Below are 115,343 nucleotides of genomic sequence, written 5' to 3' on the forward strand. Positions count from 1 at the left end.
TAGCTTCGGTAAACCTTATCCGAAGACAAGTCGTATAACCCTTCAAATTTTTAACTCTATCGGAGGCAACTCAGCCAATGCGTCGTGTTGTAGTTACCGGTTTTGGTATGTTATCCCCACTTGGCAACTCTGCTCAAACTACGTGGGAAAATTTACTGCTTGGTAAAAGCGGTATTGATTATATTGACCATTTTGATGTTTCAAACTTTTCGACTAAATTCGCTGGTCTGGTAAAAGGCTTCAACGGCGAAGATTATGGCATTTCACGAAAAGATGCGAAAAAAATGGATTTGTTCATTCAGTATGGCGTTGCAGCGGGTAGCCAAGCAATGGCTCATGCTGGATTAGAAGTTACTGATGAAAATGCTAGTCGCATTGGTGTGGCAATTGGTTCAGGGATTGGTGGTCTTACGCTAATCGAAGAAAACCATAAAAAATACCTTGAAGGCGGTGTGCGCAAGCTTTCACCCTTCTTTTGTCCATCGACGATATTAAATATGGTTGCTGGTCAGTTATCAATCAAGCATGGCTTGAAAGGACCAAACTTAGCTATTGTTACGGCCTGTACATCGGGTGTTCACAATATTGGCCACGCCGCTCGAATGATTGCCTATGGCGATGCGGATGCTATGTTGGCTGGTGGCGCAGAAAAAGCGTCAACAGAATTGGGAATTGGTGGTTTCGCTGCAGCTAGAGCATTATCGACCCGCAATGATTCTCCGCAGACAGCTTCACGCCCTTGGGATAAAGACCGAGATGGTTTTGTCTTAAGTGATGGTGCGGGTGTCGTTGTGCTAGAAGAGTATGAACACGCTAAAGCACGTGGTGCAAATATTTATGCAGAATTAATTGGTTTCGGCATGAGTGGTGACGCTCATCATATGACCTCACCGCCGCCAGATGGCGCAGGTGCAGCCCAAGCAATGGCGAATGCCCTGAATGATGCCAAGATAAATGCAGAGCAAGTTGGTTATATCAACGCTCATGGCACCTCAACACCAGCGGGTGATGTTGCCGAAGCCAGTGCAGTGAAAACCATTTTTGGCCAACACGCGAAAGATGTCATGGTTGGCTCGACAAAGTCGATGACAGGGCACTTGTTAGGTGCAGCCGGAGCCGTTGAAGCAATCTTTACAGTGCAAGCGATCGCTGAAGGTAAAGTTCCGCCAACCATTAATATTGAGAACCAAGATGAAGCTTGTGATCTCGATTTCATTAAAGATGGCGCACGTGACGTAAATCTAGAGTACGCATTGTGTAATTCTTTTGGTTTTGGTGGCACAAACGGCTCTTTATTGTTCAAAAAGGTCTGATCCTAAATAAAACAACAGCGATTAAGTAAATAATTGCTTGAATTCAAAATCTTAAGCCTAAATACTAGCTGTAGTATTTAGGCTTTTTTGTGTTTTACATGTTATTTTGCTCAATTAATGGTCAACCGACTCATCAATTACCTATCAGTGACCGTACAATACACTATGGTGATGGTATCTTTACCACCGCCAAGATAGGTAATGGTCAAATAGTTTGGCTTGAGCAACACCTTGAACGCTTAAAACAAGCGTCAAAGGTGCTTGCAATAGAGGGGGTTGATTGGCAAGCACTTAAAAGTGAGATGATAACTATTGCAAAAGATTATTCGATTGCCGTATTAAAAGTGATTATATCAGCAGGCCATGATAGCAAAGCCTATGCTCGGGCAGATAATTGCCGAGCAAATACCATTATTCTCGTCAATGCTTTTCCTATGCACTATGAAAAATGGCAACAGCGAGGGATCAGGCTTGGTATTGCTGAAACGCGGCTAGGGATCAACTCAACACTTGCCGGTATTAAACACCTCAACAGGTTAGAACAAGTATTGTTAAAAAATGAGCATCAACAACGCGATTTTGATTACTTAATTGCTTTGAATGAAGTTGGTCATGTTATCGAATCAACGAGTAGTAATTTGTTTGTATTAATTGGAAAAACTTGGCATACACCTAAATTATCGCAATCTGGCGTTGATGGTTTGGCGAGGCAAAAGTTAATCAGTGCCTTTGATAAGATTGTTGTTGGCACAGTTTCAGTCGAAGATCTTCACGAGGCAAAAGCTATGTTACTGACAAACTGTTTGATGCCAGCGATACCTGTAGTCCAATTTCAAGATGTTTTGTTGCCAATAGAGCCGTGTGTACCTTTAATTTCTTATCTCAACGAAGCCTCTTAGTATGAAAAGATTATTTTTAGCGGTTATTGCGCTAGCCTTAATTGGCCTATTTATTGCCATTGGTAGTTATTATTACGCTTATCAGCAAATCAATCAGCCGATGTTACTCGAATCTGAAGAGCTCTTTGAAGTTAAGCAAGGGCAGACAGTGCGCCAAGTCGCGAAATCATTTGAACGTCAAGGCTGGGTAAATAGTCATTTTTGGCTCAAGTTATACACCAAGTTCAACAGTTCGCTGTCGCAGGTAAAAGAGGGGGTTTATCTTATTAAACCGCAGCAATCTCTTTACCAAGCGCTTGAGATGATTGTCGCAAATCAAGAACATCAATTTAGTGTCACCTTTATTGAGGGTTCGACATACGCACAATGGTTAAAGGTATTGGCAAATGCCGAATACCTTGAACATACTCTTACAAACCAAGAATCAACACTCGTTTTAACACGATTAAATATTGAAGCTGAACATCCTGAAGGACTATTTTTCCCTGATACTTATGCTTATACCGCGGGTACTAAAGATATCGAGATCTTAAAACGCGCTTTTGACAAAATGGATAGTTATTTACAGCAAGCCTGGCGAGAAAGAGCTGATTTGTTACCCTATGAAACGCCTTATCATGCCTTGATTATGGCGTCTATCATTGAAAAAGAGACCGGCCAACGCTCAGAGCAACCACTGATAGCGTCGGTCTTTGTTAACCGCTTATATAAAAAAATGCGCCTGCAAACCGATCCTACGGTGATTTACGGGTTAGGTGATAGTTATCAGGGTGATATTACCCGCGCACACTTGAAGCAAAAAATAAGGTACAATACCTACCGAATAAATGGTTTGCCGCCAACGCCAATTGCGATGCCTGGTAAATCAGCAATTGATGCCGCATTGCATCCAGAAAGCTCTGATTATTATTATTTTGTAAGTAAAGGCAATGGCTGGCATCAGTTTTCTAAAACACTAAAAGAGCACAACAAAGCCGTTGCTAAATATCAATTGGGCCAAGAGTAGGCTGTTAGGTAATATAGAAGTATGTCATTAGGAAAGTTTATTGTTATTGAGGGGCTTGAAGGCGCCGGTAAATCATCAGCGATTAGCGTTGTCGAGCAAGCATTGCAACAAGCTAACATTGCTTTTGAAAAAACCCGTGAGCCGGGTGGCACAGTCTTGGCTGAAAAACTAAGGGAGCTCGTTAAGTCTGCTGATCATAACGAAATAGTCACCCAAGAAACAGAATTATTATTGATGTACGCCGCGCGAAGTCAATTGCTCGTTAATAAAATTTTACCGTGTTTAGAAAAAGGCTTGTGGGTCATTGGCGATCGCCACGATTTATCATCTCGGGCTTATCAAGGCGGAGGTCGTCAAATACCTGATGATGTGATGGACGCGATCGCTGGTGCAACCTTAAAAGGCTTCAAGCCCGATTTAACCCTATACCTTGATATAGCCCCTAAAATTGGTCTTGAGCGAGCAAGAGCTCGTGGTGAACTTGATCGAATAGAGCTTGAAGCATTATCGTTTTTTGAGCGAACACGAGAAAAGTATTTAGCGCTCGCAAAGTGCGACGACAATATCGTGATAGTCGATGCAAGTGCGCCTATGGCTGATGTGCACGCAGCGATCAGCCATCACGTTAGCAACTTTATTAGCAATATCAAGTAAGGCATAACCCATGGATTGGCTAATTGAGCATCAACAGCAACTATCACACCAGATTGAGCAAGGCAAATTGCCTCACGCCATTTTGCTTTGTGGTGTTCAAGGTTCGGGCAAATCAAAATTAGCCCAGTGGCTAACGGGAGTTGTATCTTGTTTAGCTCCCTCAAAAGATCACTATGGGGTATTTAATCCGTGTCAATGTTGTAAACACTGTTTGCTCATCAATGGCCAAACTTACCCAGATATTGAGCAGTTAACACCAGAGAATGATAGTCACAAAGTCGATGCCATTCGCGCGGCTTGTCAGTTTTTGCAAAAAACGCCACAACTTGGCAATAAGCAAGTCGTGGTTATTGAACAAGCCGATAAAATGAATGCCGCCTCTAGTAACGCGTTACTAAAAACCCTAGAGGAACCAAGCGCTAGCTCGATGTTGCTACTTTTAACTGACAACAAGTCACAGTTGTTAGAAACGGTGATTAGCCGTTGCCAAACTATCGATATCAAACCATTTGTTGGCCAAAAATTAGCGCAAATATATCAACTTAACAGCCAAGATCCTTATTTGAATATTAGTCATCTCAAGCAGTTTTCAACTAAAGAATCTATTGCGTTAACTGAGCAGCTGCAAAACCACTTTCTATTGTTTCTTGCCGGTGAGTACTCATTGATGGCAATGGCTAAAGATTTAAATGAAACTGATGAATCGCTAGCCATTATTTATCAGCTCGTGGCTAAATTAATTCGTCAAGCAAATGGTTGGTATGAGCCTAACCAATGCAGCGAATATCAACAAGTAAAAGCCTATGCTTCACCGGCTTCATTGTTGGCGATAAACACGTTATTATTAAAGACAATTGGCCTTAATCATCAAGTGCAAACGAATCGCGCATTACAAACTGAGAAGTGTTTAGTTTCAGTGCAACAACTGCTCAACAACAATAAAAATTAGGGGCTGACATGCAAAAGGAGTACCTCATGGAGAATATGCTTTTAGAATATCCTTCTGAGCGAGAGTTATATTTATCTTACATGCCATTTTTGAAAAATGGTGGTGTGTTTGTTCGTACAACTGAATTATTAGAACTTGGTACACAGGTTAAATTAGACGTAACCCTGCCGGATGCGCTCGAGTCGTCAGAGGTGATCGGCAAAGTGTGCTGGGTGACACCGCCAGGTGCGCAAAATGGGACACCTGCAGGTTTAGGCGTTGCATTTGAAGAAGATCCCGATAATATTCGCGGCCAAATAGAAAAAGCGATTGGGCGTTTGTTAAACAGCTCAGATCCAACCTTATCAATGTAGTGGAGAACTCGTGTTTATTGACTCTCATTGTCATCTTGATCGACTAGATTTAGCTGAATTTGATCAAAACTTAAACCAAGTCGTAGAAAACGCCAAACAAGCCAGTGTTGAAGAATTATTGTGTGTCAGTGTTACTTTAGATGAATTTCCTCAAATGGTTGAGAAAACACGACCATTTTCGAATGTTTGGCTTTCTTGTGGAGCCCATCCATTGAATCAAGATGAAATGATCGATGCGGATAATCTTTATCAGCTTGCCAAAACGCCAAAAGTGGTGGCCATTGGTGAAACTGGCTTAGATTACTTCTACGCGCCCGAAACTAAAGTTGTTCAACAAGACTCCTTTGTTAAGCACATTCAAGTAGCCAATAAAATAAACAAGCCATTGATCATTCATACCCGTGATGCCCAACAAGATACCTTAGCGATTATGCGCAGTGAAAATGCCGCGCAATGCGGTGGTATTTTACATTGTTTTACCGAAACATGGGACATGGCTAAGCAAGCAATCGATATGGGCTTTTACATTTCATTTTCAGGTATTGTTACTTTTAAAAACGCCTCTGCATTGCGTGAAGTGGCAAAGCAGGTACCTGACGATCGGATATTGATTGAAACCGATGCGCCTTATTTAGCGCCTGTTCCGCATCGCGGTAAGCAAAATCAACCTGCTTATGTGGTGGAAGTGGCAAAACACTTGGCAAGTATTCGAGGTCAGAGTGTCGAGCACATAGCTAAAATCACCACCGATAACTTTAGAAACTTATTGTTTTAATTCATCGGGCGTTAGATAAAAAATGGCCCGAAACGAGTCCTGTTTCGGGCTAGGGGAATGGCTCATGACGAGCCTTGCGCTAATTAACTTGCTCTATCAAGCTTGTACAAAAACTAATCGATCACAGCGAGTGATAACTTAAGTGTAGTGTAAATATAAAAATACGCTAATTTAATTTTAAAATTTATAAGTTATTGATACTAAAGTGTTTGTTCTTGTTTTTGCAATGGGTTGTGCTCAGGATTTGCACGGGCTAAAAACAGGTTATACACAGGCTTATCAACGGTTGGCGAAGGCTTTATTAGGCTAGATTGGCATCTATGTTTGGCCTATGTCATGATGAATAAAAATAATAAAAAGTGAAGATATCGTGTTAAACATTATTTGGTCAGGCTTTTTCTTTATCGCGCTCTTTGCTGCCTGTATTCAATATTTCTTTCTAGGTAATCATTTAATCTTTGAACAAGTGATTGCCAGTATCTTTGATATGTCAAAATTAACCGTCGATATTGCGATAGGTTTGGTGGGTATTTTGAGTTTTTGGCTTGGTATGATGAAAATTGCCGAACGCGCAGGCCTGATCAACAAACTCGCGCACTTTATTTCGCCACTATTTATTAAATTAATGCCGGAAGTACCCAGAGGACACCCCGCGATTGGCTCCATGACCATGAATTTGTCCGCTAACTTTCTCGGTTTAGATAACGCAGCAACACCACTGGGTTTAAAAGCGATGCAAGATCTGCAAACCTTAAACCCAAAACAAGATACCGCAACTAATGCGCAAATTCTGTTTTTAGTGCTTAACACTTCGTCGGTGACATTATTTCCAATCGCAGTATTTATGTACCGAGCGCAACAAGGCGCAAGCGATCCAACGGATGTTTTCTTACCCATATTACTGGCTACGTTTTGCTCGACAATGGCGGGATTAATTAGCGTAGCTTGGATCCAGAAAATTAATTTATTACAACGCACGGTTGTTTTATACCTCAGTGGTGCGGTAGCGATTATCGGCGCGTTAATCCTTTATTTCATGCAGTTGTCAGCTGAGGCACTCGCTCAGCAATCGTCTCTGTTAGGCAATGGCCTAATCTTTTTAACGTTAGTGCTTTTTGTCTTAGTTGGCTTGCGTAAAAAAGTTGATGTATACGAAACCTTTATAGAAGGCGCAAAAGAGGGATTTTCTATTTCAATCAAATTGATCCCGTACTTGCTAGCGATGTTGTGCGCAATTGGCATGTTGCGCTCAAGTGGCGCTTTGGGCTTGATTGTCGACAGTTTTCGTTTTGTCGTCGCAAATTTGGGGTTTGATACTCGCTTTGCCGATGCTTTACCTACCGCGATTATTAAGCCGCTCAGCGGCTCTGGCGCTCGCGCAATGATGATCGAAACCATGAACAATCATGGCGCAGATTCGTTTGCGGGTCGCTTAGCATCAATTATGCAAGGCTCAACAGAAACCACTTTTTACGTATTAGCTGTCTACTTTGGCTCTGTTGGTATAAAGTATTCTCGTCACGCTTTAACCTGCGGTTTAATTGCCGATTTTTCCGGAATGATGGCCGCTATCAGCGTCTGTTATTGGTTCTTTGGCTAACAATCATTACCAAAACCAAACTGCTTGATTAACATTTTCTCTCTATTTGACTGAATTTTAAACATTGTCGACAATTTTTGTCTCTATCAGTTGACGCTTTCGATTTATACGCTATTATTAGTTCACCTGTTTAAATGTGTCGACAATCTACATTTGATGAATAATCCGACAAAGCAACAAGCCATCACCACAACTGACCGCATTTTTGAGCAAATGCAAACAGCGATCGTCGAAGGTGAAATTCCCGCCGGCAGTAAGATCAGTGAGCCTGAATTATCAAGAAAATATCAGGTTAGCCGTTCAACCTTGCGTGAGGCGCTTAATCGTTTAGAAAAATGTCACTTAATAGAACGAAAAGCCAATGTTGGCTCTCGAGTCGTTGAATGTACAGTACAAGGCTTACTTGAGATCTATATTGTGCGAGAAGCTTTAGAGGGGATGGCGTGTCGCCAAGCCGCGCAAAATATGACAGATGAAGAAATTCATCAAATGAAAGCGATCCTTGAAAAACACGCACAAGCGAAAGACTTGCAAGATGGGGTTGCTTACTACCAAGAAGAGGGTGACCTCGATTTTCATTATAAAGTCATTTTAGGTTCACATAATAACGAGCTAATTAATATATTGTGTGGCCAGCTTTATCACTTGGTTAGAATGTATCGTTGCCAATTTGGCATGAATAGCCCGCGTGCAACAATGGCTTTTGACGAACATTCGCGGATCATTGAGGCGATCGCCGAGCGCGATGGCGAATTAGCAGAAATGCTAATGCGGCGACATATTGCGGCATCGAGAAAGAATATCGAAAAGAAGATTGCTCAAAAACAAGCTGAGCAACAACAAAATAATACAACACAACAAGTTGAACAAAGACAATAAGGACTGCTTATGACAGCGCAACTTTCACCCGGTGCTAAATTTCGTTTAGCACTACAAAACAACAAACCTTTGCAGGTTGTCGGCACAATTAACGCTTATTGTGCAATGATGGCAGAGCAAATTGGTCATCAAGCCATATACTTATCAGGTGGTGGGGTTGCAAATGCATCTTACGGTTTACCTGATTTAGGTATGACGTCGCTTAATGATGTAATTGCCGATGTGCAACGTATTACATCAGCTTCAAGTTTGCCGTTATTAGTTGATATCGATACGGGTTGGGGTGGTGCTTTTAACATTGCCAAAACAATTCGCGATATGGAAAAAGCGGGTGCAGCAGCTGTTCATATTGAAGATCAGGTTGCTCAAAAGCGTTGTGGTCACCGCCCTAACAAAGAAATTGTTTCCACCGAAGAAATGGTTGATCGCATAAAAGCGGCAGTCGATGCACGTACAGATAAAGACTTCTTTATCATGGCACGTACAGATGCTTTCGCTCAAGAAGGCTTAGAAAAAGCATTAGAGCGTGCAAAAGCCTATGTTGCAGCAGGTGCTGACGGTATTTTCGCGGAAGCGGTGAAAACTGAAGAGCATTATCGCGCTTTCTCAGAGGCGCTTGACGTTCCTATCCTCGCTAACATAACTGAATTTGGTCAAACCGAGTTGTGGAATAAAGATCAGCTAGGCGAGTGGGGCTGTGGCATGGTGCTTTACCCATTATCAGCATTTCGCGCGATGAACAAAGCAGCTGAGTCGGTATATCGTACATTGTTACGCGACGGTGACCAAAAAGCAGAAATCGATAATATGCAAACGCGTATGGAGCTATACGATTACTTAGGTTACCACGATTACGAGCAAAAATTAGATTCGTTATTTGCTCAAGGCAAAAATAAGTAATGACGTTTTCATAAGGGGTCAGAGTCAAATGACTCTGACCCCATAAAATAAATAGCGTTTTTGTAACAGTTAAGTCTGTTGTCATCCCCGCGTAAGCGGGGATCTAAAACTAATTAAAAGAAAGATAAAATTTGAGGAAAGTATTATGGTTGATAAGAAATTAGGCGGTGCCGGTCTGCGTGGCCAAAGTGCGGGTGAAACCGCTTTATGTACAGTGGGTAAAACAGGTTCAGGTTTAACTTATCGTGGTTACGACATTAAAGATTTAGCAGCAAACGCACAGTTTGAAGAGGTTGCTTACTTATTACTTTACGGCAAGTTACCAACGCAAGCAGAGTTAGATGCCTACAAGGCTCGTTTAAAAGGTATGCGTAAATTGCCTGATGCGTTAAAAATCGTTTTAGAGCAAATCCCAGCAAGCGCACACCCAATGGATGTCATGCGCACGGGTTGTTCAATGTTAGGTAACCTAGAAACGGAAGCTACCGACTTTTCTGATCAGTTAGAGCATATCGATCGCATGCTAGCTACATTCCCTGGTATCGTTAACTACTGGTACAACTTTAGCCATAACGGTATTCGTGTTGAAACAGAAACGGATGCAGATTCAATTGCTGAGCAGTTCTTGTGGACACTGCACAACAAAAAGCCAGAGCCATTACACGTTGACGTTATGCACGCCTCATTAGTACTGTACGCCGAGCATGAGTTTAATGCGTCAACATTCGCTGGCCGTGTTTGCGCATCAACGTTATCTGATATTCACTCGGTAGTTACTGCAGCAATTGGCACACTACGCGGTCCATTGCACGGTGGTGCTAATGAAGCGGCGATGGATATGATTGAACAGTGGCAAACACCTGATGAAGCTGAAGAAGCGATGTTAGGTATGTTAGCGAGAAAAGAGAAGATCATGGGCTTTGGTCACGCGGTATACAGCGAATCTGACCCGCGCAATGCCATTATCAAAGAGTGGTCGAAAAAATTATCTGAGCAAGTAGGTGACACTCACCTATATGCTGTTTCTGAGCGTTGTGAAGCGGTAATGTGGCGCGAGAAAAAGCTATTCTGTAATGCCGACTTTTTCCATGCTTCAGCCTATAACTTTATGGGTATTCCAACTAAGTTGTTCACGCCAATTTTCGTTTGTTCACGTGTTTCAGGTTGGACAGCGCATGCGATGGAGCAACGTGCAAATAACCGTATTATTCGTCCTTCTGCAGATTACACTGGCCCTGAAGCATTAGACTTTGTCGCTATTGAAGATCGCGCGTAATAGACAGTAACTCGAGATTCCGGCCTGCGCCGGAATGACGCGGTTGTTATTTTTGCCTACGCCGGAATGACTCGGATGTTGTCTCGGCCGACGTCGAAATGACTTAGTAGTTATTCCGGTAATAGTTGGCAATTCATTAAATTAAATATCTGTAGGTAAATTATGAACTACGATTATCGCAAGCCGCTTCCTGGCGCAAATATCGATTTCTTCGATACTCGCGAAGCTTGTGAAGCCATTAAACCCGGCGCTTACGCCAAACTACCTTATACCTCACGCGTATTAGCAGAGCAGTTAGTGCGCAAATCTGATCCAGAGCAGCTAACTGCTGCTTTAGCGCAAATTTTAAATAATAAACGCGATTTAGACTTTCCTTGGTATCCTGCGCGTGTTGTTTGTCATGATATTCTTGGTCAAACAGCGCTAGTTGATTTAGCCGGTTTGCGCGATGCCATTGCTGAGCAAGGTGGCGATCCTTCAAAAGTAAATCCTGTTGTCCCGACCCAGCTAATCGTTGATCACTCACTCGCCGTAGAAGCACCGGGTTTTGATCCCGATGCCTTTGAAAAAAACCGTGCGATTGAAGACAGACGTAATGAAGATCGCTTCCATTTTATCGAGTGGACAAAAACCGCGTTTAAGAATGTTGATGTTATTCCTGCGGGCAACGGCATCATGCATCAAATTAACTTAGAAAAAATGTCGCCAGTTATTCAAAATCGCGACGGTGTAGCATTCCCTGATACCTGTGTGGGTACAGACTCTCATACACCTCATGTTGATGCACTTGGCGTAATCGCTATTGGTGTTGGTGGCTTAGAAGCTGAAACCGTTATGCTTGGTCGCCCATCAATGATGCGTTTACCGGATATCGTTGGTGTTAAATTAGTCGGTCAACGTCAGCCGGGTATTACAGCAACAGATATTGTCTTAGCGATCACTGAGTTTTTACGCAATGAAAAAGTTGTTGGTGCGTATTTAGAGTTCTTTGGTGAAGGTGCAAGCTCGTTATCAATTGGTGATAGAGCGACTATTTCTAACATGACACCGGAATATGGCGCCTCAGCAGGTATGTTCTACATTGACGAACAAACTATTGACTACCTAAAAATTACCGGCCGTGAACCAGAGCAAGTTGAACTGGTTGAAACGTATGCTAAACACACTGGTTTATGGGCTGACGATTTAGCAACAGCCGAGTACGAGCGCGTATTAACGTTTGATTTATCAACGGTTGGTCGCAACATGGCTGGCCCATCTAACCCGCATCGCCGTTTACCAACATCAGATTTAGCAGCACGTGAAATTGCTAAAGATCTAGATAAAGCAAAAGCGCAAGAAGCTGACGGTTTAATGCCTGATGGTGCGTGTATTATTGCGGCCATTACTTCCTGTACGAATACATCAAACCCACGTAACGTCGTGGCTGCTGGTTTAGTTGCAAAACGTGCGAACGAATTAGGCCTTGTGCGTAAACCTTGGGTTAAAACTTCATTCGCGCCGGGCTCTAAGGTTGCCAAACTTTACCTAGAAGAAGCAGGGCTGTTGCCTGAACTTGAAAAATTAGGTTTTGGTATTGTTGCGTATGCATGTACTACCTGTAATGGGATGTCAGGCGCGTTAGATCCGAAGATCCAACAAGAAATCATCGACCGCGATTTATACGCAACAGCGGTACTTTCTGGTAACCGTAACTTCGATGGTCGTATTCATCCATACGCCAAGCAAGCGTTTTTAGCATCACCGCCGTTGGTTGTTGCCTATGCTATCGCCGGTACAATGCGTTTTGATATTGAACAAGATGCATTAGGTTATGATGAAAATAATAACCCGATCACCTTAAAAGATATTTGGCCATCAGATGAAGAAATTGATGCCATTGTTGCTTCGTCAGTTAAACCTGAGCAATTTAAGAAAATCTACACGCCAATGTTTGATTTAGGCGCTTTCGAACCTGCTGAAAGCCCGTTATATGACTGGCGCGAAATGTCGACGTATATTCGCCGTCCGCCATATTGGGAAGGTGCTTTAGCGGGTGAACGCACGATGAAAGGCATGCGTCCGTTAGCTGTATTAGGTGACAACATTACAACCGATCACTTATCACCGTCTAATGCAATTCTATTAGATAGTGCGGCCGGTGCTTATCTGCACAAAATGGGTTTACCAGAAGAAGATTTTAACTCGTATGCAACGCACCGTGGCGATCACTTAACGGCCCAACGTGCAACATTTGCTAACCCTAAACTGTTTAATGAAATGGTGTTAGATGAAAACGGCGAAGTAAAGCAAGGATCATTAGCTAGAATCGAGCCAGAAGGCGTTGAATCACGTATGTGGGAAGCGATTGAAACATACATGGAGCGCAAGCAGCCATTGTGTATTATCGCAGGTGCCGACTATGGTCAGGGCTCAAGCCGAGACTGGGCCGCAAAAGGTGTTCGTCTAGCTGGCGTTGAAACCATTGTTGCTGAAGGTTTTGAACGTATACACCGCACCAATTTAATTGGTATGGGGGTATTACCTTTACAGTTTATAAATGGTGAAACGCGTAAAACATACAACATTGATGGCACTGAAACGTTTGATGTAGTTGGTGAAACGTCACCAGGTGGCGAAATGAGCGTGGTAATGACCCGCAAAAATGGTGAGCAAGTGACCATTCCGGTTAAGTGTCGTTTAGATACAGCGGAAGAAGTCGTTGTTCACGCAGCTGGTGGTGTATTACAAAAGTTCGCCCAAGACTTCTTGGAATCGAACGCATAACTACTACTGTCATGCCGCACTTGTTGCGGCATCTCCTTTAATCATCTCTTGGTGTTACATTAAGGAGATTCTCGCCTTCGGGCGAATGACGGATTCTATTTATTATTCCGCACATGTTGCGGAATGTTTTAAGGAGAGGGCAATGGCTCATGTACCTCAAATAAAAGTACCGGCAACTTATATCCGCGGTGGCACATCGAAAGGGGTTTTCTTTAATCTGACTGATTTGCCAGAGCGTTGTCAGGTTGCTGGTGAAGCACGCGATAATTTACTATTGCGTGTGATTGGTTCACCTGATCCATACGGTAAGCAAACCGACGGTATGGGTGGCGCGACATCGAGCACCAGTAAAACGGTCATTTTGTCAAAGTCAGCAAAACCAGATCACGATGTCGATTATTTATTTGGCCAAGTCGCCATCGATAAAGCTTTTGTCGATTGGTCTGGCAACTGTGGCAATTTAACCGCAGCTGTAGGCTCATTTGCGATCTACTCAGGTTTAGTTGATGCAGAGCGTATTCCAGAGAACGGCGTGTGCACTGTTAGAATTTGGCAGGCAAATATCAAGAAAACTATCATTGCTCAGGTGCCTATTACAAATGGCGAAGTACAAGAAACCGGTGATTTTGAGCTTGATGGCGTTACGTTTCCAGCGGCAGAAGTGCCAGTTGAATTTATTGCGCCTGTTGATCCCACAGAAGCGATGTTCCCAACAGGCAATGTTGTTGATACATTAGAAGTCCCAGGTGTTGGCAGTTTAACTGCGACTATGATCACCGCAGGTATTCCAACTATTTTCTTAAACGCTGAGGAAATTGGTTATACCGGCACAGAATTGCAAGACGATATCAATTCAAGCGCTGAAAAGTTAGCCTTTTTTGAAAATATTCGCGCCCATGGTGCATTGAAAATGGGGTTAATTGAAAAGCTTGAAGATGCGCAAACTAGGCAACACACACCAAAAGTAGCCTTTGTCTCAAAAGCGGCAAGTTATATTGCATCAAGTGGTAAGCAAATTGACGAAAATGCCATTGATTTAAATGTTCGCGCGTTATCTATGGGAAAACTCCATCACGCAATGATGGGGACAGCCGCCGTTGCCATTGGCACAGCAGCAGCAATTCCGGGTACTACAGTCAACCTTGCTGCCGGTGGAGGTGAGCGCAATGCTGTAACTTTTGGTCATCCATCTGGTACCCTGAAAGTGGGCGCTCAAGCCAGTTGCCAAGACGGTAATTGGATTGTCGAAAAAGCAATTATGAGCCGTAGCGCTCGTATCTTAATGGAAGGTTTCGTTCGCGTCCCTAGCGATAGCTTTTAAGTAAACGACTATGGAGATACAGTTGTTATAACTGCTATCTCCTTATTGCCTACCCTTATTTCTTTTTCGTGTATTTTTGTTGATAAACCTTTAAATCTTTTTTGATCATCGGTGCAAGTAGATAAAGACCAATAATATTGGCTATCGCCATAGAAAAGAACATCGAGTCTGAAATATCAATGACCGATTGTAGACTGATCGATGCACCAATAATGGTAAATAGGCAAAAGATCAGTTTATACAACAAGCTCATCGCCTTATTTTCACCCACTAAATATTGCCAAGCTATCGAGCCGTAATAAGCCCATGAAATCATGGTCGATAGGGCAAATAATAAAACCGCAACACTCAACAAATATGGAAACCACCAAATCACGCTAGCAAATGCCTGTGAGGTGAGGGCAACACCATCGGCTTGTGTTGTTTGATAACTACCTGTGATCACGATAACTAGTGCTGTGAGTGTACAAATCACGACGGTGTCGATAAAAGGCTCTATCAAGGCAACGTAGCCTTCTCTTATCGGCTCTTTAGTGGTTGCAGCGGCATGGGCAATTGATGCCGCGCCAACACCGGCTTCACTAGAAAAAGTCGCGCGTTTAAATCCTTGGATCATCACACCAATTATGCCGCCAGCTACGCCATTGGGATCAAACGCGCCATGAATAATTAAGCCGAATGCAGTGGGAATTTCCGGTAAGTGATAAAACAAAATAAAGGTACATGAACACAAATAAACAAATGCCATAAACGGCACTATTTTTGAGGTAACTTGAGCAATCGATTTAATACCGCCAATGATCACAATACCAACCAATAGTGCGAGTATTGAGCCGAATAACCAGCCCTTGCCAGACCAAAAACTATCATCAGAGCCAAAAGCGACCATAAACTGTTGATATGCCTGATTTGATTGCAACATGTTGCTGCCACACAATGACGCGACTACACAGCAAATGGCAAAAATCACCGCCAGTAGTTTGCCTGTTTTTGCATAGCCGATTTCTTTTAGGCCGTCACGCAAATAATACATTGGTCCACCGTGGACTTGACCGTCTTTATCGATAATTCGATATTTTACGCCAAGTGAACACTCGAGAAATTTTGTCGCCATGCCGAGAATGCCGGCAACAATCATCCAAAACGTTGCTCCGGGCCCGCCTATCGATACCGCAATGGCAACACCGGCAATATTACCCAAGCCAACAGTACCCGATAGCGCTGTCGTTAACGCTTGAAAATGACTGACTTCACCCGGATCAGCGCTTGATGAATAGTCACCTTTGATCACCTTGAGGGCATGCTTAAACCCGCGAATATTTAACCAGTTAAAATAAAAGGTGAAGAATAGGGATGCGCAGATAAGCCAAATAACAATGAGTGGAATATCAACATCAAATATTGTGATGGAATAAAAGATTATTGCGATTGAAAGCTCGGCAATTGGTTCTAGTAACTGATTGATTTGGTTATCTAATGACAAAAGAACGTCCATTTATTGAGCACAGTTAGTCTATTCTTTATCACTGAGCGTGAATGTCAACCGCATGATAGAACTAATTAGTGGTTATTGATCGCTAAAGCAGGCTAAATGCTGTGATTTACTAAGTGAGATAATTGCTTCTTTATTTGGATTTTATTTTGCTATGATACCGCGAAGTAAAAATAGAATAACCCAATGTATGCAAACGATTTCTCTTACTAATTTACACTTTGAAGTGATCATCAGCCCAAGCTTAGGTGGCAGTGTCGTCGCTTTTAACTGGTTAACACACCCTCAAGGCAAACTTGAAGTTTTGCGGGATGCGCGCGATGCTAACCATGTGCTCGAAGCAAGTAATTTTCCGTTGGTACCGTTTTCAAATCGGATAAAAAATGGCAGATTTACTTGGCAAAATCAAGCATATCAAACACGCCTTAACTTTGAGCCTGAAACGAGTGCTATTCACGGTTACGGCTGGCAAAACGCATGGCAAGTCGATAGCCAAAGTGAAACTCAATTGGTCTTGTCATACTTAGGTAAAGAGCACGACTTCCCGTTTAGCTATCGCGCCAAACAAATCTTTAGTCTTGATAATAAAGGGCTTCAACATCAATTGGTTATAGAAAACCTGTCTGATAAAACGATGCCAGCCGGCTTAGGCTTTCACCCGTATTTTGTTAGAACACCAAAAGCTAGGATTACAGCAAAAGTTGAGCAAATGTGGGCGGTTGATGAGCAATGTTTACCAACAAAGCTGACACATATTCCAAATGGGTTAAATCAACAGGGAATTAAAGTTAATGAAGTGGTGTTAGATAACGGCTTTTCAGATTTTGATGGTTATGCAGAAATTCAATGGCCAGAATTTAACGCGGGCGTTGATATTTTGGCTGACCAACACTGTAAAGTTTTAGTGATTTTCACTCCTGAAAACGAGGATTACTTTTGTGTCGAGCCTGTTAGCCATTGCACCGATGCAATTAACTTAGCACAGCAGGGCGTTGCTAACACAGGCGTCGTTGCTTTAGCGCCGAACGATAGCTTCAGTATTTCGATGAAACTTCATCCCAAGCTGCTAAATAAATAAATGTATGTTGAGTGATGACAGCAAATTAAACAGAATTTGATGGTTTGTTTAGCAATGTGTATAAAAAAATAGCAAACAAATTTTTTTATCAAATAAAGGCTTTACAACAGCAAAGCGACACTTTAATATTCGCATCGTTCTTTAGCGATAGCTAAAAACATTTGGTGAGATGGCTGAGTGGTCGAAAGCACCGGTCTTGAAAACCGGCATACGTTTGTAGCGTATCTAGGGTTCAAATCCCTATCTCACCGCCATTTTTAAAGAAAACCGATTCGAAAGAGTCGGTTTTCTGCTTTTAGGGTTCACAAAATTGTCTGGAACAATTTTGAATAGCGGTAGCTAGCCCAAAGGGGAAAATACAAGGATGTATTTTGTAAATCCTTCAATTCCTTATTGGCACCGCCATATTCTAAAGCCTCGTATCTAATACGAGGCTTTTTTCGTTTATAGGGTTCAGCAAATTGTCAGCAACAACTGGCCACCTATTCCTAGCTGGCATAGCAAATGTCAGATTTTTCAAAAACTTCAGTAATTAACTAATTTCTTGTGAACATTTAGCGCTTTTATCGCGTAATGAGCTTAACTATTAATAGGGCAACTAAGCGCGCGATCATTAACTTCCAATACGTTCGTCTCAACTAATTGTTAATTCATTGAAAAATTAATGCTATTTTTTGTATGCTGATTTACCCTAATGCTAATGATTATTATTTAATAGAAGAATTATGAAACCATTATTCAAAATAGCGGCGTGTTTGTTGGTTGTAGGGCATGTTTTTTCATTGACTAGTGCACAAGCACAAACCCAAGTTGATGTTTATCTAACAGCTAGTGGCAAGTTGCAAAAGTCACTCGACCTTACTGGCACAATTGAGCCAAAGCATCGATCAAACGTTGCGCCACTGCAAGCTGGTGTAATTGACGCGTTGTTTTTTGAGGTTGGCGATAAAGTAGAGCAAGGGCAAAAGCTACTTTCGCTTGACTCAACACTAGCTAAGCTTGATGTTGAACAAGCAAAAGCCGTGATGCTTGCAAAACAAACACAATTTAAAGAAGCAGAGCGTTTGTATCAAGAGGTTGTCGCGTTATCTAAGCGAGAACTCGTCGCCAAAACACTATTAAATGAACGTTTAGCTCAGGTAGAGCTCGCCAAAGCAGCACTAGCTGAAGCAAAGGCCACATTGGCTACGGCTAAAGAGATTGCCGAGCGACATACACTTTACGCGCCATTTGCTGGTGTTATTTCTCATCGTCATATTGATATAGGAGAATGGGTGAGCCAACAAACGACAGTACTGCGATTAGTTGCCCAAAAAGACCTGCGCTTACGTGTGGCGATCCCACAAGAATATTACAGCCAACTAACTAACGCAGAGGGCATCGAGGTTGTTGTCGTTCCAGATTTTAACCAAGTACAAGAGATCCCAGCAAGATTAAATCGCATAGTAGCAGTAGCTGATGATCAAAGCCGTTCAATTATTGGTCTCATCGATTTACCGTCAGATTCATCACTAGTTTCAGGCATGTCAGCGCATGCGATGATTGCTTTGCCAACACAGGATCAAACTATTGTCTGGTTACCGAAAACAGCAATTAAACAACATCCTGATGGTGGAGCGAGCGTGTTTAGTGTTGAAAATAATCGCGTGAAGCGCCGTTTAGTCTCTGTGGTCTCAAGTCAAGCTGAGCGCGTTGCCGTGACGGGGTTGTCGGCGGAGCTTCAAGTGGTAATAAGTGGCGTTGAGCTATTAAAAGATAATGATACCGTCACCGTCAATAATAAGTTAAGTGGTGCATTATGATAGCGTCAGCAGTAAGTCGCGGTACCTTAGTTGCTGTTATTGTACTTATTACTAGCATTTTAGGGCTTGTAGCGGCTTTAAACATCCCTGTTCAAATGATCCCTGATCTCGAAGTGAGAACCATCACTGTGCAAACGGGATGGCCAGGTGCAACGCCTCAAGATGTCGAAAAAGAAATTTTGATTGAGCAAGAGCGTTATTTAAGGAGTTTATCTAACCTAAAACGCATGGTCTCTTATGCCCAAATGGGATCAGCGCGGATTGAATTGGAATTCCCATTTGGTGTTGATGCCAACGATGCCTTAATTCGAGTGAATAACGCGTTATCACAAGTGCCAGCCTATCCAGAAAACGTCGATCAGCCAAGATTATTTTCTAGCTCCTTTTCTGGCAATGCCTTTATGTATTTTGTCTTGAAACCTCAACCCGGTAACCCGTTAGGATTAGATGTTGATTTGCTGCGCGACTACGCTGAAGACTACATTCGACCGCGAATGGAGAGTGTCGCTGGTGTCTCTGAAGTACGGGTAGGCGGCGGTGCACAACGTCAAATCCAAATTAAAGTCGATGCAGCAAGGCTAGCACAACGCGGTATTAGTTTAACTGAGTTGAGAACGGCAATTCGGACGCGAAACAAAGATACCTCTGCCGGTGATATCGAAAGTGGTAAAAGTCGTTATTTGTTGAGGGTAATAGGGCGTTTTGAGGACCTTAGTGAGCTTGAAAACCTAATCATTGCAAGGCGCAATAATAGCAATATTCTACTTAAAGACGTCGCTAGTGTGACTTTAGACCACTTTGAAACCCGTAGCTTGTCATACAACACAGGCGAGCGAACCATCAGTTTGTCAGTGCGCCGTGAAAGTGGCTCAAACGTTTTGGCAATTAAAGAAGCGATGCTGCCTGTGGTCGAGGATATTAACCAAACTCTGTTAGTGCAGAACGGCTTAGTGCTTGAACTGACTTCAGACGATGTTAAGTATGTCGCAAGCTCATTGGCTAATGTATGGACGAACCTAGCCTTAGGCGCACTCTTAGCAACATTGGTCATGTATTTCTTCTTGCGTTCAGGCAAAGCAACCTTAGTTGGCGTGTTTGGTATTCCCCTGTGTACGATAGCCGCATTCTTCGCCTTAATGTTATTTGGTAGAACGATCAACGTGATTTCGTTAGCCGGTGTTGCTTTTGCAATTGGTATGACGGTCGATAACACCATTGTCGTGTTAGAGTCGATAGTTCAAGCAAAACGCAAAGGCATTAGTAAAGCACAAGCAGCAGTTAATGGTGTTACCGAAGTTTGGCCGGCAGTGTTGGCATCGACAGCAACCACCGTTTTAGTGTTTGCGCCAATTTTATTCGTAGAGCAAGAAGCAGGACAGTTGTATTCCGATATCGCGATTGCAATTTCCGGGGCTATCATTGCGTCGATGTTAGTGGCGATTTTTGTCGTCCCTGTCGCGTTAACTCATCTGGGTAAAAAAGGTGACATGACCAAAGGTCAGCGTTTTACCTTATCAAGTAAATGGCTGGCGCTTACAGGTGTATTTATCAAATCTGTGTCACGCGCTCGTATTGCGGCGTTGAGTTTTATTGTTGTGATTTTATCAGCGGCTTACCTGTTGATGCCTGCGGCCGAATATTTACCTGAAGGTGAAGAGCCTAAAGCCTTTTCTATGATGATAGCTCCTCCTAGTTACAATTTAACAGAGATGCAAAAAATTGGCGTAGAGTTAAGGCAGTATTTTGATCAATACGTTAAAGCAGACAACAGTGCGTTTTTAGCCGGCAATGATCCAATGCCGCCACTTGAGTATTATTCGATGTCGGTGTCTGTTGGTCGCATTTGGTTTTTAAGTGCGCCGGTTGAGCCTAAGTATATCAATGAAATGATGGCTGCTATCACCGAGAAATTTCGTTCGTATGAAGGTATGCGGGCGTTTTCATCACGTGGCTCAATTATTTCAAGTAATGATGGCGGTACGCGCGCTGTTGCGGTTGATATTGCCGGTAGTGAAATTACCGAGCTCTACGCTGCGGCGTCAGCAGTTTATCAACAAGCAGAACAAGTATTTGATAATCCACAAATCAATTCAGAACCTGGCTCATTAACCTTAGATCAGCCGCTCATTGAGATAAAACCTCGCTGGCAACGCCTTGCTGAGGCAGGTATAAACAATAATGACTTTGGTTATGCCATTGCAGCGATGAGCGATGGTGCGTTTGTTGACGAGTTTATTTTAAACGACGATAAAGTCGACATCTTTATGTTTAGTGGTGCGGGCAATGAACAAAGCTTAGATAACCTTGCGACTACACCAATCGTTACTCCGTCAGGCAATATATTACCCTTGCATGCGCTAGCTGATTTAGTAGAAAGTAAAAACAGCAATTCTATTAGGCGTGTTGATGGTAATCGAACGGTAACGGTATATATCATTCCACCGCGAGAAGTAGCGCTAGAAAATGCAGAGCAAATGGTACGTGAACAGCTTTTACCTGCGTTGTGGCGCGAAGGAAAAATAGCACAAGGTATCAAAGTCAGTATTAGTGGTGCAGCCGATCAACTTGAGGCAACTCAAGAGTCGCTTTCTAGCAACTTTCTTATTGCGTTAGTACTGAGTTACTTATTATTAGTGGCTATTTTTACCCATTGGCGTTATCCGATGTTTATCTTAGCGACTGTGCCACTTGGTATGGCTGGCGGTTTATTGGGCTTAGTGTTAGTTAATGCAGTCAATAGCGTTTTATCGAGTATTGGCATGCCGGCGTATCATCAGCCGTTTGATATGATCACTATGCTCGGCTTTCTAATTTTGCTCGGTACTGTGGTTAATAACCCTATATTAATTGTTGATCAAACAAGGAAAAATGTTTTAGAGCGCGGAATTGAAGTACAGCAAGCTGTGTTGAACGCAGTTGAAAAACGGCTAAAGCCGATTTTAATGTCAACGGCAACAACGATATTTGGTTTGGCGCCATTGGTCTTAATTCCTGGCGAGGGCACTGAGCTTTATCGTGGCGTTGGCGTGATTGTACTCTCGGGTATTTTAGTGTCTACGTTGTTGTCGCTGACGTTTTTACCAGCGTTGTTGGTTGCGATTATTAGAAATCAGGATATTGATCAATAAAAAACACTTCCGTTTTTAATTCAAATAGTTAATTATGGTACTAGTGGATAAAAAATGACCAGCAGTATTCGTCGTTACTTTTTACTAACTAATAACTAACTATGAAAATTAGAACAAGAGGAATGTTAGATGGGAAACGCAATTAGTAATATTGAAAATGATAACCTGTTTAAAGCCGTAATTTATTTACCAATCGCGATATTATTTGCCCTGTTAGCGAGCGATGCTATATCAGGTGGCAGTAATATCTTTTTTCAAGTGATGTACGTGATATTGGCGCTTTATTTTGTCTTAGGCACGCTAGGCTATTTTGCCCATTTTACGAACGACTTTTTTGATGGTCGAACCGATCATTAAGATGATTTAAGTAAAAAAAGGTTGATAACCCTTTGGTATCAACCTTTTTTACGTTTATAGCTAGCGTATTTAGCGTTTTGCCGCCTGTGCTCTAGCATGATGAAGTTTTTTATAGCTTTCGATTAATCGAAGATGCTTGTTTAATCCTTCTAATTGCATATTGGTTGGTGCTAAGCCGTAAAATCTAACATCACCGGTCACTGTACCAACAACGTTTTCCATCAGTTGCTCACCGTACATGTGATTGAGATTATCGATAAAATGTTCAATTTCTAAATCTTCATCTAAGGCGATATCTAAAACATTGTGTACTGCTTGGTAAAACAATCCGCGCTCGACTGTATTGTCGTTGTACTGTAAAAACTCGCCAACTAAATCATAGGCATCTTCCAATTCGCCCAGTGCTAAATAAATCAGTGCTTTTAACTCTAAAATGGTGAGTTGGCCCCAATCGGTATTCTCGTCAAATTCAATACCGATTAAGGTGCGAATATCAATGTAAACATCAAGTTCAGATTGCTCTAGGCGCTCAACAAGGCTTGCAAGCTCATCATCAGTTAAGCGATGTAAGTTAAGAATGTCTTCACGGTAAAGCAATGCTTTGTTGGTGTTATCCCAAATTAAATCTTCAACGGGGTAAACTTCTGAGTAATCTGGTACAAGTATGCGACAAGCACTTGAGCCTAGTAAGTGGAAGTCAGCAATGTAGGCTTCTTTACCGAGTGCTTCGAGAATGCCAAATAGGGTTTCACATTCTTCGTCATTTGTGCCTGAAAAATCCCATTCCACAAAGTCATAATCGTATTGATTTGAAAAGAATCGCCAAGAAACAACACCGGTCGAATCAATGAAATGCTCAACAAAGTTCTCTGGCTCTTGAACCGCCATTGAGTTAAAGGTTGGGCGAGGAACATCGTTAAGCCCTTCAAAACTTCTGCCTTGTAGAAGCTCAGTTAAACTGCGCTCTAACGCAACCTCAAAGCTTGGGTGAGCACCAAATGAGGCGAAAACACCGCCAGTTTTAGGGTTCATTAAAGTGACACACATCACGGGGAATTGGCCGCCTAGCGATGCGTCTTTGACTAACACCGGAAAACCTTGCTCTGCCAAGCCTTTAATACCATCGACAATGCTTGGGTATTGAGCAAGCACCTCTTTTGGTACATCTGGGAGGACAATTTCTTGTTCAATGATGTGTTTTTTTACCGCGCGTTCAAAAATCTCCGATAAACACTGAACTTGCGCTTCTGCCATGTTGTTGCCGGCGCTCATACCGTTACTTAAAAATAAGTTTTCAATCAAGTTAGAAGGAAAGTAAACGGTTTCGCCGTCTGATTTACGGGTATACGGAATAGCACAAATACCGCGCTCAATATTCCCCGAGTTAGTGTCAATCAGGTGTGAGCCTTGGAGCTCGCCATCTGGGTTATAGATGTCTTTGGTATAATCATCTAATAAACCGTTTGGCAGGCTGTCATCTTGGGTTAATTCAAACCATTTTTCATTCGGGTAATGAACGAACTCACTATTGGCAATTTCTTCGCCAAAAAATTGATCGTTGTAGAAGAAGTTACAGTTTAAGCGCTCAATAAATTCGCCTAGTGCTGAACATAATGCGCTGTCTTTCGTTGCGCCTTTACCATTGGTAAAGCACATTGGTGAGGCTGCATCGCGAATATGCAGTGACCATACGTTAGGCACGATATTGCGCCATGAAGCGACTTCTATTTTCATCCCCAAGTCGGCGAGGATCTTGGTCATATTGGCAATGGTTTGCTCAAGCGGTAAGTCTTTACCTAGGATATAAGTGTTGTCTTGATTATCCGGATCAACCATCAACATCGCTTGGGCATCTTCGTCGAGGTTTTCTACCGTTTCAATTTTGAACTCAGGCCCAGTTTGCACCACTTTTTTCACCGTGCAGCGTTCAATTGAGCGCAAAATGCCTTGTTTGTCTTTTTCGCTTAAACTTTCGGGTAATTCGACGTTTATTTGAAACACTTGATTGTAGCGATCTTCTGGATCAACAATGTTATTTTGTGAGATGCGGATATTGTCAGTCGAGATTTCTCGCGCATTACAATACACTTTAACAAAATATGCGGCGCAAAGCGCAGAAGAGGCTAAAAAGTAATCAAATGGGCTAGGGGCACTGCCATCACCTTTATAGCGAATAGGTTGATCGGCAATAACGGTAAAGTCATCGAATTTGGCTTCTAAGCGCAAGTTATCAAGAAAGTTAACTTTGATTTCCATAGTGGACCTTGTTTTTTCGCTAGCGCAAAACTGAGGCGCGCTATGCTTCGATAAATATCGCGCTATTATCCAGATTTTTAACGGTGGTGTCTCGAATTTTAGTTATTTATCGTTAGCTAACTCTTCGAAATCTTCTAGATATGAACTCACCCTACGGTTAAAGCGTTTAATTTGTTTGGCTGATGCTTGATTGAGAAAATCGGCAAACATTTGAGCGAATATGCGATTGTTATTTTGATTTTTTTCAATGAGCGCTTTACTTCGCAAATTTTGTGGGTGGATCAACGCTTCCGTCAGTAATGCTACGTTGACTTCGTTATCCGTCATTGGGATTAACGCTGTTTCGAAATTGCTCAACCATGTTTGTCGATAAGCAATCCAATCATCAAAACTTGAGGTGTAAGTAGGGGTCGTTTGTTCAATCAGTTCATTTTGCGCTTTCGAGAGTTTGCCAAACCATTTTTTAAAGGATTTTTTCTGTGACTTTGTATTCTCTTTGATGCGCTTTTCATAGCTTGACTCTTCACGCTCAGCGATCATCTCCTCGTTTCGTTCAGCTAATTTATTGATGAGTTGTTGCTTTTGCTCTGCCGATAATTGGGCTAGTAAAGGGGTGAGGTAAGGTTCAGCAAATGTGATAAAGCGATACCAATGATCTCTCATTTCATAGACGTGATCATAAATCTCATCAGCGGTAATCGGGTTACCTTGGTCAATTTCATTCACTCTCGTCTGAAATCGGCTTAAATGCGCGTGATAACGCATTAATTCGTTTTTTCTATGCCACAGATGTAATTGCTCAAACGCTTTGTCAAAGACATGTTGTTGAGTTTTATCTAGTTCAACGTAGTCGTCTAAGTACCAGTTTACCCACCAATCGAGTTTGTTATAGACGAACGAAAACGAACAACCTGACAGCATTAGCGTCAATACTATTACGGTGAAAATTCGACTTATCGATGGCATCGAGCTTATCCTTGCATTTGTTTGGCTAACTATTTGTGGTAATTGATTGTTTGTTATCAAAAGGTTACTAAAATAGTATACGATATCGATAATATAATAGTTTATGGATAATGTAATGAAATATGTGCAACGAGTGGGGTTACTCACTAGCGGCGGTGATGCGCCGGGGATGAATGCAGCCATTCGCGCGATTGTTTTGGCGTTGGGCAATGACGTTGAGGTTATTGGTTATCGGCATGGCTACAATGGTTTGATTAATAGTGAGTCAGTTAAACTAGAAAAAATTCACGTTGATAACATTATTCATCTCGGTGGTACGATAATCAAAAGTGCGCGTTGTAAAGAAATGCTTGAAGAGCAAGGGGTTTCACAAGCTGTTACTACCCTGATAAAAGACAAAATAGATGCGCTAATTGTTATCGGAGGTGATGGCTCCTTTACGGGTTTAATGGCAATAGAAAAGCAGTGGGATGGCTTAGTTATTGGTTTGCCAGGTACTATCGATAACGATTTAGACGGTACAGATAATACCATTGGATTTTTATCAGCGGTTAATACCGCAATTGATGCGATTGATAAGATTCGCGATACCGCAGATGCTTTTGATCGTGTTTTTATTATCGAATTAATGGGGCGGCACAGCGGTCATATCGCCTTTAATGTGGGTTTAGCCTCTGGCGCAGAAGCTATCTTGAGCTTTGAAAATACCGACACAACACAACATGAGCAGGTGGTTAGCCTACTGGCTAAACAAATTAGAGAACATCAAGTAAGTTGTCAAAATAGTTTTCTCATTTGCGTTGCTGAAAATCTTTGGCCTACGGGGATTTCTGGCTTGAAAGCTGCGCTTAATCAATATCAACACATCGATGCTTCCACCTGCATCTTAGGACACATACAAAGGGGGGCGCGCCATGTGCAACCGATCGGATACTGGCAACTAAACTAGGGGTGGCAGCAGTAGAAGCAATCAACCGAGGCATATCGGGTTATATGATTGGCGAGCACAACGCAGAGCCGGTATTAGTGGCATTACAAGAGGCAATTAAACACACTAAATTAGTACCCGATCACCTAATTAACGCGCATCAAAATATAAAGGCAATTAATCCATCAAAAGTTGATAATTTATAACACACTAATTTAACAAGTTGGGTAACATCTCAATTAGGGTGTGGTATAGTTGATGATACTTTTTGCTTTATCTGTTTTGAAAGATGTTACCCCGTTTAGCGCCAGAAGAATTAGTTCAACAACGTTACCAAGAATTTGCCAAGCAACTTACCCAAACCCGTTATTTAGGTGAAATAAACACGAAGTACAGCGCAAGGCTTGCGGTTGCTACTGATAACAGTGTCTATCAACAGTTACCTCAACTGGTTTTGCATCCCACCAGCATTGAAGATGTTCAAGCCATCACGACGTTGGCTAATCAAGCAGAATTTGCCGATATTAAATTCAGTGCCCGTGGTGGCGGGACAGGTACTAATGGGCAAAGTTTAACACCTGGGATTGTTGTCGATTTATCGAAACACATGAACCACATTCTAGAGATAAACGTTGAAGAGCGCTGGGTTAAAGTTCAAGCGGGTGTCGTTAAAGATCAACTAAATGCCTTTTTGAAACCCTATGGTTTTTTCTTTTCACCTGATCTATCGACCAGTAACCGAGCAACTATCGGTGGCATGATTAATACTGATGCCTCAGGTCAAGGTTCATTAGTGTATGGCAAAACCTCAGATCACGTGCTTGGTTTGAGCAGTGTTTTAGCTAATGGTGAGTTACTCGAAACGACAAAGATGCCACTTGATGTTGCTAAAGCACTAGCTAAAGAAAATTCAACTTTAGGTCATATTACAAGTCAGATTTTATCTAGTTGTCTTGATAAACGTGATGCAGTGCTGGCTAAGTTTCCAAGGTTAAACCGTTTTCTTACCGGCTATGATTTAGAAAATGTTTTAGATGCTGATTTAACATCGTTAGACATTTCAAGAGTGATCACTGGCTCAGAAGGGTCGCTAGCCATTGTTTGTGAAGCAAAGTTAAACTTAACGCCAATCCCTACCTATAAAACCTTAATTAATATTAAATACGACAGTTTTGACTCAGCGTTGCGCCATTCACCGTTTTTGGTTGAAGCACAAGCAACATCCGTTGAAACAATAGATTCTAAAGTACTGAATTTAGCAAAAACCGATATCGTTTGGCATTCGGTCAGTGACTTGATCACTGAAGTGGAAGGTCAAGTCATGGATGGCCTAAATATTGTTGAGTACAACACGGAAGACGAAACATGGATGCAAGCGCGAATTAAAGCATTGTCAGCGCGGTTAGATAAGGCTATTGCCGAAAAACAAGGTGGTGTCATTGGTTACCAGATCACATCAGATCTTGCCAGTATCGGTAAATTGTACGCGATGCGTAAAAAAGCCGTTGGTTTGTTGGGCAATACGCAAGGCAGCCAAAAGCCGCTAGCATTTGCTGAAGATACCGCCGTGCCGCCAGAAAACCTTGCTGACTTTATCGCTGAATTTAGAGCCTTACTTGATGGTTACAATTTACATTACGGCATGTTCGGCCATGTTGATGCAGGCGTATTACACGTTAGGCCGGCACTAGATATGTGTGATCCAGAGCAAGAAAAACTTTTGCGTACGCTGTCTGATCAAGTTGTTAAACTAACGGCCAAGTATGGCGGTTTGATGTGGGGCGAGCACGGAAAGGGCTATCGCAGTGAATACGGGCCGGAGTTTTTTGGCGACGAGTTATTTACTGAGCTGCGCAAGATAAAAACTGCGTTTGATCCGCTCAATAAAATGAATCCAGGTAAAATATGCACGCCAATTGACTCAAGTGAGCAATTAGTGAGTGTTGATGATACCAAACGCGGCTATTTTGATCGCCAAATCCCTGTCAAGGTAAAAGCGTCATTTACTAACGCACTTGATTGCAATGGTAATGGTCTCTGCTTTAACTTCGATCCAAACAGTCCAATGTGTCCATCGAGTAAGGTGACACGTGATCGCCGTCATTCACCAAAAGGTCGTGCCGGTTTAATGAGAGAGTGGTTGAGGTTAGTGGAGCATAAAGGTGTTGATATATTAGCGCTCGAAAACAATGTCGATGGCTGGTCAATCAAACAACTACTCGCCAAGGTTAAAAATAAGTTTAACCAAGCTAACACCGATGACTTTTCTCATGAGGTGATGGATGCAATGCAAGGCTGTCTTGCCTGTAAAGCTTGTGCTAGCCAGTGCCCAATCAAAGTGGATATTCCGGATTTACGCGCCCGTTTCATTAACCTTTATCACACGCGTTATATGCGACCGTTAAAAGATCACATGGTGGCGAATGTTGAAACGATGGCGCCATTGATGGCAAAAATGCCAAAGCTAGTTAATGCGGTGCTAAAGACACCAGTGTACGACAAGTTTTCGCGTGCAACATTAGGCTATGCTGATACACCACTGTTATCTGTACCTACACTTAAAGAAACGGTGATAGCGAAAGGTTATGAGCAGTTCGACTTAGCTTACTTTCAACAACTTAGTGACGAGAAGCGCCGTGATTACGTGTTTATCGTTCAAGATCCATTTACCAGTTTTTACGATGCAGATACTGTTGTCGATTTAATGGCGCTACTTAAGCACCTCGGTAAAAAACCGGTATTGTTACCGTTTAAACCCAACGGTAAACCACAGCATGTTAAAGGGTTTTTTAAGCGCTTTGCCAAAACAGCGCAATCATCGAGTGACTTTTTAAACCTCATTCACCGTTTTAATATCCCAATGATCGGCTTGGATGCCTCATTAGTGTTATGTTACCGAGATGAATACAAACAAATACTTGGTAATGAACGCGGTGAATTTGAGGTATTGCTAGCACATGAGTGGCTATTTGGTCAGTTAGCAAATCTTGAAATCCCAAGGCTAAATACTAAACAAAGTTTTAGGTTATTTGGTCACTGTACTGAAAAAACCGCATTACCTAATACTGAGAACCAATGGCAAGCGATATATCAAGCGTTTGGCTTGTCACTAAGTTCGGTGGCGGTAGGTTGTTGTGGTATGGCGGGTACTTATGGTCACGAGGTTGATAACCTGGGTAACTCAAAAGATTTATATCGTATGAGTTGGCAAGATAAAATAAATAATGAAAAACCACAGCAAGTTTTAGCCACAGGTTTTTCTTGTCGTTCGCAAGTTAAGCGGATGGCACATTTTAAACCTAAACACCCGGTGTCTGCGTTAGTTGAATTAATTGATACAAACGCGGGTCATTAAACGTTAATCTATTAAACATACGAAAAGGCCACCTTTTAGGGTGGCCTATATTTCAATTGCTATTACATTATCTTTTTTCTATTAAAGAGAAAATGCCCTTTGCAATATCGGTGTTATCTAACTGGCCTTTGAACAATTCGGCATTTTTACCAAACGCGTAAACAGGGACATCAACGCCTGTATGGCCACTTGTTGTCCACCCAGTATTTGTCCGTTGATCAATCAGTTTAAGAACCGCTTTACGCATGCTACGGCTAATCGTGCTTTGTTTGGTGTAACCTTTTTCTTCAAACTTTACTTGATTAGTCAGCCAGTAGTTTTCGGCATCCGCCATGCTGGCTGCAAGGGTAGCCATTTCTTCTTCATTGGGTTGGAAGCCAAGTTGATTGGCTAACCGTGTAACCTCTAAACCTTGTTCGGCAATGTCATTGGCAATGGTTTCGGTTGAAGCCGTTAGGTTCTTGATCCACGTTGGAAACCAAGCGTATTTGCCATTAGCGCCAATTGTCATACCGCCGGTTGAATGGTCGGCGGTTAAAACAACTAAAGTGTCTGGGTGTTTGGCAACATAAGCCTCTAGTACTTGAATGGTTTTGTCCAGATCTGACATTTCTGCCATTGAATAAGCAATATCGTTATTGTGACCACCCCAATCAACTTGACTCGCTTCAACTAATAAAAACATGCCTTTTTCATTCGTTAAATAGTCTAATGCTGCCTCTGTCATGGTCGCTAAACGATACTTATCTTGGTGATCGAGTGCTTGCGCTAAGCCTTTGTCATCAAATAAGCCAAGTACGGGTTTTGATTTAGGCAAACTATTTAGCGCTGAAAAGTTATCTAGGTAATGAAAGCCAGCACTTTTAAATTCGCTAACAAGATTGCGATCTTGGCGAATGAAATACGACCAACCGCCACCGAGCATGATATCAGCGAGAAACTGATTATTATTTCGGTCGTCATAGTAACTGTCAGCAATTTCATCATAATTTCTGCGATGCTTATTGTGGGCCATATAGGCAGCAGGCGTTGCATGGTTGATTTGAGAGGTAACGACAATTCCCGTTTTTAAACCTTTGGCTTTAGCTCGGTATAAAACGCTTTCGACTGGCTGTTCATCAACATCGACACCAATTGCACCGTTGTATGATTTTACACCTGAGGCGAGGGCAGTTGCGCTAGCGGCTGAATCAGTAACTAAACCTGAAACGGGAGCCGGGTAGGTGCTTGATGAACCTATGTGGTATTTATCAAAAACCGTGGTTTCTATTTCAGGTGTTGTCGGATCGTCATTGAAGTAGCGGTATGCAGTGGTATAGGCTGGGCCCATACCGTCACTGATCACCATAATGATGTTTTTAGGTGCTTCGTTGGCTACCACATGCAGCGAGGTAACAAGTGTTAAAGCGGTAAATAATTTTTTCATCGCAAACCTAGTTTATTTAATTTGTAAATCAGCCCAAACAAGGCGGTGATCTGATGATGCCCCGCGATCTTTGATCAGGTAATATTGTTCACTGTTTTGTTCTGGCCAAAATACGCCGGAATCGAGTATTTTAAAGCCAAAAGTTGAGGGTAGTACGTAATCAGCTCTCATTCCCCAATATGCCGTATGATGCTTGGAGTTATTGTTATCCGGTTTGTATAAATCACCACCTTTACTCATGGGTAGCGGATCTTGAAGTTGCGGATTCGCAAGTAAACTGGCAATGCCTGAATTTATGGCGTCACCTTCGACACTCGATGCGTTTAAATCACCAAGAATAACAAAGCGTACGTTAGCGCCTAGGCCACCTGTTTGTTGATTATCGTCGTATAGATAGCTCGCTTTAGTGGGCGTAATGTAGTCATTAATCAAACGGATTTCGTCGTGATTACGCTTACCATTGCGATCTTCAGGTCCGTCAAATACCGGTGGTGTAGGATGAGCGGCAATGATGTGGACTTTAGTGCCATTGATATTTACAGGGATATCCCAATGAGATTTAGAACTTAAGCGAAAAACATCCCAGGCTTGTTTATCGTAATAGTCAGTATTGGTATTAGGATCGATGGGCTTTAAAGCGCCAGGCATATCTTTCCATTTAAATTTTTGAAAGCTACGAATGTGCTGTTTATCGATCGGGTACTTAGATAACAACGCCATACCAAAATGGCCGGGAAAATAGCCAAAACCAAAAGTATCAGCAGGGTTGTCGTCAGTTTTACCATTTGCGTTCATATCAACATTAGCTGGGACGCCCGTATTAACTGGCCCTTGATAAGAGTAGGGGTAGTTAACTGCTGACTGTCCACTGTTTAAATATTGACTTTTAAACAGTGCGAGAGCTTTAGCGTGGTGCTCATCATTGCGATCAAATTCATTGAGTAAGATAATGTCAGGGTTTGTTTGTTGAATAATTTTCGCAATATTCTTTATTTGCTGATGGTTGCTACTCAACGCTTTGATTAATTCATCGCCAACGGGAACAGGGCGCTTTCCCTTTTCATATGGCATGTAGTTCAACGCTTCCATTGAGACATTAAAAGTAGCGACTCTAATCGTAGTTTGCTCTTCCACGGCATTGCATCCCGAGGTTGTGATAGCGGCAGTAATTGCCAGCAATTGAGTTAGACGCTTCATGAAATCTTCAACCCACGTAAAATAAAGTCGATCAAGAAGGCTTTAACTTGTTCTCTATCATCGTCTTCATATTCTTGTTTGTTAGTGATGTTGAGTATTTGTGTTTCAAAGTCAGCATAATGTTGAGTTGTTGACCAGATTAAAAATATTAACTTAACAGGATCAACTTTAGCCATTGCACCTTCATTCATCCAATGCTCAAAAATTGCTGATTTTTCTTTTACCCAATTGCGCAGGTATACACGCGCGAAATTATCAATGTGCTGGGCACCTTGGATAATTTCCATGGCATAGATTTTAGAGGCTTTAGGGTTCTCAAAGGCAATATCTACTTTAGCAGCAATAAAACGCTCTAATGCTACCCTTGGACCATCTTCCAAAACGATATCACCAATGGCGGTATCCCACATTTCCAATGTTTGCTCTAAAACCTTGTGATAAAGGTTCTCTTTGTTCTTATAGTAATAAAGCACGTTAGCTTTTGGCATATTGGCTTTGTCAGCAATTGCTTGAACTGTTGCGCCCTTGAATCCTTGTTGAATAAATTCATCTCTTGCTGCGTCCATGATGGCATCTTGACTTTGTTTTCGTTTATTTGCCTGTTTATTCACCGTAATCGTCCTGAAATATCATTAATTGACTGTTCATTTTGCAGTTTGCCTAAATTATTCAATTAATTAAGCGGGTTGTCATTAATAAGTTAAAAATAGAATCTATGTTAACACCTTATTTATTGGGCGTTGAGGGTATTTTTATGAGTTATACCGAAGATTCTTGACTTAATTTTATTGAATTAAGCACCAAAATAACAGAAAATTAACAAAGTTATCTATTTGGTTAATTATTTTGTGTACTCACGAGTATTATAAAACCTAAGTTTTACAGCAGCATGACAGTTAGTTGACCTAATGGATAATATGGGAGAAATAAAACTAATATAAATTTGTAATTAAATTGTAATCAAGCCTATGTTTAATAAGCGTGATTATTTTTTTAATTGCCGTCTTAACGACACTAATAACGATAAACTTTATTATAAATAAGGGAAAAATGATGAAAGCTCATCGCCTCTCACACATTGCTGGTGCTTTAGTACTAGCGTTAGGTGTGTCAACCTCAGCGTTAGCATCTGACACTACTTCATCGAGTATTCGTGGCCAAATTATTGCGCCAACGGGTGATTTAGTTTCAGGTGCATCAATCCAAGTTATTGATACACGTACCGGTAATGTTAAAACATTTACTTCTAATGAAACGGGTACTTTTAGTGCGCGTGGTTTGCAAGTTGGTGGTCCTTACACGATTATCGTCAACGACGCTAACGGCTCTAAAACACACGAAAATGTATTCTTAAAATTAGGTGACACCTACAGCTTAAGCGTACAACTAGAAGCAGAAAACCTTGAAACGATTACGGTTACCGGTCGTAAAATTCACTCAACAACAGGTGCTAACGCACCGTCAGCGAACTTTGGTTTAGAAGATTTAGCCAATGCACCAGCTATTAACCGTGATATCAAAGACTTAGTAAGAATTGATTCTCGTATTTACATCAATGAAAGTCGCGATGACGGTATTCAGTGTGGTGGTGCAAGTCCTCGTTTTAACAGCTTTACCGTCGACGGTATTCGCAATAACGATAACTTTGGCCTAGGTACGAGTGGTTACCCAACGATTCGTATTCCATTTTCATATGATTCAATTGAGCAAGTAAACGTAGAATTAGCACCGTTTGACGTGCAATACGGTGGCTTTACAGCGTGTAACATCAACGCGGTAACTAAATCTGGTACCAATGAATTTCACGGTGGCTTCTTCTACGATTACACTGACGATTCAATGCGTGGTGACAGCTTAGAAGGCGAGAAGGTAAATGTTGGTAAATTCGACGAAAGTCGTTACGGTATCAATGTTGGCGGTCCTATCATCAAAGATAAGTTATTCTTTTTCGCGTCATATGAAAAATTAGATGGTGCTGATACCTTTGATCGCGGTCCAGCAGGCTCTGGTGCTGCCGTTGAAGTAGAAGGGTTAAGCCAAGCTGATTACGATGAGATTTTACGCATTGCTCGTGACGTATATGAGTACGAGCCGGGCGATTTGATTACCAATATGCCAGTTGAAGATGAAAAAATCATGGCAAAACTTGATTGGTACATCAATGAAGATCACCGTGCTGCGTTAGTGTATAACTACAACGATGGTAATACCATTCGCGAATCTGACGGCGATTCAAATGAATTTGAATTCTCAAATCATTACTATGACCAATATGCTGAGTTCGAATCGCTTGTTGGTTCAATTTACTCAGATTGGACAGATAATTTCTCGACTGAAGTTCGCATTGGTACATCAGACTTCTTACAAACAGTAACGCCTTTAGGTGGCACTGACTTTGGTGAAGTACAAATTCGTACACAAAATGACGGTGCACGCGCAACGGTATATTTAGGTGCTGATGATTCACGCCACGCCAACCGTTTGAGCTATGAAACGGATGTATTTAAACTTGCCGGTAAGTATTTAGTTGGTGATCACATCATCACTGCGGGTTACGAGTATGAGAGCTTAGATGTTTTCAACTTATTCGTACAACACGCAGAAGGTGAGTTTCGTTTCAACTCAGTTGACGACTTCCGCAACGGCTTAGCTAATCGCGTATACTACGATAACGCGGTTGGTACGAATAACCCAGAAGATGCTGCCGCAGAGTTTGGTTACGATATTCACACTTTATATATCCAAGACGAATACTACTTATATGATTACGACATCACCTTAACATATGGTTTGCGTTACGATTGGTATAAGAGTGACGATTTGCCGATTGAAAACCCACAGGTTGAAGACTTATACGGTTTTACTAATGCGCAAAACCTTGATGGTGCTGACTTATTACAACCGCGTTTTGGCTTTAACTGGGTTGTTAACGATGACTTAGAAGTACGTGGTGGTTTCGGTCTATACTCTGGTGGTAACCCGAACGTATGGTTAGGTAACAACTACCAAAACAATGGTGTAATCTTAGTTAAAACGCGCGAAAGCAGTTCACCATTAGATTTATTTGACACTCCAATGACTGGCGATGGCCGTCCAGTTTGGAACGTTCCGCAAGATCAATTTGATGCTGTTGCAGCCGGTAACGGTGCGCCAGGTGGTATTAACATCCTTGATCCAAACTTCAGCATTCCTTCTGAAATGAAGTACGCGTTAGGTGCAACTTTCTACCTAGAAAATGATTATGTTTTCACTGCTGACTTCTTGTACTCAGATATGCGTGATGCGGCGGTTATCTCTGATGTAACACGTCAAGACACGGGTGAAACAGCACCTGATGGTCGTCCAATTTACACGAGCTCTAACGGTCGTAGTGAAGACTTCATGTTAACCAACGTAAAAGGCGATTCTGGTCACCGCGCTTCATTGTCATTCGCGTTATCAAAATCACATGATTTTGGTTTAGATTGGACATTAGGTTACGCCTATACAGAGTCTAAAGAAGTAAGCCCAATGACAAGCTCAGTGGCATTTTCTAACTACTTAAATAACACCTCTGATCCAGAAAACCCTGGTGTAGGCACGTCAAACTATGAAATCCCTCATCGTTTCACGTTACGCGTAAGCTATGAACACGAATTTGTTGATAACTACGCAACTAAGTTCTCTGTATTTGGTAGTGCTAACGAAGGTCGTCCATACAGCTATACGTTCGACAGTGGCTGGGCATTTGGCGACTCTGTAGGCTTTATTTCACGCCATTTAGCTTACATTCCAACGGGCGCTGATGATCCAAATGTTGTTTTTGGTGATGACTTTGATCAAGCTGGATTCTTTGATTATGTTAAATCAGAAGGCTTAGACAAGTACGCTGGTGGTATCATGGAGCGCAATGGTATTTACAGTGATTGGTGGACTAAGTTCGACATTAAAATCACACAAGAATTACCAGGCTTTAAGAAAGACCACAAAGCAAGTGCGTTCTTAGTGATTGAAAACTTCGGTAACATGTTAAACGATGACTGGGGTGTAATGTACGAGACAAGCTTCCCGCGTGCACAACCTATTGCAGATGTATCAATTAACGATGCAGGCCAATACGTATTCAATGAATTTATTGAACCGGCTGGTCAAACTCGTGTTGCAGGTGCGTCATTATGGGAAATGCGTGTAGGTGTTAAATACGATTTCTAATCATCGTATTTACTTAGCGTTAATAAAAAGTGCTGCTGTTTAGTGGCACTTTTTTTTGTCTATAAAAAATTAAATTATAAATTAGCTCAATTAGTTAAAATTCTTTGACTAACTTCTACCACTTTTAGCCTTGCTAAGGCTGGGATCCTCTACTATTCGTTAAGTAATGCCAGAAGACAAAAGTAAAAATTCATTTGAGTTTGCAGAGCTCAAATAAAGGTTTGTTGGCATCGCGTTTCGTATACCAAATTCACTTATAGTTGAAACCTCGAGGGGGTAATTAATTGGTATTGAACGTTCATTCGTACTTTCAGCACAAAAGCGAGCCGCATTAATGCTTTGATTAAACGGATCACAAAAACAGTGAAACAGACAATATCGATATTGGCTGGAGGTAGAGTTTTGGTTTACAGGAGAATACATTAATGATGAAAAGACAAAAACGAGATCGTCAAGATAGGGCGCATGCACGAGGTTATCAAGCGGGTGTTTCAGGTCGTTCTAAGGAAACATGCCCTTATCAAAATCTAGATGTAAAATCTGAGTGGTTAGGTGGTTGGCGTGAAGCTATGTCTGACAGGCAACAGGGGCTAATTAAGTAATAAATAAAATCAGGTTGCGGTTAGATCATCAATAGCCGCAACCTAATAACTAAAACTGAGTTAAAAAGATGATGTATCCGTAAACAAGCCCACTTTTAAATCTTTCGCGGTATAGATCACACGACCGTCAACAGAAACCGTGCCATCGCCGATCCCCATAAATAACTTACGTTTAATAACGCGCTTCATTTGAATGTTGTAGGTAACTTTTTTGTTTGTTGGTAAAATTTGACCGGTAAATTTAACTTCTCCAACACCTAACGCGCGACCTAAACCCGGACCACCTGACCACGCTAGATAAAAACCTACTAACTGCCACATAGCATCCAAGCCTAAACATCCAGGCATAACCGGATCATCGGTAAAATGACACTCAAAAAACCATAAGTCTGGATTAATATCGAGTTCAGCAATGATTTCGCCTTTACCGTGTTCTCCACCGCCTTCATTAATGGTTAAAATGCGGTCCATCATCAACATGTTACCTGATGGTAAGTGGCTGTTACCTGGACCAAACATTTCGCCAGTACCGGCTTTGATCAAATCTTCTTTGGTGAATGAATTCTTACGTTCCATAATGCTCTTTTGTCATAATAATTAAGATAAAACGCCGCTACTTTAGCGAACACTTGTACACTAAACAACTCTGAGCAGTGAATTAATTTTAAATATTGCCTTTATTTTGGTTATGCGTTACCTTTTCTGAGATATTTTCAGGAGTAGTAAAATGACCAAAAAGCCCGCTATGACCAACGCTGAGAAGCAAAAGCGTTACCGTGAACGTCAAAAAGATAAAGGATTAAAAGAAACTCGCGGCTATTTGAGTCAAGAGGCGCTAGTTTGCTACAAATTGATTCAAGAGCAAACGAATTGGTCTGACTCTGTGATTTTGAGTAATGCCGTTAGGTTAACTTATGCAGCTTATAAAAACGGTCAAATTAACTTGTTAAACAATTGGCTCAAGAAGAACGATTTGTAGTCAATTGAGAAGCATTCCTATTGCAAGAATTGCGATTAACTTGTATCTTCTAGTACATTAAATAAGAATAAATTCGTAGTACCTTTGTACTGCATCTAAGGGTAGTGTTTTGATAAACATATTATTAGTTGATGACCATGAATTAGTGCGAACAGGTATTAGACGCATTTTAGAAGATGTCAAAGGCATGAAGGTTGTCGGTGAGTGCGAAACGGGTGAGCTTGCGGCAAAGTTTTGTCGGACAAATGCGCCTGACGTTGTCTTAATGGATATGAACATGCCTGGCATTGGTGGCTTAGAAGCGACTAAAAAGATCATTCGCTTTAACCCTGATATCAAGGTCATCGTCTTAACGGTTCACAGTGAAGATCCTATTCCGACTAAAGTAATGCAAATTGGCGCTGCCGGTTATTTAACGAAAGGAGCAGGGCCTGAAGAAATGGTTAACGCCGTGCGCGCAGTGCATAGTGGTCAACGTTACATCACGCCTGACATTGCTCAGCAAATGGCATTAAGTCAATTTAAAAACCCCGAAGATAATCCATTTAGTTCGCTTTCAGAGCGCGAGTTGCAAATTATGATGATGGTAACGCGCGGAGAAAAAGTACCAGATATTTCTGAGCAGTTAATGCTTAGCACCAAAACGATAAACAGTTATCGCTATCGCATGTTTGAAAAACTCAATATTAGCAATGATGTTGAGCTAACGCATTTAGCAATACGCCACGGTATGTTAAACACTGAAAAGCTTTAACTTTAATGAGCAATTCAGCAGTCTTATTCGATCATAAATCATTTCTCAAATCGGTAACACACCAAAGCGGTGTGTACCGCATGTACAACCAAGCACAAGAAGTTATTTATGTAGGCAAGGCGAAAGATTTAAAAAAGCGGCTTGCCAGTTATTTTCGCAAAGACTTACCCAACAACAAAACACGTTCCCTTGTTAGCCATATCTTTTTTATCGATGTTACTGTTACCCACAGTGAGACAGAAGCGCTACTGCTCGAAAATAATTACATTAAGAAGTATCTACCCAAATACAATATTTTATTGCGCGACGATAAATCTTACCCTTATTTATTGATCACAGATCACAAGCATCCAAAACTAGGTTCACACCGTGGTGCGAAAAAGATTAAAGGGGAATACTTTGGCCCGTACACAACAGTTGGCGCGGTTTGGGAAAGTTTGCGATTAATGCAAAAGCTTTTCCCGCTAAGACAATGTGAAGACAGTTATTACCGAGCGCGGTCAAGACCGTGTTTACAATACCAGTTAGGGCGTTGCTCTGCGCCATGTGTCGGTAAAATATCTGATGACGACTACAGCGAACAAGTCAAGCTCGCTAAGTTATTTTTGCGCGGTAAAAGCAACTTAGTCATTGATGCGTTAGTAGAAAAAATGGACGCTGCAAGTATGGCGCTTGAATTCGAACAAGCAGCAAGCTTTCGCGACCAAATCAAAACATTGCGTAAAGTTCAGCAGCAGCAGTTTGTTAGCGGGTTCGCATCAGAGCTCGATGTGATTGGCGTATTTCAACTCAAGCAGCAAGTGTGCTTACATATGCTCTACATTCGCGATGGTAAAGTCCTAGGTAGCAAAAGTTTTTTCCCGAAAGTGCCAGAAGATACCAGTATCAGCGAGTTACTTGCCTCGTTTATTTCTCAGCACTATTTAAATAATGATGTAGCCAATCGCCATATCCCTAGAGAGATCGTGGTATCGGAAGTGCCTGAAGATGCCAAAGCATTATCGAGAATGTTTGTTGAGCTTACGGGTAAAGAGGTTAAATTTAGCGTTAACGTAAAAACCGAGCGCGCACAGTATTTACGCTTGGCCAACACCAATGCCGAGAACGCTTTACTGACCAAAAATAGTGAAAAAGAATCAATAACCAAACGTTTTGAGGCGTTAAATGAGGTGTTTGAGTTACCCAATGGCATTCAAACTATGGAGTGCTTCGATATTTCTCATACGATGGGACAACAAACCGTCGCCTCATGCGTGGTATTTGATACCAACGGACCGCTTAAAAGTGCTTATCGTCGTTATAATGTTCATGGCATTACACCGGGTGATGATTACGCTGCGATGTCTTTCGCGCTAAATAAGCGCTATGGCAAAGTGAGTGCAGAGACAGATTTGCCATCGATTGTTTTTATCGATGGTGGTAAAGGTCAATTAGCCAGGGCAGAGGACTTCTTCAATCAGTTAAATCATCCCAATCCGCCGTTATTAGTGGGGATCGCCAAAGGAGAATCGAGGAAGCCGGGTTTAGAAACGTTAATTTTAGCTGGTTCGCACCAGTTAATTAATTTACCTGCACATTCACCAGCGCTTCACTTAATTCAACATATTCGCGATGAATCTCATCGCTTTGCCATTGCGGGGCATCGATCAAAACGCCAGAAACACGCCAAAACCTCAACTTTAGAGTCGATTCCAGGCATAGGGCAGAAGAAACGCCAAGCCTTGTTAAAATATCTTGGTGGCTTACAAGAAGTGAAAAACGCTGATGTTGCAACGCTGTGTAAAGTACCAGGTATTAGTGAAACGCTTGCCCAAACTATTTATGACTCCTTACATGACAATTAGCTGTTAACTTGTGTAGAATGGCAGAAAAAATTATTGTAGTTAGATCATGTGGACTATTCCTAACCAAATTACCTTTTTTAGAATTATTCTAATTCCTGTATTTATTATTGTTTTTTATCTCCCTGTGTCTTGGAATCACTTTGGTGCGGCATTTGTCTTTTGGTTAGCAGCAATTAGTGATGGTTTAGATGGATATTTAGCAAGAAGGTTGAAACAAACTACGGCGTTTGGTGCCTTTATTGACCCTGTTGCGGATAAATTGATGGTTGCCGCTGCGCTTGTGATCATTGTTCAAGATTATCAAAATGTGTGGATCAGTGTTGCGGCCTTTGCCATGATCGGTCGGGAAATATTTATTAGTGCAATTAGAGAGTTTATGTCGAGCCACGGCCAGCGAGATGCTGTCGCCGTATCAAGTTTAGGTAAGATAAAAACTGCTGCGCAAATGTTAGCACTAATTGGTCTACTCTGGCGTCCAACCTACGATATTCCATTAATTCTATTTGATTTCCCGCAAACTTGGTTTATGAATCTTGCATACTTGCTTTATTTTGTTGCAACAATTTTAACCATTTGGTCGATGATTCAGTATTTTACTATTGCTTGGCCAGTACTAAAGGGTAAAAAATAACCAGTACAAGTTGGCTTTTAGTTAAAAAACCACCATCTTAGTCGAAATTTAAGCAGTTGAATTTTTTTTATAATTTAGTTGTTGACTCAGGATAATTTCGATGTAGAATGCGTTTCCAGTTGGCAGGGAGAGTCAACAAGAAAGCAAGATAAAGCGGCTGTAGCTCAGTTGGTAGAGCACCACCTTGCCAAGGTGGATGTCACGAGTTCGAGCCTCGTCAGCCGCTCCAACTGCTTTCAAGTAATATCAGGGAATACTACCCAACACGTAGTGAAAAACGGCGGGTTGGCAGAGTGGCTATGCAGCGGATTGCAAATCCGTGGACCTCGGTTCGACTCCGGGACCCGCCTCCACTCTGCCCGGGTGGTGGAATTGGTAGACACAAGGGATTTAAAATCCCTCGCTGGTAACAGCGTGCCGGTTCAAGTCCGGCCCCGGGTACCATTTCACACGTTTGGAAGTATAAGTTAAAGAAGCGGCTGTAGCTCAGTTGGTAGAGCACCACCTTGCCAAGGTGGATGTCACGAGTTCGAGCCTCGTCAGCCGCTCCAATTTAACATGTAGATAAGTCACGTTATGGTAGTGACAACAAGTTTCTTTAAAGCATATCGCGTCAAGCCTTATCGCTTTAATTATGAAGCGTCTGTAGCTCAGTTGGTAGAGCACGACCTTGCCAAGGTCGGGGTCACGAGTTCGAGCCTCGTTAGACGCTCCAAATTTTACTACTCGTTTTTGATGAGCATAGTCGTTAAGACAATATGCCCGGGTGGTGGAATTGGTAGACACAAGGGATTTAAAATCCCTCGCTGGTAACAGCGTGCCGGTTCAAGTCCGGCCCCGGGTACCATTTCATCAAAACAATTAGTAATGCTCTATATGCGGCTGTAGCTCAGTTGGTAGAGCACCACCTTGCCAAGGTGGATGTCACGAGTTCGAGCCTCGTCAGCCGCTCCAAATTTTTCTCTTATGATGTCACGTGCTGATAACGTAAGACCTAGGTGGCCAATACCTAGTAAAAAAACTTCCCATGTCGTTAAGACAATATGCCCGGGTGGTGGAATTGGTAGACACAAGGGATTTAAAATCCCTCGCTGGTAACAGCGTGCCGGTTCAAGTCCGGCCCCGGGTACCATTTACTTATTCTCTAATTTAATTAAGAAATTAGCTCATTAGTTTGAGATTTTATCGATCCTAGTGATAAATCCCGGTCTACCATGGGTAGACGCTTAAACAAAACCCGATTTAAAATCCTTCGCTGGTAACAGCGTGCCGGTTCAAGTCCGGCCCCGGGTACCATTTACTTATTCTCTAATTTAATTAAAAAATTAGCTCATTAGTTTGAGATTTTATCGATCCTAGTGATAAATCCTGGTCTACCATGGGTAGACGCTTAAACAAAACCCGATTTAAAATCCCTCGCTGGTAACAGCGTGCCGGTTCAAGTCCGGCCCCGGGTACCATTTACTTATTCTCTAATTTAATTAAAAAATTAGCTCATTAGTTTGAGATTTTATCGATCCTAGTGATAAATCCCGGTCTACCATGGGTAGACGCTTCAATTCGCTCAAATAGCATTTGATTTAATTTCGGCTGTACTTCGTGAGTTTATTTTAACTAGCAATCAATTTGTTAAATTTTACCGGCAATACTTAACAGATTAACTACATAAAGTTATATTTTCGTGTAAAATGCGCTCCTGACCAAAAGGTTATCTTTTTAATCATCGCAAGTTGATTATAAGTAACGTGATAATCAGACATATTAAGACTCGATAATAAATATAATCGAGCGCCTAGGGAGAACTACATGGCAATCCAATCAATTGGGCGACGCGGCTTGAAAACCGTTTTAGCTACTGCTATTTCATTAGCACTAACCAATCAAGCACTCGCACAAGAGTCGGCTACCGAAGAAAAAGAATACGAAGCAATTACCGTAACCGCGACTAAACGCGCACAAGTAATTTATGAAGTGCCAATCGCTATCAGTGCATTTAGCGGTGAAGACCTTGCAGCTCAAGGTATTACTGACCTAACAGACGTTGGTAAATTTGTACCTAACTTAAACGTAACGGGCTTTTCAGCGGGTCACACCTCTTCAGCAAATCCATTTATTCGCGGTATTGGTTTACAAGATCACTTAATTACCACAGATCCTGGTGTCAGTGTTTATGTTGATGGTGTTTACCTTGGTCGCCAAGTAGGCCAAAACTGGAATTTAAACAATATTGAGCGTATTGAGGTTTTACGGGGCCCACAAGGTACGTTGTACGGCCGTAATTCTATTGGTGGTGCAATCAATATTATCACCAAACAACCTGACGAAGTTGCTGTAACAAAAGCGGGTTTAGAATTTGGCACACGTGGTCGTTTAAAAGGCGACGTGTTTTTAAACCGTGAAATTAATGAGCATTGGTCATTTAACTTTAATGGTGGTTATAACTCGCGCGATGGCATTGGTGAATTCGTTAATATCCCAAATGCTAAATACGATGTTGGTGAAAATGAAGAGTATTACGGTCGTTTGTCGTTTAAGTGGGCACCGAACGAGGATTTTAGCCTAGTTGTTACCGCCGATATGAATGACAATGAAGGTGGTCTACGCCCATACCAAACATTGATTGATGAAGTACCAACGGGCGCATATTATCAAGGTGAGCGCTGGGGTACACCATTCCCATTTGGTCCGCTTCGCAATAGTGATACAACTGACAATCCGTATGATAATGCAACCGGTTCTGAAGAAGTCACAACCGTGTCAAATGAAGCACGTGGTATTTCGGCAACGGCCGATTGGAACTGGAATGACAACTACGCTTCAAAAGTCGTTGTTTCTCACCGCTCATCGAAATACAAAGCGGGTCTAGATGACGACGGCACCATTTATGAACTCGATCAGTTCCCAGAAGTCGGTGATGCTGACCAAACGTCAATCGAATTCCAACTTAATGGATTTATTGGTGACAACATGGACTTCGTATCAGGTATTTATTACTTCAATGAAAAAGGTAGTAACTTACAAGATCCTGCAAATGGTGCATTATTCAACGGCGCTCCCACGTTATTAGACCTAAATCAAGAAACAACGTCGAAAGCGATTTTCTTTAACTTGGGTTATGACATGACTGATGATTTACGTATATCAGGTGGCTTACGTTACACTGATGATGAAAAATCAGCATCTGCAGATGTCGGTATTGGCCCTGTTTACGCAGAAGATTCTTGGAGCGAAGTCTCATTTGATCTTTCTGCTAACTACACAATGGAAAATGGCTTAAATGTCTACGGTAGCATTCAAAACGGTTACCAATCTGGTCAATTCCCTGCACGCCCATACTGTTTATTTGGCGACCCAAACTGTTTTGTTGCCAGTGACAACATCACAGCGATTAACTATGAAATTGGTTTAAAAGGTGAAGTTACCGACAACTTCAATATGAGCATTGCCGTATTTAATACTGAATATGAAGATTTACCATACCAAGTAAGTACGACTGCTGAAGGTGGCTTTAATACAACTAACCTAGTCGTTGAGCAAACATCTCGAGGTATTGAATTTGAAAGTACGTGGGACGTAACTGCTAACTTCGCGATCCACAGTAGCTTAGGTTATATTGACGTTGACGTGCAAGAGCAAGATGGTGTTAAGCCAGTAGCGCCATTAACGCCAGAGTACACAGCTTCTATTAGTCCGAGCTATATGATGGCTTTAGATAGCGGTAATGAATTAACGTTTCGTTTAGATTACTCGTACCGAGACGACATGTACGGAGAGCCAACGGCAGATCCGGGTCGTCACACATTGGTTGAGAGTCGCCAATTAGTGAATATCGATATTTCTTATAATAACATCGAAGGTGATTACACCTTATCACTCTATGGCCGCAATGTATTTGATGAGCGTTACGACAACGCGCGTTTAAATACTGGTGACTATGTATTACAAATCTTAAGTAACGATCCAAGTGAATTTGGTATTCGTTATTTGAAACACTTCTAATCAATTTGGCGTAAAACGTTAATAAAAACCCTGAATAGATCATTTGAGATTTATTTCAGGGTTTTTTTATATCAAGAGTAAAACTTTTTATTGAGTGGTGTTATTCTTATCATTAACAATAATTTAAAAATTAAAACGAAAGGAAGCAGCAAGTCATGTCTAACTCAGCCATTCAATCTGTTTTATTTGTCTGTATGGGTAATATTTGTCGTTCACCAACTGCCGAGGCGGTTTTTCGTAAAAAAGCACACGATAAAGGGCTAATGATTACCATAGATTCAGCAGGCACTATCGGTGCTCATGCGCGTGAAAAGCCTGATCATCGAGCGGTAAAAGCGGGTGAAGCCCGAGGTTATGATTTTTCCGGGATAAAAGCGCGAAAAGTAGCGAGTAAGGATTTCGAAAGCTTTGATTTAATTCTTGCAATGGATAATGACAACTTTGAAAACTTACAGGCGATAGCGCCAGATCAATACCGTGATAAAGTTAAGTTGTTTTTAAGTTATGGTAGTGAGTTTGATGATACAGAAGTGCCAGATCCTTATTATGGCGGAGCAGGGGGCTTTCGTTACGTTTTAGATCTCGTAGAGGACGCGAGTAACGGTCTCATAAAAGCGATTGCTAAATAGTGCTTAAACTAAAGCAATGACATCAATGATTAGAGACTTCTCATAGAGCGTCAGGGAATATAGCCAATTGATATAGGTGACTTGATGAAGTTAGCGTTTAAAATTGTTGCTATGGTTTTCAGTGCTACTTTCCTTGCTTATCACAGCTATTTCTGGGTAATGCCAAGCGTTACACTCACTAATATTGCTAACAAGCCTATCGCCAGTGCCCGCGTTACTTTGCCTAATTCTGGTTTGAGTTTTGGAGAAATTAAACAAGGTGGTGAAAATACGATTCATTACACGCTTGAGCAAGCCGATGGAGACTATCACTACCAAATCATATTTGAAAGTGGCGAAGCACTGTCAGGAGTCTGTGGTTACGTAACGAATCATGAAATAAATAAACGACTATTAATCAAAGTAGATGATAGCAAAGCCATGTGTCAGAAAAATTAGCAGCGTCACTGATATTTAATATCGTCTTAGATTTTTAGCTAGAGAAATAAATGAAACCGAGTTAATGGCATGATGTTTAACAAACTGAGTATCAAACAAAAAAGTACACTGATCGGCGTGTTAGGTATGCTCATCGGTGCAGCTTGTTTTATGACCCACTTTTATTTGGAGCAAGTGACAATTCCATTTTATTCGCTGATATGCGCGCCTGCGATGTTCGTGCTGTCATTTTTTAGTGAGGAAACACCATTTGTACCGAAAATGGTGTTGTTTCAGCTAGGCCAATTTATTGGCTATTACATCTTTGGCTATTTATCACTGCAAAGCTTTTCGAAATTAACTCGTTAGCTCACCGCGCAAGTTTTGGCTTAATTGCTGTTTTATTTGAGCTGTTGACAAGTGTTGACTCAATAAAAAATGCAGTTTTGTTAGTGCGGCTTCTAGTGTCATATCTTGGCCGCTGATCACACCACATTCGCTCAAAGCGTTACCCGTTGCATATCCTTGCATGTTAACCTTGCCTTTAATGCATTGGCTACAGTTAACGATGATCAACCCTTGTTTATCCGCTTCTTTTAAGCAATTGAGTAACTCAGTATTTTGTGGTGCATTGCCGACGCCATAACTTCTCAGAATCAATGCTTTAACCGGTTGTTTTATTACGTTTTTGATAAGCTCGGTACTAATGCCTGGATATAAATGGACAACACCTATCGGCTGGGGCGTAATGGGATGCAGTATAATCGGTTCATCTTTGATCTCGGCAGTTTGGCCAGCCACAACTTTTATATTAATACCTGCTTCAAGCAGCGGCGCCATGTTCGGGGAGTCAAAGGCATTAAAACCGTCAGCATAGGCTTTTATCGAACGATTACCGCGGTAAAGCTTATTGTTAAAAAACAAACCAACTTCGTGAATCGGGTAGTTCGCTGCGATATACAAAGCGTTTAATAAGTTAACTTGTCCATCAGAGCGAAGTTGACTCAATGGAATTTGCGAACCAGTAATAATAATAGGCTTAGCCAAGTTTTCAAACATGAACGATAATGCCGACGCTGTGTATGCCATAGTATCTGTACCATGGAGCACGACAAAGCCATCGTAATCGTGGTAATGGTTTTTAATATCTTGTGCGATAAACTGCCAGTCTTCTGGGCTCATATTTGAAGAATCAATTAACGGGTGATACTCGTTAATGGTAAATTCAGGCATTTCTTCGCGAAAGAAATCAGGTGTCGCGTTGATCGCCTCGGTAAGGTGACCAACAACTGGAATATAACCCTGTTCACTTGATTTCATACCGATGGTACCGCCAGTGTAGGCGACATAGATTTTTTTCTTTTGCATAGTACTTCGCTAATAAAAAAGCCCCTAAATTGTAGGGGCTTAATGTAGTTAATTTATTTCACATGTCAAACAAAATGAGTAAATACCGTTAGGATCGTCAAAATTAGTTAAATAACCTAACTGGCTCTTGAATTGTTTAATGAGTATTGACGCGTAATTAGGTTGCGTGTCAGGTTTGATAATTTCATGTTCAATCATAAAAGCATAAGTTTGGCCAACAAGATCTTGAATCATTTGAGAGAATGGGTCGAGCTCTTTTTCTACAAGCTTTAACTCGTATTGTTCAAGTTGTGCTAATTCAGCCGCTAGGGCAATTGACTCATCAATACCACCAAGCTCGTCAACTAAACCTAAATCTTTTGCTTGGACACCTGACCAAACACGGCCTTGAGCGACTTTATCGGCCTGTTCGACGGTCATGTTGCGATTTTCTGCAACTAAGGTTAAGAAATCTTGGTAACCGCGATTAATATTCAATTGAATGAGTTGACCAATGCCTTCAGGTAATGCTTCTGTAACACCAAAACCGGCGTAATCTGTGGTACCGACGCCGTCAGTATATACACCAAATTTCGACAAGGTGTCTTCAAATGTCATAAACATACCGAAGATACCAATAGAGCCGGTGATGGTGGTTGGCGATGCAACAATCTTATCTGCCGCTGCGGATATCCAGTAGCCACCAGATGCCGCGTAAGTACCCATTGATGCAACGACAGGTTTGCCAGAAGCTTTAATTAACTCGATTTCTTGGCGAATGACATCTGAGGCAAATGCGCTTCCACCCGGACTATCGACGCGCAATACAACCGCTTTCACCTGATCGTTTAACCGCGCTTTACGCAATAATGCAGCCGTACTGTCACCACCTATGGTACCGGCTGGTTGATTGCCGTTTAAAATCGCGCCTTTAGCAACAATCATCGCGATTTGGTCTTGTTGCTGATAATTCGGTAACTGCTCTTGATTGGTTGCAATTAGGTAATCTTGGAAATTGATATGATCAAAGGTTGATGCCTGAGTTTTATCGCCAACGTATTCAATAAGCGTTTTATTCATTTGCTCACGAGTCATTAATTTATCGACCCAACGATTGTTTAATGCATACTGCGCGATATTACCTTGTGCTAACTCAACTTTAGCAACCAGATCGCTAATCGTTTCATCAAAGTTGTCTGTATCAAAGCCACGTTGCTTGGCTACCGTTGTTTTGTATGCGTTCCATAACTCATTTAGCCATAAACGATTAGCTTCCTTTGCTTCTTCAGACATATCGTCGCGCATGTAAGGCTCAACCGCTGATTTGTAGGTACCAACCCTAAAGATGTGTTGATTGATCCCCGCTTTGTCCAACGCTGATTTCACGTAGAGTTGCTTGCGAGCATAGCCATCGAGAATTAACCAACCATTTGGGTTTAACCAAATTTCATCAGCAAAACTTGCCAAATAGTATTGACCTTGGCTATAGCCATCGCCAACCGCAATCACTTTTTTACCGCTGGCTTTGAAACCTTCAATCGCTTTGGCAATTTCCGTCATTTTTGTGATGTCGGCGCTTTGTAAGCGCTCAAGCTTTAATACCAGTAATGCGATTCTTGGATCGTGGGTTGCATTGTTTATGACCTTAATAATGTTGCTCAGTAATACCTCTGGGTCAGCTTTATCACCGCTGATCGCTTCGCCCATTATTGCGTCAAATGGATCAACTTCCACTTTTTGTTCAACCAGTTGTCCGCGTGGATCAAGCACCAATGCGCCATTTTTAGGCACGCTGACCATATCATCAGTGCTTAAAGATTTAAAAATAAGAAACAGTAAGGTGAAAAATATCAGGTTAATAATAATCTTTCGCGTTAGGTTTAAGGTGTAACCCAACTTTAGAAATAACGATTTTACAAATTGTGCCATTGAATCTATCCATATCAGCATTGTTAACAATATTATGCGCAAAAACCTTATTTGGTTTAAGTGCTTTGCATGCCAATTACAAGAAAAACGCATTTAATTTGAAAGAAAATGTGTTTTAGCGCTATCTTTATAGCCAACAACCTTATGTAAATAGACGATAAATGATTACTTTCTATCAAAATTATGTGAACAAACTACCGTTGTTTGATGGTATTCCGGCATTATTGATTCGACTCTATTTAGCGCCGGTATTTATTATCGCTGGTTACAGTAAATTGCAGTTGGGTAATCCTGATGTTACAGGAGTCGCTAGATTAGCAGCCGATCCCAATATTGTGGCGTGGTTTGGTAACGCTGAGTGGGGCTTAGGTTTGCCTTTTCCTACATTGTTAGCCAACTTAGCAGCGTGGACTGAATTCTTAGGAGGTTGGCTATTACTTGTCGGTTTATTTACTCGCTTAGTGTCGTTGCCGTTAATGTTCACCATGTTGGTTGCAGCAACTACGGTTCACCTGCAAAACGGTTGGTTTGCTATCACACCAACAAATCCCGATACCAGCCCAGCTAAAGTCCTAAGTTGGCTAGGCGTTGATGGTGCACCAGCGAGTATAGAAAACTCGATAGCAGCAGGGCGCAGATTAGAGGTCATGCGAGATATTTTGGCGGAAAATGGCAACACCGATTGGCTTTATGAAACCGGTAATATCGCCGTACTTAATAACGGGGTCGAATTTTCTGTGACTTATTTTATTATGTTACTCGCACTGCTATTTATTGGCGCGGGGCGATTTACTAGCGTCGACCACCTTTTAGCTAAGAAGTTTCTTGTCGCCCGAGATACTAATCCTGCCAATAGAAGTACAAGCCAATAAACAAGGTAATTGAATTTGTTGATATCATTGAGGATCAATTTTAAGTAAACTTACCGCAACCTTAGGTCACAAAAAAGAAATATCATGGAAAGTATTGAGCTGTTACTTAATCGACAATCAAATCCAGCGTTAGCGGCACCAGCTCCAGTAGGTGAAGCATTTACTAATATTTTAAAGGCCGGCATGCGCGTGCCTGATCACGCAGGTTTGATCCCATGGCACTTTACGGTCGTTCAAGGCGAAGCATTGGCAACATTAGCTAATATTTTTGTTGATGCAGTGAAAGTTCAAGGTGTAACTGATGAAGTAAAGCTGCAAAAAACTGCCAAAATGCCATTTCGCGCGCCAATGATCATTGTTATTTCAACTGTCTATCAACAACATGATAAAGTGCCGTTAAAAGAGCAGTTGATCTCGGCAGGTTGCGCAGCGCATGCGATGCAGATGGCCGCGGTAGCCCAAGGGTTTGGTGCTATGTGGCGAACCGGCGATTTAGCGTTTAACGATGATGTAAAAACAGCGCTCAATATTGATACTCATAACGATATTGCAGGCTTTTTATATATAGGTACGCCAACTAAACAACTGCCGTTAAAGCCAGCCAAGTCATTTGATGACCATGTAACCTATTTGTAGTAGATAAATTAATGATATAAAAAAACCCGCGTTTAGCGGGTTTTTTGTTGCTTACTGTTTATTAGAAAGCAGCTGTTTTTGGTGCGCGAGGGAAAGGGATGGTATCGCGAATGTTTCCAATACCCGTTGCGTATGCAACTAGGCGTTCAAAACCTAAACCAAAACCAGAGTGTGGCACAGTACCGTAACGACGTAAATCGCGATACCAACCGTAATCAACTGGATCTAGGTTCATTTCAGCAAGACGCTTATCTAATACATCAATGCGCTCTTCACGTTCACTACCACCAATAATTTCACCAATACCTGGCGCTAAAATATCCATGGCAGCTACTGTTTTGCCGTCGTCGTTTAGACGCATGTAGAAAGACTTAATGTCTTTCGGGTAGTTTTGTAACACCACTGGACCACCAACGTGCTCTTCAGCAAGGTAGCGCTCGTGCTCCGAGTTTAGGTCAACACCCCATGAAACTGGGTTTTCAAATTTCTTGCCGCAGTTTTGTAAAATGTCAATCGCGTCGGTGTAGTCCATACGAACAAAATCAGAGTTAATCACGTTATTTAAACGGTCTAAAACTGTTTTATCTACGCGTTGTTGGAAGAATGCCATATCGTCTGGGCGCTCATCTAATACCGCTTTTAACACGTATTTTAGCATTTCTTCGGCTAAGTCAGCGGCATCAGCTAAGTGGGCGAAAGCGATTTCTGGCTCAACCATCCAAAACTCTGCTAAGTGACGTGAGGTATTTGAGTTCTCTGCGCGAAACGTTGGGCCAAAAGTATACACTTTAGATAATGCACAAGCGTAAGTTTCAACGTTTAATTGACCAGAAACCGTTAAAAACGTTTCTTTACCGAAAAAGTCTTCAGTAAAGTCAATCGCGCCTTTATCGTCACGTGGTAAGTTTTCTAAATCTAACGTACTTACGCGGAACATTTCACCTGCGCCTTCACAGTCACTGCCGGTAATTAATGGTGTGCTGATCCAGTAATAGCCTTTTTCGTGGAAAAAGCGGTGTAATGCCTGAGCTAATGTATTGCGAACACGAGTTACTGCACCACCAATGTTGGTACGTGCGCGCAAGTGACCTTGCTCACGTAAAAATTCTAAACTGTGACGTTTAGCAGCCATCGGATAGGTATCAGGGTCTTCAACAAAGCCAAATACCTCAACTTCTGTTGCTTGAATTTCGAATGCTTGGCCCTGGCCCGGTGATTCAACCAAAATACCGGTTACTTTAACCGAACAGCCCGTGGTTAGCTTTTGTACTTCTGATGCGTAATTATTTAGGTCATTAGGAACGATTGCTTGAATTGCGTCAAAACATGAGCCGTCGTGTACCGCTAGAAATGAAATACCAGCTTTAGAATCACGACGAGTTCTGATCCAGCCGTGAACGCTGATAGATTCGCCTACAGGAAACTTACCTGCTAAGACATCAGTAATTGAGATAACTGACATTGATGACCTCTTTAATTGTGAAAATAATTTACTTATCAAAATAAGAGGGATATGTTACCTCGGCAATTGCGTTTAACAAGTAAAACTTGTTAAATTTGTTGGATAATAATAAAAAATAAAACAATTGAAGGAAGTTTATGACCTGGCAGGGGGAAGAACGCAGAAAACACACCGATTTTTGGGTAAAAACTGCGCGATCATTAACCATTATTGCGTGGTTGTTATTTATTGTTGCGTTAATCGTTTCACATTTTGCTGCGCCTGAAACAGATTTCGGTATTGTGCGTTATCACGATCTAGAAGTACGTAAATTCTGGATCAAGCCGCTGACGAATTATCTCTATGTAATTTTGTGGTGCGCAGCACTTATTAGTTATGTCTCAATGATTGTCAATCGCTTTAGAGCGCGCCGAGCAACAGATAATCGTAGTTTTTACGTTAAACTATTGTTGGTGATCATTGTTGCTTGGGTGATTTATCTCTTATTAAACGTTAATTAATCTCAACTGAGCTAAACGAAGCAGTCTTCCTTATCGAGTGCACTGGCAATGGCATCAATTAAACTGTTGAGTTGCTGTTGGTTAATAATATATGGCGGCATGATGTAAATAAGTTTACCAAAAGGTCGAATCCACACGCCCATATCAACAAAATGCTTTTGAATCGCGGCAACATTGACTGCTTGCTTCGCTTCAACCACACCAATGGCGCCTAGCACTCGGGTGTCTTGCACGCGTTCGTGACTAGCTAATGGCAGCAAGTTTTCTTTAAGAATACGTTCGATATTTTGCACTTGGCGTTGCCAGTCATTTTGATTGAGCAATGTCAGTGACGCATTAGCCACCGAACAGGCCAAAGGGTTCGCCATAAACGTTGGGCCATGCATAAAGCAGCCGGCATCGCCTTGAGAGATGGTGTTAGCGACTTTATCAGTGGTTAAGGTTGCAGCTAACGACATATAACCACCAGTAAGCGCCTTACCTAAACATAAAATATCGGGTTCAATATCTGCCCATTCACAGGCAAATAATTTTCCGGTACGTCCAAAACCCGTTGCAATTTCATCAGCAATAAAAAGCACATTATATTCGTCACACAGTGCTTTAGCCGCTTTTAAATAATTAGGATGGTAAATTCGCATACCTCCTGCACCTTGAACAACCGGCTCGATAATAAAGGCGGCGATCTCATTGTGATACTGTTCAAAATACGCTTTTAATGCATTGCTATCCGATTCATCCCACGGTTGATCAAATCGCGTTTTCGGCGCTGGCGCAAACAGGTTTTTCGCTAAGACCTTTTCAAAAATGCTGTGCATACCATTGACCGGATCACAAACCGACATCGCAGCGAAAGTATCACCGTGATAGCCATTTCTTACGGTTAACAGTTTTGATTTTTCTGGTTTATTTTGTGCGTGCCAATATTGAATGGCCATCTTTATCGCAACTTCTACCGATACCGAGCCTGAATCACTAATAAATACTTTGGTGAGATTTGGCGGTGTTATCGAAATCAGTTGTTGTGACACCTTGATCGCACTTTCATGGGTGATACCGCCAAACATGACATGGCTCATTTTATGACTTTGTCCAACAAGTGCTTGATTCAGTGCAGGATGATTATACCCGTGGATCACGGCCCACCACGAAGACATACCATCGATCACTTGTTTTTGATCTGCTATGGTTAATTCAACGCCATTTGCTTGTGTGACAAAATAAGAAGGCAGCGGATCTGTCATTGACGTATAAGGATGCCAAATGTGATTTTTATCAAACTCGATTAGATCTGTGTATTTATTGCTCATTAGTATACTTGTTGTTTTAAACTGCGTTGACAAAGTAATGATGGGCGGTAGACTAACCGCAAATTACTCTGATTACAAACTAGAACAATGTCTGTGTTAACCTCGCAATCAATATCAAGCCCGCTCAATTTTGAACTAGGCGCTATTCGCAATAATTGGACAAATGACGAAGTACAAGCGTTATTTGATTTACCATTTAATGATCTGATGTTTTACGCCCAAATGGTGCATCGCCAAAACTTTAATCCAAATGAAGTACAAGTAAGTACCTTATTATCAATTAAAACGGGTGCTTGCCCTGAAGACTGTAAGTATTGTTCGCAAAGTGCCCGTTATAAAACAGATATCGAGAAAGAACGTTTATTAGAAGTTGAAAAAGTACTTGAAGCGGCAAAAATCGCTAAAGACCAAGGTTCAACGCGTTTTTGTATGGGGGCTGCATGGCGCAATCCCAAAGCGCGCGATATGCCCTATGTAAAAGAAATGGTTAAAGGCGTAAAAGCAATGGGCTTGGAAACATGTATGACGTTAGGCATGTTATCTAAGGAGCAAGCCGATGAATTAAGCGAGGCTGGCCTTGACTATTACAACCATAATTTAGATACCTCTCCTGAGCACTACAACTCGATTATCACCACGAGAACCTTTCAAGATCGTTTAGATACACTTGAAAATGTCCGTAATTCTGGCATGAAAGTTTGTAGTGGTGGCATCTTAGGCTTAGGTGAAAAAGCTACCGACCGCATATCACTCTTAAGCCAACTCGCCAATCTACCGAAACACCCCGATAGTGTGCCCATGAATATGTTGGTTAAAATTGAAGGGACACCGCTTGCAGAGGTTGAAGATCTTGATCATTTTGAGTTTATCAAAAACATTGCCGTTGCGCGTATTATGATGCCAAAGAGCCATGTTCGCTTATCGGCAGGTCGCGAGGCAATGAATGAGCAGATGCAATCACTGTGTTTTCTTGCTGGCGCTAATTCAATATTCTACGGGTGCAAGTTATTAACTACGGGTAATCCAGAAGCAAATCAAGATATTGCCTTATTTAACAAGCTTGGTATTAATACCGAAACGGTTGATGGCATTGAGTCTGAAGAGCAAGAATCTGCGCAAATTCACGCAAAACTTGTCGATAATCAAAATACCGATTTGTTTTATAACGCAGAATAGTGCAGAGAAGACATTGACTTTTAGTTTTGTCAAACAAGCTATTGAAGCGCGCAAGCAATCGAGTTTGTTGCGCCAACGCCACTGTATTGAAGTGCAAGAGCAACAGTACATTCGAGTCGGTGGTAAGCAATACATTAATTTTTCAAGTAACGACTATTTAGGATTAAACAACCATCCGACGATTAATGATGCCTTATATGAAGGCGCTAAGCGTTTCGGCGCTAGCAGTACTAGTTCATCATTGATTACGGGGTATAGTTATGCGCATCAAAAACTCGAAGAAACCATCTGCAGTTGGCTCAACAAAGAGCGCTGCCTGTTGTTTTCATCGGGTTTTGCCGCCAACCTTGGTGCCTTACAAGCTTTAAAAGTTAATGATGTTGCGCTGTATTTGGATAAATTAAGTCATGCTTCACTCATTGACGGTGCAAGGTTAAGTGACAGTGCAGGTCGCTCAAAGGTCTCGCGATTTAAGCACAACGATGTCAAACACTTATCGCAACTACTGGCTAAGGGTGAGCAAGATAAACTCGTGGTCACCGAAAGTATATTTTCAATGGATGGCGATTTAGCGCCGTTGGAGAAGATAAGAGCGCTAGCTAATAAGCATGGCGCTAAGATTTATCTCGATGATGCTCATGGTATTGGTGTACTAGGTGATCAGGGGCAAGGTGGGGCAAGCCTGATAAACTCAGACATCACCATGGCAACTTTTGGTAAAGCTATTGCTACACAAGGTGCAGTTTTGGCTTGTGATCACACATTGTTTGATTATCTCGTCAATTTTTCTCGAGAATATATTTATAGCACCGCGATATCGCCTGCAATTGCTTGGGCGACGATTGCGAGTATTGAATTGATTCAGCAGTCGTATTGGCGACGAGATAAAGTAAAAGAATTAAGTCATTTATTTAAAAATGAACTAGACTCATCTATTCGTGTATTGCCAACGGACTCTTCAATTCATGCAATTGTTGTTGGTGAACAAGATAAAGCGATGAAATTGAGTGAGCAACTCAAAGCGCAGGGTTTTTGGCTAACGGCCATTAGGCCTCCGACCGTACCTAAGGGAACAAGTAGGTTACGCGTTACTATCTGTCAAAACCATAATGCTAAGGATATCATTAGGTTAGCAAGAGAAATAAACAAGGCAATGATGTAGTGGTTTTAAAGCATCAACAACAAAAAATAGCAAAAAACTTTGGCTCTGCTTCTGCTTCTTATGATGTTTCAGCGCGTTTACAACGCTTTTCTGGTAAACATCTACTGCCTTGGTTACCCAATCGCCATGATCTGACAGTACTCGATTTAGGCTGTGGTACAGGTTTTTTTTCAGATATATTAGCTAACCGTTTTAAAACAGTCATTGGCTTAGATTTATCAAAAGATATGCTCAATTACGCCCAAGAAAATCGCAACCAAGATATTCATTTGGTCAACGCCAATGCCATGAGTTTACCTTTCCTTGATAACAGTTTAGATGTTATTTACTCGAACTTAGTGATCCAGTGGTGCCAACCGCTTACTGATTTATTAAAAGAAATCAAACGAGTATTAAAGCCTGGCGGCCTGTTTATTGTTGCCACGTTAGTCGATGGAACGTTATTTGAGCTGAAATCTGCATGGGCACAAGTCGACGATGAAAAACATGTGATCGATTTTAAATCCAAAGCCAGTCTACTTGCGGATATTGAGTCTGTTGATTTTGATGTACTCGAGGTAAAGCGACAAGACATTGCCCTTGAATATGAAAGTGTCCGCCATTTAGCGCACGAACTCAAAGGGCTAGGGGCAAACCACGTGCCTAATAAACACAGTAAGGGGCTAGCCGGCAAAGATAAGTGGCGCAAAATGACCCAAGCTTATCAAGATTTTCAAGAGCCATCGGGGATCTACCCAGCAACCTATGCGTTATGTTCAGCAGTTTTAGTGAAATTAAATTATTAAATATCGATGAAAACCTACTTTATTACCGCAACAGATACCGATGCCGGCAAAACTTTTATTGGCTGCGCGTTAACACACTTGTTCCAGCAACAGGGTAAAACACTCGTGTTTAAGCCAATTTCTGCGGGATGTGAACTAATTGATGGCCAGTTAGTTAACGAGGACGCTAAATTGCTAGGCCATTACGCCGGCGCTAAGCAAACAATTACAGAAATTAACCCTATTGCTTTTCAAGATCCTATTGCACCACATATTGCCGCGGCAAAAGCAAATTGCCAGCTTAGTGCCGAGCAAGTTAGCACTTATTTTGACCAGCTTGTTAAACAAGCGCCTGACTATTTGATCACCGAAGGTGCAGGGGGCTGGCGACTCCCATTAGGCAACAAGCAATTTTTATCTGACTTTGCTAAACAGACGAAACAACAAGTTATTTTAGTCGTCAATATGAAGCTTGGTTGTTTAAACCACGCGCAATTAACGTATGAGACGATCAAAGCTGATGGCCTGGATTGTGTTGGATGGGTGGCAAACTGTATAGAAACTATGCCATATTTAGCTGAAAACTTGGCAGAGTTAAACCAGTTATTTGATATGCCGTGTTTAGGTGTTGTTAGTCATTGTGCAAGCATTGAAGAAGCTGCTCAACAATTAAATATTGGCCAGCTTCTATAATGGTTGCTTGATGGCGTATTAATTAATGGCGGTTAAATCGTAACCGTCAGCAATTTTGGTTTTCTCACCATTTAAAAACAAGAAACCTTCTTTGCCACCAATCAGTTTAAGGTGGTCACCTTGCATTTTGATCGCACTACCTTCAACAATACCGACAATATGGGTAGTTGGATTTAACACCATAAACTCTTGCAGGCGTTGCTCGCGTGTTTCACCATTGTGGCCAGGTGGTGTGTAATCGGTGTAATGCGGGTTAATTTGAAAGTTCACTAAATTTAAAGCGTTAAAGCTTGGCGGCTCAATAATCGGCATATCGTTAGTTGTTCGAATTGTCGCACCAGCTACGTTAGAGCCGGCACTCCAACCAATATAAGGCGTGCCTGAACTTACTTTAGTTTGAATTGCATCGACTAGTTTATTTTCATATAACTGATGTAATAACCTAAAGGTGTTACCACCACCTACCGCAATCGCTGCTGCTTGCTCAATAGCGGTAACAGGATCATTAAATTGATGGATCCCTTTAACTTTAATGCCCTGATCTTTTAGCGCTGTTTGCACCATGTCTGTATATTCATCATAGGTAATCGTCACACCAGCATAAGGAATGAAAACAACCTCTTTAATGCTTCCTAAATGATCACTGATCATGCCTTTTGCGTGAGCAAGGTAAGGGGTGTCTTCAACGCGTGAACTACTTAATAGTAATAAATTCATATTTGTCATCATTTTTCCAAGGTGATTATCGCTGCTATTTTATCGTGCTTACGCGCTTATTTACACAGTAAAACCAATGTATGAGTGATCTAAGCGCTAGTCGCTTATTGATTGAGCTCCTTTATACACGCTTGTGCAATAAACCCTGATCGCGAAGGATATTCGCCTGAATTGCCAACCCGATCATCAATTTTTCTAATTAATAACTCAGGTAATGTCACGTTAATCTTTTGACTCTTACCTAAATAGGGCGTGATATCAACTTGGTGCATCCCCCATAGCAAAACGTTTTTTTGAGCAAATTTATGTTGTAGTTCGATAAAGTCGGTTGAGTGGGGAATGGCTTCACCATATTCGGCAAGAATCGAAAGATGATCGCCAATCGCAATTTTTATTTTCTCAAAACCTTCTTCAAAATTTTTGGCACTAATTTGACATCCCGGTAGGTCAGGCACACTCACCAACATGGTGTCGTTATCTACGGTCGGTAAAAAGCAAAAAGGGTAATTCATACGCATCTCCTAGTTATTGACTTAATAATAACCCTAATAACTCTAGATAGTCAACACGTGGTAACCCTGATAACCCTATACTGGTTTGAGTAGATAACCCTAATAACTCTAACGCAGTGTTCTGCAATAACTCTTATAACTCCATGTGAGTACTTACATTCGCTCATCTATAGCAAAATAATCACCAAAAAACTGGATGTAGTTTTTTAGGATACGTCTCTGCAGATCAATATAAATGGGAGTTACCAGGGGTTTAGGTGGCTATGGTAAGCTAGAAAATATACGGCAAAGCTGATTGTTGAATATTATTCAGCTAGTAGCGTTAAGGCACGAAGCAGCTCGCATTTTGTGTGTCTCACAAATCAAATTTAATTCGGATTGTGTATTGGAAGAGGTTTAACAGCTTAGGGTAAAAAGCATAAAAAAAGCACAGCGTTTGAGGCTGTGCTTTAACGAATTAAGGTTATTATTTGAGTTAAGTTTTAGTGGTGACTCTTAGCAACTTTTAATACTTTTAACGTATTAGTAGCACCAACTGTTTCCATCATGTCACCGTGCGTGAAAATCACTTTGTCACCTAGCTTTAAGTGACCAGCTGCAACAAGTGTTTTTAATACTTCATTAGCTAAGCTGTCATTCGAGCAATCGGTTGAATCAAACTCAACTGGGTAAACACCTCGGTAGATTGCTGTTTTAGTCAGTGTTTTTGCGTGGCGTGACAAAGAGTAAATCGGTAACCCAGAGGTGATACGCGACATAATCTTACTCGTTTGGCCTGATTCGGTTAACGCGATGATTGCCTTAACGCCATCTAAATGGTTAGCAGCGTACATTGCTGATAAGGCGATGGTTTCAGAGACCTCAGAAAAGGTTAAATCCACGCGGTGTTTTGAAATATTGACTGAGCGGTGTTTTTCGGCACCAACACAAACGTTAGCCATTGCCACAACTGTTTCGACTGGATAATCGCCAGCAGCGGTTTCTGCACTTAACATGACCGCATCTGTACCATCTAATACCGCGTTAGCAACGTCCATGACTTCTGCTCGTGTTGGCATTGGGCTAGTGATCATAGATTCCATCATTTGTGTTGCCGTGATCACTACGCGATTTAATTGGCGTGCGCGAGCAATCATATGTTTTTGCTTACCAACAAGTTCAGCATCACCAATTTCAACACCCAAATCACCACGAGCGACCATCACGGCATCAGAGGCCAAGATTATGCCGTCTAACGTTGCGTCATCGGCAACCGCTTCTGCACGTTCAACTTTGGCAACAAGACGAGCGTCACACCCAGCTTCCTGGGCTAAAAGACGGGCTTCACGCATATCCGCTGCATCACGCGGAAAAGATACTGCTAAGAAATCAGTTTGAATTTGTGCAGCGAGTTTAATGTCTGCTTTATCTTTTTCTGTAAGAGCCGCTGCTGACAAGCCACCGCCTTTGCGATTAATGCCTTTATTGTTAGAAAGGGGGCCACCTACGGTTACTTCGGTCATCACTGACGTGTCTGTGGTTGATAACACCTTTAATTGCACACGACCGTCATCTAACAACAGAATATCACCGGCAGAAACGTCTTGCGGTAATGCTTTATAATCAATACCGACTTTTTCTTGGTTACCTTCACCTTTGGGTAGTAGGGCGTCTAACTCAAAGTTGTCACCAACGGCGAGTTTAATTTTCTGGTTGTCTTTAAACGTTGATACGCGGATCTTAGGACCTTGTAAATCGCCTAAAATACCAACGTAAATGCCTAATTCTTTTGAAATCTCGCGGACTAAATTAGCGCGTTGAATATGATCTTCTGGTGCGCCATGAGAAAAGTTAAGGCGAACAACGTTAACACCTGCTGCTAGGACTTTTTTTAGGGTTTCTCTGTCATCGGTTGCTGGACCAAGCGTGGCAACAATTTTAGTTCTTCTTAGCATGATATACTCTTTAATGGGTTTTCTTGAAAAAAGAGCTTAGCGATTTATCGTTAAGCTCTTATGAAATTCTATTCTTTGCGGTCAAATCGAGAACTGCGCAGACTGTCTTTTACTTTCTTAAGGTTATCTCTAAATTTAGTGCCTCTGCGCAATGTGAAACCCGTAGCGAGAATATCGACTAGGGTAAGCTGGGCTATTCGCGAAGACATCGGCATATACAAATCAGTATCTTCAGCAACATCCATCGACAATACAATTGAACATTCTTTTGCCAACGGCGTTCCTTCAGTTGTAATACCGATAACTGTCGCGTCATTTTCTTTTGCGAGACTTGCCACTTCAACTAACGACTTAGTTCTACCCGTATGTGAGATGAGGACAACAACATCACCTTGTCTGGAATTAATTGCACTCATCCGTTGCATCAGTATGTCGTCAAAATAAACGACCGGAACGTTAAAGCGAAAGAATTTGTTTTGCGCGTCGTGAGCAACAACAGCACTTGCACCTAAACCAAAGAATGAGATTTTGTTCGCTTGTGTTAATAAATCGACAGCGCGATTGATCATCGATGAATCTAAACTTTTACGCGCCATTTCAAGATTGGCCATCGTCGACTCAAAGATTTTTGCGGTGTATTCATCGGCACTATCATTTTCATCAACGTGACGGTTTACATAGGGTGTACCGTTAGCCAAACTTTGAGCTAAATGGAGTTTAAAATCAGGGTAGCCTTTAGTGTCTAATCGACGACAAAACCGGTTAACCGTTGGCTCACTAATATTAGCCTGTTTAGCGAGGGCAGCTATACTTGCATGTATAACTGTACTTGGTGAAGCGAGGATCACTTCGGCTACTTTGCGTTCAGATTTGCTGAATGTATCGAGCTCGTTAGCGATCTTTTCTAATATATTCATGAATATACGACCCTAGATTTTTTTATAATTTGTAATAAAGTTTCGCACTTTTTCAGTCAAATGTGAAATTTATTTTCATAATTAACCGTTAATATAATTCAATTTGGTAAATAGTTGCAAATGTTTAATAAATAAACATCAGGAAATCGTTATCTAGTGCATTAAAACCAAAGATTTTTTCAAAATGTAGTAAAATTACAAAAAATACTTTACTGAATCGTGAACTAGCGTTAGATTATGGCTCAATATAGTTGAGTTAAACGCTGTAAATTAGAGAATAACTAATGAAAAACAACGAACAACATGTCGCGACCGAAATTGTCATCTTTGGAGCGCTCGGCGATCTCTCTCGTCGAAAATTGCTACCAGCCCTTTACCAATTAGATTTAGCAGGACTCCTCCACGACGATAGTCATGTCGTTGCCGCTGCTCGTAATGATGTAAGTGAAGATGAATTCGTTGAGTTGGTCAAAGAAAGCTTAACCAGTTTTGTTAAAGAAGGGTTAGATGAAACGGTTTTAGCGCGCTTTGTTGGCCGACTCGTTTATCAAAAAATGGATTTTAAAGATGTTAAGTCGTTTAAAGGCTTAGCAGACACTTTAGCTAAAGGCAGTGACACACGCGTATTCTATTTCTCTACATCGCCATCAATATACGGCGATATTTGCGATGGTTTAAATCATGCTAAGTTAAACACGCCTGATGTTCGTGTTGTTATGGAAAAACCGATCGGTCATTGTTTGGAGTCATCGAAAGTTATTAATGATCAAGTTTCTCGCTATTTTAAAGAGAAACAAATTTATCGCATCGATCATTATTTGGGTAAAGAAACGGTACTTAACTTACTTGTGCTTCGTTTTGCTAACTCGTTGTTCACCAATAACTGGGACAGAAACCACATTGACCATGTCCAAATTACGGTTGCCGAAAGTGTCGGCATAGAAGGTCGTTGGGGCTTTTATGACGAAGCAGGGCAGATGCGAGATATGGTGCAAAATCATTTATTGCAGATCTTGTCATTATTAGCGATGGAGCCGCCAGCTGATCTTGGTGCAGATAGTATTCGCGATGAAAAACTCAAAGTATTAAAAGCACTATTGCCAATTGATCGCCATAACGTCAAAGAAAAGACGGTTCGTGGACAATATACCGAAGGCTTTTTAAACGGTGGCGCAGTACCGGGTTATTTGCAGGAAGAAGGTGCCAATACTGACAGCAACACTGAAACCTTTGTCGCGATAAAAGCTGAAATTGATAACTGGCGCTGGACAGGTGTACCGTTTTACTTAAGAACGGGTAAACGTATGCCAGCTAAACACAGTGAAATCGTTGTTCACTTCAAAGAGCAGCCACATAACATTTTTAAAGACAGTTATGATGACTTACCAGCAAATAAGTTAACGATTCGTCTGCAACCTGACGAAGGTGTAGAATTAGAAGTCATGAACAAGATCCCGGGGATCGCTTCTCAGTTACACATTCACGAGAACAAACTCGACCTAAGCTTTTCGGAAACCTACAACAACCTACGTGTCGTAGACGCCTACGAGCGTCTTATGCTCGAAGTTATTAACGGTAATCAATCGTGGTTTGTCCGTCGCGACGAAGTAGAAGCAGCATGGGTCTGGGCTGATAGCATTATTGATGCGTGGCAGTCGAGCAATGACAAACCAAAACCTTATGCAGCAGGCTCGTGGGGCCCTGTATCTTCAATTTCACTCATCGCCCGTGATGACAGACAGTGGGTTGAATAACATGTATCAATTTAACGAATTTAAAACGCGCACTGCGTTAGATGAAAAGCTAGCCGAGCACATCGGTAACATTTTAGCGCAAGGCGTTGCCGCTAATGGCAAGGCTAGTATTGCCGTTTCTGGTGGCTCAACCCCTAAAGGGTTGTTTGAAAAACTTGCGAACATGGATTTACCATGGCAAAACATCACTGTCACCCTTGCTGATGAGCGCTGGGTTGATTTTGAATCAAGTGATAGCAATACCCGCTTAGTGCATGAAAATTTATTACAAGCAAAGGCTAAAGCAGCGACGTTTTTTCACATTAAGCAAGGTGATGAACTCACTGAATCTGTGCTAGCGCAATTGAATCAACAAGCACAAGCACAGGTATTGCCATTTGATGTGCTGATTTTAGGCATGGGCGAAGATGGTCATACCGCGTCTTTGTTTCCATGTAGCGCGGAGATAGCACAAGGTTTTGCCGAAGATGCGCAACCTTTACTTGCCGTTCAACCGACGACGGCGCCTCATCAGCGTATTTCATTTAGCTTCGCTCACTTGGCTAACGCTAAAAACACCATTTTACATATATGTGGTGACAGCAAGAAAGCCGTTTTGGATCAAGCACTAGCGAACAAAAATCACTTAGAGATGCCAATTCGAGCATTTTTACACAGTGACAAAATTACCACAGAAATATTTTGGGCAGAGTAAATCATGAATAAAGATATCTTAGCGATTACCGAGCGTATAAAAGAGCGAAGTAAAGAAACACGAGCTGCCTACTTAGCAAAAATTTCGGCAGCCAAATCAGAGGTTGTTCACCGTGCAAGTTTGTCTTGCGGTAACTTAGCACACGGCTTTGCCGCTTGTGGCAAAGAAGATAAAGCTAAATTACGTGGGTTAAATCACACAGACATTGCCATCGTTTCTTCTTACAACGATATGCTGAGTGCGCATCAGCCATACCAAACGTATCCTGATATTATTAAACAAGCTGTAGCTGAAGTTGGCAGTGTCGCGCAATTTGCCGGTGGTGTGCCTGCGATGTGTGACGGTGTGACACAAGGCCAACCAGGTATGGATTTAAGCTTGATGAGCCGCGATGTCATTGCAATGTCTACGGCTGTAGCTTTATCACATAACATGTTCGATGGCGCATTAATGCTAGGGATTTGTGACAAAATCGTACCTGGTTTATTGATCGCCAGTATGACCTTTGGTCATTTACCTACGGTTTTTGTGCCGGCAGGGCCAATGCCATCGGGGATCCCAAATAAAGAAAAAGCCCGTGTTCGCCAGCAATTTGCTAAAGGTGAAGTGGGTAAAGAAGAATTACTCGCTGCTGAATCTGCCTCTTACCACAGCGCCGGTACCTGTACTTTCTTTGGCACGGCGAACTCAAACCAGTTAGTGGTTGAAATTATGGGCTTGCATTTACCTGGCTCGTCATTTGTTGCACCCAATACACCATTGCGTGAAGCGTTGACGAAAGCTGCCGCAAGACAAGTTACTCGCTTAACCAGCCAAGCAGGTAATTATATGCCGGTTGGTCAAATGATTGATGAGCGTTCAATTGTTAACGCGATAGTTGGTTTAACCGCAACCGGTGGTTCGACAAACCTAACGATGCATATTATCGCTTTTGCTCGAGCGGCTGGCATTATCATTGATTTCCAAGACTTTAGTGATATTTCCGATGCGGTTCCGCTCATTACGCGAATCTATCCAAACGGCCACGCCGATATTAACCATTTCCACCAAGCTGGTGGTATGGCATTACTCTTTAAAGAACTGTTAGATGCTGGCTTATTGCATGAAGATGTTGAAACCATTTGTGGTAAAGGCCTACGTCGTTATACTCAGCAACCCGTATTACAAGATGGTGAACTTGTCTGGGTCGATGGTGCAACAGCGTCTGGTGATCCTGAAGTTATTGCTAGTGTCGCCCAGCCATTTAAACATGACGGTGGTTTGAAGGTACTTAAAGGTAACTTGGGTACATCGGTTATTAAAACGTCATCACTGCGCCCTGGTAGTGAAATCGTTAAAGCACCAGCCGTCGTTTTTGAAGATCAACACGAATTAGAAGCAGCGTTTAAAGCAGGTCAATTAGAAAAAGACTTTGTTGCCGTTGTTCGCTTTCAAGGGCCAAAATCACGCGGTATGCCCGAGCTGCACAAACTAACGCCACCACTAGGCGTATTGCAAGATAAAGGCTTTAAGGTAGCGTTGGTAACAGATGGTCGAATGTCTGGTGCCTCGGGTAAAGTGCCAGCGGCGATTCACTTATGCCCTGAAGCACTTGATGGTGGTTTGATCGCAAAAGTACAAGATGGCGACATGATCCAATTAAATGGTGAAACAGGTGAACTGACCTTATTAGTCAGTGATGAAGAACTTTCGAAGCGCGAGAGCTCTAATTGCCAAGTTAATTTGCATCACGTAGGAATGGGACGTGAATTATTTGGCTCAATGCGCCGAAATCTAAGTACTGCAGATACCGGTGCTTGTTCTTTATTTGACGATAATTACTTAGCGGAACAAAAATAACTATGGCTAAGCAAATAACCAACCTTGTCGCTGATATCGGTGGCACTAATATTCGAATCGGGCAAGTGCTCGACAATCGAGAGATAGTAAACATTGATGTGTTTCAATGTCGTGATTTTCCATCGCTAGCGGATGTCTTCACACATTATTTAACGCGTAACGAATTAGCGCAATCGCAATTAAATGTGTGTTTAGCGATTGCATGCCCAGCAGAGCAAGACTTGGTTGTCATGACCAACATGCCTTGGCAATTTTCAAAGAGCGAACTAAAAGCTACGCTAAATTTAAACCACTTGTTGGTGATCAATGATTACACCGCCATTGCTCATGCCGTACCGTTTTTGACTGATGATCAAAAAGTCCAGATTGGTCGCGGTGAAGCACTTGCTAATCGGCCAATTTCTATTTGTGGACCAGGCACAGGCTTAGGTGTTGCGAATGTGGTGCCAAGTGAAAATGGTTGGGTGAGCCTTGGTGGTGAAGGCGGTCATGTTGATTTTGCACCGATAGATGAAGCAGAAATGGCTATTTTGCGTTTCTTAATGAAAAAATACGCGCATGTATCATACGAGCAATTGTTATCTGGTTTGGGGATTGAACAAATCTATCAAGCATTAGCTGACTATCAAGGTGTTGAAGCAAAACCACTTGCTGCGCATGAGATTTCAGCCGCAGCACTGGATAACACCGATGATCTTTGTCATCAAACACTTGAGCAGTTTTGTAAAATTTTAGGTAGTTTCGCTGGTAACTTAGCGTTAACGCTCAGTAGTTTTAGCGGTGTATATATTGCCGGCGGTATCGTTCCGCGTTTTATAGAATTCTTAAAACAAAGTGAATTTAGAGCTCGCTTTGAAGAAAAAGGGCGCTTGAGCCCATTTAACCAAAATATTCCAACATACGTCATCACAGAGGCGCAACCTGGTTTACTGGGCGCATGTGCTTATTTGTGCCAGCAGCTTAAAGAGGATTTATCACGTGACTAAGAATTGGCAAATTACGCCGCAAGATTTATTTGCTATGGGTCCTATTGTCCCTGTGTTGGTAATTGAAGATGTAGAAGATGCGCTTCCGATTGCAAAAGCTTTACTTGCAGCTGATATCAAAGTACTTGAAGTAACTTTGCGAACACCGTCTGCTTTAAAAGTTATTGAAACAATAGCTAAGGCTTTACCTGACGCTGTTGTTGGCGCAGGAACGGTAACAAATCGAGAATTACTTCAAGCCTCTGCCGATGCTGGTGCTAAGTTCGCCATTAGCCCAGGTTTAACGAAAGACTTGTTGAAAGCAGGTAATCAAGGAAACATCGCCTTGATCCCCGGTATTTCCTCTATTTCCGAATTAATGGATGGTATCGATTACGGCTACGATCACTTTAAGTTTTTTCCTGCTGAAGCATCGGGTGGCGTAAAAGCTATTCAAAGTATTGGTGGCCCTTTCCCTGACATTAAGTTTTGCCCAACAGGTGGTATTAACGTCAATAATGTAAAGAGCTACTTGGCCCTTAAAAATGTTGCATGTTGTGGCGGCTCTTGGCTTGTTTCTGATGAGATCATCAAAAACAAAGATTGGGATAAAGTGACTCAATTAGCCAAAGAAGCAGTGGCACTAGCAAATTCATAGCGCTCAGTGTACTCATCTAAAAGCCAGCTCTTGCTGGCTTTTTTGTTCACGGACGAACATTATTAATGAATTGCCATGGACGGTGTAATGCGCACTTTGTCGACAGCGTAAAACTGGTTTATAGTGGTTCCCCCCTGTATAGCGGAACCTTTTTATGTGTGGTCGGTTAAATACTTATGCGCGCTCTGTTGCAAAAGCATCGCAAGAGCTAAACGTTATTAATCCAGATGCGCAAATCTATCAGCGCTTTATTCGTGCAACCGATCGCGTTTCTATCATCGTTGAAGCCAATAACATCCGCTATATCGACAATGCTATTTGGTGGTTGCTATTAGAAAAAGATGCTAGTGGTCTTAAGCCTTCTAAATACACCTCGTTTAATACTCGCTACGATAAACTAAACACGCCGCGTTCAGCGGGTTATCAAGCTTTTAGGCAAAGTCGTTGTTTAATTCCGGTAAAGGGCTTTGGTGAAACAGAGTTTGTTAATAAAAAGCCATTACACTATGTCGATTTTACCGTAGAAGAGGGCGATTATATGTGTTTAGGAGGCTTATACCGGCAATGGCAATTTGAAGATAACTTAATTTGCTCGTGTTCGGTTATCACGTTACCACCACACGATAAATTAACTCATATTCATTCAAAGGCGTCACCGCTTATTGTGCCAAAAATTCGATACAACCAGTGGTTAGATCCTAATGAGCAAAACCCGAAAGTGTTTGATGATTTACTTGCGCCGCACCTACCACACAAGCTCTATGCGCAACACATTGATAAACCATCGAGCTATCATCCAGTAGGACAAGTCGAAGTTATCGCTGCTGATTAAATGAATAGTGACGTATTACTAAAATATATTTGCAACCAGCCTCATGCTTTAAGACATCTCAATCGGTAAACCAAGCACTGTAAACATAAAATGTTAGCCCGGCGACTAAGCCCAAATGGATTGCCCCAAGAACCATTATGAAAAAAGCATCGAACGAGTCGTTAGCACCAAATAAAGCGGGCACCCAGGTGCCGAAAAATGGCATTATGACATATAAAAGTCCGCCACCAATAGCTGATGCTATCACTCATCCCAATATAGGGCTTACCGATTTTAATAGCAGAGGGAAGATAAAAATCACCAACAAAACTGATAGAAATGTGAGTACTTGAACCATAATTACACTAAGTTTTTACACTAAGATTTAGATGCTTAATACATGTATAAAGGTATTATATGAAGGATCTGCGTTAGTTCTGTGATTGTTTGTTACCGATTGACGATATCAATGTAACGTCAGGTTACCGTGGCCAGCATTAACACGATTGCAATAACTGATTACAGCGTTTTTGATTTCAAACTGTAACAGTTTTAATTTTCATTGCTCATAAAATAGGCACATATCATATAGCCCTATAGTCGATGGAAATGAGATGTTAAGCAAAAGTTACAATCGCTTATTACTCAAATATCAAATAACCCAGAACGTCATTTATTTAGCACCATTTGTCGGGTATTAGAGAAGCATATAAATGCAAGTTGCGTGTTTATTGCGAGAATTTCTGACGATGAAAAAACTTATACTAGCGTAGTGGCTGTTGAAAATGGCAAGCAGATAGATAACTTTAGTTATGCGCTCGAGCATACCCCTTTTGCAGATTTAAAAAACGCGACGGTTGTCTGTATTAAAGATAGTGTTCAAACCTTATATCCACAAGATACGCTGATAACCAACATGGATTCACAAGGTTATCTCGGTATTCCTTTATGCATAGGTAGCGACAAAAAAAACGTACTTTTAGTCGCACTATATCAAACACCGTTTAAAGAGATAGAAGAAGTAGAAGCACTTTGTGTCCTGTTTGCAAGTTATATAGAAAAGGAGCTGTTACAACAGGAATACCTGACAGCACTAAAGCTTAGTCACTCAATCGTTCAAAATAACAAAGAAGGTATTATTGTTTGCGATAAATTTAATCGAGTGATTTATACCAATCAAGCCTTTAGTCAAATTACCCAATATTCACGTGACGATATCTATGGCAACAACCCAAGCATGTTGAAATCAGGTAAACATGACGAACTATTTTATCGCAATATGTACCACCAACTTCACACTGTGGGTAAATGGCAAGGTGAGATCTATAATAAACGTAAAAATGGTGAGGTCTATCCTCAGTACCTAACTATCAATACTTTACTTGATGGTAGTAGCCAGGTGAGCCACTATATTGCGCAATTTTCCGATATCACGCCGGAAAAAGCTGCTGAACAAGCAATGTTTAATAAAGCTAACTTTGATCAACTGACTCAATTAGTTAATCGCAGCTATTTATTAGATTGTATCAATAGTCAATTGCTAGCCAGCACTGATGCTGACGCAAGTGGCGCACTCATATTGTTTGATATAGACTCATTTCGAAATGTTAACTACGTTTTTGATCAGCAGTTTGGCAATTTATTATTAGTAGAAATAGCTAAACGGGTTTTAGAAATCACTGATAGCAATGAGACAGTGGCTCGTTTAAGTGCCGATAACTTTGCTTTTTATAGCCCAGAAATTCACTCAAGAGAGCAGCTGGAACATAAGATTTCTCAGTTGTGTTGTACCTTTGAGCAACCCTTTGATATTCGAGACACAAGTATTAGCTGCACAATAAGTGTTGGTGCAGCACTTGCGACACTTGACTTAGCTGATGCTGAGTCATTACTTATCAAAGCAGAGCAAGCACATTGTCGAGCCAAACGTCGCAATGGTCATAGCCATCAAATACACGATCAGAGTATTGAAGCAGACTTTAACCGCTTAAATCGTTTAATACCGGAGCTAAAACAAGCAATTGCTAACGAAGAAATTGACGTACATTTTCAACCGATTTTTTGTCATAAGCACAACCAATTTACTAAGGTCGAAGCACTTGCGCGTTGGCAAAATAACGGTGAATGGGTTTCACCCGCAGAATTCATTCCTATTGCAGAAAAGTATGGTTTGATCAAAAGCCTTGGCGATATCGTGCTGAAAAAATCTTGTTTATTACTTAATCGCCTAGCACAACACGACATAAACGAGATTGTAGTCACCGTCAATCGTTCAGTTTATGAGTTTCCTTTGCGAACATCAGAAAATAGTAAGTGGATAGATACTATTACCGCTTACCGTTTGTCACCCGAGCAATTTTGCTTTGAATTAACCGAAAGCATACTAGCAACTGAACAAGGCAACACGTTAGAGGTATTAAAACTTGTCCAAAGAAATGGTAGCCAAGTGGCGATTGACGACTTTGGTACAGGTTATTCATCGCTAAGTTATTTACGTAAATTTAATGCTGACTATTTAAAAATAGACCAATCTTTTATTCGAGAACTATTTGATTCGCAAGAGTCTGCACAGCTGGTGCAAACTATTATTTCAATGGCACAGGCGATGAATATGGCAACTATTGCTGAGGGGATAGAAACCCAGGAGCAAGCTGACTATTTAATCCAAAATGGCGTAAATCTTTTACAAGGTTATTTTTATTCAAAACCATTGCCTGAAAGTTCATTAATCAGTTTATTAACAAATTCATGTGGTGAGACGTGTTAGGTGAGACGTTCGCGCAAAAGACGGCCGGTAAAAAGAAGCTTCAGAAATGGTGCGATACTGAAAATGCAGAAAATAAGAAGAGAAAACTAATGTTTGATAAGTTGCAAAGACAAATGCAGATGTACGAATCGCTGCTTACCAATGTCAATGCTTATATATTTGTAAAAGATCTCAATGGTGTTTACACGTTTGCAAATCAAAAAATGGCCGAGCTGTTCAATGTGCCAGTAGAAGATATTATTGGCCAAGATGATAGTGCATTTTTCGATTTGTCGGAATATCAGGCCATACTCGATAATGACCGCAAGGTCTTTGATGATGAAGTAACCATTGAATCGGAAGAAGAGAATTATATAAAGTCGTCTAATACGGTCCGTATTTATCAAACAACCAAGTCACCGATGTATGACGAGCAAGGTACCTTGATTGGTCTATATGGTATTGCAACAGATATTACGGAGCGTAAATTACTCGAGATTGAACTTGATGAGCAGCACGATTTACTGAATGTAGTACTTGATAACGTTGATGCCTTTATTTACATGAAAGATAGTAATCGCAATTTTTTATATGTAAATAGCAAAACGGCTGACTTATTTGGCTACGATGCGAGTTATATTTCCGGCAAGCTCGACTCTAAAGTACTACCAACAGAAACTGCCGACCATTTTTGGCAATCTGACAAACAAGTTTTTGATAAAAACGAAAAAGTAGTTGCACATGAAAGTATGGACGCCGATGGCAAGAAGCTCCATTACCAAAGTGTAAAAGTACCTTTTGAATATGGTAAAGGTAAAAGGGCACTTATTGGGTTTTCTACCGATGTAACCGAGCTATACAATTTAAAAGAATCTTACGAGGAATTGGCTACTAAAGACCACCTCACAGGTGCTTATAACCGGCGCTATTTTGAAGAGCATGCGCAAATAGAGTTTGCTCGCGCCAAGCGTCATAGCTCGCCTATGGCGATGATTTTATTGGATGTTGATCATTTTAAACACGTCAATGACACCTTTGGTCACGCCAGTGGTGATAACGTATTGAAAAGTTTAACAACGCTCCTTAAGTCAATGATTAGAGAGCATGATATTGTTGCTCGAATTGGTGGAGAGGAGTTTATTATATTGCTACCTGAAACTAACGGCGACGATGCTTATGTAATTGCACAAAGGATCAGGCAGGCACAAATGGATCTGCCAATTAAAGATGATGTGGTTGGTGATATTTTTATCACAATTAGCTCGGGTGTTGTTGAACGTTCTACACTGCATCAATCGTTTAATGACATGTTAAAAGCAGCAGATAAAGCACTTTATCAAGCCAAAACATCTGGCAGAAATCGGGTGGAGATTGGTTGATGTTTATCGGGCCAAATCAAGACTTTCGCTCATGCTATGATGGACTTAATTTGGCTCAACTATTCAGACATTTTGTGGAAATTTAACCCTCTAAAAATAAGAGGTTAGAAGTGGTCGGGATAGCAGGACTTGAACCTGCGACCTCACGTCCCCCAGACGCACGCGCTACCAGACTGCGCTATATCCCGATGTCCTTTTGACCACGCTATATTAACCGTTTATCCTGAAAAAGCAATATAGAGTTTTTATCTAAAATATCAACTGGTTATTTGTTGTTCACTTGTTCATTCGATGTCGCATTATTCGTTGAAAACTGAGTAATGTAGTGAATGCCATCGATTAATAATGGAAAGTCTTTATCGTCCATAATAGGTTCTCCTAAACGCTGTGAAAACGTTTGGAAGTTCGAGTTCTGATCGACAAACACTGAACGATCTTTATCAAACACCATAATGCCGTTTTTATGGGTATTGGCTAATACGCGATCTCTTTTTAACGAAACAATGGATTTACCAACGCTATAGCGTGGGGTTTTGATGTCACAAGCAAGCCAATGGTTTAATAACGTAGGTGCAATATCCATATGATTTGTACGCTCATCAATATCGACTTTCTTGATGTGTGGACTAATTAACAGTGCCGGCTTTTTAGATAAGCTGTCCGATAGGTTTTGATTACCGATACGAGAAATAAAAACGATATCGTTTTGTCGATTTTGTTTTTGAGCCAGTAATAGTGCATCAACAAAAATCTGATATTGATAGTTATCTTCCTGATCAAAATAAATAACATGTAAGCCAGGTGGAATTTCTTCAAAAATGTCTGCGTTCAAATACGGTGAAATATCATCAATTTGTTCTTCGCTTTCAAATAAGTCGCTTGCCCAGCTTGGCAAACCATGCGAAGTTTCACTACCAACTTGAGTAAAACTGGATGTTAACCCTTGCTGTGAAAGTGCTTGAAATAAGACTGGCGCTTTTTGCTGCGCAAGCACCTCTGGCTGGTAAATAGTGGGTAAGCTATAAAAGAGATTGAACCACGCATCGCTAAGTTCTGCGCTATCAGTATGGCGAAGCAACTTAGTTGTGCGTTGGTTTGAGCGCTCACTAAACTGGTTAATGTTTTTCTGACTCAAATTATTTTTAGTGAGGACAATCAATGCTCTTTGCGCTTCTTTATGTGCGCGACACTGACCTGTTAACTCAGGGTAGCTAGGCGCTTCATGGGCAAGCTTTAGTGGATTTGTTCTTCGCTCTAAATAGGCGTTCTTATCGAACATGCCATATTTCGTAAGGAGCGTTTTCGCGGTAAGTGGATAAGAAAGCGGTAGCACATTGTCTTGCCCTAAAATGTCATAATTAAGATTAGCATCGGCCCAAATATGGGTAATATGACTAAAGAAGAACAAACCAACAAAACTGTGAATGAAGTATTTGGCAAATTTGGTATTTTGTAACTGCTCTAAGTGCTTCCAAGCGTAGTTAGATATAACTAACTCTACACTAAGCGCAATAATACAAACGACAACAGCCGTGAACCAAAATGCGCGACTATCAGCTTCTATTTGGGTGTTAATAACCGCCAATATTTGATCAGAAGATGAGCTATTGATGTGATAACCAAGTTGGCTGTAGATATAACCGTCGAGCAACAAGAGCATTATATAAACGGTAAAAACAACCGACGCGCTTGCCCGAATAAAGCGTGTGTATGGCAACAATAAGGTGATCGGGAATACAATCAATACAAAGGCTAAAAAGGTAATAAACGCCATATGGCTGAACCAGTTGGCGATTAAGTACACTTGGCCAAGCAAAGTTTCAGGTAATGGCTCACTGGCGATGTAAATAACCGAACACGCAATTGCGATTGCAATGTTAAAAAACGTGAACCAATGACTCCAACTAATTAACTTTAATAGTTTTTTGCTGTAATCCTTTGATACAATTGTTGCCATAAATACTTCTTAAGATGATTTTATTGATTGTTTTAAAGCGTTTGCAAAGTTTTGCGTAATTTGCGCGCGTTGGCTCTCTGGCACTTGATTTAATATCACTTCAGTGACAGCATTCCCTAAACACATGAGTGCTAAGTCAGCTGTTGCAGACTCATCAGCTAAGACTTTCATCAAATCATCGATAATTTTTTCTACACGTTCGTTAGAATACTTGGATACAATAGGCATAATTTAGTTGTTAATTAAAAATTTAATAGCCGCTAGTTTACCAAAACCGATAACGATATAACACTAGACAATTTATGAGTTTACTAATTAAAAATATTGCTTTGCATTTTATCGCCAAGCTCGACGAAAGCTCAGAAGCGAATTTACAGTTCGGTCCTGAAAACATCGAAGTCACTGAAAAACTTAACAGTTTTATAGACGTTTTACACCATTTATACAACGGTAAAGGCTCAAAAGCTTACGCAAAGTTTAATACCATGCCCGCTGAAGGCGAAAAAGTTGGCTTTGATGAGTTACTTTCTCGTTACTTAGATGACGAACAGAGCTTTACTCAGTTTTCGGTTGATGCTGCTGAGCGCTTAAAGCAAGAGCTCGACAAATATGAGTTAGTTGAAGCGGGATATCTCGTTATTTGCCATTATGAATATATGGGCGGCCGCTTTATGTTTGTTGCGATTATCCCTGTAACCGAGCATTACAGTGTTGATGGTGAGTTGAATATCTCCGCGGATAAGCACCTTGATACCGCTAAATTACAACTTGCAGCCCGCATTGACTTATTCGACTATTTACAAAATAGCCAAAATAAATCATATATTTCTTTTATCAAAGGTCGAGCAGGGCGCAAGGTTGCCGATTTCTTCTTGGAGTTTTTGCACTGTGAAGAAGGTGTTGACGCAAAAGAGCAAAGCTTAACCCTGGTGCAGGCAGTAGAAGATTATGTTGCGACAAACCAGTTAAACGCAGAAGAGAAACAAAACGCCCGTAAAGAGCTTTTGAGTTACTGTAAAGAACAAAAAGAATCAGGCCAAGAAGTTTCAATCAAAGCACTTGGTGACGTCTTGCCAAGCGAAAGTGAAGAAACGGATTTTTACAAGTTTTGTCAAGAGCAAGCATATCCGTTAGAAGAAAACTTCCCTCATGATCAGGCAGTGATAAATAAAGTGACAAAATACTCGGGTTACGGCAACGGTATTAGTGTCAGTTTTGAACGCAGTCACTTTGGACAAGACGTTGTCTATAATAAAGCAGCAGATACGTTAGTGATCCACAAAGTACCACCTAATTTAAAAGCCCAATTACTGGCACTATTAGAAGAAAACAACAGTAACGCGGACTAAATAAAGTAACGCGTTACGCAATAATTCAATTAGATTCAATAAGATAGATAGATTTACTTATAGGAAGACAAAATGACCACTTTAACAATTAAAAGGCCTGATGATTGGCACATTCACTTACGCGACGGCAAAGTTTTAGCTGACACCGTCAAAGATGTTAGCCGTTATTTTGGTCGCGCTATTGTCATGCCTAATCTAGTACCACCTGTGGTAAATGCTGAAATGGCGAAAGCTTATTACGATCGCATTCAAGCGCATAATCACAGTGAAAACTTCACACCTTTGATGGTCTTGTACCTCACCGATCAAACAACGCCGCAAGATATTATTGATGCTAAAGCCTCAGGCATTGTTTATGCCGCTAAGCTATATCCTGCCGGTGCAACGACTAATTCGTCATCAGGTGTAACGGATATTCAAAATATCGATGCAGTTATCGCGCAAATGCAAGCTTGTGAAATGCCGTTGCTTATACACGGTGAAGTAACCGATAATCACATCGACATTTTTGATCGCGAAAAAGTGTTTATCGACAATATATTATCGCCTTTAGTGGCTAAGTATCCAAATTTAAAAGTCGTGCTTGAGCATATTACCACGAAAGATGCGGTCGAGTTTGTTAAATCAGCTGGCGCAAATGTTGCCGCGACGATTACGGCACATCATTTATTGTTCAACCGCAATCACATGCTCGTTGGCGGTATTCGTCCGCACTATTTTTGCTTGCCCATTTTAAAACGCAATATTCACCAACAAGCATTGGTTGAAGCCGCAACTTCTGGTAGTGAAAAGTTCTTTTTGGGCACCGATTCAGCACCGCATCCACAGCACGCCAAAGAGTCAGCTTGTGGCTGTGCGGGCTCTTATACTGCGCATGCGGCAATTGAATTATATGCCGAAGTATTCGAGCAAGAGGGTAAGTTAGACAACCTTGAAGGTTTTGCCAGCTTAAATGGCCCTAAGTTTTATAACTTACCGGTTAATAGCGATACTATTACGCTAGAGAAAGTAAGCTGGGACGTACCTGCAACGTTAAGTTTTGGTGATGACGTTGTTGTACCTATTCGTGCAGACGAACAAATTCAATGGCAAGTTAAAGCCTAAGGACCACTATGCAACTTTTTGTCAAAGATCTAACCGTTATCGATTTTTCATATTTGTGTGAAAAGCGCGGTATTGTCGGTGAAAGTTGGATCGTTGATGTACTGTTAGACGGTGCACTTAACGAAATGAGTATGGTGTTGGATTTTGGCGTGGTTAAAAAGCAAATCAAAGCCATTATTGATGATGCCGTTGATCACAAATTATTGTTACCGATGCAATCAGCAAACTTACGCGTAATGGCTTCAAACCTGCACGAAGCCCATGAGTTTGTTGATTTTGAAAGTGATAACGGCTGCTATTACCTGCAATCGCCGAACCAAGCCTTCGCTAAAATTGATACTTTAACAATTGATATACCATCAGTGACTCAACACGTTACCGCTATCATAAAGCAAAGCTTACCTGACAATGTTGAAGGGCTGACAATTACCTTGCGAGAGGAAGCTATTGAAGGCGAGTATTATCATTACACCCACGGATTGAAAAAGCACGATGGTAATTGCCAGCGGATCGCCCATGGTCATCGCTCAACTATTGAGGTGTATGAAAATGGTGAGCGCAGTCTAGAGCTTGAGCAACTATGGTGCGAGCGTTGGCGTGATATTTACCTCGCCAGTGAAGACGATGCTATTGCCCATGAGTTAGTTGAGTTGTCAGATTACGCCAAATCAAAATTAACCGAAGAATTCGACACCTTTGCTTATACTGCACCGCAAGGTCGTTTTGATATTGCCGTAGAAAGGCAGCGTATTGATGTAGTCGATTGTGATTCAACCGTTGAGCTACTCGCCGACTTTATCGCAAGACAATTGAAAAAGCATCGGCCACTCACGGATATTAAAGTGGTGGCTTATGAGGGTGTTGGCAAAGGAGCTATTGCTGATGCATAGTCGAGTGCATAAACGTCGAGCCGTTAAAAACGTTACATGGGTCGCAATCTTTAGCGCGCTCTTTGGACTTAGCCAGCCCGCTAATGCTCAGGTGAGTTTATCGGGAGAGATAACGCAAGGTGCTTTGATCATTGGTAAAACGCAAGCCGGTAGCCAAGTAAGCCTTGATGGAAAAGCATTACCAGTGTCAAAAAATGGCGATTTTGCGTTTGGTTTTGGCCGCGATACCACAGAAAGTGTTGAATTAATCGTCAAAAGCCCGAGTGGTAAAGTACATAGTGAAACCTTGACCCCAAGCAGTCGTGAATACAATATTCAACGTGTTGAAGGTATTGCTCGTAAGATCATGAACCCTGATCCCAAGGCAGTTGAGCGAGCCCGTAAAGACAGTGCCCAAGTTAAGCAGGCAAGGGCAATTAGCTCAGAATTAACGGCCTTTTCACAGGGATTTGTTGCACCAATAGAAGGCACAATTACCGGCGTTTATGGTAGTCAACGTTACTATAACGGTGTCCCTAAAACCCCGCATTATGGGCTAGATTATGCGGGTAATACCGGTGATCCAGTCAAAGCACCAGCTGATGGCAAAGTCATTTTATGGGTACCAGATATGTTTTACTCTGGTGGCACGATGATAATCGATCATGGCCAAGGCATTTCTTCAACGTTTTTACATTTAAGCGGCAGTTATGTTGATGTTGGTGACGATGTTAAACAAGGTCAAGTGGTGGCAAAAGTTGGCGCAAGTGGCCGAGCAACCGGGCCACACTTAGATTGGCGTATTAACTGGCATAATGTTCGACTAGATCCAGCGCTAGCATTAAAGTTAAAGCCCATTGAACAACGGTAGTTAATAAGCGCTCAGGTTAACTAGTATGTGAATTTAAAAGCAGCTTGGTTTTGCCACGCTGCTTTTTTTAATCTCGGTAGTATTTTGAAATAAATATATGCTTTATTTAAATCTTTGCAAATTATCTTGAGAGTCTTATTTATCAAGCGCTCCACACTAATTACATTAGAAAATTCACGTTCGCTACGTAAAATCTAATTAATTAGGTGAGGTATTAGGCGTCAGATTTTAAAAAATCGCGCTATTTTGAATGCCAGATTTTGCGATAACACACATGTTTGATTATTTATTGCTAAATGTGGCGATTGATTTAGCAAGCTACAATATGGGGCAGAATTACATGACTTTTATTTCCGATATTTGTGAATATCGGAAATATTGAATTAGGGTGATTTATCGCGTATTATCGAGCTTATTTACCATTATCATTAAAAAAATAATAAATCGATAAATCAACTTATGACATCTTCAATTCCCACACCACGGCCTTTTATCGATAACCTAGAATATCTAGGAAATCCATTTAAAGAAATTACCGTTAAGTTATCTGACCCGATCACAAAAATTAATAACGTTGAAACTGATTTAGAATTTTGTTTGAAGTTTGTTTATAGCTACAACGGCTCTAAGGCAACCTTTAATAGTTATCGCCGAGAAATCGAACGGTTAATTCAATGGGCTTGGTTGGTTGAACAGCGCTCAATTACCAGCTTTGTTCGGTCAGATATTGAAGCCTATATCGAGTTTTGTAAATCACCACCCAAGCACTGGATCGGCACTAAAAATGTAGCGCGCTTTAAATCTAAAGCGGGTTTGCGTGTGGTTAACCCTGAATGGAAACCTTTTGTTGTTAGCGTGTCTAAATCCGAATTTAAAGCCGGTAAAGCAGCAAATATTACCAGCTATGAATTGTCTCAGGCTGCGGTTAAAGCCATGTTTACTGCACTTTCGTCGTTTTACGAGTTTTTGGTTCAAGAAGGTATTTGTGAACATAACCCTGTTGCGTTAATTCGCCAAAAAAGTAAATTTATTCAAAAAGAAACTCGAGCAGAAATTCGCCGAATTAGTAATCTTCAATGGGAATATGTTATTGAAACAGCTGAAATTTTAGCTAATGAGAACCCTGAAGAGCACGAGCGGACACTGTTTATAATGAATTGCCTGTACGCCATGTATTTACGTGTGTCAGAGCTCGTTGCAGACGAGCGTTCAATGCCAATGATGCAGGATTTTCGCAAAGATCACGATGGTAATTGGTGGTTTCACGTATTAGGTAAAGGCAATAAAAACCGAATAATTACCGTCAGTGACGAAATGTTAATGGCGTTAAAACGCTATCGCAATTCACGCAAGCTCCCTGCTCTGCCAATTCCTGGCGAATATGAACCTTTGGTCACGAGTTTTAAAGGTAAAGGGCCGATCAGGTCGACACGGCAAATTAGAAATATCGTGCAATATTGCTTTAATCAAGCGTTTGAGCGAATGAAAAATCATGGTTTAGCCGATGACGCCAACGAACTGCAAGCTGCAACTGTTCACTGGCTGCGCCATACCGGTATTTCAGAAGATGTTAAACATCGTCCGCGTGAGCACGTTCGTGATGATGCCGGCCATGCCTCGATGGCGACAACTGACCGCTATATCGATTCAGATCTAAGAGAGCGACATCAATCAGGTAAACGCAAAAAGCTTAAAGACGTTAACTAATGAACTTTAACCAAGAAAGTATACTGACACACATAAAGGTGATAATTCCTATCAATGCAAAAAAGAACGACCCAAACCCCTTGATTGATATACTTACGTTTTTTGATCTTGTGTACCAATCATCAGGAATCTCGTCTTTACATGTCGATAAATAGGTATTTAAAACATCAATTCTTGCGCTGTAATGAAAAATACAACCAAATATTGTGAAAGTGAACAAACCTGTAAAAAAAATTACTGTAATACCGACTGAAAGAACAAGCCCCTCACCATTGTATGCGATAGCACCTGCGATAAAAAAAACCATTATAGTTATGTACCAGGTAATACACTTGTGATGGAACTCTTGATAATACATTTTCATTTCTTTGACTTGATCAATTTTTGTGGTCATCTGGTTGTTCCTATATTAAATACTACATCAGGCATTATATAACGGGCATTAAATTATTTAATTTAAGACATCAACTTTCACTGTTATGTTGAAGTTAATAGTTCTGAACATTGTATCTTGTTTACACGACGATTATAAAGCCGTTTAACATATTGTTTTAATTCGGGTTTACAAGAGCCGCATTTCGTACCACAAGCTAACTGCTCTGATAGTTGTTCAACACTGTTGCAACCTTTATTGATGGCATTAACGATTTGTTTTTCTCTTACACCTAAGCAGCTACAGACAATTTTTCCCTGTAAAAATTCATCACTTGGCTTGCCGATCAGCAGTGATTGAATATCCGCAAAGCTCAGGCTTTGTTTTGCCATCATCGCATCGAGCCACGCCGTATTTAACGCCTGATGTTTTTGCGTTTCAACAATATAACACTGTATGCAATCATCAATAGTGCACAAACTTATGTGTTGTTCTGGTGTTTGATAACTGTACCAACTGCCGTGATAATGCGCTTTAATTTGCTGAATTGTCTGGACATTTTTATTGGCGTCATCACTTAACTGAGCAGCTTGATAGGCGTAGCCCGTTTTTGTGACAAGTTTATGCCAATAGTCAAATGACAGTTGAATGGCTTGCTTGCTATAAACCTGAATGTATTTAGCAGGCTTAACTTTGGTAATACTTGCGAGTGTTTGTTTTAGTTGCGGCTGGCCAGATATTTGGTCGATGATAATGGGGTATAAGCTTGAAACATTCGCATGAGAGGCAAATTGCTGATTCCAGTGAATCGGCACAAACAACTCACCTGCGGCTTGGTTGCTATCAAGCTGGGCTGGCAAGATCACCTTGCCATATTGGTTTTCAATCGCCAGTAAATCGAAGTTTTTAATCCCCTGCTTTTTAGCGTCATCGATGTTAATGGCAACAAAGGGCTGATCTTGCGTGGTAAATAATTTTTCAGTTAAGCCGGTTCTTGTCATGGTATGCCACTGATCGCGCACTCGACCACTATTAACCAGAAAATCCTTCTGCGCTTGTTCAGCTAATTGCGCTCCAATCGGGGTGATGGCAATAAAATTAGCTTTTCTGTTTCGGGTAGAATATTGCTGATCGGCAAGTACATCTCGACAACCTAATGGATAGTGTTGGTTTATCGGCCATTGCAATGGTTCAAGTTGGTCGTATTGTTGACGAGATAAATCACTCAAGCCTGAAATATCGAATTTTCGTTGATCTTGATGAGCAATACCTGAAAGCGCGGCAAACTCAGTGAAAATTTCCTGTGGGTGTTGGTAATCAAAGCCACTAAAGCCCATTTTATTAGCGACATCACAAATTAATTGCCAATCCTGCTTAGCATTTGCGTAGGGGGCTAAAACTGAGCGTTGCCTTGATATTCTTCGCTCCGAGTTTGTCACCGTGCCATTTTTTTCCAGCCAAGCACTTGCCGGTAGCTTAACGTCGGCAAACTGCATGGTATCGTTGTTTGCAACACAGTCAGATACCACCACAAGCGGACATGCCTCTAGTGCGTCTTTCACCAGTTGGTGATCTGGCAGGCTAACTACCGGGTTAGTTGCCATTATCCATATCGCTTTAATCTTACCTGATTTTATCGCTTCAAATATTGCGGTAGCGGTTAATCCTGATTCACTAGCGATCGACGGTGACTGCCAAAAACTTTGGACAAGTTCACGGTGCGTTTTGTCTTCAATTGATAAATGCGCAGTTAATTGGTTAGCTAAGCCCCCTACTTCTCGACCGCCCATGGCATTTGGTTGCCCTGTGATCGAAAATGGCCCCATACCTAGCTTGCCAATTTTTCCGGTCGCTAGGTGACAATTGATAATGCTATTGCATTTATCAACGCCAGTATTCGATTGGTTAATACCCATTGAAAAGAAAGTGACGACTTTTTCTGTCGTGGCAAATAGCTGATAAACCTTGGTTAGTTGTTCTTGGCTTAGCTGGCAGAATTCACTTACGGTATCGAGCGTCCACGATTTACACGCTTTAACGGTTTTAGAAAAGTCGTTGGTGTGTTGTTCGATAAATGCTTGGTCGATAGCATTTGTGCAGATTAAATAGTTGAGTAAGCCGTTGAAAAATCCTGCATCGGTGGCAGGTTTTAGGGCTAAATGGATATCTGCCAGTTCACTTGTTGCGGTTTTTCTGGGATCTAAACACACGACGGTTAAATTCGGGTTTATTTCTCGCGCGCGCTCTAAGCGTTGAAATAGTACTGGATGCGTCCAAGCCATATTAGAGCCAGTGATCACGAATAAATCACATTGCTCGATGTCTTGATAACTGCAAGGTACGATATCTTCACCAAATGCTCTTTTATAAGCGGCGACAGCACTGCTCATGCATAGCCTAGAGTTGGTATCTATATTGCCTGTGCCAATATAGCCCTTCATCAATTTGTTAGCCACATAGTAGTCTTCGGTCAATAATTGCCCCGAGACATAAAATGCGATAGCGTCACGGCCGTGTTGCTCGATCACATGGTTAAATTGCTTCGCTACATAGCTAGTAGCCGTATCGACATCGACGGTTTGACCGTCTATTTGCGCATCACCAAGTCGATTGTCTGTTGAAACAGTATTGAGTAAATTACTGCCTTTGACACAAAGCCGGCCATAATTGGCGGGATGCGAATGACAACCTGATAACTGTTTGACGGGTGAATTGGTCGTTTTGCTATTTAAACTAAGATCAATCCCGCAACCAACACCACAATAAGCACACGTTGTGGTAATTCTGCGGGCGTTTGGTGCTAGTAGTTTAGTTGTCATCAAATATTCGCTCTTTGAGTTATGCAAATAATTCTACATAGCCTTGATTAATACGCGCTGGATAAACCGGCACGCTAACCTCTGTTGCTTGTAAACACTGGCCACTGGTCAGCGAAAAATGCTGTTTATAAAGTGGTGAGGCAACAACAATTTGCTCATCAACTGAACCAACAATGCCGCGATATAAAACATTCGCTTTACCAATCGGATCATAATTGCCAATGGCGTAAACTTGTTGCTGTGTTTTGCCAACTTTGAAAATTGCAACTTGCTGCTCGCTTTGCTCGGTAGCAATAAGTGCGCAAACGCCTGCGTTATCGCACAACGCATCTTCGGCACAAATTCTTTGCCATTGTTGATTACTCATACTCTGCTCCTATATGGCTTCGATGGTTTTAACACGAATTTTCTCATCAAAACGCGCTGGGCGAATTTGCTCACGCTCGGTGACAAAAACGATATTGTCATCGCTTTTGTCTGAGTTGACATAATGCTTAAAACGCTTGAGCTTTTCAGGATCTTCAATCGTTGTTTTCCATTCACATTGATAGCTACCAACAATATGAGCCATCTGGCTTTCTAGCTCAGCATTTATCCCAAGATGATCGTCAATGACCACTTGTTTTAAGTAGTCTAAGCCACCTTCTAGGTTTTCAAGCCATACTGAAGTGCGTTGTAGGCGATCAGCTGTTGCTACGTAAAACATTAAGATCCGATCGATATATTGAATTAAGCTGACATCATCTAAATCAGTGGCAAATAAATCGGCATGGCGTGGCTTCATACCGCCATTACCACAAACGTATAAATTCCACCCTTTGTCTGTCGCGATTACGCCAATGTCTTTGCTTTGCGCTTCAGCGCATTCTCGCGTACATCCTGAAACCGCCATTTTGATCTTATGAGGTGAGCGCAAGCCTTTATAGCGATTCTCAACAAGTAGTGCCATCGACACACTATCTTGAACGCCGTAACGACACCAAGTTGAGCCTACACACGATTTAACCGTGCGCAGTGACTTGCCATAAGCGTGGCCAGTTTCTAGGCCAGCGTCGATAAGTTCACGCCAAATATCTGGCAACTGCTCTACTCTTGCGCCAAACAAATCAATGCGTTGTCCACCCGTGATTTTGGTGTATAAGTTATATTTTTTAGCAACTTCGCCAATGGTGATCAGCTTATCAGGCGTAATTTCTCCTCCTGGTATGCGCGGTACAACCGAATATGTGCCGTCTTTTTGCATATTCGCTAGGAATAAATCATTGGTATCTTGGAGCGGTAAATGTTGATCTTTTAACACATAGTCGTTCCAAACAGACGCGAGAATTGAGCCTGCGGTAGGTTTACATATTTCACACCCCAACCCTTTACCATGCTTTTCAAGTAATTGATCAAAGGTAGTAATCTTTTCGGCTTTAACGATGTGATACAGCTCGGTACGCGAATATGCAAAGTGTTCACACAAATCAGTATTAACTTCAACGCCACGTGCTGCCAATTCACTATCAGTAACGTTTTTGACAAGTGCCGCGCAGCCACCACAACCAGTACTTGCTTTCGTGCACTGCTTTATCGCATTAACATCACAAGCACCTTGTTCAACAGCTTGAACTATGTCTCCTTTTGAAACATTGTGACACGAACAAATGATTGCACTATCGGGGAGCGCATCAGCGCCTAGTGCTGGTTTATCTGTCGCCATTGGTAAAATAAGCGACTCTGGCGCTTCAGGTAAGGTTAAGCCATTGAGCATGTACTGCAATAACGTGTCATAATCGCTTGTATCGCCTACTAATACCGCGCCGAGTAATTGCGTTTTATCCTCGCTCACCACTATTTTTTTATAAATACCCTCTGGCTGATTTTCAAAGGTATAAGATTGCGATAGTGGTGTTTTACCGTGGGCATCACCAATCGAGCCTACATCAACGCCCATTAGTTTGAGCTTGGTGCTCATGTCGGCACCGGTAAACGAGTTTACATCGCCGAGGATATGTGATGCGGCAACTTTCGCCATTTGATAACCAGGCGCTACTAACCCGAAAATAAAGTTATTCCACAAAGCACATTCACCAATGGCATAGATATTTTCATCTGAGGTTAAACATTGGTTGTTGATAACGATGCCACCACGCTCACCCATTGCTAGATCTGATACTTTGGCTAGTTCATCATGTGGTCTAATACCCGCTGAAAATAGAATCAAATCGGTTTCAAGTGCGGTATCATCGCTAAACACAAGCTTATAACGCGATTGGTCTGATTTTACGATTTCAGTGGTCGCTTTTTGGGTGTGCACTTTAACGCCGAGCTCTTCAATTTTGTCTTTAAGCACGGCGCCACCACCTTGGTCAATTTGAACCGCCATTAGCTGTGGTGCAAATTCAACGACATGTGTTTCTAAGCCTAATTGTTTAAGGGCATTTGCCGCTTCTAATCCCAATAAACCGCCACCGATAACGACACCCACGTTACTGACTTGAGCACTTGCTTGAATTGCCTCTAGATCTTCAATGGTGCGGTAGACTAGACAGTGTTCTTGGTCATTGCCTTTAATTGGTGGCACAAAAGGATACGAGCCAGTGGCAATAACTAATTTATCGTAAGCAAGCGTTTCACCGCCTTCGATGGTGACAAATCGCTGTACTTTATCAATAGCGATCACTTTGGCACTTGTTTTTACTTCAACTCCCCATTGAGCATAAATATCAAGGTTGGTTAGCGCTAAATCGTCAGCTGTTTTACCTGAAAAATATTCCGATAAATGAACCCTGTCATAGGCTAACCGTGGCTCAGCTGACAACACCGTGATTTTATAAGTCACTGATTTATCAGTGTTTTCTTTTAGCTGAACTAATTGTTCGACAAAGTGATGCCCTACCATGCCGTTACCAACGACAAGTATTTGCTTTAAAGAAGACATGTTTTACCCTTTTAGTTTTCGGTTGTTCCGTATGACGATTTGATCGTTATTATTGTTTCATCAGGTCAGTTAGTTAGTGGGTGTATTGGCATACACCCACGCTTTTTTATCGTTTTCTAAAACTTAGCTTGTAGCCACAACCAAATTCTGTCGGTGTCGACCTTACCAGTCGCCACATCACCCGCCGAGTAATTAGCGTACTTTAAACCGCCGCTCACATACTTGGTGATTTTACGGGTGTATTGTGCATCGAATTCACTGCCGTAATTACTTGCTTGTGCGTTAGAATCATCAGATTGGAAGTCGTGGTATGCCACTAGCCATTTACCACCCCACAAATTACCGGCAAACGAAGCGTAGAAGTCTTGTAAACCCACATCTGGTGTTGAAAGAAATTGATCCGTCCAACCATTGAATTTGTGTAGTGTCGCTAACGGCGTTTGAAAGCCATATTCGCCGCTATCAGAACCGAGAATTTCAAAGCCAAGTTTTGCTGTTACTTGGTCAAATTTATAACCCGCTTCGAGCAACATGTATTCACTTGAATATTCAGTCGTGCCCATTTCATAGTCTTGTAAGGCAAATTCAGCTTGTAGCAAGAACTTCTCAACACCGCCAGTCCAACGCACACCCCAAGTATCAAGGGCATTGTTGATCATATCGTCTTGCTCTAGTAAATAGCCATAACCGGTAAATTTGCCGTATTGAGTGTTGTAGCTAGCATTAATTAGGTGATCACTTGAATCAATATCTTTTTCATCAGCGAAAATGCGGTTGCGCTTGTTAATATAGCTATAGTCGAATTTCCACTTGTCTTCACCGGCGGTAAAACGAAATGCATCGAAGGTTTGCTTATCTTGGCGCCAACCGACATTACCTACAAAACGATGGTTGTCTAAATTGATATCTTGGCGACCAATCTTGGCACTAAAGCCCTCTTGCTTATATTGGATAAATAGTTGGTCTAGCTCTGTGGTTTCAGGGTCAGCTACAACAGAATAATCAGGGTTTTTGCCTAAAGTGTCGTTGTAATCATCAATCAAGGCACGGGAATCTTCGAGCTCTATCATGCCCGAAAAACCATTGAAATCTTTGGTTTTAAAATTAAGTAAGGTACGTAACGTTAAAGCATCAGCATCTTTTAAGCTATTAGCCTGATCGACACCTTCATAACGCAAACGAAAATCTGCATTAAATTCGCCAAACTCACTCTCAGCATAAACCGTTGAAGTTGAAGCAATTAAGCCTGCCACTATGAGGGCGAACTTGTGTTTCTTATTTATTTGCTTGTTCATGGGTATCCCTTAGTTCAAATATTATTATCGTGAATTGCACAGTTTTTGTGCAACTTAACTCTTATAGCATAGTCTGAATGTAAATATGTTGTTATTACGCAACTTTTTCTTTTGTTTTAGCTGATTTTTTACCATGCTCTGATGCACTTATCGTTTCTATTTTTCTTTGCTTTTCATACAAGAAACTCAAAACTGTTGAGCGATACTCGTTGTAAAGAGGATCTTGCGCAAGTTCCACGCGATTTCGCGGTCGTGGTAAATCCACGCTCAGTATTTCACCGATAGTTGCCGCTGGGCCATTAGTCATCATAATAATGCGATCGGAAAGTAACACCGCCTCATCGACATCATGAGTGATCATAATGACGGTGTTGTTGAGCTCCTGCTGAATTTCCATTAATGAATCTTGCATATGAGCACGAGTTAACGCATCAAGTGCGCCAAACGGTTCATCCATGAGTAAGATTTCAGGTTGCATCGCTAATGCTCTAGCAATCCCAACACGTTGCTTCATACCGCCTGAGATTTCATCTGGCTTTTTATCCATCGCGTGACTCATATGCACCAAATTGAGATTATGCTTGATCCACTCATCCATTTCGGCTTTATTCATGCGTTCGGAAAACACCTGTTTGACGGCAAGCTCAACATTTTGATAAGCGCTCAACCATGGCAACAACGAGTGATTTTGAAAAACGACAGCTCGCTCTGGGCCAGGAGAATTAACTTCTTTGTTATTAAGCAAAACCCCGCCCTTGGTTGCCTGATGGATCCCTGCAACGATATTTAACACCGTTGATTTGCCACAGCCTGAATGGCCAATCAAGGAAATAAACTCGCCATTAGCGATTTGCAAATCAACGTTTTTCAGGGCAGTGAAATCGCCTTTGGGTGTTGGGAACACCATATCAATTTTACTGATATCTAAAATAATACTCATGTTAGTTCCTTTTACTTAGCCTGTATTTGGCACTGGTGTCTTGTGATTGTTTAGCGTTGCGCACTATCTTTATCCCAAGATAACAAGCGTTGTAAGGCAAGCATCGAACGGTCTAATAGAAAGCCAATTAAGCCTATAACTAACACCGCAGCCATTATTCGGCTCAGTGATTGTGAGCTACCGTTTTGGAATTCATCCCAAACAAATTTTCCTAGACCAGGGTTCTGCGCTAACATTTCAGCAGCGATTAGCACCATCCAAGCAATACCGATAGACATCCGCATACCAATAAAAATCGACGGAATAGCAGCGGGTAAAACAATTCGGCGTATATGGGTTGCTGACGGCAAACTCAAGACTTTTGACACGTTCACCCAATCTTGGTTTATCGAAGAAACGCCGACACAAGTATTGATAACCATGGGCCATAAACAACACAAGGTTACCGTGACAAGCGACACGATAAAGGATTTGGCAAACATTGGATCAGCAGTGGTGTAAAGTGCACTGACAACCATAGTGACTAATGGCAACCACGCAAGCGGTGACACCGGCTTAAAGATCTGAATTATTGGATTGATAGCAGTATTGAGTGTTTGACTCAAACCTATCGCAATCCCCAAAGGTATCGCAATAATGGCCGCTAAGATAAAGCCACTCAATACTGTTTTTAAACTTGTCCCAATCTGATCGATAAAGGTCTCTTTACCAGTATAAGAACGAATTTTCGGTTGGTAATTCGGATCTTTTGCTACGCGGTCCGCATTGCGCTTTTCTTGACGTTGGTAAAACGATGCCGCTTTTTCACGCTCAGCATTGTGCTCTTGGTATAAATTACCAAACTGCTCAAAGACATGGCTTGGCCCTGGAAACTGACCAAGCGAGGTTTGAATATTATTTGCGGCCATTGCCCAAATGATCATGAAACATACAATACCAACAAACGGCAACAGTAATTGTTTAATCGATTCATTAGCAATCATTAAGGTTTTTATCCCGCTCAAGCCTGTATTTGAGGTTAACTTTCTGCTGATAGTGGTCATCGTTTTATCTTCCTTGTCCAACTACAGTGTTTCGCCTGACTTCAAGCCAATTGAAAATTTGTTAATGTATTCATTTGGTTTGGTGCCGTCATAGACTATGCCGTCAATAAAGTGAGTTTGCGGATTTCTATATCCGTCTTCAGTAAACACTTCAGCAAAATCTGCGTTGGTCATTAGCTTGTCGTCGATCAGTGATTGAGCGGCCTTTTTATAAATGTCCGGACGATATACTTGTTCGGCAACTTGCTTGTACCAATCATCTGACTTATCTGTTGAGATTTGGCCCCAACGACGCATTTGCGTTAAATACCAAATAGCATCTGAATAATAGGGATATGTCGCGTTGTAACGAAAAAATACGTTAAAGTCTGGCACCGATCGTTTGTCACCTTTTTCGTATTCAAAGGTACCGGTCATCGAGTTGGCAATTACGTCATAATCCGCGCCAACATAGTTTGATTGAGATAAGATTTTTACGGCTTCAGGGCGATTGGCATTATCGTTTTCATCGAGCCATTTAGCAGCTCTGATCAATGCGCGAGTTAAGCGAATCGTGGTATTTGGGTACTTTTCGGCAAAGGTTTTACTGATGCCAAACACTTTTTCGGGGTTGTCTTTCCAAATTTCGTAATCGGTGACAACAGGTACTCCTATCCCTTTAAATACGGCTTGCTGATTCCATGGTTCGCCGACACAGTAACCATAAATTGTTCCAGCTTCTAATGTTGCCGGCATTTGCGGTGGTGGCGTTACTGACAGCAAGACATCGGCGTCGAGTTGGCCTGATGTATCACCTTTGTGCGGGGCGTAATAGCCTGGGTGGATACCACCTGCAGCTAGCCAATAACGCAATTCATAATTATGGGTAGAAACGGGAAATACCATGCCCATGTTAAATGGTTTGCCTTGCTCTGCATATTTTTCAACAACAGGTTTTAAAGCATCGGCTTTAATTGGGTGAACCGGCTTTCCATCGGCTTGTTTAGGGATGTTGCCCTTCATTTGTTGCCAAATATCATTTGAAACCGTAATGCCATTACCGTTCAAGTCCATTGAAAACGGCGTAATAATTTCAGCTGATGTACCATAACCTATACTCGCTGCAATAGGCTGGCCAGCCAGCATATGCGCGCCATCTAACCGGCCATCAATCACACCATCTAATAGGACTTTCCAGTTTGCTTGCGCTTCAATGGTGACATAGAGGCCTTCGTCTTCGAAGAAACCCTTTTCATAGGCAATAGCGATAGGTGCCATATCCGTAAGTTTGATAAAGCCGAATTTTAGCTCTTCTTTTTCTGGATAACCCAATGCACTAGCGGTAAACGATGTAACAGCATAACTACTGACTAACGCTAAACCACACAAAGACTTTTTTAGTTTCGATAAATTCATAGTAAGCAATGTCATTCTCCCAAAAATAAAAAAGCCCAGCACTCGTCAGTGAAAACACTCAAGTGATGGGCTACGATGCCAAACTAATCAACACTACGCCTTTGCAGTACCTTTAGTTATTAATTGTTTTTTAGCGGGTAATCCGCTTAATTATTAGACGCTGTTGCCTAACTAGATAAATTACTCTAGTTTCTCTTTTACAAAATAAGTGCCAAATAAAATAACCCTAACAAAAACAATAATTAACGGGTTTTTTGTGTTTTCAAACCAACGACACTTGCTAGATAATGATGCACAAATTCCTAGCATTGCCTATTTTTGGTGCGATCTTATATACCTTTTGAACATTAATGTGATTGATTAATCAGTTGTTCAAGCGCAACGATATTTTTTGCGACATCTTCAATTTTTTGACTGTTGTCCATCGCTGTCTTTCGGATCAATTGATAAGCGTCATTTTCGTTCAGCTGCTTTGCTCGCATTAAACTCAACTTTGCTTGCTCGACGACCTTAACAGAAGATAGTTTTTGTTTCGTTTTGGTCAGGTCTTTTTGTAATTTAGACAACAGCCTAAATCGGCCTAAAGCACTTTCTAATATAGATATAATGCGATGCTCTGGAAGCGGCCCTTCAACATAGCCATTAACGCCTATACTCGCTAATCTACTCGCCTCACATTGACTCGATGACTTTGCAAAAACGACAATCGCAAACTGCTTGAGGATGGTAAGTTGGTTTAAACGCTGAAATAGTGATTTATCTACACGCTCTACACAAAATATCAGTAGCTCGATAGGTTGATCTATTATTTCTGGTTCAATGTCATCTAGTGACCACTTGGCGACTAAGCTAAATTGGCTTACTGACAGCAGATTACTGATTTTTTGGGCAAATATTGGTGCCTGATAGACAATACCGTATCGGATCGTAGCTATTGGTTGTTTGTTCATAGATCGATTGATTGGCTAAATAAAGCAAGGATATAACTATCGTTATCAAAATCTATGCCACGAGTACAACTTATTAAAAAACAAAAGCTTAATAAAAAAATCTAAATCAAGCTAAGTTTTTTATGCACCAATAAAGGACATTATCTGGGTGAAATTGGTACTTGGATTTTAAAACGAACACCTTTAGGGGATTTCTCTAGCACAATGTTACCGTTCAGGTTCGTTACCAGGGCATTTTGAACAAGATTTAGCCCAAGGCCTAGCCGTTTTTGATGACGTTTATTGGTGTAAAATGGCTCAAAAATTCGCTCAGCTTCGTTATCAATTAACCCCGCACCATCGTCTTGAAAGTTAATCTCAACGAACTCTGGGTTAGCATGCGCATGAACATGAATGGTCCCGGTTTTGTTGTCAGTAAAGCCATGACTCACCGCGTTATCTATTAGCTCACTAAAAACTTGCCACAATACATCTTTTTGACAGTTTATGGTGATATCATCACAACTAATCGACACGGTATGACCACCTAATGTACTCTTTTTAGCGGTAACAACTTCATCTAAAAACGGTCTTAATGCAAACACGCTATAATCGTTACTCGCATCGTTGAAATTAAGCGTACGAAATTTACTGACCAAATCATTCACTTTTGACAAGCTTTGATTTGAAATGTCAGCTAATTGCTCAACCTGCTTTAGGTAGCTAAGTAACTTTTGTTTGGTTATTTGGTTGTGATCAAAGTCAACGCAAATATCCAAGGTTTTTTCGTGAATCGAATGAATAGCAACTTGGGCATTGTTAACTGGCGTGCTTATCTCGTGCGAAAAACCAGCGATTAATCGATTAGTCGTCTGAGATTTTTCAGACGACACTTTGACATCATGAGCTTGTTGTTGTTCAGAAATCAACCTGTTCAACTCTTGATTAGCATTAAATAATTGTTGTGAGCGCTCGTCCAGTGATTGACTAAGCATTTTATTTTGCTCAAGAATTTTTAAACGATTGAAATGATTATCGTAAACAATTGTCGCCAAATAGGCATTTAACTCAATAAACTTAAGATCTTCTTCACTTGGCTCTTTGGGCTCTTTGTAATAAATAGCATAGGTACCGTAAAGCTGACCTTGTGCACCGATTATCGGGTGTGACCAACACGCTTGAACATCAGCACTTAGTGCGAGATCTTTGTACTGATTCCAATAGGGATGGGTATTAATATCTTCAACAATGACAAGCTCTTTGATAAAAGCCGCGGTACCACACGAGCCAACACCTGGACCAATTGTAACGCCATCTAGCGCTTCACTATAGAACTCAGGTAAACCAACAGAAGCTTTTGGATGTAAGGTGTTTGATACTTCGTTAAACTCAAGAATTGAACAAAGCATTTCTGGATTATAGATTTTAGCTTTCTGACACAAAACATCTAAGATTTTCTCTAATGGTTCATTACGAGCAACTAATCGTAACACCTCATTTCGACCGGCTTCGAGTTGCTGCGCTTTTTTCCAATAATCTAGAGAATTCATCTTTCATACCACCCTAGTACGTGTTTACCTGCTTGAGTATTAATCAATTCTACAAGTAAAAAATACGCCCAATTACCCTATGAATAAGCGTAGTCCGAAATCATTAAATCTTCACTTCAATCAGCTATCTTCAGCTTAATCAGCTAACCATCGTGATTTTAGTTGATGAAAAAGAATACTATCTTTTTCGCTCAACTGGCTATTCTCGAGTAAACCTATCGTTTGCTCTGCTAATGCGATTTGCTCGATATCATGCTGATCTTGCTCTTTAATATTGATTAGCACCTTGAGAATACTCATCGCGAACTTTTCATTATTGGGCGACAAGGCTAACGCTTGTTCTAAACATTTAAGTGAAGAAACAAAGCGCCCTTTTTTAAAATATTCAACGGCCATTTGATTAAGCTTTCTGGCACTAAATTGTTGGCTTTTTTTATCTAACTTTTGGTCGAGGTAGTTATTAACCGCCTGACTATTTAGATTTTCACTGTGACTTTGTTTCTCTATTTTAGCGAGCAACTCGTCTGACTCTTCTTGTAACCCAAGCTCTTGATAAACTTTTACTTTCTCTAAGTTGTTTTCAATATTAGCGCTTGCCCTTGTCGAAAAATGATTCTCAACAATACGCATCGCCTTATCTTCATTACCTTGAGTAGTATAAAGACGTGCCTTAGCCACCCACACTTGTTGCTGAATATCTTCATCGTCGGCATAGTTTTGCTCAATTTGGCCAAGGCTGCGCTCAATCTCGTTAAATGTACTCGCCGCTTGTCCTTGTGCCAGTGAATTAACATAATCTAAACCCGAACGCACCATGTTAAGCTCGAACATCGGAGATTGGTGAATGGAGTTTTTAGCACAGCGAACCATGTTTTTACTGGCGAGATACTGACCAGCAAAATCATTATTCAATCTTGCTAATTCAAATAGTTTACGTTGTCTTTCAATGTTGCGTGGCGCAAGCTCACAAGCTTGTTTAATTTGCTCATAAGCTAATTCATACTGCTTATTGTCGATGTAGTATTGAGCTAACAGATCATAAGTGGCAAAACGGGTGTCTGGCTTTTCCACTAATTGCCCTAATAATGTTTCTATATCAGCAATCTTGTTTTGCTGGAGTAAAGCATTAACAAAGCCTATATACACCCAAGAGTGTTGACACTGATTGAGTAATATTTTGAAAAACTGCTCTGCCTCTTTGAATTCTCTAAGTTTTAAATACGCTTGCCCTTTTAAACGGCAAACATTGAGGTGATAAGGTTTAAGCGAATCATCTAGCAGTAATCTATCAGCAAAATAGATCGCTTTAGCGTAGCGATTAAGATCGTATGCTAAATAAATATTAAATAACTTTTTCTTAATATTAATGGTCTTTGTTAAGCGCTCGACAACCTTTGCTTTGTTGAGCGGCTTTGACCAAAAATCGTCAGGTTGTAGTTCAACAATTGAATTGACTAACGCTTCAGAGGTTTCACCACTTAAAAAAATTAAAATAGTCCGCTTAGAAACAAAGCCTCTGGACTTGAGCTCTTCAAGTAAATGGAAACCGTCTTTGTCGCTTTTTACATTAAAAGCGCAAATAACAATATGAAAGTAAGTTTTTTCACACAGTTTAAGTGCTTTGTAGGCGTTTGTACAAACGCTAACTTTGGTAATATTTAAATCTAGTAATGCGGTTTGCAAAAGATGATGAACAAACTCATTTTCGTCAACAATAAGTACATTCAGTTGGTGACTCAATGCCAATTCACTGGCGTGAGTTAGCTCCATATCAATAATCCTTTCGCTTGTTTGCTTTTATAATGTTTAAACCGAGAATAAAAAATACGTGTAGATAAAAAGTTAGGCTTTTAGCTTGCACATACATTTATGCCCTATCCGCGCAATGCATGCAAATAAAACGCATCGCAGGCTATGAGATAACCGCTTTTTTGACTTTATCTTTGTAACTTCGGCTGACTTTTAGCTCTTTGTCGTTCTTCATGACTAAATAGTATTCACCATTAACTTGCGAGCAGAATTTTGCGATGAAATGTTTATTGACAATAATTGAGCGATGACAGCGAATAAATTGTCGAGGATCTAGGCTTTCCTCAAGCTCTTTCATCGTTTTTCGTAGGATATGGGTCGTGTCTGTGGTGTGGACGCACATATAATCGCCAGCAGCATCTATCCACATGATGGTTTTTACTGCCACTCTTGATACTTCGCCAGCATCTTTGATTGGCAGAATATCAGAATAGCTTGATAACGTACTTATTTCGTCCTTTTCTAAGCCTTCGATTAGCTGTTGGTAATCATTACCCGTAACGTCGCTAACAAAATTCAACAACTGATCTTTGTGTTGTTTATCAATGTTAGATTGAATACTTTGTTTGACTTTTTCAATCGCCTGATCGATACGCTGTTCATCTGCCGGTTTCAATAAATAGTCTAACGCGTGAACTTCAAAAGCTTTTAGCGCATATTGATCAAACGCAGTAACAAAGACAATATTAGGCAGTGGTATTTGCTCGTTGACGAGTGCTTCTAATACATCAAAGCCTGTCATACCTGGCATTTGAATGTCTAGAAACAATAAATCTGGCGCTAGCTCTCTAACTGCGTTAATCGCCTCTCGACCATTGGAACACTCAGCAACAATGTTTATATCGCTGCGTTTACTCAGCCTAACACGCAAGCCTTTTCGGGCAAGGGGTTCATCGTCAACAATAATGGTTGTTAACTGATTGTCCATCTAGCTACCTTTCTTGAAATGGAATACGAATATTAACTTTTACGCCCGACGGGGTATTATTGGCCACGACTAGCGAGTAGTTGTCTCGATACAAGGCATTTAAACGCTCTCTTGTATTGGCTAAACCAACACCGTTTTCACGGTAAAGGTTACCATTTTCGATTTGGGCACCTGGACCATTGTCTGCTAGTTCGAGTAACAAGTCGTCGCCAAACTTGGTTACCGTCACCGCTATAGTACCACCGCTTTCTTGTGTCGCAATAGCATATTTAATCGCATTCTCGGCGATTGGCTGGAAAATCATACTGGGAACCAAAGCGTTCTGACAATTATCGTCGATATCTATAACAACTTTCAAACGCTCCTCAAAGCGCACTTTTTCTATATCAAGATATAACTCAAGTACGTGAATTTCACTCGATAGCGTCACCCGCTTCATCGGATCTTTATCTAAGGTATAACGCAAAAACTCACTTAATTTGGTCACCATTTTATTAGCGCTTTCGTTTTCCTCAACCAAAATAAGTGTAGAGATTGCATTTAGTGTGTTGAATAAAAAATGTGGATTTAGCTGATAACGCAGCATCTTTAATTGAGCTTGGTGAGCGATGGTATTGGCCTGTAATACGTTTTGTTTTTCTTTCTGGAGCATTTGGTAATACTTGATACCAAAATACAAGCCACTCCAGCTTAAAATGATATAGAAAGACCATACACTGTTTTGGGTGTAATACAGCCAAAAATCAGGGGTATAACCGTGTTTATAGATTGTCCAATAGGTGAAGTTTTTAATAACTTGCCAAATAACACCAACAATATAGGAGCTGACAACCACAACAATAGCAATTTTTAACGGCGAGAAATTCCACGCACGGCGATAGATATAACGCAAAGGAATGGTGATCATCCAACCGGCATAAGCATTAAGAAAAATAATGACGGCAAAAATCGGACGCAGATCATGTAATAACGAACCAAGGTAATGGACAAAGGCAAAGCCCAGCCAACCTGCGGTGTGTAATACCCAGAAAAAACGATTACGATCTTCTATTAATGCTTTCCAATTCACAAAGTAGTCTCTTCCAATAATTCAATTTAATTATGCGGTAACGGGGTCAAAGCGTCATTACGGCTAATCGTAACTTACCGACTTTTGGTCGCATTTTTGAATTATTGAGATAGCTGAGCAAAATATTTATCGGCTTGGCAGCGAAATGACTTGATATTTTGTTGTTGACCACGAGCTTGAAACCACAGTGCATTAATGGCGCAAGCTAGCTCGAAATAAAAATAACACTTAGTGGTCGTATGGTTGATCGGATGGTTTGGACTACTGCTGTTATAGCGTTTAACGGCAGCATCGATATCCGTAGCGCTCAAGCCATTAATACTCAACGCCATCATTAAATCATAGCTATTTGGGGCAATCGATACCGCTTCAAAATCAATGAGTTTATACCCCTTTGGCTCAACAAAAAGGTTATTCATATTCAAATCACCATGGCAAATTACCAGTGACTCGCTACCTTGCTCTTGTCTTTTAACCTTATTGAGGAGGGTGTCAATGTTAGCAGTTTGATGTGGTGAGAGCTGGCAACTACTAGCAAGTTCAGTTAGCACCTGATAGAAATTGAGCGGCTTGATCACCGAATTATTTAACTCGACTGGAGGGTTGTTGTGGAACAAAACGAGGGCGTTAACTAAATGTTCAAGCAGCGCTTGCTTCGATAGCTGACAATCACCTAATAACGGTGCGTTGATATATTCGCTAATAATCAGCTGAGGTTGGCTGGCAATTAAACGCGGGGCATAAGCTTTATTGGCAGCTAAAATGGTTAGTTCAGTATCAAAGGCTGCACGATGACCAAACCGCTTAACAACATATACTCCGCTAGCCGTCGTAATGCGATAAACCTGTTGGCTACACCCTATCGTTATCTGTTCTATCTGGTTTAATTCTACACCAAGTAACAACTCGATCTGATGAGATAGCACTTGCTCGTTCATTAGCAATAGTTCAATGCCTTGGTTATACAGCAGTTCGCGTTGAACTAAGTGCTAGGTTTGCTTGGCTTTTATACATTTTAAACCATTGGAAAAAACCATAACCAGCAAATACCGTATAGAAAACAAACAGCAATGCAGTGGGCTGCAAATCTTTCTCTATGTAGATAAAGATAGAGACTAGGTCTATGACGACCCAATACAGCCAGTTTTCTAACACGCGCTTGACCACTAAATAGGTACCAAAGACGGCAAAAACGGTCGTTGCCGCATCAATATATGGGAAGTCTGTTGGGGTATAGCTCGCCATTAACCAACCAAGTGCGAGGCTAACTAACGCCAGTAATGCAACCGCTTTTAAGTGAAAACAACCGGTATATGACACAATTGGTAGATCATTAGTTTGCTGTTGTTTCGCCCTATTCCAGTTTAGCCAGCCGATAATAGCCATAGCAAAGTAATAGACCTGCAATAAGCTATCCATCCACAAATACACGTCATAGAATATCGCGGTGTAGACTAATGTCGACACCAACGCCATAGGCCAACACCAGATACTGCCCTTAGCTGCGAAGATAACATACAGTAAAGCGGTAACTACTCCGATTGCCTCGAGCACGGGCAGATTTAAGTAATAATTGAATGATGCTACAACGTCCATAATTAAGTGTTTGTGTTCATCTGGTGATTAATAAGATGAGAGCGGTCACTGGCAATCATTTTCAAAATAAAGACTGCGCTGCCAGTGTGTTCGTGTACGCGTTTAATTTCAGCCATCACACTGGATGTCGTTAGTTGATACTCGCCAAAAACCTGGGTGCTCATACCATTGGTGATAACTTTAAGCCCGTCGATTTGACTTAGGCGTTCAATGAACGCCCAAATCTCATCTTTATATTCGGCTTCAGCCAACGGATACAAGCTGATCTCAAAAGATACTTGCATCTATATCGCTCCTAAAATTGATAGTCGAATGTCGCGCCAAAGACCATTGGCTCGCCATATTGATAATATGCTTTAGGAGTATAACCATCACGAGGATCATTACCAAAATAAAAGCCGCGAGTTTGATAATCTTTGTCGGCTAAGTTTCGTGCCCAAACTTTTACTAACCAATCGTCTGCTTGATAAGTAAACGATGCATTGAGAAGAACAACAGCATCTGATTTTTGCTCGTGAGAATCAGAAAAATAGAACGCGTCTTTACCTTCAACCGATGCAGAAAACGACAGTGCTTGATTGATCAGGTAATCAAAACCGAGGTGAAATTGATAATTTGGCGCATGCGCTTGCTCGCGTCCTGATAAATCTTCGCCATTAGCATTGATAAAACCGCTGAAATCAGTTTCAAGCAGGCCTAGCATGCCAAATACTTGTAAATCTGAACTTAGCTGCCATTGACCTTCAAGTTCTAAACCATAGTTGGTGCCCTGTGCCGCATTGCCCAAATAATCAATAAATTCTGAACTGCCGTCTTCACGGACAATCGTTTGCGAGCTTTTTACTTGAACATCTTTGCGATCCATGAAAAACAGCGTTGCGGCAACGTAAGCATCACCGTTTAACAAACTCGACTTATAACCTACTTCATAATTCCATAAATACTCAGGGTCGAATGTGCGCAATTCATCTGGCAGTGTACCATCAGTGTTTGCCCCACCCGCTTTATAGCCACGATGAACGCCGGCATAAACCATCTGGTCGCTATCGATATGATGTGCTAACACAACTTTGCCACCTAACGCGCTATCAGATAAATCTTCGTAAAAACCGTCAGAGTTTTCATAAGTTGCATCGCGTGTTTCATAACGCAGACCTGTTGTTAACACAGTGTTCTTCGAAAGTTGCGTGTCAAATTGGCCAAAAACGGCAATTGAATCGGCGTTAAACGATGAATAAAAATCACTGTCGAGATAGGTGTATTGACGGGTTAAGTCTTCGTCTTCGTTTTTAAAATAAATCCCGCCAATCCACTGAGTTGTGCCATTGAAGATTTCGCTACCTTCAGTTGAACTAAAACGAAACTCAGCTGTATTCGTTGCTTTATCGCGATAGTAATAGTCGACTGACGCATAATCACCATATGGGCAATCGTTTATTTGACATAATGTAGGGTTCGACCAATCTTCATCGTAACCGTAGGCTAAATCAGAATTGGCTACGGCTAACAAGGTTTCAAATAGCACATGGTCAAAACCGCTATAGTTAAACTTAGCTGACACTGCACTGGTTTTTTGCTCATCTGATCCTGGGTTGTCAGATAATGTCTGACGGGTATTATCAAGTGAAAACGCATCATAGCCGTTATCAAAATCAAAATGCATTGCGCTTAAATCAATCGATAAATTATCTGATGCTTCAATAGCTAATTTACCACGAACACTCAATTCATCGCGATTATTGGTATCTTGAACATTGAGGTAATCATTTTCAATAAAGCCATCACTGTTGTATTGTTCAACGGCAAAACGATAATTAACGCGCTCTGATGCAGGGCCAGAAAGCGCAACACCGGCGCTATAGCTACCGTAATTACCAGCGCTTAGTTTGACGTTACCTTCAAAATCTTCGGTTGGCGCTTTGGTGACGATATTGATCATACCAGCAAGAGCATTAGCACCAAACCGTGTGCCTTGCGGGCCGCGAAATACTTCGGTTTGTTCAACATCAAACAACGAAGATACTGAGCCAATACCGTTAAATTCTACGCCATCGATAATTACTCCGACAGATGGATTAATGGCTTCACTAAATTGGCTGCGTTCACCAATACCGCGAATTTGATAATAACGCGCACGTTGCGAGCCACTTGAAAAATTTACATTAGGCGTTAATGCAATGATCTCTTCAAGGTTTTGGGCACCGCGCTCTAAAATTTGTTGTTCGCCAACAATAGAAACCGCACTAGCACTGCGCTTTAACTGTGTTTGACGAAAATCGCCTTGCACAATTATGGTTTCAATGTCTGCGTCGATAGCATCATCTGCATAGGCTTGCGGCAGGATAAGGGTTGCCGCTAAGGCAACAAATAATGGAGATTTTTTAAAATGTGTCATGTTGATCTCATTTCTCAATGGGACCAGCAATAAGGACGGTAATAAAGTTATTTTTATAATGTGATAACGCTTAACCATTCCTACGCTGGTATAATCCAGTTCAGGTTCTAAGGGTTCCGAAAACGGTCTCAGCGCTATATCAACTTGCTCAACTCTTGTTAAATTGAGTGATTGAGATATTGCACCCCTTGGCTTCGGTGCGCATATTAACAAGAAATTTAAATATTTAAAGCGTTTTTTGTTCTAAGTAATTAAAAAACAAAAAAAGGCTTACGCATTACGTAAACCTTTGATTCATTTTACTTAGCAAAGTTAATCAGAGTTAAATCGCTAACATTGGCCCTAGTGGCTGACCACCGAGTAAATGCATGTGAATATGATAAACCTCTTGGCCACCGTGTTTGTTGCAATTCATTATTAAACGATAACCATTTTCACTAATGCCTGCGTCTTTTGCTAACTTCGCAGCGACGGTAAACAGGCGACCTAGCGCGAGTTCATCATCTTGGGTTACATCGTTTACCGTTGGGATCAATTTATTAGGAATGATCAAAATATGGGTGTTCGCACGCGGTGAAATATCGCGAAATGCCGTCACTAATTCATCTTGGTATAGCAATTCCGTTGGTATTTCACGTCGGATAATTTTTGAAAAAATGGTTTCTTCTGCCATGGTCAATCCTGCTAACTATTTGTTAAACCAATCATAGGTTAATTCAATGCTTGATGAAAGCGATTAAACGCGCGTTCTAGATCGTCAATCAAATCCTCAACGTCTTCTAAACCAATATGAAGGCGAACAAGGGGCGCTTGATAAGGCCATGTCGTCGCACTGCGCAATGCTTGAACATTGTTAACGCCAATGACTAAACTTTCAAATCCGCCCCAAGAATAGCCCATTTTAAAATGCTCCATACCCTCTAAAAAGGCATTGAGTGCTTGTTGATTACCCTGTTTAAAAACAAAAGAGAACAAACCGTTAGCACCGAGAAAATCGCGTTTAAACACCTCATGCCCAGGACACGATGGCAAGGCTGGATGTAACACGACTTCAACGTCATCTCGTTGATCGATATAGTGTGCGACTTTAAGCGCATTTTCCTGATGCTGCTTTAATCTAACACCCAGTGTTCTGATACCGCGCATTGCCAAATACAAATCATCAGGTGAGGTACATTGCCCCATTAAATAGCTGTTTTCTCTCAGCTGTGGCCAGTGCTCTTGTGTCGCCGTTGCCGTACCAAGCATGACATCTGAGTGACCAACGACATATTTGGTCGCCGCTTGGATCGAAATATCGACACCGTGCTCAAAAGGTTGGAAATTTATTGGTGATGCCCAAGTATTATCGAGCATTACAATACAGTTGTGCTGATGCGCAATCTGAGCAAGCGTTGGTACATCTTGTACTTCCATCGTTAATGAACCCGGTGACTCAAGAAATAATACTTTAGTATTTTCTTGAATCAGTTGTTCAATGCCTTCACCAATTAACGGATCGTAATAGGTTGTGGTAATACCAAGTTTAGCCAACACTTTGTCGCAAAAATCGCGCGTGGGTTCGTACGCCGTATCCACCATCAGAATGTGATCGCCGGTTTCGACAAAAGATAATATTGCGTTAGTGATTGCGGCAGTACCTGATGGGTATAATGCGCACCCTGCTCCACCTTCGAGTTCGGTCATGGCATCGCTAAAGGCAAATGAGGTCGAGGTGCCACGACGGCCGTAAAACAATACTTGGTTACCGCGGTTTGCCGTCGCGTGCTTCATCTCTTTTATCGAGTCAAAAACAACGGTAGATGCGCGCTCTACTGGCGGATTAACAACATTACCCGTCCATTTTTTACTGCGACCGGCATTGACTATTTGGGTTTGCTTTTTCACGGTGACGACCTTTACATCAATTTAGCTATCTAGCCATCTAAAATAATCAAGCCAAGGCATAACTGCAAGCCAAAATTTAAAATAATGACATTTGATGATCGGTTATCTCATCAAAACTGGTATTCACAAAAGGTAAAATCGCATCTGCCACTGCTTTTAATTGGCGCTCGACATACAATTGATAATCAATTGGTGCAGTTAAATACTCTACTGCCTGTGGCCCTTGAGTTGTCAGGTAATACGCGATTTGGCCACGGCGCTGATACTTTAGCGGTTTCCCTAAGGCTTTGTTTTTTTCATCTGCTGCCCTCGCCGCTTTAATATGCGGTGGGACATTTTTGACGTATTTATCGAGTTTACGGCGTATTCTTTTTCGATAAATCAGCTTTTTATCAAACTCTCCCTGTAACGTGCGTTGAGTCATTTCAAAGACGTATTCTTTGACGGGTAAATCATTGAATACTCGATGATACAGCCCCTGCTGGAATTCTTTAGCTAGATCTGTCCAATCCGTTCTGACAGTTTCAAGCCCTTTATAAACGATGCGCTGAGTGATCTCGTTGTTATCGTCAACGGTTTCCACTAACCCAGCGTAGCGCTTTTTGGTACCAACCTCCTGCCCGCGTATTGTCGGCATAAAAAACTTTGAAAAGTGGGTTTCAAATTCCAGTTCAAGATAAGAGCTTATGCTAAATTTTTCAGATAAATAATCTTGTAATTTATTATTGGTAAATGTTGCTAACTCATCACCAATTTTCATTGCTGCCGCTTTGTCGTGGGTATCACCGATAAAAACAAAGATAGAATCGGTATCACCATAAATAACGCGATGGCCAAGCGCTTCGACCCATTGTTTGGTGAGTTTTAGTAATTCATGACCACGCTTGGTGATAGAGCCGGATAAACGCGGATCGAAAAATCGACAACCTGTGGAACCCAGTACGCCGTAAAACGAATTCATAATGATTTTTATCGCTTGCGATAACACGGCATTATTATCGCGCTTTGCAATATCTCGCTCTAACCATAACTGCTCGATAATTTGTGGTAAAAAGTGTTTCTCGCGGGAAAATTTAGCTCCGTCAAAGCCATCAATTGCTTGCTCTGGCAGTTTTAAACCTTCAACCATCCCCATCGGATCAATACAAAAAGTGCGGATAATACTCGGATACAGGCTTTTAAAATCTAGCACCAGCACGTTTTTATACAGGCCTGGAATTGAATCCATAACATAACCACCTGGCGAAACCAGCCCCTGTAAACCATCACCTAAGTTAGGTGCGACATAACCTGCGCGATGCAATTTAGGTAAGTACAAATTGGTAAAAGCAGCGACTGAGCCACCAGCGCGGTCAATTTCTAATCCGGTTAATTGGGCGCGCAGTTTGGCAAAATCAAGCAAGTTAGTTTTTTGAAAAATTTGCCAAACTAACCGACAATCTTCGAGGTTATACTGGGCCAAAGCAGGTTTGTTATGGTGAAATTTTTCGGTAATTTCAACGACTCGATTATCGACATCATCGATTATCTTACCTGTACCAAGTAACTCATGAGATACGTGTTCTAGTGAGAAACTGGCAAAATTATAGGTTGCAGTTTTTAATAAATCGATACCATCTAATACCACCCGACCTTCGATATCTATGTACTGCTGCTCACTTGATTGATGTTTGCGCCAGTACGGTACACTGCCATCTCGGCCAATCGCGAACTTTATGTTGTAGTGTTGGCAGCGTTTATCGAGCAAACTTAAATCAAAGTTAACCACATTCCAGCCGATTAATATGTCAGGATCAATTTGGTTAAGCCAAGCGATAAAATGCTCGAGTAAGCTTTTTTCGTCATCAACCCAATCGAGGTAATCAAGCGTGGTTGCTTGTGGTTGACCGATCATAAAAACCTTTTCAACCCCATCAGCATACGCGCCGATTGAGTACAACTCGCCTTTCATCGAACATTCCAGATCAATCGAAAGCATAGATAACTCAATTGGCGTATTTGATGGGCGACATTTTGCGCCACTGACAACGCTGATGTTGCTGTTAACCTTTAGCTGACCGGTAAATTCTATGCCAGCGGTGATAAAGCGCTCGTTCAAATAACGCTCTTCTGGCCGAAAGTCATCCTCATAACAGGTAATGCCGTGTTCTTTTAACAGCCTGCGCGCTTGGTAGAAGTCTTGGAGCTTTTCAAAATATAAACCAGCAACGCGTTTATTTTTAAAGGTGCTTAATGATAACGGCCGAATGGTTACCTTGGTGATCTGGTTTTCTGCTAATAGCGATTGAGTTGACTCACAAGCACTTTGTTCAATAAAAAATAACGCCTGTTGCGGCTCAACCACCACTTTTAATGGCCCATTCGGTGTTTTCACCCAATAGCTCGTTTCAAGGCCGTGTTTGGTATCTCGGCTGTGGCGTGTTAATAAAAAGCCAATCTCTTGAATTTGATTCATTAATCTAGATTAAACTGGTATTATATACAGCAGTTTACTCGATACCACCTCGATAGGGAATAGCGCTACGCATGTTAAGCGATAAAATAAAAACCATTATCCGCCAGTCATACAAAGCGATTGGTGAAAGCTTGCCAAACTTTACCCCGAGGAAGCAACAAACGTTATTGATCGCTGAAATTGCCAAAACCCTAGCAGGCGAGTATTCAAAAGATCGTAAAATCATCACCATTGAAGCAGGTACCGGCACAGGTAAGTCGCTTGCTTATTCTTTAGGCACTATCCCACTGGCGTTATCTCGCCAAAAGAAAGTGTGTATTTCTACCGCTACCGTTGCGCTACAAGAGCAGCTCGTAGACAAAGATCTGCCATTTTTAGCAAAACACAGTAAATTAGATTTTAAGTTTACCTTAGTTAAAGGCCGACAACGCTATGTTTGTCGCCAAAAACTTGCCCTAGCTTGCCAAGAGGATGAACAAGCACAAGTGGGTTTTACATTCGCAGAAAAGCCCAAAGAAGATGATTTAGTACAGTTAAAAGCGATGTTTAAAGCGTTAAACGATGGTAGCTGGCACGGCGATATCGATTCATGGACAACACCTATTCCCCATTATATTTGGCAACAAGTTCAATCAGATAAACACAGCTGTTTAAAACATTTAGATGAACATAAAAACTGCCCTTTTCATCAGGCGCGAGAAGCCATGTTGCTAGCAGATGTTCTCGTGATCAACCACAGTTTATTGCTTGCCGATTTAGAATTAGGTGGCGGTAAAATACTACCCGAGCCAGAGGATTGTTTTTACGTTATTGATGAAGCGCATCACCTGCCAAAAGTAACGCGTGACCATGCAAGCGCAAGTATAACGGTTAAAGGCTCAATGGACTGGCTCAATAAAATCAACACCTGCGGCGATAATATTGCCAAGTTAGTCGATAAGCGTAGTGCGATTGAACCATCGATTAAACTTGCCGATCACGTAACTGATATTCTGGCAGACATGACCAAAGTTAATGACTTTTTGCAAAATAATAGTGCGGTATATTTCGCTAAAGAATCAAGTTATCGCTTTGAACATGGTGTTATTCCAAAAACCTTAAAACACTGGGCCGAAGATTTAACTAACTCAAGCCAAAAAGCGTTAAGCTCATTAAACAAGCTATACAATGCCTTGATGGAGTCGGTAAAAGAAGGCGATGTTAAAGCCTACTTAGCCGAAGCGCTGTTAGCTGAATCTGGCTTTTTTATTCAGCGCTTGGAGAATTTTAATCACTTGTGGCTTATGTTTGAGAAAACCGACAATGAGAAAGCTGCGCCACTCGCAAGATGGCTTGAGCAAACCACAGGTAAAAAAGCGGATATCGTGATTAGTGCCTCTCCGATTGAAGTCGGTTTTACCCTCGAAGATAATTTGTGGAGCAAATGCGAAGGTGCCCTATTGTGCTCAGCCACGATTAGAGCACTAAATAGTTTTGATCACTTTAAACGCCAAGCGGGGTTGTCATCAAACGATGGCAGTCAATACTTGCACGTTGATTCGCCATTTGACTACCAAAACAACGCAGTATTGTCCGTACCAACGATGCGCAATGAACCAAGTAGCGATAAGTTCACCGATGAAATAGCTGAAAAGTTGCCATCGTTATTGAAAGACGCCAAAGCTAGCCTTGTTTTGTTTTCTTCGTATTGGCAGATGGAGCAAGTTGCAAAAACACTGCGTACTAAGCACAAAATGTCGATTAGTGTGCAAGGTGAGCACTCGCGACAATTTATTATCGATTTACATAAAAACCGAATTAACAAAGGCTTAATCAGTATTATTTTCGGCACGCAGAGCTTCTCGGAAGGTTTAGATTTACCTGGCGAGTTACTCACTAACCTCATTATTACGAAATTGCCGTTTGCCGTACCTACTTCGCCAGTTGAGGAAGCCCACGCTGAATTTATTAGTGCTAAAGGTGGTAATCCGTTTATGGCACTTAGCGTGCCTGAAACATCGAAAAAGCTCATTCAGTCGTGCGGTCGACTACTGAGAAACGAAAAAGACAGCGGCAAAATCACCCTGCTCGACAGACGCGTTGTAACTAAACGCTACGGTAAAGACTTACTTGATGCTTTACCGCCGTTTAAACGTCAAATTGATTACTAATTACTTGTTACTAGTTATAAGCGATAAGGCGTTAAGGCTGGATGATAATTTCCTTGGTGTGACCCCATAATAATGGACACATTTAACTTGCTCGTAAGTATCGAGCTAATGGTACTTCTCCATGAGTGCCATGCACTCTAAATCGGTTATAAATATTTTCAATATAACCCGTAACCCTTTGACTCATGTATTTCAATGGCTGTACCCCTTGTGGGTGTAGCCATTGTTGTTTCATGAGTGAGAAAAAGCTTTCAACACAAGCATTATCCCAACAGTTTCCCTTACGAGACATACTAATTATAGCACCTTGAGCATTTAGCCACCGAACGATCAAGTCACTTTTATATTGAGAGCCTTGGTCTGAATGACAAAGAACACCATTTAAGTTACTGAGCTTACTAAAACGCTTTGCATTCAAATACGCCTTTTTAACTAAATCCGAAGTTGCTGCGCGCCCTTGACTGTAACCAAGCACAGCTCGAGAATATAAATCGATAATGACGCAAACATACAGCCAACCTTCACGACAATAAACTTGCGTAATATCCGTCGCCCAAACTTGATTTACTGATTTAGGTAAAAACTCTCGGTTTAATAAATTGGGCCGTGTGTTAATACGGCTAACCTTAGGGTAGCGCTTTTGTTTTCGAGACATAACAGCACGATAGTGCTGTGCCTGTAATAGGCGTTGAACCCTATTAGGGCTTGCTTGATAGCCTTCAGCAAGTAATTGCTCATGAATCTGCCGGTAGCCAAATGCCCCTTCAGATATTTGAATTATCTTGTCTATTGCACGTAATAACTCAGCGTTGCTTGCATCTCTTTTCGATGTGCCACGCTTAAAGTACGCATAAAAACCAGAGCTTGATACATCTAGCAGTTTACACAAGTGAAGAGTATCTCCAGGCGTTCGAATTTGCTCTATGAACTCGAATTTTTCTGCCGTTTTTCCTTGAAGAACTCTTCCGCCTTTTTTAGGATTTCAATATCTTCATTCGCACGTTCAAGTTGTTTCTTTAAACGTTCATTTTCTTTTTCAAGTTGTTTGTAGCTTTTATCAGGACCTTTCAATTTTTTTAACTCCACTGGAACTATTGGATCTGATGAAAGGTATTTTTTACGCCACCGCTGTATCATGTGAACATTTATGCCAACTCGCTTGGCAAACTCTGGGAGAGTTTCAATGCTTTCAACAGATTGTCTTACAACATCCATCTTATAGCATTCACTGTATTGTTTTCGAGATTTGTATCGCATAGACACCTCTAAATATTAAATTTAAAAAGGTGTCCACTAAAACGGGGTCACTCTACCTTAACGCATTACAGCGTTCTAGCGTTAAGACCCTATAGCTTTCTACTCTATCCCTAAGTATTTATGCACTTGTACCGATAAGCGCCATTTAAGTTTATAAAAGTCGTGATTTCACTAATAGAAAAAATTTTTCTATGCCTAGTAAGTACTTATAAAATTAGTTATAAAGTAATAAGAACTTTAACACGGTAGAGAAAAGATACTACCATTAACTATTTTGGTTTAATTCTATGAATAAAAAGGTTGGCCTTTGGCTAGGCGCGCTACACCTTGTTTTCGTGCTTTTTATAGGGTATCAGATTGCAACGAGTCACACCGGTGAAGCCGTTATGGGTTGGCTTATATTTATGGTTGTTGACTTCCCTGTTGGTTATGGAATGATTCCTTTAGCATATCTTATCGACTCTGCTAACACTCTTAGTAGTTATGATGCCAATGGTATTTATCAGATTTATCTAGATGTAGAAAATTTCTGGTTTCCGTTTATATATACAGGTGTGGTAGGTACTTTGTGGTGGTACTATGTACCAGTGTTGCTCGCAAAATCATATAGTTGGGTGAAAAATCGCGTAGGCACTTAACAACTAGCCCACCGAAATGTTTCTAAAAAATAGAGCTCTTAAGTTTTAGCTTCTTCTTGCTGTAAGGGGATTTACACCCGTTACAGCTTTCAAGCGCTAAAGCCTTAAATCCTTCTAGCATTATGGCCCTATAGCTCTCTACTCTATCCCTAAGTATTTATGCACTTGTACCGATAAGCGCCAATTGTTTTTAATACAGGTATCGATGGCTAGCTTGGTGGCGCGATCTTTTTGGCTGATCGGTTGCAGATAAACGGGTGTGTTCTCAACTTTGTGCGTTGCTAACAACGCTTTAAGATCTTCTACGTGTTGCTCGGTTGCTACAGGGTGTTTAATTTCATTCGCTCGTTGCATGGCACTTGATAAAATTTCATAGCCGCCGCGCATATTTACTTTGGGCGAAACAGTAACCCAGCAGTTATCTGACACTAAAATTTCAAATGTACCTGAGGTTTCTACTTGGCATGAGTAACCGTTAGCTTCTAACGTTTGACATAGCGGCTTTAAATCCACCATACAAGGCTCGCCGCCTGTAATAACCACGTGTTTGGCGTGAAAGCCCTGCGCATTAAATACTTCAATGATATCGGCGGTTGTTAAATTAGCCCAGCGATCATCTTCATGTGGCTTAGCCAGCATGTCTTTACTTGGGATCAGCAGTGTATCGTCAATTTCCCACGTATGTTTTGTGTCACACCAACTACAACCAACGGGGCAACCTTGTAAGCGAATAAATATCGATGGTTGGCCAGTAAAACTCCCCTCACCTTGGATGGTTTCAAATAATTCATTAATTTTATAGCTGTGTTTAGACACTTTACCTTTTGCCTTCTGGTAGAGTTGCAGTAAAATTAGCAACATATGTTTATTTGTTGGCGAGTATTTCGACTCGATTCGCCAATTATACCCTAAGAGATTATTAAATGACTGAAAAAGTTGTCGTTATTTATTCAGGCGGAATGGACTCTTTTACCGTCTTAAACCGCGCAATCAAAGATGGTAAAGAAGTTTACGCGTTGACTTTCGATTATGGTCAAAAGCACGTCAAAGAGATTGATTATGCTCGCGCTGTTTGTGAAGAACTAAAGATTGAGCACAAGATTATTGATATTAGTGCGATAAACCAATTACTTGCTGGCTCTTCATTGACCGATGACATTGACATCCCCGAAGGTCATTACGAAGAAGAAAGCATGAAATCAACGGTTGTACCAAACCGCAATATGATTTTATTATCGCTTGCCGTTGGCTATGCAGTGTCGAAAGGTGCAAGCCAAGTATATTACGGCGCTCATTCAGGTGATCATGCGATATACCCTGATTGTCGCCCAGAATTTGTCCAAAAGATGAGCGAAGTGTGTCAGATTGCTAACTACGAACCGGTGACGATTTACTGCCCTTATTTAGACAACAGCAAAATCGATATTCTTACCGACGGTTTAAAGATGGGCTTAGATTACGGTAAAACATGGACTTGTTACAACGGTCGTGAAAAAGCCTGTGGTAAATGTGGCGCATGCCAAGAGCGCCTAGAAGCATTTGCAGAAAATAACGTCACAGATCCTTTGTGCTACGAATAGCCAAGCACGATAACCAAACAAAATAGCCAAACATGTACAGCATGGTAGAACACCGATTTTTCTACCATGTATTTGTACCTGCCAACTATCCTACTTTCCTTACGATTAATTACATCTAATCGATTGCTTTTTAACAGTTTTGTTTTCTATTATGACTAGACAACCAGAAAGCGTTAAAGGAACTTTTGGATATGATTTCTCAAATTTTGCCGTCTGCTAGACCACCGTTTTTGATTTTGGCGGTAGTCTGTGTCCTGCTCGGTACAAGCATTGCTAATTTTCAGGGGGCTGAATTAAATAGCTTACATTTTGCATTAGCCATAATTGGCGCCATTTGTGCTGCGATGAGCGTTAATTTACTCAATGAATACAGTGATTTTAAATCTGGCTTAGATGCAAACACTAAAAAGACGCCATTTAGTGGTGGTAGCGGTTGGCTGATAGCAAACCCTGAACTGAGCAGTAAAGTTTTTAAAGCCGGATTATTTGCAATATTAGTGACTTCCCTTATTGGAATTTACTTTGCCTACCAATACGGTCAAGTGATTGTTATTGGTGGATTAATCGGGCTTGCGATCATTGCTTCGTACACCAACATACTGAATAAATCAGCAATGTTATGTTTAATTGCGCCAGGCGTCGGCTTTGGCATTTTAATGACATTAGGCAGTGAGGTGGTGCAATCAGGTATGGTATCAAAGTTAGGTTTGTGGCTATCACTGATCCCATTTTTTCAGATCAATAACCTACTGCTGTTAAATCAATATCCAGATATTGAAGCCGATAAACAAGTGGGCAGAAATCACTTTCCGATTCGCTATGGTATTAATGTCAGTAACATTATTTACGGATTACAATTGCTAGCGAGTGCTGTTGTACTGGTTTACTTAATTGCCGCACAGATGCTTCCACCACTTGCTGCCATTGCTTTTCTTCCAATGATGATGGCAAGCGTAACTTTTTATGGCATGGTGAAATATCAAAGTGACGTTGAAAACAAGCTGCAATTTTTTGGTTTAAATGCCGCAAGTGCTAATTTAACGCCGCTTACGCTCGCCATTGTGTTATTTGTCAGCTAATTTAGAAACCAAATCAACGTCTAAACACAAAAAAAAAGCTAGCCAATTGGCTAGCTTTTCTAATTAAACTTAACGATTAAAGTAAGTTAGCTAAAATCGTATTTAACGTTTCACTTGGACGCATCGCTTTAGCAGCTAATGCTGGCTCAGGGAAGTAGTATCCACCGATGTCCATAGCAACACCTTGAGCATCGTTAAGCTCTTTAACGATTTTCTCTTCTTGGTTTGTCAGTGCTTGAGCAATTGGCGCAAACTTCGCTTGTAATTCAGCGTCATCTGATTGTGCAGCTAGGGCTTGTGCCCAGTACATTGCTAGGTAGAAGTGCGAACCACGGTTATCTAATTCATTCACTTTACGTGAAGGTGATTTGTTCTCTTCTAAGAACTTAGCTGTTGCTGCATCTAATGTATCTGCTAGCACTTTTGCTTTAGCGTTATTAGCGAATTGGCTCACGTGCTCTAATGACGCAGCTAATGCTAAAAACTCACCTAAAGAATCCCATCGCAAGTGGTTTTCTTTTTCAAATTGCTGAACATGCTTTGGTGCACTACCACCAGCGCCCGTTTCAAATAAACCACCACCATTCATTAATGGTACGATTGATAACATTTTCGCTGACGTACCTAATTCTAAAATTGGGAATAAGTCAGTGTTGTAATCACGTAAAACGTTACCTGTTACAGAGATAGTATCTAAACCTTTACCACAACGCTCTAATGTGTGCTGACACGCTTGCGTTGGTGCTAAAATGCGTAAATCTAAACCGTCTGTGTCGTGTTCAGGTAAGTATTGGTTAACTTTCTTGATGATTTCTGCATCGTGTGCGCGATTTTCGTCTAACCAAAATACGGCTGGTGTATTCGATAAGCGCGAACGCGTTACCGCTAATTTAACCCAATCTTGAATTGGCGCATCTTTTGTTTGACACATACGGAAGATATCGCCTTCTTCAACGTCATGTGAAAGTAAAACATCACCTGTCGCGACATTTACTGAACGGATAACACCGTTAGCTGGCGCAACAAATGTTTTATCGTGTGAGCCGTATTCTTCAGCTTTCTTAGCCATTAAACCAACGTTTGGTACGGTACCCATAGTGCGCGGATCGAATGCACCATTTTCGCGACAGTAATCAACTACCGCTTGGAAAACACCTGCGTAGTTGCGGTCTGGAATCGTAAACTTAGTATCTTTTTGCTTGCCATCTGGGCCCCACATTTGGCCAGATGCACGCAATGCTGCCGGCATTGACGCATCGATAATAATATCACTTGGTACGTGTAAGTTAGTAATACCGCGATCTGAATCAACCATGGCCATTGGCGGGCGCGTTTCATAAACAGCTTGAATGTCAGCTTCGATTTCAGCTTTTTTCTCAGCTGGTAAGCGGTCGATTTTAGCGTATACATCGCCAATACCGTTATTTGCATCAACACCTAACTGTTCAAATGTTGCGGCGTGCTTAGCAAATACGTCTTTGTAGTACACTTTTACACAGTGACCAAAGATAATTGGATCAGATACTTTCATCATCGTTGCTTTCATGTGCAATGAGAATAAAACGTCTTCAGCTTTTGCTTTGTCGATTTCTTGCTCGAAAAATTCAACTAACGCTTTTTTGCTCATCACTGACGCATCGATAACTTCTTTGTCTTCTAGTGCTACTTTTTCTTTTAACACGGAAACATTGCCCGCAGCATCAACAAACTCGATACGCATATCAGTTGCGCCGTCAACCGTCATTGATTTTTCGCTACCGTAGAAGTCACCTGCAGCCATGTTTGCGACGTGTGATTTTGAATCTTTCGACCAAGCGCCCATTGAGTGAGGGTTGTTTTTCGCGTATTGCTTAACTGAGCTTGGTGCACGGCGATCT

Annotated in this window: 96 protein-coding genes, 11 tRNA genes and 1 riboswitch (1 of these 108 running past the window's edge); of the genes, 65 read left to right on the forward strand and 42 right to left on the reverse strand. The window is 41.3% G+C overall.

What is annotated here, in order from left to right; all coding sequences use genetic code 11:
* Positions 1-77: 77 nt before the first annotated feature.
* The 13 genes from fabF to prpF all read left to right on the forward strand — a co-directional run bounded on the left by fabF (position 78) and on the right by prpF (position 14,691).
* Positions 78-1,313: a beta-ketoacyl-ACP synthase II gene (gene fabF / locus LP316_RS10785; RefSeq protein WP_193021095.1), complete on the forward strand. Its 1,236-nt coding sequence runs from the start codon at positions 78-80 to the stop codon at positions 1,311-1,313.
* 98 nt (positions 1,314-1,411) lie between these two features.
* Entirely contained in the window at positions 1,412-2,212 is an 801-nt protein-coding gene (gene pabC, locus LP316_RS10790) for an aminodeoxychorismate lyase (RefSeq protein ID WP_193021097.1), read from the forward strand.
* 1 nt (position 2,213) lies between these two features.
* Positions 2,214-3,218: an endolytic transglycosylase MltG gene (gene mltG, locus LP316_RS10795; RefSeq protein ID WP_193021099.1), complete on the forward strand. Its 1,005-nt coding sequence runs from the start codon at positions 2,214-2,216 to the stop codon at positions 3,216-3,218.
* 21 nt (positions 3,219-3,239) lie between these two features.
* Positions 3,240-3,872, forward strand: coding sequence for a dTMP kinase (gene tmk / locus LP316_RS10800; RefSeq protein ID WP_193021101.1), 633 nt, complete (start codon positions 3,240-3,242; stop codon positions 3,870-3,872).
* Positions 3,873-3,882: 10 nt separating this feature from the next.
* On the forward strand, positions 3,883-4,821 hold the full coding sequence (locus LP316_RS10805) for a hypothetical protein (protein ID WP_193021103.1): 939 nt from the start codon (positions 3,883-3,885) through the stop codon (positions 4,819-4,821).
* 26 nt (positions 4,822-4,847) lie between these two features.
* Complete coding sequence (locus LP316_RS10810) at positions 4,848-5,174, forward strand: PilZ domain-containing protein (RefSeq protein ID WP_193021105.1); 327 nt, start codon at positions 4,848-4,850, stop codon at positions 5,172-5,174.
* Between the two features lie 10 nt (positions 5,175-5,184).
* Entirely contained in the window at positions 5,185-5,949 is a 765-nt protein-coding gene (locus tag LP316_RS10815) for a TatD family hydrolase (RefSeq protein ID WP_193021107.1), read from the forward strand.
* Between the two features lie 370 nt (positions 5,950-6,319).
* Complete coding sequence (locus tag LP316_RS10820; RefSeq protein ID WP_226960725.1) at positions 6,320-7,549, forward strand: nucleoside recognition domain-containing protein; 1,230 nt, start codon at positions 6,320-6,322, stop codon at positions 7,547-7,549.
* Between the two features lie 156 nt (positions 7,550-7,705).
* Positions 7,706-8,428 (forward strand): GntR family transcriptional regulator, encoded by a 723-nt coding sequence (locus tag LP316_RS10825; protein WP_193021109.1) that lies wholly within the window; start codon positions 7,706-7,708, stop codon positions 8,426-8,428.
* A gap of 9 nt (positions 8,429-8,437) precedes the next feature.
* Complete coding sequence (gene prpB, locus LP316_RS10830) at positions 8,438-9,328, forward strand: methylisocitrate lyase (RefSeq protein ID WP_193021111.1); 891 nt, start codon at positions 8,438-8,440, stop codon at positions 9,326-9,328.
* 145 nt (positions 9,329-9,473) lie between these two features.
* Complete coding sequence (gene prpC, locus LP316_RS10835; RefSeq protein WP_226960726.1) at positions 9,474-10,604, forward strand: 2-methylcitrate synthase; 1,131 nt, start codon at positions 9,474-9,476, stop codon at positions 10,602-10,604.
* A gap of 162 nt (positions 10,605-10,766) precedes the next feature.
* Complete coding sequence (gene acnD, locus LP316_RS10840; RefSeq protein WP_193021114.1) at positions 10,767-13,370, forward strand: Fe/S-dependent 2-methylisocitrate dehydratase AcnD; 2,604 nt, start codon at positions 10,767-10,769, stop codon at positions 13,368-13,370.
* A 142-nt stretch (positions 13,371-13,512) separates the two neighbouring features.
* Positions 13,513-14,691, forward strand: coding sequence for a 2-methylaconitate cis-trans isomerase PrpF (gene prpF / locus LP316_RS10845; RefSeq protein WP_193021116.1), 1,179 nt, complete (start codon positions 13,513-13,515; stop codon positions 14,689-14,691).
* A 55-nt stretch (positions 14,692-14,746) separates the two neighbouring features.
* On the opposite strand, the gene LP316_RS10850 is transcribed toward prpF, so the two are convergent.
* A complete protein-coding gene (locus LP316_RS10850; RefSeq protein WP_226960727.1) occupies positions 14,747-16,174 on the reverse strand; it encodes an alanine/glycine:cation symporter family protein in 1,428 nt (475 codons plus the stop codon).
* Between the two features lie 199 nt (positions 16,175-16,373).
* Between LP316_RS10850 and LP316_RS10855 the strand changes: the two genes are divergently transcribed.
* The 5 genes from LP316_RS10855 to LP316_RS10875 all read left to right on the forward strand — a co-directional run bounded on the left by LP316_RS10855 (position 16,374) and on the right by LP316_RS10875 (position 22,548).
* Entirely contained in the window at positions 16,374-17,261 is an 888-nt protein-coding gene (locus LP316_RS10855) for an aldose 1-epimerase (protein ID WP_193021121.1), read from the forward strand.
* 163 nt (positions 17,262-17,424) lie between these two features.
* Positions 17,425-17,515 (forward strand) — tRNA-Ser (locus LP316_RS10860).
* 471 nt (positions 17,516-17,986) lie between these two features.
* Positions 17,987-19,063 carry an efflux RND transporter periplasmic adaptor subunit gene (locus LP316_RS10865; protein ID WP_193021123.1) on the forward strand — a complete coding sequence of 359 codons (1,077 nt, stop codon included), beginning with the start codon at positions 17,987-17,989 and terminating at the stop codon, positions 19,061-19,063.
* Complete coding sequence (locus LP316_RS10870; protein ID WP_193021125.1) at positions 19,060-22,191, forward strand: efflux RND transporter permease subunit; 3,132 nt, start codon at positions 19,060-19,062, stop codon at positions 22,189-22,191. The genes LP316_RS10865 and LP316_RS10870 overlap by 4 nt, the downstream gene beginning before the upstream one ends.
* 129 nt (positions 22,192-22,320) lie before the next feature.
* Complete coding sequence (locus LP316_RS10875) at positions 22,321-22,548, forward strand: hypothetical protein (RefSeq protein ID WP_193021127.1); 228 nt, start codon at positions 22,321-22,323, stop codon at positions 22,546-22,548.
* A gap of 69 nt (positions 22,549-22,617) precedes the next feature.
* Here LP316_RS10875 and LP316_RS10880 read toward each other — a convergent pair whose 3' ends face one another.
* Both LP316_RS10880 and LP316_RS10885 read right to left on the reverse strand, forming a co-directional pair.
* Positions 22,618-24,804, reverse strand: a complete 2,187-nt coding sequence (locus LP316_RS10880; RefSeq protein ID WP_193021129.1) for an OsmC domain/YcaO domain-containing protein — start codon at positions 24,802-24,804, stop codon at positions 22,618-22,620.
* Between the two features lie 102 nt (positions 24,805-24,906).
* On the reverse strand, positions 24,907-25,770 hold the full coding sequence (locus tag LP316_RS10885; protein ID WP_193021131.1) for a DUF6279 family lipoprotein: 864 nt from the start codon (positions 25,768-25,770) through the stop codon (positions 24,907-24,909).
* Between the two features lie 115 nt (positions 25,771-25,885).
* Between LP316_RS10885 and LP316_RS10890 the strand changes: the two genes are divergently transcribed.
* From LP316_RS10890 to LP316_RS10895, 3 genes are all read left to right on the forward strand, one after another.
* Entirely contained in the window at positions 25,886-26,719 is an 834-nt protein-coding gene (locus LP316_RS10890; RefSeq protein ID WP_226960728.1) for a 6-phosphofructokinase, read from the forward strand.
* A 2-nt stretch (positions 26,720-26,721) separates the two neighbouring features.
* Positions 26,722-26,904 carry a hypothetical protein gene (locus tag LP316_RS16025; protein ID WP_226960729.1) on the forward strand — a complete coding sequence of 61 codons (183 nt, stop codon included), beginning with the start codon at positions 26,722-26,724 and terminating at the stop codon, positions 26,902-26,904.
* An 83-nt stretch (positions 26,905-26,987) separates the two neighbouring features.
* Positions 26,988-30,053, forward strand: coding sequence for an FAD-binding and (Fe-S)-binding domain-containing protein (locus tag LP316_RS10895; RefSeq protein WP_193021133.1), 3,066 nt, complete (start codon positions 26,988-26,990; stop codon positions 30,051-30,053).
* A 67-nt stretch (positions 30,054-30,120) separates the two neighbouring features.
* Here LP316_RS10895 and LP316_RS10900 read toward each other — a convergent pair whose 3' ends face one another.
* Genes LP316_RS10900 through LP316_RS10910 form a run of 3 tightly spaced genes read right to left on the reverse strand, consistent with a single transcriptional unit; the run spans position 30,121 to position 33,287 of the window.
* Positions 30,121-31,479 (reverse strand): alkaline phosphatase, encoded by a 1,359-nt coding sequence (locus tag LP316_RS10900; protein ID WP_193021135.1) that lies wholly within the window; start codon positions 31,477-31,479, stop codon positions 30,121-30,123.
* A gap of 12 nt (positions 31,480-31,491) precedes the next feature.
* Positions 31,492-32,676 carry an endonuclease/exonuclease/phosphatase family protein gene (locus tag LP316_RS10905; RefSeq protein WP_193021137.1) on the reverse strand — a complete coding sequence of 395 codons (1,185 nt, stop codon included), beginning with the start codon at positions 32,674-32,676 and terminating at the stop codon, positions 31,492-31,494.
* Positions 32,673-33,287, reverse strand: a complete 615-nt coding sequence (locus LP316_RS10910) for a TetR/AcrR family transcriptional regulator (RefSeq protein WP_226960730.1) — start codon at positions 33,285-33,287, stop codon at positions 32,673-32,675. Before LP316_RS10910 ends, LP316_RS10905 begins: the two co-directional genes overlap by 4 nt.
* Before the next feature lie 439 nt (positions 33,288-33,726).
* Here LP316_RS10910 and LP316_RS10915 point away from each other — a divergent pair, with 439 nt between their 5' ends.
* Both LP316_RS10915 and rmf read left to right on the forward strand, forming a co-directional pair.
* Positions 33,727-36,867: a TonB-dependent receptor gene (locus tag LP316_RS10915; RefSeq protein ID WP_193021139.1), complete on the forward strand. Its 3,141-nt coding sequence runs from the start codon at positions 33,727-33,729 to the stop codon at positions 36,865-36,867.
* Positions 36,868-37,295: 428 nt separating this feature from the next.
* On the forward strand, positions 37,296-37,469 hold the full coding sequence (rmf, locus tag LP316_RS10920; RefSeq protein ID WP_193023887.1) for a ribosome modulation factor: 174 nt from the start codon (positions 37,296-37,298) through the stop codon (positions 37,467-37,469).
* Between the two features lie 60 nt (positions 37,470-37,529).
* Here rmf and fabA read toward each other — a convergent pair whose 3' ends face one another.
* On the reverse strand, positions 37,530-38,045 hold the full coding sequence (fabA, locus tag LP316_RS10925; protein ID WP_193021149.1) for a bifunctional 3-hydroxydecanoyl-ACP dehydratase/trans-2-decenoyl-ACP isomerase: 516 nt from the start codon (positions 38,043-38,045) through the stop codon (positions 37,530-37,532).
* Between the two features lie 151 nt (positions 38,046-38,196).
* On the opposite strand from fabA, the gene LP316_RS10930 reads away from it, so the two are divergent.
* From LP316_RS10930 to LP316_RS11010, 17 genes are all read left to right on the forward strand, one after another.
* Positions 38,197-38,448 carry a hypothetical protein gene (locus LP316_RS10930; RefSeq protein WP_193021151.1) on the forward strand — a complete coding sequence of 84 codons (252 nt, stop codon included), beginning with the start codon at positions 38,197-38,199 and terminating at the stop codon, positions 38,446-38,448.
* A 109-nt stretch (positions 38,449-38,557) separates the two neighbouring features.
* Positions 38,558-39,202, forward strand: coding sequence for a UvrY/SirA/GacA family response regulator transcription factor (gene uvrY / locus LP316_RS10935; RefSeq protein ID WP_193021153.1), 645 nt, complete (start codon positions 38,558-38,560; stop codon positions 39,200-39,202).
* A 5-nt stretch (positions 39,203-39,207) separates the two neighbouring features.
* A complete protein-coding gene (gene uvrC / locus LP316_RS10940) occupies positions 39,208-41,046 on the forward strand; it encodes an excinuclease ABC subunit UvrC (RefSeq protein WP_193021155.1) in 1,839 nt (612 codons plus the stop codon).
* A 46-nt stretch (positions 41,047-41,092) separates the two neighbouring features.
* Complete coding sequence (gene pgsA, locus LP316_RS10945) at positions 41,093-41,677, forward strand: CDP-diacylglycerol--glycerol-3-phosphate 3-phosphatidyltransferase (RefSeq protein WP_193021157.1); 585 nt, start codon at positions 41,093-41,095, stop codon at positions 41,675-41,677.
* Between the two features lie 153 nt (positions 41,678-41,830).
* Positions 41,831-41,906: transfer RNA gene (locus LP316_RS10950), tRNA-Gly, on the forward strand.
* A gap of 50 nt (positions 41,907-41,956) precedes the next feature.
* Positions 41,957-42,030: transfer RNA gene (locus tag LP316_RS10955), tRNA-Cys, on the forward strand.
* 4 nt (positions 42,031-42,034) lie between these two features.
* Positions 42,035-42,121 (forward strand) — tRNA-Leu (locus LP316_RS10960).
* Positions 42,122-42,152: 31 nt separating this feature from the next.
* Positions 42,153-42,228 (forward strand) — tRNA-Gly (locus LP316_RS10965).
* A gap of 88 nt (positions 42,229-42,316) precedes the next feature.
* Positions 42,317-42,392: transfer RNA gene (locus LP316_RS10970), tRNA-Gly, on the forward strand.
* Between the two features lie 45 nt (positions 42,393-42,437).
* Positions 42,438-42,524, forward strand: a tRNA-Leu gene (locus LP316_RS10975).
* A gap of 31 nt (positions 42,525-42,555) precedes the next feature.
* A tRNA-Gly gene (locus LP316_RS10980) sits at positions 42,556-42,631 on the forward strand.
* A gap of 91 nt (positions 42,632-42,722) precedes the next feature.
* Positions 42,723-42,809: transfer RNA gene (locus tag LP316_RS10985), tRNA-Leu, on the forward strand.
* A 79-nt stretch (positions 42,810-42,888) separates the two neighbouring features.
* Positions 42,889-42,973 (forward strand) — tRNA-Leu (locus LP316_RS10990).
* 510 nt (positions 42,974-43,483) lie between these two features.
* A complete protein-coding gene (locus tag LP316_RS10995; protein ID WP_193021159.1) occupies positions 43,484-45,676 on the forward strand; it encodes a TonB-dependent receptor in 2,193 nt (730 codons plus the stop codon).
* A gap of 155 nt (positions 45,677-45,831) precedes the next feature.
* Positions 45,832-46,305 carry a low molecular weight protein-tyrosine-phosphatase gene (locus tag LP316_RS11000; RefSeq protein ID WP_193021161.1) on the forward strand — a complete coding sequence of 158 codons (474 nt, stop codon included), beginning with the start codon at positions 45,832-45,834 and terminating at the stop codon, positions 46,303-46,305.
* An 84-nt stretch (positions 46,306-46,389) separates the two neighbouring features.
* Positions 46,390-46,743 (forward strand): hypothetical protein, encoded by a 354-nt coding sequence (locus LP316_RS11005; protein WP_193021163.1) that lies wholly within the window; start codon positions 46,390-46,392, stop codon positions 46,741-46,743.
* A gap of 69 nt (positions 46,744-46,812) precedes the next feature.
* On the forward strand, positions 46,813-47,091 hold the full coding sequence (locus LP316_RS11010; RefSeq protein WP_226960731.1) for a hypothetical protein: 279 nt from the start codon (positions 46,813-46,815) through the stop codon (positions 47,089-47,091).
* Here LP316_RS11010 and ansA read toward each other — a convergent pair.
* Both ansA and sppA read right to left on the reverse strand, forming a co-directional pair.
* Positions 47,080-48,090 carry an asparaginase gene (gene ansA / locus LP316_RS11015; protein WP_193021165.1) on the reverse strand — a complete coding sequence of 337 codons (1,011 nt, stop codon included), beginning with the start codon at positions 48,088-48,090 and terminating at the stop codon, positions 47,080-47,082. The two genes, LP316_RS11010 and ansA, sit on opposite strands and share 12 nt — an antisense overlap.
* A 48-nt stretch (positions 48,091-48,138) precedes the next feature.
* Positions 48,139-49,998 carry a signal peptide peptidase SppA gene (gene sppA / locus LP316_RS11020; protein WP_193021167.1) on the reverse strand — a complete coding sequence of 620 codons (1,860 nt, stop codon included), beginning with the start codon at positions 49,996-49,998 and terminating at the stop codon, positions 48,139-48,141.
* 161 nt (positions 49,999-50,159) lie between these two features.
* On the opposite strand from sppA, the gene LP316_RS11025 reads away from it, so the two are divergent.
* Entirely contained in the window at positions 50,160-50,870 is a 711-nt protein-coding gene (locus LP316_RS11025) for a DoxX family protein (protein WP_193021169.1), read from the forward strand.
* Positions 50,871-50,954: 84 nt separating this feature from the next.
* Positions 50,955-51,506, forward strand: a complete 552-nt coding sequence (locus LP316_RS11030; RefSeq protein WP_193021171.1) for an NAD(P)H nitroreductase — start codon at positions 50,955-50,957, stop codon at positions 51,504-51,506.
* A gap of 61 nt (positions 51,507-51,567) precedes the next feature.
* Here the strand turns inward: LP316_RS11030 and asnS are convergent, their stop codons facing one another.
* Positions 51,568-52,968 (reverse strand): asparagine--tRNA ligase, encoded by a 1,401-nt coding sequence (asnS, locus tag LP316_RS11035; protein WP_193021173.1) that lies wholly within the window; start codon positions 52,966-52,968, stop codon positions 51,568-51,570.
* A 137-nt stretch (positions 52,969-53,105) separates the two neighbouring features.
* On the opposite strand from asnS, the gene LP316_RS11040 reads away from it, so the two are divergent.
* Positions 53,106-53,468, forward strand: coding sequence for a hypothetical protein (locus LP316_RS11040; protein WP_193021175.1), 363 nt, complete (start codon positions 53,106-53,108; stop codon positions 53,466-53,468).
* 11 nt (positions 53,469-53,479) lie between these two features.
* Here the strand turns inward: LP316_RS11040 and bioA are convergent, their stop codons facing one another.
* Complete coding sequence (bioA, locus tag LP316_RS11045) at positions 53,480-54,778, reverse strand: adenosylmethionine--8-amino-7-oxononanoate transaminase (RefSeq protein ID WP_193021177.1); 1,299 nt, start codon at positions 54,776-54,778, stop codon at positions 53,480-53,482.
* An 87-nt stretch (positions 54,779-54,865) separates the two neighbouring features.
* On the opposite strand from bioA, the gene bioB reads away from it, so the two are divergent.
* From bioB to bioD, 4 genes are read left to right on the forward strand one after another with little or no spacing between them, the layout of a single operon-like run.
* Complete coding sequence (gene bioB / locus LP316_RS11050) at positions 54,866-55,954, forward strand: biotin synthase BioB (protein ID WP_193021179.1); 1,089 nt, start codon at positions 54,866-54,868, stop codon at positions 55,952-55,954.
* A 13-nt stretch (positions 55,955-55,967) separates the two neighbouring features.
* Positions 55,968-57,116: an aminotransferase class I/II-fold pyridoxal phosphate-dependent enzyme gene (locus LP316_RS11055; RefSeq protein ID WP_226960732.1), complete on the forward strand. Its 1,149-nt coding sequence runs from the start codon at positions 55,968-55,970 to the stop codon at positions 57,114-57,116.
* Positions 57,116-57,901, forward strand: a complete 786-nt coding sequence (gene bioC / locus LP316_RS11060) for a malonyl-ACP O-methyltransferase BioC (RefSeq protein WP_193021190.1) — start codon at positions 57,116-57,118, stop codon at positions 57,899-57,901. The genes LP316_RS11055 and bioC overlap by 1 nt, the downstream gene beginning before the upstream one ends.
* A 6-nt stretch (positions 57,902-57,907) precedes the next feature.
* Positions 57,908-58,573, forward strand: a complete 666-nt coding sequence (gene bioD, locus LP316_RS11065; RefSeq protein WP_193021192.1) for a dethiobiotin synthase — start codon at positions 57,908-57,910, stop codon at positions 58,571-58,573.
* 18 nt (positions 58,574-58,591) lie between these two features.
* Here bioD and pepE read toward each other — a convergent pair whose 3' ends face one another.
* The 4 genes from pepE to LP316_RS11085 form a co-directional block, all read right to left on the reverse strand.
* On the reverse strand, positions 58,592-59,290 hold the full coding sequence (gene pepE / locus LP316_RS11070) for a dipeptidase PepE (RefSeq protein WP_193021194.1): 699 nt from the start codon (positions 59,288-59,290) through the stop codon (positions 58,592-58,594).
* A 104-nt stretch (positions 59,291-59,394) separates the two neighbouring features.
* Complete coding sequence (locus LP316_RS11075; RefSeq protein WP_193021196.1) at positions 59,395-59,802, reverse strand: type II toxin-antitoxin system HicB family antitoxin; 408 nt, start codon at positions 59,800-59,802, stop codon at positions 59,395-59,397.
* 482 nt (positions 59,803-60,284) lie between these two features.
* Positions 60,285-61,736, reverse strand: a complete 1,452-nt coding sequence (gene pyk / locus LP316_RS11080; RefSeq protein WP_193021198.1) for a pyruvate kinase — start codon at positions 61,734-61,736, stop codon at positions 60,285-60,287.
* Positions 61,737-61,804: 68 nt separating this feature from the next.
* Complete coding sequence (locus tag LP316_RS11085) at positions 61,805-62,653, reverse strand: MurR/RpiR family transcriptional regulator (RefSeq protein WP_193021200.1); 849 nt, start codon at positions 62,651-62,653, stop codon at positions 61,805-61,807.
* Positions 62,654-62,937: 284 nt separating this feature from the next.
* Between LP316_RS11085 and zwf the strand changes: the two genes are divergently transcribed.
* The 9 genes from zwf to LP316_RS11130 all read left to right on the forward strand — a co-directional run bounded on the left by zwf (position 62,938) and on the right by LP316_RS11130 (position 73,499).
* Positions 62,938-64,407, forward strand: a complete 1,470-nt coding sequence (gene zwf / locus LP316_RS11090) for a glucose-6-phosphate dehydrogenase (protein ID WP_193021202.1) — start codon at positions 62,938-62,940, stop codon at positions 64,405-64,407.
* Position 64,408: 1 nt separating this feature from the next.
* Positions 64,409-65,101, forward strand: coding sequence for a 6-phosphogluconolactonase (gene pgl / locus LP316_RS11095; protein ID WP_193021204.1), 693 nt, complete (start codon positions 64,409-64,411; stop codon positions 65,099-65,101).
* A 3-nt stretch (positions 65,102-65,104) separates the two neighbouring features.
* Complete coding sequence (edd, locus tag LP316_RS11100) at positions 65,105-66,940, forward strand: phosphogluconate dehydratase (protein WP_193021206.1); 1,836 nt, start codon at positions 65,105-65,107, stop codon at positions 66,938-66,940.
* A gap of 2 nt (positions 66,941-66,942) precedes the next feature.
* Complete coding sequence (locus tag LP316_RS11105) at positions 66,943-67,926, forward strand: glucokinase (protein WP_193021208.1); 984 nt, start codon at positions 66,943-66,945, stop codon at positions 67,924-67,926.
* A complete protein-coding gene (locus LP316_RS11110; RefSeq protein ID WP_193021210.1) occupies positions 67,919-68,563 on the forward strand; it encodes a bifunctional 4-hydroxy-2-oxoglutarate aldolase/2-dehydro-3-deoxy-phosphogluconate aldolase in 645 nt (214 codons plus the stop codon). Before LP316_RS11105 ends, LP316_RS11110 begins: the two co-directional genes overlap by 8 nt.
* 154 nt (positions 68,564-68,717) lie before the next feature.
* Positions 68,718-69,395 carry an SOS response-associated peptidase family protein gene (locus tag LP316_RS11115; RefSeq protein WP_193021212.1) on the forward strand — a complete coding sequence of 226 codons (678 nt, stop codon included), beginning with the start codon at positions 68,718-68,720 and terminating at the stop codon, positions 69,393-69,395.
* 137 nt (positions 69,396-69,532) lie between these two features.
* Positions 69,533-69,727, forward strand: coding sequence for a hypothetical protein (locus LP316_RS11120; protein WP_193021214.1), 195 nt, complete (start codon positions 69,533-69,535; stop codon positions 69,725-69,727).
* 371 nt (positions 69,728-70,098) lie between these two features.
* The gene (locus LP316_RS11125; RefSeq protein WP_193021216.1) at positions 70,099-72,141 is read left to right on the forward strand and encodes a putative bifunctional diguanylate cyclase/phosphodiesterase; all 2,043 of its coding nucleotides are present in this window, start codon (positions 70,099-70,101) and stop codon (positions 72,139-72,141) included.
* Between the two features lie 89 nt (positions 72,142-72,230).
* Entirely contained in the window at positions 72,231-73,499 is a 1,269-nt protein-coding gene (locus LP316_RS11130) for a diguanylate cyclase (RefSeq protein WP_193021226.1), read from the forward strand.
* 111 nt (positions 73,500-73,610) lie between these two features.
* Here LP316_RS11130 and LP316_RS11135 read toward each other — a convergent pair.
* The 3 genes from LP316_RS11135 to LP316_RS11145 all read right to left on the reverse strand — a co-directional run bounded on the left by LP316_RS11135 (position 73,611) and on the right by LP316_RS11145 (position 75,684).
* A tRNA-Pro gene (locus tag LP316_RS11135) sits at positions 73,611-73,687 on the reverse strand.
* A 77-nt stretch (positions 73,688-73,764) separates the two neighbouring features.
* The gene (locus tag LP316_RS11140; protein ID WP_193021228.1) at positions 73,765-75,456 is read right to left on the reverse strand and encodes a DUF3413 domain-containing protein; all 1,692 of its coding nucleotides are present in this window, start codon (positions 75,454-75,456) and stop codon (positions 73,765-73,767) included.
* 9 nt (positions 75,457-75,465) lie between these two features.
* Positions 75,466-75,684 (reverse strand): DUF1414 domain-containing protein, encoded by a 219-nt coding sequence (locus LP316_RS11145; protein WP_193021230.1) that lies wholly within the window; start codon positions 75,682-75,684, stop codon positions 75,466-75,468.
* A gap of 74 nt (positions 75,685-75,758) precedes the next feature.
* On the opposite strand from LP316_RS11145, the gene yejK reads away from it, so the two are divergent.
* From yejK to LP316_RS11170, 5 genes are all read left to right on the forward strand, one after another.
* Positions 75,759-76,805 (forward strand): nucleoid-associated protein YejK, encoded by a 1,047-nt coding sequence (gene yejK / locus LP316_RS11150; protein ID WP_193021232.1) that lies wholly within the window; start codon positions 75,759-75,761, stop codon positions 76,803-76,805.
* Between the two features lie 72 nt (positions 76,806-76,877).
* Complete coding sequence (pyrC, locus tag LP316_RS11155; RefSeq protein ID WP_193021234.1) at positions 76,878-77,909, forward strand: dihydroorotase; 1,032 nt, start codon at positions 76,878-76,880, stop codon at positions 77,907-77,909.
* An 8-nt stretch (positions 77,910-77,917) separates the two neighbouring features.
* Positions 77,918-78,799, forward strand: coding sequence for a 6-carboxytetrahydropterin synthase (locus tag LP316_RS11160; protein WP_193021236.1), 882 nt, complete (start codon positions 77,918-77,920; stop codon positions 78,797-78,799).
* Positions 78,792-79,649 carry a M23 family metallopeptidase gene (locus tag LP316_RS11165; protein ID WP_193021238.1) on the forward strand — a complete coding sequence of 286 codons (858 nt, stop codon included), beginning with the start codon at positions 78,792-78,794 and terminating at the stop codon, positions 79,647-79,649. The genes LP316_RS11160 and LP316_RS11165 overlap by 8 nt, the downstream gene beginning before the upstream one ends.
* Positions 79,650-80,108: 459 nt before the next feature.
* Positions 80,109-81,356 (forward strand): tyrosine-type recombinase/integrase, encoded by a 1,248-nt coding sequence (locus tag LP316_RS11170; protein WP_193021240.1) that lies wholly within the window; start codon positions 80,109-80,111, stop codon positions 81,354-81,356.
* On the opposite strand, the gene LP316_RS11175 is transcribed toward LP316_RS11170, so the two are convergent.
* From LP316_RS11175 to LP316_RS11270, 20 genes are all read right to left on the reverse strand, one after another.
* Positions 81,349-81,750 (reverse strand): hypothetical protein, encoded by a 402-nt coding sequence (locus tag LP316_RS11175; protein ID WP_193021242.1) that lies wholly within the window; start codon positions 81,748-81,750, stop codon positions 81,349-81,351. The genes LP316_RS11170 and LP316_RS11175 overlap by 8 nt on opposite strands.
* Before the next feature lie 83 nt (positions 81,751-81,833).
* Positions 81,834-84,548: a molybdopterin-dependent oxidoreductase gene (locus tag LP316_RS11180; RefSeq protein WP_193021244.1), complete on the reverse strand. Its 2,715-nt coding sequence runs from the start codon at positions 84,546-84,548 to the stop codon at positions 81,834-81,836.
* A gap of 19 nt (positions 84,549-84,567) precedes the next feature.
* Positions 84,568-84,915, reverse strand: coding sequence for a nitrite reductase small subunit NirD (gene nirD, locus LP316_RS11185; protein WP_193021246.1), 348 nt, complete (start codon positions 84,913-84,915; stop codon positions 84,568-84,570).
* Positions 84,916-84,924: 9 nt separating this feature from the next.
* Positions 84,925-87,471, reverse strand: a complete 2,547-nt coding sequence (nirB, locus tag LP316_RS11190; protein ID WP_193021248.1) for a nitrite reductase large subunit NirB — start codon at positions 87,469-87,471, stop codon at positions 84,925-84,927.
* A gap of 116 nt (positions 87,472-87,587) precedes the next feature.
* Positions 87,588-88,766 carry an alginate export family protein gene (locus LP316_RS11195; RefSeq protein WP_193021250.1) on the reverse strand — a complete coding sequence of 393 codons (1,179 nt, stop codon included), beginning with the start codon at positions 88,764-88,766 and terminating at the stop codon, positions 87,588-87,590.
* Positions 88,767-88,860: 94 nt separating this feature from the next.
* Positions 88,861-89,706: an ABC transporter ATP-binding protein gene (locus tag LP316_RS11200; protein ID WP_193021251.1), complete on the reverse strand. Its 846-nt coding sequence runs from the start codon at positions 89,704-89,706 to the stop codon at positions 88,861-88,863.
* A gap of 50 nt (positions 89,707-89,756) precedes the next feature.
* Positions 89,757-90,689 (reverse strand): ABC transporter permease, encoded by a 933-nt coding sequence (locus LP316_RS11205; RefSeq protein WP_226960848.1) that lies wholly within the window; start codon positions 90,687-90,689, stop codon positions 89,757-89,759.
* Positions 90,690-90,770: 81 nt separating this feature from the next.
* Positions 90,771-92,159, reverse strand: coding sequence for a CmpA/NrtA family ABC transporter substrate-binding protein (locus tag LP316_RS11210; RefSeq protein ID WP_413470656.1), 1,389 nt, complete (start codon positions 92,157-92,159; stop codon positions 90,771-90,773).
* Positions 92,160-92,491: 332 nt separating this feature from the next.
* The gene (locus LP316_RS11215; protein WP_193021254.1) at positions 92,492-93,094 is read right to left on the reverse strand and encodes an ANTAR domain-containing response regulator; all 603 of its coding nucleotides are present in this window, start codon (positions 93,092-93,094) and stop codon (positions 92,492-92,494) included.
* Between the two features lie 140 nt (positions 93,095-93,234).
* A complete protein-coding gene (locus tag LP316_RS11220) occupies positions 93,235-94,623 on the reverse strand; it encodes a GAF domain-containing sensor histidine kinase (RefSeq protein WP_193021255.1) in 1,389 nt (462 codons plus the stop codon).
* A 135-nt stretch (positions 94,624-94,758) separates the two neighbouring features.
* A complete protein-coding gene (locus LP316_RS11225; RefSeq protein ID WP_193021256.1) occupies positions 94,759-96,393 on the reverse strand; it encodes a tetratricopeptide repeat protein in 1,635 nt (544 codons plus the stop codon).
* 142 nt (positions 96,394-96,535) lie between these two features.
* Positions 96,536-97,360, reverse strand: coding sequence for a LytR/AlgR family response regulator transcription factor (locus LP316_RS11230; RefSeq protein ID WP_193021257.1), 825 nt, complete (start codon positions 97,358-97,360; stop codon positions 96,536-96,538).
* A 4-nt stretch (positions 97,361-97,364) separates the two neighbouring features.
* Positions 97,365-98,429: a sensor histidine kinase gene (locus LP316_RS11235; RefSeq protein ID WP_193021258.1), complete on the reverse strand. Its 1,065-nt coding sequence runs from the start codon at positions 98,427-98,429 to the stop codon at positions 97,365-97,367.
* Between the two features lie 101 nt (positions 98,430-98,530).
* The gene (locus LP316_RS11240; RefSeq protein WP_193021259.1) at positions 98,531-99,367 is read right to left on the reverse strand and encodes an aminoglycoside phosphotransferase family protein; all 837 of its coding nucleotides are present in this window, start codon (positions 99,365-99,367) and stop codon (positions 98,531-98,533) included.
* A 22-nt stretch (positions 99,368-99,389) separates the two neighbouring features.
* Positions 99,390-100,025: a nicotinamide riboside transporter PnuC gene (gene pnuC / locus LP316_RS11245; protein ID WP_226960733.1), complete on the reverse strand. Its 636-nt coding sequence runs from the start codon at positions 100,023-100,025 to the stop codon at positions 99,390-99,392.
* A 2-nt stretch (positions 100,026-100,027) separates the two neighbouring features.
* A complete protein-coding gene (locus LP316_RS11250; RefSeq protein WP_193021260.1) occupies positions 100,028-100,309 on the reverse strand; it encodes a hypothetical protein in 282 nt (93 codons plus the stop codon).
* Positions 100,310-100,320: 11 nt separating this feature from the next.
* A complete protein-coding gene (locus LP316_RS11255) occupies positions 100,321-102,420 on the reverse strand; it encodes a TonB-dependent receptor (RefSeq protein WP_193021261.1) in 2,100 nt (699 codons plus the stop codon).
* A 60-nt stretch (positions 102,421-102,480) separates the two neighbouring features.
* Positions 102,481-102,619, reverse strand: a riboswitch (TPP riboswitch).
* 123 nt (positions 102,620-102,742) lie between these two features.
* Positions 102,743-103,093, reverse strand: a complete 351-nt coding sequence (gene hinT / locus LP316_RS11260) for a purine nucleoside phosphoramidase (RefSeq protein WP_193021262.1) — start codon at positions 103,091-103,093, stop codon at positions 102,743-102,745.
* A 38-nt stretch (positions 103,094-103,131) separates the two neighbouring features.
* The gene (locus tag LP316_RS11265; RefSeq protein ID WP_193021263.1) at positions 103,132-104,307 is read right to left on the reverse strand and encodes a cystathionine beta-lyase; all 1,176 of its coding nucleotides are present in this window, start codon (positions 104,305-104,307) and stop codon (positions 103,132-103,134) included.
* A gap of 76 nt (positions 104,308-104,383) precedes the next feature.
* Complete coding sequence (locus LP316_RS11270) at positions 104,384-106,762, reverse strand: DNA polymerase II (RefSeq protein ID WP_193021264.1); 2,379 nt, start codon at positions 106,760-106,762, stop codon at positions 104,384-104,386.
* A 71-nt stretch (positions 106,763-106,833) separates the two neighbouring features.
* Between LP316_RS11270 and dinG the strand changes: the two genes are divergently transcribed.
* Entirely contained in the window at positions 106,834-108,912 is a 2,079-nt protein-coding gene (dinG, locus tag LP316_RS11275) for an ATP-dependent DNA helicase DinG (protein ID WP_193021265.1), read from the forward strand.
* Positions 108,913-108,994: 82 nt separating this feature from the next.
* On the opposite strand, the gene LP316_RS11280 is transcribed toward dinG, so the two are convergent.
* Positions 108,995-109,837 (reverse strand): IS3 family transposase, encoded by an 843-nt coding sequence (locus LP316_RS11280; RefSeq protein ID WP_226960843.1) that lies wholly within the window; start codon positions 109,835-109,837, stop codon positions 108,995-108,997.
* Complete coding sequence (locus LP316_RS11285) at positions 109,834-110,169, reverse strand: transposase (protein ID WP_193020511.1); 336 nt, start codon at positions 110,167-110,169, stop codon at positions 109,834-109,836. Before LP316_RS11285 ends, LP316_RS11280 begins: the two co-directional genes overlap by 4 nt.
* A 287-nt stretch (positions 110,170-110,456) precedes the next feature.
* Here LP316_RS11285 and LP316_RS11290 point away from each other — a divergent pair, with 287 nt between their 5' ends.
* Positions 110,457-110,807: a hypothetical protein gene (locus LP316_RS11290; protein WP_193021266.1), complete on the forward strand. Its 351-nt coding sequence runs from the start codon at positions 110,457-110,459 to the stop codon at positions 110,805-110,807.
* A 138-nt stretch (positions 110,808-110,945) separates the two neighbouring features.
* Here the strand turns inward: LP316_RS11290 and queE are convergent, their stop codons facing one another.
* Positions 110,946-111,668 carry a 7-carboxy-7-deazaguanine synthase QueE gene (gene queE / locus LP316_RS11295; RefSeq protein WP_193021267.1) on the reverse strand — a complete coding sequence of 241 codons (723 nt, stop codon included), beginning with the start codon at positions 111,666-111,668 and terminating at the stop codon, positions 110,946-110,948.
* A gap of 62 nt (positions 111,669-111,730) precedes the next feature.
* Between queE and queC the strand changes: the two genes are divergently transcribed.
* Positions 111,731-112,387, forward strand: a complete 657-nt coding sequence (gene queC / locus LP316_RS11300) for a 7-cyano-7-deazaguanine synthase QueC (RefSeq protein ID WP_193021268.1) — start codon at positions 111,731-111,733, stop codon at positions 112,385-112,387.
* A 191-nt stretch (positions 112,388-112,578) separates the two neighbouring features.
* The gene (locus LP316_RS11305) at positions 112,579-113,466 is read left to right on the forward strand and encodes a prenyltransferase (protein WP_193021269.1); all 888 of its coding nucleotides are present in this window, start codon (positions 112,579-112,581) and stop codon (positions 113,464-113,466) included.
* Between the two features lie 76 nt (positions 113,467-113,542).
* Here LP316_RS11305 and LP316_RS11310 read toward each other — a convergent pair whose 3' ends face one another.
* Positions 113,543-115,343 carry the 3' portion of an NADP-dependent isocitrate dehydrogenase gene (locus LP316_RS11310; protein WP_193021270.1) on the reverse strand. 434 nt of this gene lie beyond the right edge of the window, so the window shows 1,801 of its 2,235 coding nt (coding positions 435-2,235); the start codon falls outside the window, past its right edge — the gene reads right to left on this strand; it ends in the stop codon at positions 113,543-113,545.

Source organism: Thalassotalea sp. LPB0316 (assembly GCF_014898095.1).
Taxonomy (GTDB): domain Bacteria; phylum Pseudomonadota; class Gammaproteobacteria; order Enterobacterales; family Alteromonadaceae; genus Thalassotalea_G.

Bases quoted from the DNA above. Each gene is read 5' to 3' on its own strand.
- fabF (WP_193021095.1), top strand. From the start codon at position 78: ATGCGTCGTGTTGTAGTTACCGGTTTTGGTATGTTATCCCCACTTGGC.
- pabC (WP_193021097.1), top strand. From the start codon at position 1,412: ATGTTATTTTGCTCAATTAATGGTCAACCGACTCATCAATTACCTATC.
- mltG (WP_193021099.1), top strand. From the start codon at position 2,214: ATGAAAAGATTATTTTTAGCGGTTATTGCGCTAGCCTTAATTGGCCTA.
- tmk (WP_193021101.1), top strand. From the start codon at position 3,240: ATGTCATTAGGAAAGTTTATTGTTATTGAGGGGCTTGAAGGCGCCGGT.
- LP316_RS10805 (WP_193021103.1), top strand. From the start codon at position 3,883: ATGGATTGGCTAATTGAGCATCAACAGCAACTATCACACCAGATTGAG.
- LP316_RS10810 (WP_193021105.1), top strand. From the start codon at position 4,848: ATGGAGAATATGCTTTTAGAATATCCTTCTGAGCGAGAGTTATATTTA.
- LP316_RS10825 (WP_193021109.1), top strand. From the start codon at position 7,706: ATGAATAATCCGACAAAGCAACAAGCCATCACCACAACTGACCGCATT.
- prpB (WP_193021111.1), top strand. From the start codon at position 8,438: ATGACAGCGCAACTTTCACCCGGTGCTAAATTTCGTTTAGCACTACAA.
- prpC (WP_226960726.1), top strand. From the start codon at position 9,474: ATGGTTGATAAGAAATTAGGCGGTGCCGGTCTGCGTGGCCAAAGTGCG.
- acnD (WP_193021114.1), top strand. From the start codon at position 10,767: ATGAACTACGATTATCGCAAGCCGCTTCCTGGCGCAAATATCGATTTC.
- prpF (WP_193021116.1), top strand. From the start codon at position 13,513: ATGGCTCATGTACCTCAAATAAAAGTACCGGCAACTTATATCCGCGGT.
- LP316_RS10855 (WP_193021121.1), top strand. From the start codon at position 16,374: ATGCAAACGATTTCTCTTACTAATTTACACTTTGAAGTGATCATCAGC.
- LP316_RS10865 (WP_193021123.1), top strand. From the start codon at position 17,987: ATGAAACCATTATTCAAAATAGCGGCGTGTTTGTTGGTTGTAGGGCAT.
- LP316_RS10870 (WP_193021125.1), top strand. From the start codon at position 19,060: ATGATAGCGTCAGCAGTAAGTCGCGGTACCTTAGTTGCTGTTATTGTA.
- LP316_RS10875 (WP_193021127.1), top strand. From the start codon at position 22,321: ATGGGAAACGCAATTAGTAATATTGAAAATGATAACCTGTTTAAAGCC.
- LP316_RS10880 (WP_193021129.1), bottom strand. From the start codon at position 24,804: ATGGAAATCAAAGTTAACTTTCTTGATAACTTGCGCTTAGAAGCCAAA.
- LP316_RS10885 (WP_193021131.1), bottom strand. From the start codon at position 25,770: ATGCCATCGATAAGTCGAATTTTCACCGTAATAGTATTGACGCTAATG.
- LP316_RS10890 (WP_226960728.1), top strand. From the start codon at position 25,886: ATGAAATATGTGCAACGAGTGGGGTTACTCACTAGCGGCGGTGATGCG.
- LP316_RS10895 (WP_193021133.1), top strand. From the start codon at position 26,988: ATGTTACCCCGTTTAGCGCCAGAAGAATTAGTTCAACAACGTTACCAA.
- LP316_RS10900 (WP_193021135.1), bottom strand. From the start codon at position 31,479: ATGAAAAAATTATTTACCGCTTTAACACTTGTTACCTCGCTGCATGTG.
- LP316_RS10905 (WP_193021137.1), bottom strand. From the start codon at position 32,676: ATGAAGCGTCTAACTCAATTGCTGGCAATTACTGCCGCTATCACAACC.
- LP316_RS10915 (WP_193021139.1), top strand. From the start codon at position 33,727: ATGATGAAAGCTCATCGCCTCTCACACATTGCTGGTGCTTTAGTACTA.
- rmf (WP_193023887.1), top strand. From the start codon at position 37,296: ATGAAAAGACAAAAACGAGATCGTCAAGATAGGGCGCATGCACGAGGT.
- fabA (WP_193021149.1), bottom strand. From the start codon at position 38,045: ATGGAACGTAAGAATTCATTCACCAAAGAAGATTTGATCAAAGCCGGT.
- LP316_RS10930 (WP_193021151.1), top strand. From the start codon at position 38,197: ATGACCAAAAAGCCCGCTATGACCAACGCTGAGAAGCAAAAGCGTTAC.
- uvrC (WP_193021155.1), top strand. From the start codon at position 39,208: ATGAGCAATTCAGCAGTCTTATTCGATCATAAATCATTTCTCAAATCG.
- pgsA (WP_193021157.1), top strand. From the start codon at position 41,093: ATGTGGACTATTCCTAACCAAATTACCTTTTTTAGAATTATTCTAATT.
- LP316_RS10995 (WP_193021159.1), top strand. From the start codon at position 43,484: ATGGCAATCCAATCAATTGGGCGACGCGGCTTGAAAACCGTTTTAGCT.
- LP316_RS11000 (WP_193021161.1), top strand. From the start codon at position 45,832: ATGTCTAACTCAGCCATTCAATCTGTTTTATTTGTCTGTATGGGTAAT.
- LP316_RS11005 (WP_193021163.1), top strand. From the start codon at position 46,390: ATGAAGTTAGCGTTTAAAATTGTTGCTATGGTTTTCAGTGCTACTTTC.
- LP316_RS11010 (WP_226960731.1), top strand. From the start codon at position 46,813: ATGATGTTTAACAAACTGAGTATCAAACAAAAAAGTACACTGATCGGC.
- ansA (WP_193021165.1), bottom strand. From the start codon at position 48,090: ATGCAAAAGAAAAAAATCTATGTCGCCTACACTGGCGGTACCATCGGT.
- sppA (WP_193021167.1), bottom strand. From the start codon at position 49,998: ATGGCACAATTTGTAAAATCGTTATTTCTAAAGTTGGGTTACACCTTA.
- LP316_RS11025 (WP_193021169.1), top strand. From the start codon at position 50,160: ATGATTACTTTCTATCAAAATTATGTGAACAAACTACCGTTGTTTGAT.
- LP316_RS11030 (WP_193021171.1), top strand. From the start codon at position 50,955: ATGGAAAGTATTGAGCTGTTACTTAATCGACAATCAAATCCAGCGTTA.
- asnS (WP_193021173.1), bottom strand. From the start codon at position 52,968: ATGTCAGTTATCTCAATTACTGATGTCTTAGCAGGTAAGTTTCCTGTA.
- LP316_RS11040 (WP_193021175.1), top strand. From the start codon at position 53,106: ATGACCTGGCAGGGGGAAGAACGCAGAAAACACACCGATTTTTGGGTA.
- bioA (WP_193021177.1), bottom strand. From the start codon at position 54,778: ATGAGCAATAAATACACAGATCTAATCGAGTTTGATAAAAATCACATT.
- bioB (WP_193021179.1), top strand. From the start codon at position 54,866: ATGTCTGTGTTAACCTCGCAATCAATATCAAGCCCGCTCAATTTTGAA.
- bioD (WP_193021192.1), top strand. From the start codon at position 57,908: ATGAAAACCTACTTTATTACCGCAACAGATACCGATGCCGGCAAAACT.
- pepE (WP_193021194.1), bottom strand. From the start codon at position 59,290: ATGAATTTATTACTATTAAGTAGTTCACGCGTTGAAGACACCCCTTAC.
- LP316_RS11075 (WP_193021196.1), bottom strand. From the start codon at position 59,802: ATGAATTACCCTTTTTGCTTTTTACCGACCGTAGATAACGACACCATG.
- pyk (WP_193021198.1), bottom strand. From the start codon at position 61,736: ATGCTAAGAAGAACTAAAATTGTTGCCACGCTTGGTCCAGCAACCGAT.
- LP316_RS11085 (WP_193021200.1), bottom strand. From the start codon at position 62,653: ATGAATATATTAGAAAAGATCGCTAACGAGCTCGATACATTCAGCAAA.
- zwf (WP_193021202.1), top strand. From the start codon at position 62,938: ATGAAAAACAACGAACAACATGTCGCGACCGAAATTGTCATCTTTGGA.
- pgl (WP_193021204.1), top strand. From the start codon at position 64,409: ATGTATCAATTTAACGAATTTAAAACGCGCACTGCGTTAGATGAAAAG.
- edd (WP_193021206.1), top strand. From the start codon at position 65,105: ATGAATAAAGATATCTTAGCGATTACCGAGCGTATAAAAGAGCGAAGT.
- LP316_RS11105 (WP_193021208.1), top strand. From the start codon at position 66,943: ATGGCTAAGCAAATAACCAACCTTGTCGCTGATATCGGTGGCACTAAT.
- LP316_RS11115 (WP_193021212.1), top strand. From the start codon at position 68,718: ATGTGTGGTCGGTTAAATACTTATGCGCGCTCTGTTGCAAAAGCATCG.
- LP316_RS11120 (WP_193021214.1), top strand. From the start codon at position 69,533: ATGAAAAAAGCATCGAACGAGTCGTTAGCACCAAATAAAGCGGGCACC.
- LP316_RS11130 (WP_193021226.1), top strand. From the start codon at position 72,231: ATGTTTGATAAGTTGCAAAGACAAATGCAGATGTACGAATCGCTGCTT.
- LP316_RS11140 (WP_193021228.1), bottom strand. From the start codon at position 75,456: ATGGCAACAATTGTATCAAAGGATTACAGCAAAAAACTATTAAAGTTA.
- LP316_RS11145 (WP_193021230.1), bottom strand. From the start codon at position 75,684: ATGCCTATTGTATCCAAGTATTCTAACGAACGTGTAGAAAAAATTATC.
- yejK (WP_193021232.1), top strand. From the start codon at position 75,759: ATGAGTTTACTAATTAAAAATATTGCTTTGCATTTTATCGCCAAGCTC.
- pyrC (WP_193021234.1), top strand. From the start codon at position 76,878: ATGACCACTTTAACAATTAAAAGGCCTGATGATTGGCACATTCACTTA.
- LP316_RS11160 (WP_193021236.1), top strand. From the start codon at position 77,918: ATGCAACTTTTTGTCAAAGATCTAACCGTTATCGATTTTTCATATTTG.
- LP316_RS11165 (WP_193021238.1), top strand. From the start codon at position 78,792: ATGCATAGTCGAGTGCATAAACGTCGAGCCGTTAAAAACGTTACATGG.
- LP316_RS11170 (WP_193021240.1), top strand. From the start codon at position 80,109: ATGACATCTTCAATTCCCACACCACGGCCTTTTATCGATAACCTAGAA.
- LP316_RS11175 (WP_193021242.1), bottom strand. From the start codon at position 81,750: ATGACCACAAAAATTGATCAAGTCAAAGAAATGAAAATGTATTATCAA.
- LP316_RS11180 (WP_193021244.1), bottom strand. From the start codon at position 84,548: ATGACAACTAAACTACTAGCACCAAACGCCCGCAGAATTACCACAACG.
- nirD (WP_193021246.1), bottom strand. From the start codon at position 84,915: ATGAGTAATCAACAATGGCAAAGAATTTGTGCCGAAGATGCGTTGTGC.
- nirB (WP_193021248.1), bottom strand. From the start codon at position 87,471: ATGTCTTCTTTAAAGCAAATACTTGTCGTTGGTAACGGCATGGTAGGG.
- LP316_RS11195 (WP_193021250.1), bottom strand. From the start codon at position 88,766: ATGAACAAGCAAATAAATAAGAAACACAAGTTCGCCCTCATAGTGGCA.
- LP316_RS11200 (WP_193021251.1), bottom strand. From the start codon at position 89,706: ATGAGTATTATTTTAGATATCAGTAAAATTGATATGGTGTTCCCAACA.
- LP316_RS11205 (WP_226960848.1), bottom strand. From the start codon at position 90,689: ATGATTGCTAATGAATCGATTAAACAATTACTGTTGCCGTTTGTTGGT.
- LP316_RS11210 (WP_413470656.1), bottom strand. From the start codon at position 92,159: ATGACATTGCTTACTATGAATTTATCGAAACTAAAAAAGTCTTTGTGT.
- LP316_RS11215 (WP_193021254.1), bottom strand. From the start codon at position 93,094: ATGAACAAACAACCAATAGCTACGATCCGATACGGTATTGTCTATCAG.
- LP316_RS11220 (WP_193021255.1), bottom strand. From the start codon at position 94,623: ATGAATTCTCTAGATTATTGGAAAAAAGCGCAGCAACTCGAAGCCGGT.
- LP316_RS11225 (WP_193021256.1), bottom strand. From the start codon at position 96,393: ATGGAGCTAACTCACGCCAGTGAATTGGCATTGAGTCACCAACTGAAT.
- LP316_RS11230 (WP_193021257.1), bottom strand. From the start codon at position 97,360: ATGGACAATCAGTTAACAACCATTATTGTTGACGATGAACCCCTTGCC.
- LP316_RS11240 (WP_193021259.1), bottom strand. From the start codon at position 99,367: ATGAACGAGCAAGTGCTATCTCATCAGATCGAGTTGTTACTTGGTGTA.
- pnuC (WP_226960733.1), bottom strand. From the start codon at position 100,025: ATGGACGTTGTAGCATCATTCAATTATTACTTAAATCTGCCCGTGCTC.
- LP316_RS11250 (WP_193021260.1), bottom strand. From the start codon at position 100,309: ATGCAAGTATCTTTTGAGATCAGCTTGTATCCGTTGGCTGAAGCCGAA.
- LP316_RS11255 (WP_193021261.1), bottom strand. From the start codon at position 102,420: ATGACACATTTTAAAAAATCTCCATTATTTGTTGCCTTAGCGGCAACC.
- hinT (WP_193021262.1), bottom strand. From the start codon at position 103,093: ATGGCAGAAGAAACCATTTTTTCAAAAATTATCCGACGTGAAATACCA.
- LP316_RS11270 (WP_193021264.1), bottom strand. From the start codon at position 106,762: ATGAATCAAATTCAAGAGATTGGCTTTTTATTAACACGCCACAGCCGA.
- dinG (WP_193021265.1), top strand. From the start codon at position 106,834: ATGTTAAGCGATAAAATAAAAACCATTATCCGCCAGTCATACAAAGCG.
- LP316_RS11285 (WP_193020511.1), bottom strand. From the start codon at position 110,169: ATGCGATACAAATCTCGAAAACAATACAGTGAATGCTATAAGATGGAT.
- LP316_RS11290 (WP_193021266.1), top strand. From the start codon at position 110,457: ATGAATAAAAAGGTTGGCCTTTGGCTAGGCGCGCTACACCTTGTTTTC.
- queE (WP_193021267.1), bottom strand. From the start codon at position 111,668: ATGTTGCTAATTTTACTGCAACTCTACCAGAAGGCAAAAGGTAAAGTG.
- queC (WP_193021268.1), top strand. From the start codon at position 111,731: ATGACTGAAAAAGTTGTCGTTATTTATTCAGGCGGAATGGACTCTTTT.
- LP316_RS11305 (WP_193021269.1), top strand. From the start codon at position 112,579: ATGATTTCTCAAATTTTGCCGTCTGCTAGACCACCGTTTTTGATTTTG.